General features: G+C 50.2%; 103 protein-coding genes and 1 tRNA gene (2 of these 104 only partly in view). 60 read left to right on the plus strand and 44 right to left on the minus strand.

The window, feature by feature from the left end:
* From dnaJ to greA, 6 genes are all read left to right on the plus strand, one after another.
* Positions 1-17 carry the 3' portion of a molecular chaperone DnaJ gene (dnaJ, locus tag AB4875_RS04445; RefSeq protein ID WP_368374845.1) on the plus strand. It extends 1,117 nt beyond the left edge of the window, so the window shows 17 of its 1,134 coding nt (coding positions 1,118-1,134); the start codon falls outside the window, past its left edge; it ends in the stop codon at positions 15-17.
* Positions 18-152: 135 nt separating this feature from the next.
* Positions 153-1,559 (plus strand): YihY/virulence factor BrkB family protein, encoded by a 1,407-nt coding sequence (locus AB4875_RS04450; protein WP_368374846.1) that lies wholly within the window; start codon positions 153-155, stop codon positions 1,557-1,559.
* A gap of 15 nt (positions 1,560-1,574) precedes the next feature.
* A complete protein-coding gene (gene dapB / locus AB4875_RS04455) occupies positions 1,575-2,381 on the plus strand; it encodes a 4-hydroxy-tetrahydrodipicolinate reductase (RefSeq protein ID WP_368374847.1) in 807 nt (268 codons plus the stop codon).
* A gap of 278 nt (positions 2,382-2,659) precedes the next feature.
* The gene (gene carA, locus AB4875_RS04460) at positions 2,660-3,799 is read left to right on the plus strand and encodes a glutamine-hydrolyzing carbamoyl-phosphate synthase small subunit (RefSeq protein WP_368374848.1); all 1,140 of its coding nucleotides are present in this window, start codon (positions 2,660-2,662) and stop codon (positions 3,797-3,799) included.
* Positions 3,800-3,927: 128 nt separating this feature from the next.
* Positions 3,928-7,149 (plus strand): carbamoyl-phosphate synthase large subunit, encoded by a 3,222-nt coding sequence (carB, locus tag AB4875_RS04465; RefSeq protein ID WP_368374849.1) that lies wholly within the window; start codon positions 3,928-3,930, stop codon positions 7,147-7,149.
* Positions 7,146-7,628 carry a transcription elongation factor GreA gene (gene greA, locus AB4875_RS04470; RefSeq protein ID WP_368374850.1) on the plus strand — a complete coding sequence of 161 codons (483 nt, stop codon included), beginning with the start codon at positions 7,146-7,148 and terminating at the stop codon, positions 7,626-7,628. The genes carB and greA overlap by 4 nt, the downstream gene beginning before the upstream one ends.
* Before the next feature lie 12 nt (positions 7,629-7,640).
* Here the strand turns inward: greA and AB4875_RS04475 are convergent, their stop codons facing one another.
* Positions 7,641-7,949, minus strand: a complete 309-nt coding sequence (locus AB4875_RS04475) for a YhbY family RNA-binding protein (protein ID WP_368374851.1) — start codon at positions 7,947-7,949, stop codon at positions 7,641-7,643.
* A gap of 91 nt (positions 7,950-8,040) precedes the next feature.
* Between AB4875_RS04475 and rlmE the strand changes: the two genes are divergently transcribed.
* The 14 genes from rlmE to pnp all read left to right on the plus strand — a co-directional run bounded on the left by rlmE (position 8,041) and on the right by pnp (position 23,353).
* The gene (gene rlmE, locus AB4875_RS04480) at positions 8,041-8,664 is read left to right on the plus strand and encodes a 23S rRNA (uridine(2552)-2'-O)-methyltransferase RlmE (protein WP_368374852.1); all 624 of its coding nucleotides are present in this window, start codon (positions 8,041-8,043) and stop codon (positions 8,662-8,664) included.
* Positions 8,665-8,777: 113 nt separating this feature from the next.
* On the plus strand, positions 8,778-10,727 hold the full coding sequence (gene ftsH / locus AB4875_RS04485) for an ATP-dependent zinc metalloprotease FtsH (RefSeq protein WP_368377044.1): 1,950 nt from the start codon (positions 8,778-8,780) through the stop codon (positions 10,725-10,727).
* A 7-nt stretch (positions 10,728-10,734) separates the two neighbouring features.
* A complete protein-coding gene (gene folP, locus AB4875_RS04490) occupies positions 10,735-11,616 on the plus strand; it encodes a dihydropteroate synthase (RefSeq protein ID WP_368374853.1) in 882 nt (293 codons plus the stop codon).
* On the plus strand, positions 11,609-12,943 hold the full coding sequence (glmM, locus tag AB4875_RS04495; RefSeq protein ID WP_368374854.1) for a phosphoglucosamine mutase: 1,335 nt from the start codon (positions 11,609-11,611) through the stop codon (positions 12,941-12,943). The genes folP and glmM overlap by 8 nt, the downstream gene beginning before the upstream one ends.
* A gap of 73 nt (positions 12,944-13,016) precedes the next feature.
* The gene (gene tpiA, locus AB4875_RS04500; protein WP_368374855.1) at positions 13,017-13,772 is read left to right on the plus strand and encodes a triose-phosphate isomerase; all 756 of its coding nucleotides are present in this window, start codon (positions 13,017-13,019) and stop codon (positions 13,770-13,772) included.
* Positions 13,772-14,152 (plus strand): preprotein translocase subunit SecG, encoded by a 381-nt coding sequence (gene secG, locus AB4875_RS04505; protein ID WP_368374856.1) that lies wholly within the window; start codon positions 13,772-13,774, stop codon positions 14,150-14,152. The genes tpiA and secG overlap by 1 nt, the downstream gene beginning before the upstream one ends.
* A 7-nt stretch (positions 14,153-14,159) precedes the next feature.
* Positions 14,160-14,245: transfer RNA gene (locus AB4875_RS04510), tRNA-Leu, on the plus strand.
* A gap of 320 nt (positions 14,246-14,565) precedes the next feature.
* Positions 14,566-15,021 (plus strand): ribosome maturation factor RimP, encoded by a 456-nt coding sequence (gene rimP / locus AB4875_RS04515; protein ID WP_368374857.1) that lies wholly within the window; start codon positions 14,566-14,568, stop codon positions 15,019-15,021.
* Between the two features lie 46 nt (positions 15,022-15,067).
* A complete protein-coding gene (gene nusA, locus AB4875_RS04520) occupies positions 15,068-16,570 on the plus strand; it encodes a transcription termination factor NusA (protein WP_368374858.1) in 1,503 nt (500 codons plus the stop codon).
* A gap of 30 nt (positions 16,571-16,600) precedes the next feature.
* Positions 16,601-19,384: a translation initiation factor IF-2 gene (infB, locus tag AB4875_RS04525; protein ID WP_368374859.1), complete on the plus strand. Its 2,784-nt coding sequence runs from the start codon at positions 16,601-16,603 to the stop codon at positions 19,382-19,384.
* A 28-nt stretch (positions 19,385-19,412) separates the two neighbouring features.
* Positions 19,413-19,799, plus strand: coding sequence for a 30S ribosome-binding factor RbfA (gene rbfA / locus AB4875_RS04530; RefSeq protein WP_368374860.1), 387 nt, complete (start codon positions 19,413-19,415; stop codon positions 19,797-19,799).
* 5 nt (positions 19,800-19,804) lie between these two features.
* Entirely contained in the window at positions 19,805-20,734 is a 930-nt protein-coding gene (gene truB / locus AB4875_RS04535; RefSeq protein WP_368374861.1) for a tRNA pseudouridine(55) synthase TruB, read from the plus strand.
* A 139-nt stretch (positions 20,735-20,873) separates the two neighbouring features.
* A complete protein-coding gene (gene rpsO / locus AB4875_RS04540) occupies positions 20,874-21,143 on the plus strand; it encodes a 30S ribosomal protein S15 (protein ID WP_368374862.1) in 270 nt (89 codons plus the stop codon).
* Positions 21,144-21,217: 74 nt separating this feature from the next.
* The gene (pnp, locus tag AB4875_RS04545; protein WP_368374863.1) at positions 21,218-23,353 is read left to right on the plus strand and encodes a polyribonucleotide nucleotidyltransferase; all 2,136 of its coding nucleotides are present in this window, start codon (positions 21,218-21,220) and stop codon (positions 23,351-23,353) included.
* Positions 23,354-23,575: 222 nt separating this feature from the next.
* Here pnp and AB4875_RS04550 read toward each other — a convergent pair whose 3' ends face one another.
* The 3 genes from AB4875_RS04550 to AB4875_RS04560 form a co-directional block, all read right to left on the minus strand.
* Positions 23,576-25,435: an Lnb N-terminal periplasmic domain-containing protein gene (locus tag AB4875_RS04550; protein WP_438273514.1), complete on the minus strand. Its 1,860-nt coding sequence runs from the start codon at positions 25,433-25,435 to the stop codon at positions 23,576-23,578.
* Positions 25,436-25,583: 148 nt separating this feature from the next.
* Positions 25,584-26,060: a DUF3015 family protein gene (locus AB4875_RS04555; protein ID WP_368374865.1), complete on the minus strand. Its 477-nt coding sequence runs from the start codon at positions 26,058-26,060 to the stop codon at positions 25,584-25,586.
* A gap of 126 nt (positions 26,061-26,186) precedes the next feature.
* A complete protein-coding gene (locus AB4875_RS04560; RefSeq protein ID WP_368374866.1) occupies positions 26,187-26,669 on the minus strand; it encodes an FKBP-type peptidyl-prolyl cis-trans isomerase in 483 nt (160 codons plus the stop codon).
* 111 nt (positions 26,670-26,780) lie between these two features.
* Between AB4875_RS04560 and AB4875_RS04565 the strand changes: the two genes are divergently transcribed.
* Entirely contained in the window at positions 26,781-26,963 is a 183-nt protein-coding gene (locus AB4875_RS04565; RefSeq protein WP_368374867.1) for a hypothetical protein, read from the plus strand.
* Between the two features lie 12 nt (positions 26,964-26,975).
* Here the strand turns inward: AB4875_RS04565 and AB4875_RS04570 are convergent, their stop codons facing one another.
* Positions 26,976-27,230, minus strand: coding sequence for a hypothetical protein (locus AB4875_RS04570; RefSeq protein ID WP_368374868.1), 255 nt, complete (start codon positions 27,228-27,230; stop codon positions 26,976-26,978).
* A 152-nt stretch (positions 27,231-27,382) separates the two neighbouring features.
* Here AB4875_RS04570 and parC point away from each other — a divergent pair, with 152 nt between their 5' ends.
* Positions 27,383-29,638 (plus strand): DNA topoisomerase IV subunit A, encoded by a 2,256-nt coding sequence (gene parC, locus AB4875_RS04575; RefSeq protein ID WP_368374869.1) that lies wholly within the window; start codon positions 27,383-27,385, stop codon positions 29,636-29,638.
* Between the two features lie 62 nt (positions 29,639-29,700).
* Here the strand turns inward: parC and AB4875_RS04580 are convergent, their stop codons facing one another.
* The gene (locus tag AB4875_RS04580; protein ID WP_368374870.1) at positions 29,701-30,924 is read right to left on the minus strand and encodes a hypothetical protein; all 1,224 of its coding nucleotides are present in this window, start codon (positions 30,922-30,924) and stop codon (positions 29,701-29,703) included.
* 117 nt (positions 30,925-31,041) lie between these two features.
* Between AB4875_RS04580 and serB the strand changes: the two genes are divergently transcribed.
* Positions 31,042-32,256: a phosphoserine phosphatase SerB gene (gene serB, locus AB4875_RS04585; protein WP_368374871.1), complete on the plus strand. Its 1,215-nt coding sequence runs from the start codon at positions 31,042-31,044 to the stop codon at positions 32,254-32,256.
* 29 nt (positions 32,257-32,285) lie between these two features.
* On the opposite strand, the gene AB4875_RS04590 is transcribed toward serB, so the two are convergent.
* The 3 genes from AB4875_RS04590 to epmB form a co-directional block, all read right to left on the minus strand.
* On the minus strand, positions 32,286-34,295 hold the full coding sequence (locus AB4875_RS04590; RefSeq protein ID WP_368374872.1) for a sensor domain-containing phosphodiesterase: 2,010 nt from the start codon (positions 34,293-34,295) through the stop codon (positions 32,286-32,288).
* 59 nt (positions 34,296-34,354) lie between these two features.
* Positions 34,355-36,148: a cyclic-di-GMP receptor FimW-related protein gene (locus tag AB4875_RS04595; RefSeq protein ID WP_368374873.1), complete on the minus strand. Its 1,794-nt coding sequence runs from the start codon at positions 36,146-36,148 to the stop codon at positions 34,355-34,357.
* 76 nt (positions 36,149-36,224) lie between these two features.
* Positions 36,225-37,238: an EF-P beta-lysylation protein EpmB gene (epmB, locus tag AB4875_RS04600; RefSeq protein WP_368374874.1), complete on the minus strand. Its 1,014-nt coding sequence runs from the start codon at positions 37,236-37,238 to the stop codon at positions 36,225-36,227.
* Positions 37,239-37,284: 46 nt separating this feature from the next.
* Between epmB and efp the strand changes: the two genes are divergently transcribed.
* Together efp and epmA are read left to right on the plus strand one after the other, a co-directional pair.
* Positions 37,285-37,854, plus strand: a complete 570-nt coding sequence (gene efp / locus AB4875_RS04605; protein ID WP_368374875.1) for an elongation factor P — start codon at positions 37,285-37,287, stop codon at positions 37,852-37,854.
* Positions 37,855-38,808 carry an EF-P lysine aminoacylase EpmA gene (epmA, locus tag AB4875_RS04610; RefSeq protein ID WP_368374876.1) on the plus strand — a complete coding sequence of 318 codons (954 nt, stop codon included), beginning with the start codon at positions 37,855-37,857 and terminating at the stop codon, positions 38,806-38,808.
* A gap of 34 nt (positions 38,809-38,842) precedes the next feature.
* On the opposite strand, the gene asd is transcribed toward epmA, so the two are convergent.
* From asd to rsgA, 3 genes are all read right to left on the minus strand, one after another.
* Positions 38,843-39,706 (minus strand): archaetidylserine decarboxylase, encoded by an 864-nt coding sequence (asd, locus tag AB4875_RS04615; protein WP_438273515.1) that lies wholly within the window; start codon positions 39,704-39,706, stop codon positions 38,843-38,845.
* Between the two features lie 21 nt (positions 39,707-39,727).
* Entirely contained in the window at positions 39,728-40,573 is an 846-nt protein-coding gene (locus tag AB4875_RS04620) for a sulfurtransferase (protein ID WP_368374878.1), read from the minus strand.
* A 155-nt stretch (positions 40,574-40,728) separates the two neighbouring features.
* Positions 40,729-41,739 carry a small ribosomal subunit biogenesis GTPase RsgA gene (rsgA, locus tag AB4875_RS04625; RefSeq protein ID WP_368374879.1) on the minus strand — a complete coding sequence of 337 codons (1,011 nt, stop codon included), beginning with the start codon at positions 41,737-41,739 and terminating at the stop codon, positions 40,729-40,731.
* A 156-nt stretch (positions 41,740-41,895) separates the two neighbouring features.
* Here rsgA and orn point away from each other — a divergent pair, with 156 nt between their 5' ends.
* Positions 41,896-42,441, plus strand: a complete 546-nt coding sequence (gene orn / locus AB4875_RS04630; RefSeq protein WP_368374880.1) for an oligoribonuclease — start codon at positions 41,896-41,898, stop codon at positions 42,439-42,441.
* Between the two features lie 287 nt (positions 42,442-42,728).
* Entirely contained in the window at positions 42,729-44,579 is a 1,851-nt protein-coding gene (locus tag AB4875_RS04635) for an autotransporter domain-containing protein (RefSeq protein WP_368374881.1), read from the plus strand.
* 72 nt (positions 44,580-44,651) lie between these two features.
* Here AB4875_RS04635 and queG read toward each other — a convergent pair whose 3' ends face one another.
* Positions 44,652-45,716, minus strand: a complete 1,065-nt coding sequence (gene queG, locus AB4875_RS04640; protein WP_368374882.1) for a tRNA epoxyqueuosine(34) reductase QueG — start codon at positions 45,714-45,716, stop codon at positions 44,652-44,654.
* A gap of 93 nt (positions 45,717-45,809) precedes the next feature.
* Between queG and AB4875_RS04645 the strand changes: the two genes are divergently transcribed.
* From AB4875_RS04645 to AB4875_RS04710, 14 genes are all read left to right on the plus strand, one after another.
* On the plus strand, positions 45,810-47,357 hold the full coding sequence (locus AB4875_RS04645; protein WP_368374883.1) for an NAD(P)H-hydrate dehydratase: 1,548 nt from the start codon (positions 45,810-45,812) through the stop codon (positions 47,355-47,357).
* A complete protein-coding gene (gene tsaE / locus AB4875_RS04650) occupies positions 47,341-47,835 on the plus strand; it encodes a tRNA (adenosine(37)-N6)-threonylcarbamoyltransferase complex ATPase subunit type 1 TsaE (RefSeq protein ID WP_368374884.1) in 495 nt (164 codons plus the stop codon). The genes AB4875_RS04645 and tsaE overlap by 17 nt, the downstream gene beginning before the upstream one ends.
* Positions 47,822-49,183 carry an N-acetylmuramoyl-L-alanine amidase gene (locus AB4875_RS04655; RefSeq protein ID WP_368374885.1) on the plus strand — a complete coding sequence of 454 codons (1,362 nt, stop codon included), beginning with the start codon at positions 47,822-47,824 and terminating at the stop codon, positions 49,181-49,183. Before tsaE ends, AB4875_RS04655 begins: the two co-directional genes overlap by 14 nt.
* Entirely contained in the window at positions 49,183-51,045 is a 1,863-nt protein-coding gene (gene mutL, locus AB4875_RS04660; RefSeq protein WP_368374886.1) for a DNA mismatch repair endonuclease MutL, read from the plus strand. Before AB4875_RS04655 ends, mutL begins: the two co-directional genes overlap by 1 nt.
* A 34-nt stretch (positions 51,046-51,079) precedes the next feature.
* Entirely contained in the window at positions 51,080-51,985 is a 906-nt protein-coding gene (gene miaA / locus AB4875_RS04665) for a tRNA (adenosine(37)-N6)-dimethylallyltransferase MiaA (protein ID WP_368377045.1), read from the plus strand.
* Between the two features lie 131 nt (positions 51,986-52,116).
* A complete protein-coding gene (hfq, locus tag AB4875_RS04670; protein WP_368374887.1) occupies positions 52,117-52,374 on the plus strand; it encodes an RNA chaperone Hfq in 258 nt (85 codons plus the stop codon).
* A 29-nt stretch (positions 52,375-52,403) separates the two neighbouring features.
* Complete coding sequence (gene hflX, locus AB4875_RS04675) at positions 52,404-53,720, plus strand: ribosome rescue GTPase HflX (protein WP_368374888.1); 1,317 nt, start codon at positions 52,404-52,406, stop codon at positions 53,718-53,720.
* A 104-nt stretch (positions 53,721-53,824) separates the two neighbouring features.
* Positions 53,825-54,964, plus strand: a complete 1,140-nt coding sequence (gene hflK / locus AB4875_RS04680; RefSeq protein WP_368374889.1) for an FtsH protease activity modulator HflK — start codon at positions 53,825-53,827, stop codon at positions 54,962-54,964.
* Between the two features lies 1 nt (position 54,965).
* Positions 54,966-55,841 carry a protease modulator HflC gene (gene hflC / locus AB4875_RS04685; protein WP_368374890.1) on the plus strand — a complete coding sequence of 292 codons (876 nt, stop codon included), beginning with the start codon at positions 54,966-54,968 and terminating at the stop codon, positions 55,839-55,841.
* A 121-nt stretch (positions 55,842-55,962) separates the two neighbouring features.
* A complete protein-coding gene (locus tag AB4875_RS04690) occupies positions 55,963-56,148 on the plus strand; it encodes a DUF2065 domain-containing protein (protein WP_368374891.1) in 186 nt (61 codons plus the stop codon).
* Between the two features lie 35 nt (positions 56,149-56,183).
* Complete coding sequence (locus AB4875_RS04695; protein WP_368374892.1) at positions 56,184-57,353, plus strand: ATP phosphoribosyltransferase regulatory subunit; 1,170 nt, start codon at positions 56,184-56,186, stop codon at positions 57,351-57,353.
* Positions 57,354-57,405: 52 nt separating this feature from the next.
* Positions 57,406-58,698: an adenylosuccinate synthase gene (locus AB4875_RS04700; RefSeq protein ID WP_368374893.1), complete on the plus strand. Its 1,293-nt coding sequence runs from the start codon at positions 57,406-57,408 to the stop codon at positions 58,696-58,698.
* Positions 58,699-59,005: 307 nt separating this feature from the next.
* A complete protein-coding gene (locus AB4875_RS04705; RefSeq protein ID WP_368374894.1) occupies positions 59,006-60,694 on the plus strand; it encodes a beta-helix domain-containing protein in 1,689 nt (562 codons plus the stop codon).
* 114 nt (positions 60,695-60,808) lie between these two features.
* Positions 60,809-63,445 (plus strand): TonB-dependent receptor domain-containing protein, encoded by a 2,637-nt coding sequence (locus tag AB4875_RS04710; protein ID WP_368374895.1) that lies wholly within the window; start codon positions 60,809-60,811, stop codon positions 63,443-63,445.
* Positions 63,446-63,527: 82 nt separating this feature from the next.
* Here the strand turns inward: AB4875_RS04710 and AB4875_RS04715 are convergent, their stop codons facing one another.
* Positions 63,528-64,652 carry a tetratricopeptide repeat protein gene (locus AB4875_RS04715; RefSeq protein ID WP_368374896.1) on the minus strand — a complete coding sequence of 375 codons (1,125 nt, stop codon included), beginning with the start codon at positions 64,650-64,652 and terminating at the stop codon, positions 63,528-63,530.
* A gap of 354 nt (positions 64,653-65,006) precedes the next feature.
* Between AB4875_RS04715 and AB4875_RS04720 the strand changes: the two genes are divergently transcribed.
* Positions 65,007-65,441 (plus strand): OsmC family protein, encoded by a 435-nt coding sequence (locus AB4875_RS04720; protein WP_368374897.1) that lies wholly within the window; start codon positions 65,007-65,009, stop codon positions 65,439-65,441.
* Positions 65,442-65,575: 134 nt separating this feature from the next.
* On the opposite strand, the gene AB4875_RS04725 is transcribed toward AB4875_RS04720, so the two are convergent.
* On the minus strand, positions 65,576-66,553 hold the full coding sequence (locus AB4875_RS04725; RefSeq protein ID WP_368374898.1) for an NAD(P)H-dependent flavin oxidoreductase: 978 nt from the start codon (positions 66,551-66,553) through the stop codon (positions 65,576-65,578).
* A gap of 133 nt (positions 66,554-66,686) precedes the next feature.
* Between AB4875_RS04725 and AB4875_RS04730 the strand changes: the two genes are divergently transcribed.
* The gene (locus tag AB4875_RS04730) at positions 66,687-67,670 is read left to right on the plus strand and encodes a GlxA family transcriptional regulator (RefSeq protein ID WP_368374899.1); all 984 of its coding nucleotides are present in this window, start codon (positions 66,687-66,689) and stop codon (positions 67,668-67,670) included.
* 28 nt (positions 67,671-67,698) lie between these two features.
* Here AB4875_RS04730 and AB4875_RS04735 read toward each other — a convergent pair whose 3' ends face one another.
* Positions 67,699-68,712: an AraC family transcriptional regulator gene (locus tag AB4875_RS04735; RefSeq protein ID WP_368374900.1), complete on the minus strand. Its 1,014-nt coding sequence runs from the start codon at positions 68,710-68,712 to the stop codon at positions 67,699-67,701.
* A 159-nt stretch (positions 68,713-68,871) separates the two neighbouring features.
* On the opposite strand from AB4875_RS04735, the gene AB4875_RS04740 reads away from it, so the two are divergent.
* The 3 genes from AB4875_RS04740 to AB4875_RS04750 all read left to right on the plus strand — a co-directional run bounded on the left by AB4875_RS04740 (position 68,872) and on the right by AB4875_RS04750 (position 72,150).
* A complete protein-coding gene (locus tag AB4875_RS04740) occupies positions 68,872-69,642 on the plus strand; it encodes an SDR family NAD(P)-dependent oxidoreductase (protein WP_368374901.1) in 771 nt (256 codons plus the stop codon).
* Positions 69,643-69,685: 43 nt separating this feature from the next.
* The gene (locus tag AB4875_RS04745; RefSeq protein WP_368374902.1) at positions 69,686-70,918 is read left to right on the plus strand and encodes an acetyl-CoA C-acetyltransferase; all 1,233 of its coding nucleotides are present in this window, start codon (positions 69,686-69,688) and stop codon (positions 70,916-70,918) included.
* 86 nt (positions 70,919-71,004) lie between these two features.
* On the plus strand, positions 71,005-72,150 hold the full coding sequence (locus tag AB4875_RS04750) for an acyl-CoA dehydrogenase family protein (protein ID WP_368374903.1): 1,146 nt from the start codon (positions 71,005-71,007) through the stop codon (positions 72,148-72,150).
* A 68-nt stretch (positions 72,151-72,218) separates the two neighbouring features.
* On the opposite strand, the gene AB4875_RS04755 is transcribed toward AB4875_RS04750, so the two are convergent.
* The 7 genes from AB4875_RS04755 to AB4875_RS04785 all read right to left on the minus strand — a co-directional run bounded on the left by AB4875_RS04755 (position 72,219) and on the right by AB4875_RS04785 (position 78,428).
* Positions 72,219-73,070 (minus strand): putative RNA methyltransferase, encoded by an 852-nt coding sequence (locus AB4875_RS04755; protein WP_368374904.1) that lies wholly within the window; start codon positions 73,068-73,070, stop codon positions 72,219-72,221.
* 326 nt (positions 73,071-73,396) lie between these two features.
* Positions 73,397-74,866 (minus strand): WS/DGAT/MGAT family O-acyltransferase, encoded by a 1,470-nt coding sequence (locus AB4875_RS04760; protein WP_368374905.1) that lies wholly within the window; start codon positions 74,864-74,866, stop codon positions 73,397-73,399.
* A 91-nt stretch (positions 74,867-74,957) separates the two neighbouring features.
* Positions 74,958-76,751 carry an ABCB family ABC transporter ATP-binding protein/permease gene (locus tag AB4875_RS04765; RefSeq protein ID WP_368374906.1) on the minus strand — a complete coding sequence of 598 codons (1,794 nt, stop codon included), beginning with the start codon at positions 76,749-76,751 and terminating at the stop codon, positions 74,958-74,960.
* 54 nt (positions 76,752-76,805) lie between these two features.
* Positions 76,806-77,138, minus strand: coding sequence for a DUF3301 domain-containing protein (locus AB4875_RS04770; protein ID WP_368374907.1), 333 nt, complete (start codon positions 77,136-77,138; stop codon positions 76,806-76,808).
* Positions 77,139-77,177: 39 nt separating this feature from the next.
* The gene (locus tag AB4875_RS04775) at positions 77,178-77,486 is read right to left on the minus strand and encodes a hypothetical protein (RefSeq protein ID WP_368374908.1); all 309 of its coding nucleotides are present in this window, start codon (positions 77,484-77,486) and stop codon (positions 77,178-77,180) included.
* Positions 77,487-77,499: 13 nt separating this feature from the next.
* Positions 77,500-77,880, minus strand: coding sequence for a PH domain-containing protein (locus AB4875_RS04780; RefSeq protein ID WP_368374909.1), 381 nt, complete (start codon positions 77,878-77,880; stop codon positions 77,500-77,502).
* An 86-nt stretch (positions 77,881-77,966) separates the two neighbouring features.
* Positions 77,967-78,428 carry an acyl-CoA thioesterase gene (locus AB4875_RS04785; protein ID WP_368374910.1) on the minus strand — a complete coding sequence of 154 codons (462 nt, stop codon included), beginning with the start codon at positions 78,426-78,428 and terminating at the stop codon, positions 77,967-77,969.
* Between the two features lie 302 nt (positions 78,429-78,730).
* On the opposite strand from AB4875_RS04785, the gene AB4875_RS04790 reads away from it, so the two are divergent.
* From AB4875_RS04790 to AB4875_RS04810, 5 genes are all read left to right on the plus strand, one after another.
* Positions 78,731-80,086 (plus strand): hypothetical protein, encoded by a 1,356-nt coding sequence (locus tag AB4875_RS04790; protein ID WP_368374911.1) that lies wholly within the window; start codon positions 78,731-78,733, stop codon positions 80,084-80,086.
* 287 nt (positions 80,087-80,373) lie between these two features.
* The gene (locus AB4875_RS04795; RefSeq protein ID WP_368374912.1) at positions 80,374-81,324 is read left to right on the plus strand and encodes a peptidoglycan DD-metalloendopeptidase family protein; all 951 of its coding nucleotides are present in this window, start codon (positions 80,374-80,376) and stop codon (positions 81,322-81,324) included.
* Positions 81,282-81,674, plus strand: a complete 393-nt coding sequence (locus AB4875_RS04800) for a bactofilin family protein (protein WP_368374913.1) — start codon at positions 81,282-81,284, stop codon at positions 81,672-81,674. Before AB4875_RS04795 ends, AB4875_RS04800 begins: the two co-directional genes overlap by 43 nt.
* Before the next feature lie 145 nt (positions 81,675-81,819).
* Complete coding sequence (locus tag AB4875_RS04805) at positions 81,820-82,392, plus strand: PhnA domain-containing protein (RefSeq protein WP_368374914.1); 573 nt, start codon at positions 81,820-81,822, stop codon at positions 82,390-82,392.
* A 167-nt stretch (positions 82,393-82,559) separates the two neighbouring features.
* Positions 82,560-83,417 carry a PA4780 family RIO1-like protein kinase gene (locus tag AB4875_RS04810; protein WP_368374915.1) on the plus strand — a complete coding sequence of 286 codons (858 nt, stop codon included), beginning with the start codon at positions 82,560-82,562 and terminating at the stop codon, positions 83,415-83,417.
* Positions 83,418-83,465: 48 nt separating this feature from the next.
* On the opposite strand, the gene AB4875_RS04815 is transcribed toward AB4875_RS04810, so the two are convergent.
* From AB4875_RS04815 to AB4875_RS04825, 3 genes are all read right to left on the minus strand, one after another.
* Positions 83,466-84,179, minus strand: coding sequence for a cyclic di-GMP-binding domain-containing protein, MshE-related (locus tag AB4875_RS04815; RefSeq protein ID WP_368374916.1), 714 nt, complete (start codon positions 84,177-84,179; stop codon positions 83,466-83,468).
* A 235-nt stretch (positions 84,180-84,414) separates the two neighbouring features.
* Entirely contained in the window at positions 84,415-86,850 is a 2,436-nt protein-coding gene (locus AB4875_RS04820; protein WP_368374917.1) for a TonB-dependent receptor, read from the minus strand.
* A 193-nt stretch (positions 86,851-87,043) separates the two neighbouring features.
* The gene (locus AB4875_RS04825; RefSeq protein ID WP_368374918.1) at positions 87,044-88,069 is read right to left on the minus strand and encodes an AraC family transcriptional regulator; all 1,026 of its coding nucleotides are present in this window, start codon (positions 88,067-88,069) and stop codon (positions 87,044-87,046) included.
* Positions 88,070-88,227: 158 nt separating this feature from the next.
* Here AB4875_RS04825 and AB4875_RS04830 point away from each other — a divergent pair, with 158 nt between their 5' ends.
* Positions 88,228-89,319, plus strand: coding sequence for an SMP-30/gluconolactonase/LRE family protein (locus AB4875_RS04830; RefSeq protein WP_368374919.1), 1,092 nt, complete (start codon positions 88,228-88,230; stop codon positions 89,317-89,319).
* A gap of 47 nt (positions 89,320-89,366) precedes the next feature.
* Here the strand turns inward: AB4875_RS04830 and fghA are convergent, their stop codons facing one another.
* Entirely contained in the window at positions 89,367-90,206 is an 840-nt protein-coding gene (gene fghA, locus AB4875_RS04835; protein ID WP_368374920.1) for an S-formylglutathione hydrolase, read from the minus strand.
* A gap of 52 nt (positions 90,207-90,258) precedes the next feature.
* The gene (locus tag AB4875_RS04840; protein WP_368374921.1) at positions 90,259-91,383 is read right to left on the minus strand and encodes an S-(hydroxymethyl)glutathione dehydrogenase/class III alcohol dehydrogenase; all 1,125 of its coding nucleotides are present in this window, start codon (positions 91,381-91,383) and stop codon (positions 90,259-90,261) included.
* Between the two features lie 121 nt (positions 91,384-91,504).
* On the opposite strand from AB4875_RS04840, the gene AB4875_RS04845 reads away from it, so the two are divergent.
* Positions 91,505-92,380: a LysR substrate-binding domain-containing protein gene (locus tag AB4875_RS04845; protein WP_368374922.1), complete on the plus strand. Its 876-nt coding sequence runs from the start codon at positions 91,505-91,507 to the stop codon at positions 92,378-92,380.
* A 115-nt stretch (positions 92,381-92,495) separates the two neighbouring features.
* Here the strand turns inward: AB4875_RS04845 and AB4875_RS04850 are convergent, their stop codons facing one another.
* The 3 genes from AB4875_RS04850 to AB4875_RS04860 all read right to left on the minus strand — a co-directional run bounded on the left by AB4875_RS04850 (position 92,496) and on the right by AB4875_RS04860 (position 96,550).
* Entirely contained in the window at positions 92,496-92,879 is a 384-nt protein-coding gene (locus tag AB4875_RS04850) for a nuclear transport factor 2 family protein (protein ID WP_368374923.1), read from the minus strand.
* Positions 92,880-93,000: 121 nt separating this feature from the next.
* Complete coding sequence (locus AB4875_RS04855; protein ID WP_368374924.1) at positions 93,001-93,879, minus strand: SDR family NAD(P)-dependent oxidoreductase; 879 nt, start codon at positions 93,877-93,879, stop codon at positions 93,001-93,003.
* Between the two features lie 37 nt (positions 93,880-93,916).
* On the minus strand, positions 93,917-96,550 hold the full coding sequence (locus AB4875_RS04860; protein ID WP_368374925.1) for a TonB-dependent receptor: 2,634 nt from the start codon (positions 96,548-96,550) through the stop codon (positions 93,917-93,919).
* A gap of 297 nt (positions 96,551-96,847) precedes the next feature.
* Between AB4875_RS04860 and AB4875_RS04865 the strand changes: the two genes are divergently transcribed.
* Positions 96,848-99,133, plus strand: a complete 2,286-nt coding sequence (locus AB4875_RS04865) for a TonB-dependent receptor (protein ID WP_368374926.1) — start codon at positions 96,848-96,850, stop codon at positions 99,131-99,133.
* Positions 99,134-99,177: 44 nt separating this feature from the next.
* Here the strand turns inward: AB4875_RS04865 and AB4875_RS04870 are convergent, their stop codons facing one another.
* From AB4875_RS04870 to AB4875_RS04880, 3 genes are all read right to left on the minus strand, one after another.
* Positions 99,178-100,884 carry an MFS transporter gene (locus AB4875_RS04870; protein ID WP_368374927.1) on the minus strand — a complete coding sequence of 569 codons (1,707 nt, stop codon included), beginning with the start codon at positions 100,882-100,884 and terminating at the stop codon, positions 99,178-99,180.
* Positions 100,885-101,020: 136 nt separating this feature from the next.
* Positions 101,021-102,460: an LVIVD repeat-containing protein gene (locus tag AB4875_RS04875; protein ID WP_368374928.1), complete on the minus strand. Its 1,440-nt coding sequence runs from the start codon at positions 102,458-102,460 to the stop codon at positions 101,021-101,023.
* 50 nt (positions 102,461-102,510) lie between these two features.
* A complete protein-coding gene (locus AB4875_RS04880) occupies positions 102,511-103,179 on the minus strand; it encodes a DUF305 domain-containing protein (RefSeq protein WP_368374929.1) in 669 nt (222 codons plus the stop codon).
* 368 nt (positions 103,180-103,547) lie between these two features.
* On the opposite strand from AB4875_RS04880, the gene AB4875_RS04885 reads away from it, so the two are divergent.
* A complete protein-coding gene (locus AB4875_RS04885; RefSeq protein ID WP_368374930.1) occupies positions 103,548-103,754 on the plus strand; it encodes a hypothetical protein in 207 nt (68 codons plus the stop codon).
* Between the two features lie 64 nt (positions 103,755-103,818).
* Here AB4875_RS04885 and AB4875_RS04890 read toward each other — a convergent pair whose 3' ends face one another.
* Positions 103,819-105,327 (minus strand): transglutaminase-like domain-containing protein, encoded by a 1,509-nt coding sequence (locus AB4875_RS04890; RefSeq protein WP_368374931.1) that lies wholly within the window; start codon positions 105,325-105,327, stop codon positions 103,819-103,821.
* On the minus strand, positions 105,324-106,217 hold the full coding sequence (locus AB4875_RS04895) for an alpha/beta fold hydrolase (RefSeq protein WP_368374932.1): 894 nt from the start codon (positions 106,215-106,217) through the stop codon (positions 105,324-105,326). The genes AB4875_RS04890 and AB4875_RS04895 overlap by 4 nt, the downstream gene beginning before the upstream one ends.
* A gap of 255 nt (positions 106,218-106,472) precedes the next feature.
* Between AB4875_RS04895 and pomA the strand changes: the two genes are divergently transcribed.
* The 4 genes from pomA (at position 106,473) to AB4875_RS04915 (ending at position 109,218) form a co-directional block, all read left to right on the plus strand.
* Positions 106,473-107,243 carry a flagellar motor protein PomA gene (gene pomA, locus AB4875_RS04900; RefSeq protein WP_368374933.1) on the plus strand — a complete coding sequence of 257 codons (771 nt, stop codon included), beginning with the start codon at positions 106,473-106,475 and terminating at the stop codon, positions 107,241-107,243.
* On the plus strand, positions 107,244-108,083 hold the full coding sequence (locus AB4875_RS04905; protein ID WP_368374934.1) for a flagellar motor protein MotB: 840 nt from the start codon (positions 107,244-107,246) through the stop codon (positions 108,081-108,083).
* Positions 108,084-108,176: 93 nt separating this feature from the next.
* The gene (locus AB4875_RS04910) at positions 108,177-108,761 is read left to right on the plus strand and encodes a hypothetical protein (protein ID WP_368374935.1); all 585 of its coding nucleotides are present in this window, start codon (positions 108,177-108,179) and stop codon (positions 108,759-108,761) included.
* A 118-nt stretch (positions 108,762-108,879) separates the two neighbouring features.
* The gene (locus AB4875_RS04915; protein WP_368374936.1) at positions 108,880-109,218 is read left to right on the plus strand and encodes a HopJ type III effector protein; all 339 of its coding nucleotides are present in this window, start codon (positions 108,880-108,882) and stop codon (positions 109,216-109,218) included.
* Positions 109,219-109,256: 38 nt separating this feature from the next.
* Here AB4875_RS04915 and bfr read toward each other — a convergent pair whose 3' ends face one another.
* A complete protein-coding gene (bfr, locus tag AB4875_RS04920) occupies positions 109,257-109,736 on the minus strand; it encodes a bacterioferritin (RefSeq protein ID WP_368374937.1) in 480 nt (159 codons plus the stop codon).
* 127 nt (positions 109,737-109,863) lie between these two features.
* A complete protein-coding gene (locus tag AB4875_RS04925; protein ID WP_368374938.1) occupies positions 109,864-110,061 on the minus strand; it encodes a bacterioferritin-associated ferredoxin in 198 nt (65 codons plus the stop codon).
* Between the two features lie 244 nt (positions 110,062-110,305).
* Here AB4875_RS04925 and AB4875_RS04930 point away from each other — a divergent pair, with 244 nt between their 5' ends.
* Positions 110,306-110,908 carry a peroxiredoxin gene (locus AB4875_RS04930; RefSeq protein WP_368374939.1) on the plus strand — a complete coding sequence of 201 codons (603 nt, stop codon included), beginning with the start codon at positions 110,306-110,308 and terminating at the stop codon, positions 110,906-110,908.
* 152 nt (positions 110,909-111,060) lie between these two features.
* Here AB4875_RS04930 and AB4875_RS04935 read toward each other — a convergent pair whose 3' ends face one another.
* The 6 genes from AB4875_RS04935 to AB4875_RS04960 all read right to left on the minus strand — a co-directional run.
* Positions 111,061-111,642 (minus strand): superoxide dismutase, encoded by a 582-nt coding sequence (locus AB4875_RS04935; RefSeq protein WP_368374940.1) that lies wholly within the window; start codon positions 111,640-111,642, stop codon positions 111,061-111,063.
* 112 nt (positions 111,643-111,754) lie between these two features.
* On the minus strand, positions 111,755-112,387 hold the full coding sequence (gene rnt / locus AB4875_RS04940; protein ID WP_368374941.1) for a ribonuclease T: 633 nt from the start codon (positions 112,385-112,387) through the stop codon (positions 111,755-111,757).
* A gap of 7 nt (positions 112,388-112,394) precedes the next feature.
* On the minus strand, positions 112,395-113,429 hold the full coding sequence (gene pyrC / locus AB4875_RS04945; RefSeq protein WP_368374942.1) for a dihydroorotase: 1,035 nt from the start codon (positions 113,427-113,429) through the stop codon (positions 112,395-112,397).
* Positions 113,430-113,577: 148 nt separating this feature from the next.
* Positions 113,578-113,883 carry a ComEA family DNA-binding protein gene (locus AB4875_RS04950; protein WP_368374943.1) on the minus strand — a complete coding sequence of 102 codons (306 nt, stop codon included), beginning with the start codon at positions 113,881-113,883 and terminating at the stop codon, positions 113,578-113,580.
* Between the two features lie 119 nt (positions 113,884-114,002).
* Positions 114,003-115,061 (minus strand): polyamine ABC transporter substrate-binding protein, encoded by a 1,059-nt coding sequence (locus AB4875_RS04955; RefSeq protein ID WP_368374944.1) that lies wholly within the window; start codon positions 115,059-115,061, stop codon positions 114,003-114,005.
* A gap of 40 nt (positions 115,062-115,101) precedes the next feature.
* A protein-coding gene (locus AB4875_RS04960; protein WP_368374945.1) for an ABC transporter permease crosses the window boundary here: on the minus strand, positions 115,102-115,343 show its end. Its footprint extends 541 nt past the window's final position; 242 of the gene's 783 nt are visible here — the last part of the coding sequence; its start codon lies beyond the right edge, outside the window; the stop codon is at positions 115,102-115,104.

Below are 115,343 nucleotides of genomic sequence, written 5' to 3' on the forward strand. Positions count from 1 at the left end.
ACGATATGAAGCTCTAAGTTATTGGCGCGCGTTTCGAAGGATTCCACCTTCCGGTGGAATCCGGTCTCGACTTCCCCCGATTTTTTCTCCATTCTTTGCGGCATACGAATTCGGCTTTGCTACGCTCCGAGCGATTTAAAGGCGCCTAAATAATGGATAAAACCCTCAATAAATTTGTAGCCGAGTATCTGTGGTCAGATAAAGTGGTGCATTACAGTGCATGGCGAAGAAAGTTAATAGATGCTTTGCGCTTGCTCTACGTCGTGCTTGATGACTTAACCAAGGGTGAGTTAACCCTGCGTGCGATGAGTTTGGTTTACACCACCTTATTGTCTTTGGTGCCAATGATGGCGGTGAGCTTTTCGGTGCTCAAAGCCTTTGGCATGCACAATAAGCAGCTAGAACCTATCATGCTGCAGTTTCTTGCACCTATGGGGGCGCAGGGTGTTGAGATTACCGATAAAATTATCGGCTTCATCGATAATGTAAAAATCGGTGTATTGGGCGCCTTTGGTGTTGCGCTGCTTTTCTATACAGCTATTTCATTGATTCAAAAAATAGAAGCAACCTTTAATTATATTTGGCGCCTCGATCAGCCTCGCAGCATGGGTCGGCGGTTTGCGGACTACGGTAGCGTAATGTTAATTGGGCCGCTGCTGGTGTTTTCAGCTATTGGTTTGTCTGCCAGCGTTTTGAGTGGCAGTTTTGTGCAGACCATCAGTACGCATGTGCCTTTCATGCAGTATTTGATCGCCTTTGTTACTGAGGCTGCGCCGTATTTAATGATTATTGCCGCCTTCACCTTTTTCTATATGTTTATACCAAACACCAGAGTCACCTTTCGCGCTGGCTTGGTAGCGGGCATCGTATCTGGGGTGTTATTTCAAAGTTTAGGATGGGGTTTTGGTAGTGTGGTGGTCTCTGCCAGCGGCAGTGGTACGTATGCGATTTACTCCGGCTTTGCGATTTTGATTTTGTTTATGATGTGGATGTACATCAGTTGGTTGATTCTGTTAGTTGGTAGCAGTGTTGCATTTTACGTTCAGCACCCCGAATATATCTCGCCGGTGCGCCGCAGTGGCGATTTAAGCATTCGTCAGCGCGAAACGCTGGCATTACAGGTAATGGCGATTATTGCGCAGCGTTATTACCAGGCGCGTAAACCATTTTCTGCAAGCGATTTTGTGTATCGTCTGCGAGTGCAAATTCAGGGCGTAACGCGGGTGTTATTGGCCTTAAAACATGCCGGCTTAGTGACCGAGAATCACGAGGACCCGCCGCGCTACCTGCCAAGTGCACCACTCGAGAAAACGTCTTTAAAGACGGTAATAGATGCGGTGCGCAATGAAGGCACAATGCAAGTCGTTGCGCTGCGCGTGCCACGCAAGCCAGTTCATGGTGTTGCCGAAGTGACGGCGGCAATTGACGCAGCCCTGGAGGCGGCGCTGGCATCTATTACGGTGCGAGAGATGGCGCTGGGCGAAGCCGATGAAGAGCTAGATGACGCGGCGCGTAGAGGCGCGATAGGCATTGGCGAAAAAATAGATACAGACTCTTAAATATTGGAAATTGATATGACAGTTCGGATAGCAGTTACCGGTGCCGCCGGCAGGATGGGGCGGATTTTGATCGAAGCCGTTTCTCTCAATGAAGGCTGCAAATTGACAGCAGCAATTGAGCGCCCAGAGAGTTCCTTGATTGGCGCCGATGCCGGCGAATTAGCGGGCTTGGGTAAGAATGGCGTCGCCATTGTGGGCGATGTTAGTGCTGTGTTGAATGATTTTGATGTGCTCATCGATTTTACCGTGCCTGCGGCAACTCTAGCGAATGCCAAGGCCTGTGGTTTGGCTGGCAAGGGCATGGTGATTGGCACTACTGGCTTTAGCAGCGAGCAAAAAGCGGAGCTAGAGATCGCGATTGCGCCAATTGCTATTTGTCAGGCGTCCAACTTCAGTACCGGTGTGAATTTGTGCTTTAAGTTGTTAGATATGGCCGCGCGGGTGCTGGGTGATGATGTTGATATAGAGATTGTCGAGGCTCATCACCGCCACAAAATTGATGCGCCATCGGGCACTGCACTGAGTATGGGGCAGGTGGTAGCCGACGCGCTGGGTCGCGATTTGGAAAAAGTAGCTGTGTATGGTCGCGAAGGCCAGACAGGCGCCCGTGAGCGTGAAACGATTGGTTTTGCCACCGTGCGCGCCGGCGATATTGTTGGCGATCATACCGTAATGTTCTGTGCGGATGGTGAGCGGGTTGAAATCACCCACAAGGCCAGTTCGCGCATGTCTTTTGCTCGTGGTGCAGTGCGCGCAGCGGCGTGGGTAAATACGCAGGCAGCGGGTCGCTATGATATGCAGGATGTCCTCGAATTAAAGTGATTGAGTCCTTGAGTTAGACCGACATTGTGGCTAATTGCCAGCCAAACACGCATTAGCGGTATTTATTGAGGTGGACGCGCGGGGGGCATTTCGCGTAAAATCGCGCATCAGATTAGGGTGCTGAGCTAAATAAGCTCTGCGGCCCCGCAAAAGGCGAGGTGAGGTAATCTTCATCTCGCTTTTTTGCACGCGTATTTTCCTCTGTGGTCCCTTGGTTGTCGTTCTGGCGTTTATGTCGGCGGTGGCTCTCGGCCGCAAGTTTGATCTAGGAGGTAGTCTTGACGGTTCCAGCCATACTTGCCCTTGAAGACGGCAGCATTTTTCGGGGCATTGCCATTGGTGCTGAAGGGCACTCGGTTGGTGAGGTCGTTTTTAATACGGCAATGACCGGTTATCAAGAAATCTTAACCGATCCCTCATATGCTCGCCAAATAGTGACATTGACCTATCCCCATATCGGCAATACCGGTGTGAACAGCGAAGACGAAGAAGCAGGCACCATTTGGTCTGCGGGCTTGGTCATTCGGGATCTGCCTATTTTGGCATCGAGTTTCCGCAGCGAACAAAGTCTGTCTGATTACCTCAAAGCACGAAATATTATTGGTATTGCAGATATCGATACTCGTCGCTTAACGCGTATTTTGCGCGATAAAGGTGCTCAGGGTGGCTGTTTAATGGCTGGTGATATCGATGAGGCCAAGGCCTTAGTCATGGCGAAGGAATTTGCCGGGCTAAAGGGTATGGATTTGGCCAAAGAAGTCACCACGCCCAAGAGCTACGAGTGGCGCGAAGGCAGCTGGGCGCTCGGCGCCGGTCATAAAACCTTTAGCGATGCCGAGCTCCCTCACCATGTTGTTGCCTACGACTTTGGGGTGAAGCGCAATATTTTGCGGATGTTGACGGATCGGGGCTGTCGTTTGACGGTCGTGCCGGCCAAGACATCGGCTGCGGATGTGATGGCGATGAATCCCGACGGCGTATTTTTGTCGAACGGCCCTGGTGATCCAGAGCCTTGTGATTACGCAATCGACGCCATAAAAGAAATTCTGAAAACCGGTGTGCCGGTGTTTGGTATTTGTCTAGGGCATCAGTTGTTGGGCTTGGCGTCTGGCGCCAAAACCCAGAAAATGAAGTTTGGTCATCACGGCGCCAACCATCCGGTTCAGGATTTGAAGACCAAGGTGGTGCATATCACCAGCCAAAACCATGGCTTTGCGGTTGATGAAAGCTCCTTGCCCGCAAACTTAGTGATAAGCCATAAGTCGTTGTTTGATGGCTCCTTGCAAGGTTTTGAGCGCACAGATACACCGGCGTTCGGATTTCAAGGTCATCCAGAGGCCAGTCCTGGCCCGCATGATATCGCGCCTTTGTTCAATCAGTTTATGGATATGATTGTGGCTGCTAAACAGGCCAAGTAAAGATTACGCCCAGCGGCTGCCGGCATATTGGCAGTCCGCGGGAAAGAACGACATTAGCGAGTGTCTGTGGCCCAGCTTCCGGTGGCAGACGTCTTATTACGAAGCACAGAGTTAGATGATTAGTACTTATGCCAAAAAGAACTGATATCCAAAGCATCCTCATCCTTGGAGCTGGTCCAATTGTCATTGGTCAGGCTTGTGAGTTTGATTATTCCGGTGCCCAGGCTTGTAAGGCCCTGCGGGAAGAAGGTTACCGAGTCATCTTGGTGAATTCCAACCCTGCGACCATCATGACTGATCCATCGATGGCTGATGCCACTTATATTGAACCGGTGGTATGGCAAACGGTTGCCAAAATTATTGAAAAAGAGCGTCCAGATGCGGTGCTTCCCACCATGGGTGGCCAGACGGCGCTAAATTGCGCCTTAGATTTGGATCGCGAAGGCGTGCTGGCAAAGTACGGCGTTGAAATGATCGGCGCGACTAAAGATTCCATCGACATGGCAGAAGACCGCCAGTTGTTCGACAAGGCCATGAAACGGATTGGCCTGGAAACCCCGAACTCGGCAATTGCCCACAGTTTGGAGGAGGCATTGCAAGTACTGGATGCCATTGGTTTCCCCGCTATTATTCGCCCTAGTTTTACTATGGGTGGTTCCGGCGGCGGTATCGCCTATAACAAAGAAGAATTTATCGAAATCTGTACTCGTGGTCTCGATTTGTCGCCTACCAAGGAGCTCTTGATTGACGAGAGTTTGATTGGCTGGAAAGAGTTCGAAATGGAAGTTGTGCGTGATAAAAACGACAACTGCATTATTGTTTGCGCTATTGAAAACTTTGATCCAATGGGTGTGCATACCGGCGACTCAATCACCGTCGCGCCAGCTCAAACGCTGACGGACAAAGAATATCAAATCATGCGTAACGCCTCTTGTGCGGTATTGCGTGAGATCGGTGTAGAAACTGGCGGCTCCAACGTTCAGTTTGGTATGGAGCCGCACACCGGTCGCTTGGTCGTTATTGAAATGAACCCGCGGGTGAGTCGCTCATCGGCGCTGGCGTCAAAAGCGACTGGTTTCCCCATTGCGAGAGTGGCGGCCAAATTGGCAGTCGGCTTCACCTTAGACGAGCTCCAAAACGATATTACCGGCGGCGCGACCCCGGCCTCTTTCGAGCCTGCCATTGACTACGTCGTTACTAAAATACCGCGCTTTACCTTTGAAAAATTTGGCGAAGCGCAAACCCGTCTGCACACTCAGATGAAGTCGGTTGGCGAAGTAATGGCGATTGGCCGTACTTTCCAAGAATCCTTGCAAAAAGCCCTTCGTGGTCTTGAGGTTGGCTCGGCTGGTTTTGAGCATCAGATTGATGTTGATCGTGACGATGCGCGGGATGTTTTAATTGCCGAGCTGACTAATCCTGGCCCAGAGCGTATATGGTTTGTGGCCGATGCTTTCCGCGCCGGCATGAGTGTTGACGAGGTGTTTGAGCATTCGTGGATTGACCCTTGGTTCCTGGTCCAGATTGAAGACATCGTTAAATCCGAAAACGCACTAAAAACCGTGGCTTTCGCAGATATCACTAAAGATATGATGTGGCGTCTGAAGCGTAAAGGCTTTTCAGATCAGCGCTTGGCAGTCTTGTTGGCCGTTAGCGAAACCCAGTTGCGTGAGCTGCGCCACAGTTTGGATATTCGTCCAGTCTACAAGCGTGTAGATACCTGCGCGGCGGAGTTTTCTACCTCGACCGCGTATATGTACTCTACGTATGAAGAAGAGTGCGAATCGCTACCGTCTGACCGTGAGAAAATCTTAGTTATTGGTGGTGGCCCCAACCGCATTGGTCAGGGTATTGAGTTTGATTATTGCTGCGTACACGCCGCATTGGCGATGCGCGAAGATGGTTACGAAACCATTATGGTCAACTGTAACCCCGAGACTGTTTCGACGGATTATGATATTTCAGACCGTTTGTATTTCGAGTCAGTGACTCTCGAAGACGTCTTGGAAATTGTTGCCAAAGAAAAACCCAAGGGCGTGATTGTGCAGTTTGGCGGTCAGACGCCGCTGAAATTGGCCCGTGATCTTGAAGCTGCGGGTGTACCTATTATTGGTACCTCTCCAGACGCGATTGATCGCGCTGAAGATCGCGAGCGCTTCCAGCAGATGATTGAGCTGTTAAAGCTAAAGCAGCCACCCAATACCACTGTTCGCTCAGAAGAGGCGGCCTTGGTCGCGGCTGCAAAAATTGGCTATCCCTTAGTCGTGCGGCCATCTTATGTGCTGGGCGGTCGGGCGATGGAGATCGTCTACAAGGAAGATGAGCTGAAGCGGTATATGCGTGAGGCGGTTCGGGTTTCCAATGAATCGCCAGTTCTATTAGATCATTTCTTGGATGCCGCGGTTGAGGTTGATCTCGACGCGGTATCTGATGGCAAGCAAGTAGTGATCGGCGCGATTATGCAGCATATTGAACAAGCGGGTGTTCACTCCGGTGATTCTGCCTGTTCATTACCGCCGTACTCGCTGTCAGCCGAAGTCCAGGATCGCATGCGCGAGATCGTCAAGGCCATGGCTATCGAGCTGGGCGTTATCGGTTTGATGAATGTGCAGCTTGCAGTGCAAGACGGTGAAGTATATGTGATCGAGGTAAACCCGAGAGCATCACGGACTGTGCCATTTGTATCGAAATGTATTGGCGTGTCGCTCGCGAAGATCGCGGCGCGCTGTATGGCCGGCACCAGCTTGGAAGACCAAAATTTCACTACTGAGATTGTTCCCACCTATTTCTCGGTAAAAGAAGCAGTCTTCCCCTTTGCTAAGTTCCCAGGCGTTGACCCCATTCTTGGGCCAGAAATGAAATCGACGGGTGAAGTGATGGGCTTGGGTGAGACCTTTGCCGAAGCTTTCGCCAAGGCGGCGGTAGGGGCGGGCGAAGTGTTCCCAACTACGGGGCATGCCTTTATCAGTGTGCGCGATCCTGATAAAGACGGCGCGATTGCAGTGGCGACTCAGTTGGTTGCGCAAGGTTTTACACTGTGCGCCACACGGGGTACTCATAAGGTGCTAACGGATGTGGGGCTTAGCTGCAAACGCGTAAATAAAGTGCTGGAAGGTCGTCCGCATATTGTCGATATGGTTAAAAATGGCGATATTGATTTAATTATCAATACCACCGAAGGTAAGCAGGCTATTGCCGATTCATCACTGATTCGTCGCAGTGCCTTGGTTAACAAAGTGAGTTACACCACAACACTTGCCGGAGCCGAGGCAATTTGTCAGGCTTTAGCCTTTGGTGAAGAGCGAACAGTGCGTCGTTTACAGGACGTACACGAGGGTATGATGCAATGAATCTGGTGCCAATGACCGTTGCGGGTGAAAAAGCGCTGCGCGACGAGCTAAAAAAACTGAAAACAGTTGATCGTCCGCGTATCACACAGGCAATTGCTGAGGCGCGCGCCCATGGCGACTTAAAAGAAAACGCCGAATATCACGCCGCTCGTGAGCAGCAAGGATTTTGCGAAGGTCGGCTTCAGGAAATTGAAAGCAAGCTGGCCGGCGTGCGCGTGATTGACATAACGACTATCCCGTATAGCGGCAAAGTCATTTTTGGTGCCACGGTAACCTTGATCAACTGTGAAACTGATGAAGAAGTAACCTACCGGATTGTCGGCGAAGATGAGGCTAGCGTGAAGTTGGGGAAAATTTCTGTGACGTCACCCATAGCTCGCGCTCTAATCGGTAAAGAAGAGGGCGATGTAGCCTTGGTAACCGCGCCGGGCGGTAACATCGAGTATGAAATCGACAAGGTGCAACACCTCGCCGAATAAACCATTTTAGGCTTATGCCCGAAGCAGGTTTGACAGCTTTGGGTTAGGCTTTTTAGCGGGCCGGTAAATCAGTGCGATTTTACCGATAGCCTGCACCAAATGCGCCTTGTGGGCGGCACAAAATTGATCAATTAAGGCGCGGCGCTCGGTTGGCTCAGCTATATTTACCTTAACTTTGATGAGTTCGTGATCGTCTAGCGCGCGTTCAATTTCGGTATTCACGCCCTCGCTTAATCCGCGATCACCAATCATCACGACGGGGCTGAGTTTGTGGCCGATACTGCGGAGGTGTTTTTTATCACTGGCGCTGAATTTGGACATAATATTACTAAACCGAAAAAGGCGTGGCCCAGCATTTTACTCGAAAGGCGCTTGCGCTGAAATGTGAATTCTCGCTATTAATGGAGTTGGCGTGGTTAAACGTACAGGATCTAGTGGCGCATGGCTGAAGGAACATTTTGACGATCACTACGTCAAGCAGGCCCAGAGAGAGGGCTATCGTTCGCGGGCGTGTTATAAGTTGCTTGAAATTCAGGAAAAAGACCGTCTTTTTAAGCCGGGTATGAGTGTCGTCGACTTGGGTAGCGCGCCGGGCGGTTGGTCGCAGGTCGCCGCTATGCTGGTGGGACACAATGGCCAAGTTTTGGCTTCAGACATTCTGGAGATGGATACCATCGCCGGCGTCGAGTTTATTCGGGGTGATTTTACTGAAGAATCTGTTTTCAATGAGTTAATGGCTTTTTTGGGAAATCAGAAGGCAGATCTTGTAATTTCAGATATGGCCCCCAATATGAGTGGTATGAGGGACGTTGATCAGCCTCAGTCCATGTACTTGTGCGAGTTGGCCCTGGATATGGCTGACTTGGCACTGCGCCCCGGTGGCGGCTTTGTCACCAAGATATTTCAGGGAGAGGGTTTTGAAGAATATATGCGCCTTCTTCGCGAACGTTTTAGCAAGGTAGTTACCCGTAAACCGGCTGCATCGAGGCCGAGATCGCGGGAGGTTTATCTAGTAGCCACTGGTCTGCGCGGCTAATTATTGCGTAGAGGGTACTCAATTAATGTAGTAGAGTGGGCAGAGCTTGGAGCTAAATTTCCGTTTTGTTAGCTTTGCGAACATAGCAGCGTGAGGATCGGTTTTTGAACGATATGGCAAAGAATTTATTATTGTGGCTGGTTATTGCTGCTGTCCTGTTGACGGTTTTTAATAACTTCAGCGCCCAGTCGCCTACTGAGCAACTTAACTACTCGCAGTTCATTAGTGAAGTGCAGAACGAGCGTGTTCGTAAAGTGGTTATTGACGGCTTAGTGATTAGCGGTGAACGCAATGACAGCAGTCGCTTTGAGAGCGTGCGGCCCTTGCTCGATGATCCCAAGTTAATTGACGATTTGCTGCAGCATAATGTGGTCGTTGTGGGTACGAAGCCCGAGCGACAAAGTCTGTGGACGCAATTGTTGGTGGCTAGCTTTCCTATCTTGATTATTCTTGCGATCTTCATGTTCTTCATGCGGCAGATGCAAGGCGGTGCTGGTGGCGGCAAAGGCGGTCCCATGTCCTTCGGCAAGAGCAAGGCGCGACTGCTAAGCGAAGACCAAATTAAAACCACTTTCGCCGATGTGGCGGGGGTTGATGAAGCCAAAGAAGACGTTCGCGAGCTGGTTGAGTTCTTGCAAGACCCCGGTAAATTCCAGCGTTTGGGTGGCCGTATTCCTCGCGGTGTGCTGATGGTGGGTCCTCCCGGCACGGGTAAAACACTGCTCGCAAAAGCGATTGCAGGGGAGGCTAAAGTCCCGTTTTTCTCTATCTCTGGTTCCGACTTTGTTGAAATGTTTGTGGGTGTTGGCGCGTCGCGTGTGCGTGACATGTTCGAACAGGCTAAAAAACAGGCGCCATGCATTATTTTTATTGATGAGATTGATGCTGTAGGTCGTCACCGTGGTACGGGAATGGGCGGTGGTAATGACGAGCGCGAGCAAACATTGAACCAGTTGCTGGTTGAGATGGACGGTTTTGAGGCCAATGACGGCGTGATTGTGATTGCTGCGACTAACCGCCCTGATGTACTAGATCCCGCGCTACTGCGTCCGGGCCGTTTTGATCGTCAGGTTGTGGTGGGTCTGCCCGATATTCGCGGCCGCGAACAAATTTTAAAAGTACATATGCGTAAATTGCCCTTAGGTGATGACGTTGAAGCGTCTGTCATTGCGCGTGGTACGCCAGGTTTCTCGGGTGCAGATCTTGCCAACCTTGCTAATGAGGCTGCTTTGTTTGCCGCTCGCGGTAACTCGCGCTTGGTGAGTATGGAGCAATTTAATTTGGCAAAAGACAAAATTATGATGGGCGCTGAGCGCAAATCGATGGTTATGTCAGAGAAAGAAAAATTAAATACCGCATATCATGAGTCGGGTCACGCCATAGTTGGTCGTGAAGTGCCTGAGCATGACCCAGTATATAAGGTCAGTATTATTCCGCGTGGTCGGGCCTTGGGTGTGACCATGTTCCTGCCGGAAGAGGATCGCTACAGTCTGAGTCGCCGACATATTATTAGCCAGATTTGTTCATTGTTTGGCGGTCGAGTTGCCGAAGAAATGACCCTCGGCCCTGATGGTGTGACAACAGGGGCCTCAAATGATATAGAGCGTGCTACCGATATTGCTCGCAAGATGGTGACCAAGTGGGGCTTGTCAGACAAGATGGGGCCGCTGATGTACGAGGATGCTGAGGAAGGTGCTTACGCTGGTCGCCCTCCAGGGCAGGGCAAGGGCTTTTCTGGTGAGACCGCCCGTCAAATCGACGAGGAGGTTCGTCGCATTATTGATGAGTGCTATGGCGTTGCTACGAAGATTTTAGAGGCTAATCGCGACAAGCTAGACGTGATGGCTGATGCGTTGATGACGTATGAAACCATTGACGCCAAGCAGATCGACGACATTATGGCTGGGCGCAAGCCGCGTAAACCTGCAGGTTGGGATGACGACAGCACGGGTGGTCATAGCACAAAGGCGGAAACGGCAGGCGCTGAACCTGATGTTGACGTCAATGATGAAAAGAAAAACCGGCCCGAAGACCCATTTGTCGGCTCGGTGAGCGATCACTGAGTTTGTAATGAGCTCCTTATTAAGTCCATCGCCACCGCAGCTTCGCTGCGGTGTTCGCTTATTGAACATAAGCGCGCCTCAGGTTATGGCAATTATTAATGTTACCCCTGATTCCTTTTCAGATGGTGGTGAATTTCACGCCGGCGGCGTCTTGCTTGAAAAAGTACTGCGGCGGGTCGAGGAGGTTTGCAAGCAGGGTGCAACACTCGTAGATATTGGCGGCGAGTCAACACGACCTGGCGCATTGCCGGTTACTGCTGAGCGCGAGTGCGAGCGAGTGCTGCCGGTCGTTGAGGCTATTGCCCAGCGTTTTGATACTATTATTTCGGTCGATACCAGCACCCCCGAAGTTATTCGTGGCGCAGCTCAACTTGGCGCAGGAATGATCAATGATGTGCGGGCGCTGTCGCGGCCGGGGGCCTTAAGCGCTGCTGCAGCGAGTGGCTTGCCGGTGTGTTTGATGCATATGCAGGGTGAGCCAAGCTCTATGCAGCGGCAGCCCAGTTACCAGAATATTTTTGAAGAAGTGGCTGCGTTCTTGCGAGGCCGGGTGGCTGCATGTTTAGCCGCCGGTATTGCGAAGGACCAGCTGCTGCTCGATCCCGGTTTTGGCTTTGGTAAAACAACCGAGCATAATTTCGAACTGTTTCGTCGCTTGCCTGATTTTGTTGAAATGGGTTTTCCGCTGTTGGTTGGCGTTTCTAGAAAATCAATGTTAGGTGCGATCACGGGGCGTGCTGTAGAAGAGAGAATGGCCGCAAGTATTGCAATGGCGGCAATGGCGGTAGAGCGCGGCGCGCATATTATTCGCGTTCACGATGTTAAAGAAACAGTTGATGCGGTGAAGTTAGCGACCGCCGTAAAGTTTGAGAAAACTAATAATGGTTAGAAAATACTTTGGTACAGACGGCGTGCGTGGTCGCGTTGGTGAAGGCGTTATTACCCCTGAGTTCGTTTTGAAGCTGGGTTGGGCGGTAGGTCAAGTATTTGCTCGCGAAGGTCGAAGCAAAGTACTTATTGGTAAAGATACTCGCATTTCAGGGTATATGTTCGAGTCTGCCTTAGAGGCGGGCTTGGTTGCTGCGGGGGTCGATGTGCTACTTTTGGGCCCAATGCCAACGCCAGCTATTGCATATTTAACGCGGACGTTTCAGGCGCGCGCCGGCATCGTTATTAGTGCTAGCCACAATCCCTTTTATGACAACGGCATAAAATTCTTTTCCGCCGACGGTACCAAATTGCCGGATGAGCTTGAGATTGCGATTGAAGAGGCGATCGACGCAACCATGGCAACGGTTGAGTCCGCGAAGCTGGGGAAGGTGAGAAGAATAGACGACGCCGCAGGGCGGTATATTGAATACTGTAAATCTACCGGTCAAACCGGACTTTCCTTAGCGGGTTTAAAGATTGTTCTCGATTGCGCCAATGGCGCCACTTACCACGTGGCGCCAGCTGTGTTTGCCGAGCTTGGCGCTGAGGTCATTGTGATGGGTGCGTCTCCTGACGGACTTAATATTAATGCCAATGTTGGCTCGACTCATCCGGGGGATATGCAGGCGCTAGTTCTGCGTGAGTGCGCAGATTTCGGTATTGCATTTGATGGTGACGGGGATCGAGTGTTGTTTGCCGATGCCTCTGGTGATTTGGTTGATGGTGATGAATTGCTGTATATCATTGCCGCGGAGCAGCTACGTTGCGGTGAGTATTGTGAAGGTGTTGTCGGCACCTTGATGTCGAATCTTGGTTTTGAGCTTGCGCTGAAGGCTCTTGGTGTTTCTTTTGAGCGTGCCCAGGTTGGCGACCGCTACGTTAAAGAGCGTATGAATGCACTGGGGTGGCAATTGGGTGGGGAGAACTCCGGTCATATTATTTGCGGCGACGTGAGTACCACCGGCGATGGTATCGTTGCGGCGCTGAAGGTGGTTCAGGCCATTGTTAGAAGCGGCAAGAGTCTAGTTGAGCTGCGCAAGCCAGTAAGTAAATTCCCCCAAATCATGCAAAACATCCGTATTCAGAAGCCGGTTGACCTCGGTGATTCTGAATTGGCTGCCGCGGTGGCTCAGGTTGAGCTGGAATTAGCGGGGCGAGGCAGGGTATTATTGCGCGCCTCTGGTACCGAGCCTTTAGTGCGAGTGATGGTTGAGGGCGAGAATGCCGTGCAGGTTGCTGATTTATGTCAGCGCCTAGCAGACAAGGTGCAAAAGCTTTCATCATAAGGTGGTGGCGGTTCTTGTATGTGTTTATAAGTTTATGTAAGATTGGCGCCCATTTTGCGCTAAGGGAAATGGCATGCGTAGTAATCTCGTAGCAGGGAACTGGAAGATGTGCGGCGACACTGCCAGCATTGAAAAGTTGGTGGCGGAATTAAAAACGTCATTGCCTGCGGAGCCTGGTTTAGATATCGCGGTGTTTCCTCCTTCGGTGTATTTGGCTCAGGTGTTAGCGGGTTTGTCTGGTTCGCCGGTCGCTGTTGGTAATCAGAATGTTTGTGATCAGCCGGGTGATGGTGCATTTACCGGCGAGGTGTCGGCTTCTATGTTGGCTGATATCGGTTGCCGCTACGTCATAGTTGGTCATTCTGAGCGTCGAGCTATATATGCCGAAACCAGTGAGCAGGTTGCGCAAAAAGCAAAACAAGTTTTAGAGCAGGGTTTAGTGCCATTGGTGTGTGTTGGCGAGACTGAGACACAGCGTGATGACGGCGCTACGCTAGAAGTTATTTCCGCCCAGCTTAAGCCGATTTTTTCGACTTTAAGTGTTCAGCAGTTACAGTTGATTGTGGTTGCTTATGAGCCAGTCTGGGCGATTGGTACGGGTAAGACGGCAAGTCCGAGTCAGGCTCAAGAAGTGCACGCGTTTATTCGTGCTCTTTTTGCAAAGAAAGATGAGCATTTGGCGAAGGGCTTGCGAATTCTGTACGGTGGCAGCGTTAAGGCTGCTAATGCAGGTGAATTGTTCGCTCAGGCGGATATTGATGGCGGTTTAGTGGGTGGTGCGTCACTTGATGCACAGGAATTTTCCGCAATATGTCGGGCGGCGGAGTAATGGAACAAATTATTTTAATAGTACATGTGTTGGCTGGTCTTTCCATTATTGGTTTGATTCTGGTGCAGCAGGGCAAAGGCGCAGACATGGGGGCTTCGTTTGGCTCTGGTGCGTCGCAAACATTGCTCGGTAGTAGCGGCAACGGCAATGCCTTAACGCGCGTCACTGCAGTGTTGGCAACGGTGTTTTTTATTACCAGTTTATCTTTGGCTTATGTTGCAAAGCAGCGTAGCGGTGTTGATGAAGATATTATTGAAGTGCCTGTGCTGCAGGAGAGTCGTGATGTTGCGCCGGTAGGTGATGACAGCATGCCTGTGCAGTTGGGTAGGGATGAGTCTGATATGCCTGCGGTAGATGATGTGCCGGCGGCAGCGAAATAAAGAATTAGCCGAAGTGGTGGAATTGGTAGACACGCCATCTTGAGGGGGTGGTGGGCATTGCTCGTGCGGGTTCAAGTCCCGCCTTCGGCACCAAAAAATAAAAAAGGATAATCATGGTTAATGGTTATCCTTTTTTTGTATTTCATTTGTTCGGCAAGTGATCTCGGTTTGGCACTCCTTGCGGGTGCGTGGCTTGACCTGCTCTTGGCTTCCGACTATAATGCGGCTCCTGATATGGGGTGGCAGATTCGGTTTTTTGAGCTTCCTCAGAGCGTAAGGTGACTTCGCTTTATTATAGATCAGAAGTTTTTAGAAGCCCCTTCCATAGGGGCTTTTTCGTATAGCTAAAGGGCGTACGTAAAAGAATTTCGATGGTGGGCCTTGGGCCCATTTTTTATTGGTGGGTAGTGAACTTGTCCAACAAGACAGTCAAGTTAGAAGAATTGTTAAGGCCGGGAGTGGAAGCTCTGGGTTATGAGTTGTGGGGTCTGGATTATCAGTCTCATGGCCGCCACACGATGTTGCGTGTGTATATTGATAGCGACAAAGGTATTGGTGTTGATGACTGCGCAAAAGCGAGTCATCAGATTAGTGGCGTCATGGATGTAGAAGACCCTATTTCTGGTGAGTACAATTTAGAAGTGTCGTCACCAGGTATGGATAGACCGCTTTTTACTTTGGCGCAGTTTGAGCAGTACATCGATAGTGATGTAAGTATTCGCTTGCGCACCTCCTTTGAGGGGCGTCGTAAGTTTCTTGGTCGTCTGATGGGCGTCGAAGATGGAGATGTGGTTTTGATGGTTGAGGAGCATGATTATTTGCTTCCCTTCGATCAGATTGATAAAGCAAATGTCGTGCCCCGGTTTTAGTCGGGGATGAATATTTCAAATGGCCGGCTGCGGAAAGAGGCGGATAATGAGTAAAGAAATATTACTGGTAGTTGAAGCCGTATCAAACGAAAAGGGTGTGTCTAAAACCATTATTTTCGAAGCGATTGAACAGGCATTGGCAACAGCCGCTAAAAAACGTTATGACGAAGATTCCGAAATTCGCGTGGTGATCGATAGACTCACGGGAGATTACCAGACTTTTCGCAGTTGGTTGGTTATGCCAGACGATGAAATGGCATTGCTCGGTACCCAGCTCACAACTGAAGAAGCACACGAATACAGTGCTGACTTAAAAGCTGGTGATACCCACGAAGAAGTGGTTGAGAATGTTGGTTTCGGTCGTATTGCTGCACAAACTGCCAAGCAGGTTATTGTGCAAAAAGTACGCGAGGCCGAGCGTGCTCAAATCGTTGATGAATACAGCAGTCGGGTTGGCGAGCTAATTAACGGCACGGTCAAGAAGGTTACCCGCGACAGTATTATTGTTGATCTTGGTGGCAACGCAGAAGCTTTATTGCCTCGTGAAGAATTGGTTGGCCGTGAGGTTTTTCGGATCAACGACCGAGTTCGCGCAATTCTCGCTGACGTGCGTCCCGAAGTGCGTGGCCCGCAGTTGTTTTTGAGCCGCGCGTGCCCAGAGATGTTGATCGAGCTATTTAAAATTGAAGTGCCTGAAGTTTCTGAAGATGTTATTGAAATTCGCGCTGCTGCTCGCGACCCTGGTTCACGGGCAAAAATTGCCGTAAAAACCAATGATGGTCGTATTGATCCTGTAGGTGCCTGTGTTGGTATGCGTGGTTCGCGTGTGCAAGCTGTGTCGGGTGAACTGGGCAATGAGCGCGTCGATATTATTTTGTGGGATGACAATCCAGCGCAGTTAGTTATTAACGCTATGGCCCCGGCTGAAGTTGAATCTATTGTTGTGGATGAAGATACCCACACTATGGATGTTGGCGTGGCAGACGACAATCTTGCCCAGGCCATTGGTCGTGCCGGCCAGAATGTGCGCCTTGCTGGGCAGTTGACGGGTTGGACTATCAATGTGATGAGCATTGAAGAGATGGGCGCCAAGCACGAGCAAGAATCTGGTCAGGTCATCAGCTATTTTGTCGACGCCTTAGATATTGGCGATGATATTGCTGAAGTATTGGTAGAAGAAGGTTTCACAACCTTGGAAGAAGTTGCCTACGTACCGCTTGAAGAAATGATGTCCATAGAAGGCTTTGATGAAGAGATTGCGCAAGAATTGCGTGCTCGCGCTAAGGATGCCTTGCTGACTCAAGCGATAGCTAGCGAAGAGAAATTAGAGAGTGCCGAACCGGCTGAAGACCTGCTGGCAATGGACGGTATGGAAAAGCATCTTGCTTTTATCCTTGCCAGCCGTGGCATTGTAACGATGGAAGATCTGGCCGAACAGGCTGTTGAAGATCTTCTCGACATTGAAGACATGACTGAAGAACGGGCTGGTGAGTTAATTATGACTGCCCGTGCTCCGTGGTTTGCAGACGAAGAAGAATCTGCAAAATAAGCGAGTCGTACCGTTTTGGGAGAATGATGAATGGCTGAAGTTACCGTGAGCCAGCTTGCTGAAGTCGTTGGCGCGCCTGTAGAACGATTATTGCGACAAATGAAGGAAGCGGGGCTGTCGCACAGCGCTGCTGGGCAAGTTGTGTCTGATGAAGACAAGCAAACTTTACTGACTTTCTTAAAGCGGAGCCACGGAGAATCAGCCGAGGCACCACAGAAAATCACTTTGAAGCGTAAGACACTTAGCACGCTTAAAACAGGATCTGGTGCTGGTAAGAAAACCGTTAATATTGAGGTTCGTAAAAAGCGGACGTACATAAAGCGTGACCCTGCTGAAATGGCTGCGGAAGCTGCGGCGGAAGAGATTGCTCAGCCGGAGACAAAAGACGACGTTGTTGATGCAGTGGCCGAGGTTGAGGCGATTGTTGAAGCTGCGCCCGAGCCAGCAGTAGAGGTTGTTACTGCCGAAGTTGTTGCTGAAGAAAAAGCGCCAGAACCCGAGCCAGCGCCAGTTATAGAAGAAAAAGCGCCGGAGCCGGTAAAAGAAGAGCCTGTTGTAGAGGCGCCTGTCGCTGCCCCAGTGCCAACAGCCGCTCCTGCGAATAAGACCGATGAATACCGAGAAGTGGTTGAAGACGTTTTAGACGTCGACCCTGAGATTCTTCGTCAGCGTGCAATCATCCGCCGCAAAGAAGAAGAGAAACGAGTTAAAGAGCGCCGTGCAGAAGTGGCGGCTGATAAAAAACGCGACGAAGAACTGCGTAAAGAGAAAGCAAAAGCGCCTGCCCAAGCTGTCGCCGCTGCACCTGCGCCTGCAGCTAAAGAAGGTGGTAGCGATACTAGCGAAAAGCCAGCACCTCGCCATCATCGTCGTGCAGCAGCACCTGCCGCCGGCGCAGATGATGACCGCCCGCGTCGTAAAGGTGGAAAGTCTCGTGGTAATAAGCGTGACGATCTAGATCGTGCAGGTTCCTTCGCCGGTCGTCGCAAGAAAAAGACCCTGAAATTGCCTGATGATGCTCAGCGTCATGCTTTCCAAGCTCCTACTGACAAGATTGTTTACGCGGTTAATATAGGTGAAACCACCACCGCGGCCGAGCTTGCTCAGCAAATGAAAGTTAAGGCGTCAGAAGTTATTAAAGAAATGATCAAAATGGGGATGATGGTCACCATCAATCAGCCTATTGATCAAGAGACTGCTCAGCTTGTCGTCGAAGAAATGGGCCATAGCACTAAGCTGGTCTCTGACGACGCGGTTGAAGAGGCGCTTGAAGAAACCTTGGGAGCACGCGGCGAAGGCACAATGATTACCCGCGCGCCGGTCGTTACCGTAATGGGTCATGTTGACCACGGTAAAACATCCTTACTTGATTATATCCGGAAGACCAAGGTAGCAAGCGGTGAGGCGGGTGGTATTACCCAGCACATCGGTGCCTACCATGTTGAAACTGGTCACGGCATGATCACCTTCCTTGATACGCCTGGTCACGCTGCGTTTACTCAGATGCGAGCTCGTGGCGCCAAGAGCACCGACATCGTTATTCTTGTTGTCGCAGCCGATGACGGCGTTATGCCGCAGACCGAAGAAGCCGTAGCGCATGCGAAAGCAGCGGGCGTGCCCTTGGTTGTTGCTGTCAATAAAATGGATAAAGAAGGCGCGGATCCTGATCGCGTTAAGAACGAACTGTCTGCAAAAGATGTTATTTCGGAAGAGTGGGGCGGTGATACCCAGTTTGTGCATGTATCTGCACATACCGGTGAAGGTATCGATAAATTGCTAGATGCCGTTTTGCTGCAAGCTGAATTGCTAGAATTGAAAGCGGCTGCGGATTTGCCGGCTCATGGTTTGGTTATCGAATCTCGTTTGGATAAGGGCCGCGGTGCGGTTGCGTCCCTGTTGATTCAAAGCGGTACTTTGCGCCAGGGCGACATCGTGTTGGCCGGCCAATGTTCTGGTCGCGTTCGCGCCATGCTTGATGAGAATGGTAAGCCTGTTAAAGAAGCGGGCCCCTCAATTCCTGTGGAAATTTTGGGTCTTGATGGCACGCCAGAAGCGGGCGATAGCTTTGTTGTGGTTGAAAATGACAAGCGCGCTCGTGAAGTGGCCGATTTCCGCCAAGTGCGAGATCGCGAGCAGCGTATTAAGCGTCAGCAAGCCGCTAAACTTGATCGCATGTTTGAAAGCATGGAATCAGCCGAGCGTCGTATTCTGAATGTTGTTCTTAAAACTGATGTTCGCGGTTCCCTAGAGGCACTGCAGGCGTCATTGATGGATATTGGTAATGACGAAGTTAATGTCAATATCGTATCAGCTGGCGTTGGTGGTATCACCGAGACAGATGTAAACCTAGCGTTAACTTCCAGTGCGGTAATGTTCGGCTTTAATGTGCGGGCTGACTCTAGTGCGCGTAAATTAGCAGAGAGCGAAGGCGTTGATCTTCGTTATTACAGCGTGATTTACGACGTGATTGATGATGTGACGGCGGCATTAACGGGTATGTTAAGCCCTGAAATGCGCGAAGACATTGTCGGCGTTGCTGAAGTGCGGGATGTATTCCGCTCACCGAAATTCGGTGATATTGCTGGCTGTATGGTTATTGAAGGTACGGTTTATCGCAGTAAGCGTATCCGTGTTCTCCGCGCAGATGTTGTTATCTACGAGGGTGAGTTGGAATCCTTGCGCCGCTTTAAAGACGATGCCGCTGAAGTTAAAAACGGCATGGAATGCGGTATCGGCGTGAAGAACTACAAAGATGTACGCCCCGGTGACAAGATCGAAGTGTATGAAGTTAGGGAAATTGCACGCAGCCTCTAGGGGCTGACGTTGCGGAGTAGCATGTCAATTGAAAGAGTTTAGTCGTACAGCGCGGATAGCGGATTTTTTAAAGCGAGAGCTGGGTAGCTTTATCCAGAAAGAGCTCCGTGATCCGCGGCTTGGTATGGTCAGCGTCATCGATGCTCAAGTCAGTCGTGACTTGAGTCATGCCAAGATTTACGTGACCGTTATGGGTAAGGACACAGCTGAAGAGGCGAAAGAATCTTTGGCCGTGTTAAACAAGGCCGCGGGTTTTTTACGCAGCCAAGTTGCTAAAATCAATAACGCTCGCACCACGCCACAGCTGCGCTTTTATTACGATACCAGCGTTAATCGTGGTCAGCATATCAGTAAGCTTATTCAGGATGCGGTTGAGGCTGATCGCAGCCGTCATACGGATGACGACAAGGAATAAGTGTTTTGGCAAGACGTCGCAAAGGCCGGTCCATTGACGGCATTTTGGTGTTGGATAAACCCCCTGGTCGCTCCTCTAATGGTGCAATGGTTACTGCGCGTGCCATTTACAATGCGACCAAAGCCGGCCATACCGGCGCCTTAGACCCACTTGCTACTGGCGTTCTGCCGATTTGTTTTGGCGAGGCAACCAAGTTTTCCCAGTTTCTATTGGATGCCGATAAAGAGTATCGCAGCCATTTCATCTTTGGTCAGCGAACCGATACCGGCGATGCCGAAGGCGCTGTATTGGCTGAGGTTGACGCTTCATATCTCACCGCGGCAGAGCTTGAGTCGCACATTGCCAAGTTGCGTGGCGATATTTTACAAGTGCCCCCCATGTATTCCGCGCTGAAGCGTGATGGCAAACCCTTATACGAATTGGCCCGCAAGGGAATTACCGTTGAGCGTCCAGCGCGGCCAGTTACTATTCGCGAGTTTGAATTGGAATCTTTCACTCCCGGCGTTATCGCTGTCGCGGTGGTGCGAGTGCGTTGCACCAAGGGCACGTATATTCGGTCTCTTGCAGAAGACTTAGGGCTCGCTATTGGTTGTGGTGGGCATGTGTCGAGTTTGCGGCGCTTGCAGGCCGGTCCATTTATCGAAGCTCAAGCAGTCTCTACCGACGCGTTGCAGGTCTTGCGTGATGCGGACGATTTTGCTGGATTGGATGCCCTGCTGCTGCCGATCACTGACGCACTTGGCCATATTCCACAGCTCACCCTGGGTGAAACGGCAGTCTACTATTTATTGCAGGGGCAGCCCGTGCAGGTCTCCGGCGCGCCCACCTCAGGGACCGTGGTGTTACTTGCTGAAGATGGCAAATTTCTGGGAATTGGTGAAATTTTGGACGATGGGCGCGTTACGCCTCGTCGTTTGGTCTCAACTGTGGGATAATGCCCGGCTGAATTTATGCCGGTGTCCCGGTAAAAGGAAATGAAGGGCTTGGCAATGTGCTATTCCTTCCGAACCTGACTGTAAATATGCACGGTCAGGCTTGATTTATAAACGCATATTCGTAATGAGGAATAAGAAGATGGCATTATCTGCTGTTGAGAAAGCTGAAGTTGTTAAGGATTACCAAACTGCCGAAGGCGATACCGGTTCTCCAGAAGTACAGGTTGCACTGTTAACCTTTAACATTAACAAGCTGCAAGGCCATTTTGAAGGTCATAAAAAGGATCACCATTCACGTCGTGGTTTGATCCGCATGGTAAATCAGCGTCGTAAATTGCTAGATTACTTGAAACGCAAAAACCAAGAGCGTTACAGCAAGTTGATCAAAAGCTTAGGTCTGCGTCGTTAAAACAAGAATAAGTGAGGGGGCCTTAGTGGCCCCCTTATTACTTTATATAACCCCTATTTGGGAGGAATTACTCCGTGAATCCCGTTACTAAGACATTCCAGTGGGGCAGTCAGACTGTTACCTTGGAAACCGGCCGTATAGCTCGTCAAGCGAGTGGTGCAGTGCTAGTTAAAATCGATAATACTCAGGTTCTATGTACTGTGGTTGCAGCAAAATCTGCTAGACCTGGTCAGGACTTTTTCCCCTTGTCTGTGCATTACCAAGAGCGTACTTATGCCGTTGGTAAAATCCCAGGCGGTTTCTTTAAGCGCGAAGCGCGTCCATCAGAGAAAGAGACCTTAACCTCACGTCTGATCGATCGCCCGATTCGTCCGCTGTTTCCTAAAGGTTTCCAGAATGAAGTGCAGGTTATCTGTACTGTTATGTCTGCAGACAAAGAAAACGATCCAGATATTGCCGCATTGATCGGTACTTCTGCGGCATTGGCTATATCAGGTGTTCCGTTTGCTGGCCCAGTGGGTGCGGCGCGCGTTGGTTTTACCGCTGAAGATGGCTACATCCTCAATCCAAGCTACGCACAGTTGGAAACTAGCCTATTAGATATGGTTGTAGCTGGTACCGAAGACGCCGTATTAATGGTTGAGTCCGAAGCGCAGCAGCTGACCGAAGATCAAATGCTAGGTGCAGTGCTATATGCTCACCAAGAAATGCAGGCGGCAGTGCAAGCAATTAAAGAGCTGGCAACTGAAGTGGGCAAGCCGTCTTGGAACTGGCAGCCAGAAGAAGAAAATACTGCCTTGTTAGGCGCTGTTGCCGCGGGCTACAAGCCTGGTCTTGGTGATGCTTACCGCATTACTGATAAAATGGAACGTTACGCTAAAGTTGGTGATTTGCGTAAACAAGCCATTGAAGAATTGGCAACTGGCGATGACGCGCAATACAGCGCCGACGACGTTCGCGGTGTGTTTGCCAAGCTTGAAAAGCAAATTGTTCGTCAGCGTATATTGAATGGCGAGCCACGTATCGATGGTCGTGACGGCCGCACAGTCCGTCCAATCAATGTTGAAGTTGGCGTACTTGGTAAGGCGCATGGTTCAGCTTTGTTCACCCGTGGTGAAACACAGGCCATTGGTGTTGCCACTTTAGGCACAACCCGTGACGCACAGTTTGTTGACGCTTTGGCTGGCGAGTTTAAAGACAACTTTATGCTGCATTACAACTTCCCTCCCTACTCAGTAGGCGAGTGCGGTCGTATGGGCAGCACTGGTCGTCGTGAGATTGGCCACGGTCGTCTCGCACGCCGCAGCTTAGAAGCAGTTTTACCAACAGCAGAAGAATTTCCTTACACTATTCGTGTGGTGTCGGAAATTACTGAATCAAACGGTTCCAGCTCAATGGCTTCGGTTTGTGTGGGCAGCTTGTCATTGATGGATGCTGGTGTACCGCTTAAAGCACCTGTTGCCGGTATTGCGATGGGCTTGGTTAAAGAAGGCGAGCGTTTCGCTATTTTGACCGACATCCTTGGTGATGAAGATCATTTGGGTGATATGGACTTTAAAGTTGCCGGTACTGCCGATGGTATCACTGCTCTGCAGATGGATATTAAGATCGAGGGTATTACCCAAAAGATCATGGAAGTGGCGCTAGAGCAGGCTCAGCAAGCGCGTTTGCACATTCTTGGTCAAATGAATCAAATTCTTGCTACTTCACGCAGCGGTGTTTCTGAAAACGCGCCAAGCATGCACGTAATGAAGGTTGATTCAGATAAGATCCGTGACATCATCGGTAAGGGTGGCGCAACCATTCGCAGCATGTGCGAAGAAACTGGTGCCCAAATCGATATTGAAGATGACGGTACAGTTCGGGTATACGGCTCAGATGCAGCCTCACGTGACGATGCAGTAAACCGTATTCTAGCGATTACGGCTGAAGCTGAAATCGGCGCAATCTACACGGGTAAAATTGCTCGTATCGTAGACTTTGGTGCCTTTGTCACTATCCTGCCGGGTAAAGACGGTCTTGTGCATATCTCTCAGATTTCTGATGAGCGTGTAGAGAACGTTAGCGACTACTTGAAAGAAGGCGAAGATGTTCAGGTTAAAGTACTGGATGTCGACGCTCGTGGCCGTATCAAGCTTTCTATCAAAGAAGCAATAGCTGATAGTAAAGCCGCTGTAGCCGAAGAAGCGATTGAGCCAAGCGCTGAATAAGGCGTAACTCTCTTCGTTAAAAAAACCCCGCTTAGCGGGGTTTTTTTTGCTTGGGATTTAAGGAAATGAGTACCCAGAGAAATTTTCTCATTTTCAGCGGTGCAATCCTTTGAGAGCAGCTCTAAAAGTATAAAACTTTATAAGAGTTGATTGCGGAAAGATTCTCTAGTGGCTCGGCTCTCTTGGCTTGTTCTAGCGCCTGAGTTACCGTTTCACACTGTATTAGTAAAAGACCTTAATTCCCAATTCATACTGATTGCGGTAGCTGCCACTAATTTTACTACGCTCGAACTCCCAGAAGATATTCCAGTTGCCCGTGAGCTGCAGGTCATGACGGGCAGACACCCTTAGATCGGGATCCGAGTCATTTACGGCGCTTTGTTCAAAATTCGCGCCTATCAAAAATTGCTGGGAGTCGGTTTTACGCAGGTAGCCTATGCTTGTCTGCGCCCTCACATCAAACCCACTTTTCAGTTTGCTTGATATCTGTCCCTGGCCGCCGGCTAGGGCGTAGAGTAGGCCACCACTAACATTCCACGCCGGTCCCGCTAATCCTTGAATATGAGGAACCCATGCGCGTTTTTCATGTTCCTCAACGCGATGACCACCAATATCAAAGGTCCATGATAAGGGGCGGAAAAAGCGGTTTCGAGCAGTGATCGATTTAATACCTATAAGGCTTAGATCTTCCATCTTTAAGCCATCATCTTGGTAGTAGCGAAAAGACATATCTAGGAATTTAAGTTCTGAACCTAAGGGGTAACCGAGCCCGGGGTCATTCAGTGCGTGGTATGCAGGTCGCCAGTCGAAACCGATATAGGGTTGATCGTCGAATTCACCAGCTGAAATTTGGAGTCGACTTGATAAATGTCCCTGATCGTCTCGCTGCGTTGGTGTTGGTAGCTCCGGCAGTGGGCTTTCGATATCCAATTCATTTCTGTCGCGCAATAGTTGCAATGAGCGTTTGGCCGCTACTTGCTGGGGGACTGTAGTGACCAGCCTTGAATAAAGAAAGGCTGTTTCCAAAATTGCGGCCTTCTGCTCAGCGGGGTAGTGTTCTAAGGTCGCGTATTCGGGAACTGGGTGGTTTACAAGCCCATAAACCAGATCTCGCTGATCAGGGCTGAGCAAATCTAGTTGATATTGAAATTGGTTGACGATAGAGGGGCGATAGATCGCATCGACTATGTAGCCGTGCTGCAATGCTGCGCGGACGGTATCGACCGGAATGGCATGTAGTCGAAAGGCTTTCAACATGGGCTTTTCTGATCGAATCGCATCGAGAACCCCCAGCAAGCGGTAGGAACAATTTTCAGTGAAGAAATAGTAGTCGAAGGTCTCTCCTGATACTTCCCAGAGATGGCGAACCATCTGATCGGTCTCTTCCTGGCTAAGATTTAACGGGTATTCCCAGATGTCGCGGCTTTCGATATCTCGATATTCTTTCAGTTTCATATAGTAGGGCAGTACGGTCATCTCTCCTGGATAACCACCCATAAGCCCCTTGAATACAAAGCTAAGCTGATTGTCTGAAGGGTCATTTTTGGCGGCGTAGCTGGCAGTATAGGCGAGAATACGATTGCTTTTGTCCTGGCCATGCTGATCTATTCTCAGCAGGGTGTGACCAAACATAGATGATGGGCTATTGAGATAGGCGGCTGGAAAGATCATTGTGGCCCCAGCTGCGTTGAGGGTTTCCTGGAACGTATTAAATGCTTCGCACTTCGGCGCTGCAGGAATCTCGATAGAGGTACTTAGTTTTTCTATCAGCCAGTGGTATCGCGCGGGGAAGCGGCAACGTGGATGCTCATCGCCGAGACTATTGTTCTGAAAGAGGCCATCAAAAGTGGCTAGGAGCTCAGAGTGTGGATCATTCTTTCCATTGCTTGCTAGAAAAAAGGCCGTGCTATCGGCTTGGCTTGTATAAGCTTGATTGAATAGTGTTTGCTGGTAGCTCAATAGCGCTATCCAAGTGGGGCTGCTAGCCCATTCTGGATTCAGTACGCTTGAATTTACGGGGCTGGATTGGCAGGGTGATTGCCATATTATAAATGTGAAAATAAATACGAATAGACGGCGCATAGGTGTTTGTAACTGCTATTAATCGAGGCGGACGCACAACTACCTGCGGCAATCATGGAAGTGATAAACAGGATTATGAAGTGACTTCTAGGAACGTGCTGCTCGACCAACAGAGTGTGTTGCCGAGCAGCATTAGTGCTCAGAGAGCTTAGCCGACGTACTTGTTCAGTGTGCTATCACCTTTCATTACCGTGGTAATGGAGTTGGTAACTTCTGAACCCGTAGTGGTTTCATTTTGGAAAATGCGGGTGAAATTGGCGTGCATAACTGAACGGAATTGCGCCAGATCAGCCTTTTGAACGCCCATTACAGCGCCTAGTGCGTCAAGAGCTTCGCCGCTACCTTTAGACATATCCGCTGCGATCTGATCCAAGTTTGAGTCAATATACAAAGATGCCTGAGCGTTGATAACGCCGTCCACGTTACATCCCAGTGTGCCAGATGTCATGGCAAACGTTTGGGTGCCATAGAAGCCATTTGTTGTAGCCGCTAATACGTGGGGGCCTAAACCTGATTGACCTTCGAAAAGTTTGGCGCCTAAACCACAGCCTGCTGCACTATAACCAGCGGCTTGAGTTGCAAATGGCATCACCAACATAGCAGCAGTAAGTATAATTTTTTTCATATTTGAAGTGCTCCGTGTACTTTTTAGATATGTTTTCCTTTGGCAGCTGTGCGGACACAGCCGTACCAATGTTATAAAGTATTTTGAGTCGGATTGCCATATATGCACTCGCTAGGATTTTTGCTCTCAGTGCTGATGACCGCCTTCACCGTGGGCATGGCGATGACGGATTTCTTCGTCGGTGGCGTCGCGAATATCTTTGATCAGAATTTTAAAGGACAGTGATTGACCTGCAAGTGGGTGGTTAAGATCAACGTCCACCGAGAACTTGCCTACCTTAAGTATCGTGGCGTTGCGCATGCCCTTGTCGGTATTAAAGCGCACTGCTTGGCCGACTTTTATCTTGCCTTCGTGTTTCAGGTATTTGGCTGGAATTCGCTCGGTTTTATTTGGCTCAATTTCTCCGTAGGCATCTTTGGCTGCAAGGGCGACTTCAAATTCATCGCCAACACTGTGGCCGGCCATGGCGTTTTCAAGGCCGCTAATAATATTATCTGCTCCGTGCATATATAAGGACGGAGTGTCGTTGAAGTTGTCTTCCAGTACTGTCCCTTCGCCATTACTTAGTTCGTAGTGGAATGACACGACTTTATTGCGGCTGATTTCCATGATTTTACCCCGTTGCGTTCAGTTATCGCGCAGCTATCTTAAGGCGCGTATAGTAATCTTGAATCCCACCCAGTGGTAGGGCGTTGTAGTGAATCTAATAGGAGAATTACTATGGGCGATGTGCTGCCCTTTAAGCGAACGCTGCCAAAAGGCAAAACGCCAAACACTTTATGTCGGGAAGGATTTCACAAGTGGCGGGTTGATAAGAAAAAGCAGTTTGATGTGAAGCTGGGTAAACTGGTGACAGTATATATATGTGAACGCTGCGGTGAGCAGAAAGTCACCGCACAGTAGTTAGAATTGAGCTTAGTGGCGTTCGCTAGCGCTGATTTCATCACTGATGACGGCGAGCCAGTTTTGTGCCTCGTCTAGCCCTTCAACGGCTTTGACGACGCAGGCGATACCGAGTAAATGCTCTTTTAATAGTTTGCGCATAGGGAGATCGAGTTCTTGGGCTTGCTCCTGTAGAAACAAGAAGGCCTGTGCGCTAATGTCGTCAATATGCATCTGCTGCGTATCTTGGCGATATTCTGATAGGCTTACTACTTTTTGCGCAGTCATGTTGGATCTCCTCTGATCAACTTGCAATCAGTATACGGAGCCACAAGGCTTGTGAATCTTCGTAATTACCCTTAGGGCACATAGTGTTCCATAGCGGATATTACGTAGCGGGGCGCTTAAATAATCATTGAAAAAGGGTTAGATAACAGAATATGTCAGAAACTATTGTGATTGGCGCTGATGGCGTTGAGCAAATGCCACTGAAGAGCTACACCGAAAAAGCGTATTTGGACTATTCCATGTACGTTATTCTCGACCGCGCACTGCCTAATATCGCGGACGGCCTGAAGCCTGTGCAGCGCCGCATTGTGTATGCCATGAGTGAGCTTGGGCTGAAAGCGAGTGCCAAGCATAAGAAGTCGGCGCGTACCGTTGGTGATGTTATTGGTAAGTTTCATCCCCATGGTGACAGCGCAGTATACGAAGCGATGGTATTGATGTCGCAGAACTTTTCTTACCGCTATCCGCTTATCGATGGTCAAGGTAACTGGGGTTCGCCAGATGATCCAAAATCCTTCGCAGCCATGCGCTATACCGAGTCGAGGCTGACTAAGTATGCGGAGGTTCTGCTAAGTGAGTTGGGGCAGGGCACTGTTGATTGGGTGCCCAATTTTGATGGTCAAATGGATGAGCCCGCCACCTTGCCGGCGCGAGTGCCTAATATTCTTCTTAATGGCACTACCGGTATTGCCGTTGGTATGGCTACGGATATTCCGCCGCATAATTTGCGGGAGGTTGTGAGCGCATGTATTCATCTGCTCGATCAGCCGAACGCCAGTGTGGCCGACTTGTGTGAGCACGTAAAAGGGCCGGATTTTCCCACAGATGCCGAAATCATTACGCCCGCTGAAGATCTGCGAAAAATGTATGAAAGTGGTCGCGGTTCATTACGCATGCGCGCCCTTTGGCAAGATGAGGGCGAGGATATTGTTATCACTGCTCTGCCGCATCAGACCTCGGGCTCCAAAGTGCTGGAGCAAATAGCGCAGCAAATGCAGGCTAAGAAACTGCCGATGATAGTGGACTTGCGCGATGAATCTGACCATGAAAACCCGACGCGTCTGGTGGTAATACCGCGCTCTAATCGCGTCGATAAACAGGCGGTCATGAACCATCTATTTGCAACCACAGATTTGGAACGCAGCTACCGCGTCAATATGAATGTGATTGGGCTGGATGGTCGTCCGCAGGTAAAAGGTCTCGACAAAATTATTGGTGAGTGGTTGGAAATTCGCACCACAACTACCCGTCGTCGGCTTGAATACCGCTTAGACAAAGTCCTTAAGCGCCTCCATATTTTAGATGCGTTGTTGATCGCATTTTTGAATATTGACGAAGTGATTGCCATTATTCGTGAAGAGGATCAGCCCAAACCAGTGCTGATGGCGCGCTTCGGTATTACTGATACCCAAGCCGAGGCGGTACTGGAATTAAAGTTACGGCATTTAGCCAAGCTTGAAGAAATGAAAATTCGTGGCGAGCAAGACGAACTTGCCACTGAGCGTGACGGTTTGGAATTAACCCTAGGTTCTGCCCGCCGTATGAAAACGTTAGTGCGTAAAGAGTTACTCGCTGCGGCAGAAGAATTTGGCGATGAGCGTCGCTCGCCCTTGGTGATGCGCGCTGAGGCGCGGGCCTTCTCTGAAGAAGATATTATATCGGCAGAACCGGTTACTGTGGTTCTGTCTGAAATGGGCTGGATTCGCTCGGGTAAAGGCCACGATATAGACCCGCTTAGCCTAAGTTACAAATCGGGTGACCGCTTTAAATTGGCTGCTAAGGGCAAAAGTAATCAGCCGGTGATTATTCTCGATAGTACCGGGAGAACCTATACGGTTGCCGCTCATGGCCTGCCGTCGGCGCGGGGACAGGGTGAGCCCCTCACTGGCCGGATCAACCCGCCCTCTGGTGTGAATTTCACTGGAATGATGATGGGTGGTGATGACGGTCATTACTTGTTGGCCTCTGATGCCGGCTATGGATTTATTGCCAAGCTGTCAGATTTGCAGAGCAAAAATAAGGCCGGTAAAACGGCGCTTACACTGCCAAAAGGTGCTTTGGTTTTGCCGCCGGTGGCTATCGCAGATATGAGCTCCAGTCATGTCGTCGCGGTGACTACCGAGGGCCGCATGTTGATATTCCCAGTTGGCGATTTGCCCTTAATGCCGCGTGGTAAGGGCAATAAAATGATCGGTATTCCATCGGCGAGGGTTGCGAGTCGGGACGAATATGTGACCGCAGTGACTATTTTCTCTGAGCGGGATGTCTTGAAAGTGATTTCTGGAAAACGCCATTTATCGCTTAAATTCGCCGAATTAGAGCACTACTTGGGTGAGCGCGGCCGGCGCGGACATAAGCTGCCTCGTGGTTTCCAAAAGGTAGATGCCTTGCAGACAGTGGTGGGCTAAGAGCCGAATTATCGGCTAACAGGACGGCGCAGGCTCCAGCTTTGGGGCTTGCGCCAATGACCTTAAGTGGAGCTTGAGTTGCTAGTGTCAGTCCGCAGTTTGGCTGCGTCTTGTTTGAAAGCCTCTAGGCTGAGTTTTTTCAACTGGGTTTGCTGTCTTTCTAATAAGTCACTGTAAGGTGTTTTCATAGCGCTGATGTGATTGCCGCGAATATCTACCCAGGCATCTATACGCTCGTTATCGCGACTGCTATCGTCCAGCCAAGTGCCTTTGCCTTCGCTTGTGACGCTGTGTAAGTTGTCGATGGCTGCGCACTCCTTGGCAGCACATTCCCAGTGGTCACCCTCGCCGTGAATGTGGGCAATGCCCGCTCGGCTGCGCAATACTTTATCTAGACTTTGCAATAATTCGGCGCAGCACAGTGCGCGAAATAAAGCGTGGTCAGTGCCGGCCACATCAAAAAAACGCAGACTGATGGCGTTGTGTCGGTGTACCACAATATCAGCGTGGTAGAGTTTGGCGATGGCTTCGCCGCGCGCATAGCTAGTACGTAAGTGTTCGCGAAAACTGTCTGGCGCCATTTGTGCTTGCAGAGCGCTGTAAGACTGCCAGTGGCAATGTAAAATATAATAATCTTTAAAACGATTTTTGCCGAGCTTGCTTAATCGTATTTGCGGGTTGTGAATTTCTTCCAACAATTTACCTAAGCTGTCAGAGCCGGGGTAGCCGCTTTGGTCGTTGCGCAAGGGTTGCGCTAAACGGGCGCGAGCGAGCTCTAACAATTCTTCGATCCGCCTCATTGGCACGGCAATAATTGCATAGCTAAAGCAGGCTAATAGGCCCGTGAGAATGAGTAGAGTTTTACCCAGGTCGCGTATTTCATCGCCGATAAGCTCTCGGCTAAGCGATAGTTTGACCACCCCAAGCCGACCATCAGCGGCAACCTGTGCTTCGTAATTCAAGTTCTCTGCACGCCAATGCCCGGTTTCTGCAACGGTTTCATTACGCGCGCTGGCGATACTGCCATAAACAATGAGCGGACTGTTGATATAGTCCTGTAAAATAGCCTGCAGACTAACTTTGTCGTTGCGCAATAGTGCTTGCTGGCTTTGCGATGCCAGTTGGTTAGTCCACTGCTGGCCAATTAAATGGGTAGTTTCAAGAAGGATTTGCTTGCTCGCCGTCATGCTGGTGAGTAGCAATGTTAGGCCGGCTACAGCGCATATCAGCGCGGTAATCAGTCCGCATTTAGCCGACAGGGGTAACTTAAGGAGCTGCTTGAGCATTATGTACTTTCCATCTGGAACGCGGGACTTCTATTATTTTGGGAGTATATCAAGGTTGTGGTGCTTGGGTGGAGTCACGTCTACCGCTACAATACGCCGATTACTGCAGGGGGTGGTGTGAACGAAATCATATTGATCAATATAGCGGGCGATGATCGGCCTGGGGTGACAAGCACAATCACCAGTATTTTGGCGGATCACCAGGTGAATATCTTAGATATTGGCCAAGCGGTGATTCACGACAATCTTTCTTTGGGTTTGTTGGTAGAGGTGCCGGCGGGCGCTGAAGCAGCCAGTATTTTAAAAGATATTTTATTTCGCACCCATGAAATGGGTATGCAGGTGCGGTTTTTACCGGTCACCCCAGAAAGTTATAATCAGTGGGTGTCGGGTCAGGGTAAACAGCGTCATATTGTTACTTTGCTGGCACGTAAGATTACGGCGAGACATATTGCCGGGGTCACCGATGTGGTATCTCGCTACTCGCTCAATATTGACCGTATTGACCGTTTGTCGGGCCGGGTGCCTCTGGAGGGTGTCGAGCAGCAATCTAAAGCCTCGGTGGAATTGTCTGTGCGCGGTAATCTGCCCGATGCCACCGATTTTCGCCGCGAGCTTTTGCATTTGGCTAGCGAGATGGATATTGATATTGCCTATCAAGAAGACAATATGTTCCGTCGTACGCGGCGCTTGGTGGCCTTTGATATGGACTCAACCTTAATAGAGGCCGAAGTCATTGATGAGCTGGCGATTGCCGCTGGAGTGGGCGAGCAGGTAGCAGAAATCACCGAGCGTGCAATGCGCGGTGAAATTGATTTTACCGAGAGCTTTAAGGCGCGAGTGGCCTTGTTAAAAGGCTTAGATGAGTCGGTGTTGGCGGGGATTGCCGAGAGCTTGCCGATTACCGAGGGTGCTGAGAATTTAGTGTCGACCCTCAAGCAGCTTGGTTATAAAACCGCAATTCTATCGGGTGGTTTCACCTATTTTGGTCATTATCTGCAGCGCAAGTTGGGCATTGACTATGTATACGCCAACGAGCTGATTATTCGCGATGGGCGAGTCACGGGCGAGGTTGAGGGCATTGTGGTGGATGGTAAACGCAAGGCTGAGTTGTTGCGGGAGATTGCCGAGCGTGAGGGTTTGAACTTGGAACAGGTTATTGCGGTTGGGGATGGCGCCAATGACTTACCCATGCTCAGTATTGCGGGTCTGGGGATTGCGTTCAGGGCTAAGCCGATAGTCCGTGAAAATGCCAAGCAGTCAATTTCTACGCTTGGCCTAGACGGTATTCTCTACTTGTTGGGAATTAGTGATCGTTTAACAGGGAAGTAGTTTAGCCGTTCCCTGCAACGGTTAAGGCTTCAGCCGAAAGCGGCAAATTCGTAGTTCATGATAGGCATGGGTTCATTCACATAGCTGCCTTGAATAAAATCCGGTCCCAGCTGCCAAAGCATGGCCAGTGTTGCCGCGCTGCCTACATTGGGGATAAGGATTTGACTATTGAGCAGCCGGGCATGTTGAATCATATCCCGAATTTGCTGGTCAGTGGGCATGTCGGTGGGGCGGAAGCCCGGTTTTACTAGCGCGGGATGAATGTGGCTTAAGAATTTATTGCCCTGCTTGGCGCGGCCAAAATTTCTCACCGCGAGGGAAGCGCCTAGCTTTTGTAATTGGGTCGTAAAGTCTAGGGCCTGCTTTAGGGCGTCGGCGATGCTTTCTTCGCTAAACTGCAAAATAACTGATGACGGCGGTAGTCCGGCCGCTTTAAATGCGACGCTCAGCCAGGCGCAGAATTCGCGGTCGTGAAATACATTGCCGCTAAGATTGATAATGAGTTTGATGTCTTGGCCTGCAAGTCTTTCCTTCGCTAATTGCTTGGTGGCTTCAACTACAATCCAGTGGTCGAGTTGGGTGTTTTCTGGCTCGCGCTCAATGGCTCGCAGCATTTCCCCCGCCGTAATTTCACCTTCTACCCAATCTTTAATATGGAGGCTCGCCTCGTAGTGGTCGCCGTTGGAAGCGCCAAGATTGACCAAGGGTTGGAACAGGAGACTCAGGCGATTATTGGCCATCGAATCTGCAATAACCTCATCTACTGTTGCGTTGCTCTTGAGCTGTTGACGCTCGCGGCGGCAAATCTCGGCATTGTTGCCGCCCGCGTGGTAGACCTTTTCGGCGCCATCAAAGACAGTGTCTAGCAGCAGTGTTGCTTTGGGTGGAGTGAGGTGATTGATAGGTAAAATGGCAATGCTGGTGGTGCACTGCAGAGACTGCTTACGGACTTCGAAAATCTCAGATTCAATCGTTTTACCTAGTTCTAGCGCCATTTCAAGCGCCGTATCGCTAGCGACGTGATGTGCAATGGCCGCGATCATATCGTCGGCGACGCGACCGTAATGCTGTGCGGGCATACCTCTTCTAACCAGATTACTTAGTGCTTCAACCAGGTATTCAACGTCATTGAGACTGGTGCTGTGGCGCAATTTGCTGAAGTGGTCGATTGATATCAAAACTAGGGAAGAATTGCTATTGCGTTCCTGTTCCACAAATTCTTGGAGCAGTGCCAGAAACTGGTGCTTGCTGCTCATTCGGGTGGTGTTGTCTACGCCGTTGATGGCGCTACCTTCGGTGGTTTTATGGATTGCAATCTGGATGCAATCTTCACCTTGGTAGTGGGCGCTATCGCATAGTATACGGGTTTTGAGCTCGGTCTTATTGGCGAGGGAAAAACTGATCTCCACCTGCTGTTGCTGGTTATTCTGCTGTTGTTTCTTGAGCACGCTTTTAAAGCGTTCTTGATCCTTATTGGTGATCAAATCTACGATGGGGAAGCCATCAAGATCATCGTAGCCCATGTGCTCGCAAAACGGGGCATTGGCGTAAATGACCATACCGTCAGTAATGTAGACAATCGGGTCTTGGTGATCATGCAATAGTAGCTTGTTGCGCTCCTCCGCTTCCGTCAGCGCAATTTGGCTTGCTTCCAATTGGCGGCGCAACTGCAGGGCTGATTGCGCCTTAAATGCGGCGTTAACGACCTGTGCCATATTGTATTTATTAATAATATCCACGACACAGGGGTCGGGTGGGCGCAGAGCATCGCCTTCGCCCATGTAAATTACCGGGATATCTTTTTGGTATTTGCGCAGTATGTGGCAGCAGCGTTGAATATCGAGCTGTGCTTGCTCGGCATCGAAAATAAGGACGTCCCAGTTCTTAGCACAAATGGCGACGGCTAGTTTTTCACCGGTATCGATGCCTTGGGTGTGGGCAATGCGTCCACCGCGGCGGCAGTGCGTTGCCAACTGTTCTGCATCGCTGTCTGCAAAGCAAAATAGAAGGATGTTAATGGCAGTACTACTGCTGCTCATAATAGCTCGATTATGGTAACGGTTTTGATTTTAAAAACGATGCGGTATTTAGCTGATGCTTACAAAATATCCCAGAGCTGATTGAAGTCATTTTTGTTAGGTTCATCTTCTTCCGGTACAGCAATTTCAATTGGATTGGGGGCAATATCTGTAAAGTGAAAAAGCTTAAAGGCATTTGATTGCTCAACGATCTTACCTAATTTTATACGCATTGAATGCCCTGGGCGCAAGAGTTCAACGGTGTGCCCTTCTGAGATACCGACAACACCGGCCAGCAGTAGCAGTGGTCCTTGCGCAATTTGGCCGCCCGATAATAATATGGCACGCTGATATTCATTAACCGGCAGGCCTGATTGTACCAAGCGTGCGCTATAGGGGGTGGCGGCAGAGGATAAGGCTTCTATGCCTATTTGGTGGCTGCCATCGCTGCGTAGCCAGCGCACAATACCCACTCTCCAGCTGTCGTAATCATCGGTTTTTAAGCCGATTAGTTCGCCGGTACGAACGCGCAACTGAGTGTCTTCAGGCCATTCAATTCTGCAGCCCGAGCTACTGTTATCTAATATCCGTGAGCGCAAATACTCGTATTTACTGCTCGGTGTCACAGGTGCTTGGTTGTTCTGCGGAAGGCTATAGCTGATGGTTTCTACGGAGTCTTTCGATGATCTGTAATTAATTGGCTCGCTGGCGTCACCGCCGCGGATGCGGGTATCTTCATTGCCGCTTTGGCTCCATACATCTTTGCTCGCCTTGCCGCGCTCTGGAAAGTGGGTCGAGTTGTCGCCCTGGTCTCTCTCAAACTGGAAAAGACTAAAATCCTGCTGGTTGGCAAGGTAAAAGTGAGTCGTATTCATGCCAACGGTAAGGAGTACCGGCTCATTGCAAGGTATGCGTTCGGCTGCGCGGGAGGTCGCGGAACTCCATGAAATACTTAGGTGGTCGAGAATTGTTTTACTCAGCGTGGCGGCGCTAGCTGATCTGCGAGACGATACCGTCGCGGCTAGGCCGCCAGGCTGAGACAATAGCGGTTTTGTATCAATGCCCAGCCAACCTAAAGATGGTGCTCGCTCTATTAGCTCGCGGTACGCTGGAGCGGCATCTTCTATGGGGTTGAATAAAAATACACAGCTTTCCAGCTTGTCAGTGCGAAGTCCAACGAAGGCGGACCAGTTGTTCAGCTCACTAAATACGTCTTCTATGTGACGCTGCGGGAGTTGATGAGTTTTACTGCAGCTCAGCATTAATAATCGTAAATAAGCTTGTTGTAAGGTGCCGTCACCGTAAACATTGTCAGTGACCTTTGGTTTGCGTATTTTGAGTGTTTGCGCGCATCGATAAATTTTATGCGCGGTTAGCCAGAATCCCGGATGTGTAGAGCGATAAAGCTGATAAGTGCGCATGAGTATTCGGCTGTGCTCGGTAAGAGCGCGATGCAAGCATGTTGCCATAGCATCTTTAGAGCGCAGCAACCTATTCTCACTTTCCAAACCCTGGAATGCCTGGCAGTAGCCGGTGGCAAGCTGAGTGTTCAAGGTGTTTGCCAGCAGTACAATCTTTTGGGTTTTTTCTGGCAGCACTACAGGTTTGTTCAAGTAGTGGGGTGATAGCCCCTTTATGACGTCATGAACTTGAGGGCGGATTAATTCCAAAATCTCATAACGATCTTTAGGTTTGCAGGTGGTATGACTTAATTCTGACAGCGCTTGAAACAGTAGGCGGGTGGATTCGCCCAAGTTTGCAAGCGGTAGGCTGCCCAACCAGGAATTAACTGCGTTCGCAGTTAGCGCGAACTGGCTGTGTGAGTCGCGGGTTATTTCTGGCGTCCCGATAGCAAGACTTGAGTTATTTTTCATAAAGTCCAGTTTATGACAGTCTTAATGTAGAGTTGCATATGATTTGCATTTTAAGCCTATGTTTTTACGCGTTAATTCACGATAGTGCAAGTGGTCGTTTACTGTTCGCGCTAGGCTCTTCTACGACCAATCGCGGCACCAAATAGCCCGGTAATCTAGCTAGTATAGCGTTCATTAGGGCCTGTGCTTCCTCTTCCTTAACATCAAAATGCGCAGCGCCTCTTACTTTGTCTAGCAAGTGCAGATAATACGGCATGACGTTAACCTCGAATAAGCGCTGGCTCAGCTTTACTAACGTATCGGCGTTATCATTAATTTCTTTAAGTAATACGCTTTGATTTAAGAGCATAAACCCCGCTTTGTGCAAGGTGCTCAGGGCAATTTCGCTGTGACTATCAATTTCGTTGGCGTGATTGCAGTGAATAACCATCACAATGCGCAGGCGATTTTCGCTGAGGACCCCAATTAACGCCGGCGTTATTCTAGCCGGTAAGACTAAAGGTAGGCGCGTATGGATGCGTAGGGTGGTGACATGCGGAATGAGGGCGATTTTATTTATTAGCTTTTGCAAATACTCATCGGGTGCCGATAGCGGATCGCCACCACTGAGTATGACTTCGCTGATATCTGGGCGATCTGCAATATAGTCTAGGGTCTTTTGCCAGTCGCGTTGACTTGGATTATTGCTGTCGTAGGGAAAGTTGCGACGAAAACAATAGCGACAGTGAACGGCGCAGGATGGATTGGCGATTAGTAAAACGCGGCCATGATATTTGTGAATTAAGCCCGGCACAGGATTGGCATTGCCTTCTTCGAGCGGATCATTAACGTAGCCGACCTGTTCCTGTGTTTCCCTTGCTAGCGGTAAAACCTGCCTCAGCAAGGGGTCATGCCAATCTCCGATCTTCATTTTGGCGACAAAGGCTTCCGGCACCCTAAGCGGGAATTGTTGCATCGCCGCTGTTATATCCGGGTGTTCCTCGGGGTTTAGTTGCAGTCGCCGTAATAACTGCTCTGGATCACGGATCATGCCGCTCATTTGCTGCTGCCAGCTTTCGGTCTGCCAAAATGTATCTTTTAGGGGTATCATTGCTGCCTTTTTAAACTACGGTTTTACACCGTCGCTGAGGAAAATCATGGCTAATTATTCTACCAATGAGTTTCGCAACGGACTAAAGGTGATGCTCGACGGCGAGCCTTGTTCTATTTTAGATAATGAGTTTGTTAAACCGGGTAAAGGTCAGGCCTTCAACCGCGTTCGCTTACGTAATCTTAACTCAGGTCGGGTTTGGGAGCGTACTTTTAAGTCAGGTGAGTCGCTAGAAGGCGCGGATGTCATCGATCAGAATATGGAATATTTATATAATGATGGTGAGTTCTACCATTTTATGGACCCTGAATCGTTTGAGCAGTATCAAGCGGATCTCAAGGCGGTCGGCGATGCGTCCAACTGGCTGAAAGAGCAAGATGTATGCACCGTGACACTCTACAACGACGCACCATTGTCGGTAACACCGCCAAATTTTGTTGAGCTAGAGATTGCGGATACTGATCCCGGGGTTAAGGGTGACACCGCTCAAGGCGGCACTAAACCCGCTTATTTGACCACGGGTGCGATGGTCAAAGTGCCTTTGTTTTTGAGTGTTGGTGACGTTATCAAAGTCGATACCCGCACTGGTGAATATCAGAATCGAGTAAAGGTCTAAATGTCTGACTGGCGGCCGACGGCTGATATTTCGGCTTTACGCCGCCGAGCGCAGTTACTTGCTGCTGTGCGCGCCTTATTTGCGGAGTTTGGTGTTTTAGAGGTAGAGACGCCCTTGCTGGCCACGGCGCCAGTCACTGACCCCAATATAGAGGCTATTAACACCATCGCCCCCGATGGTGATGCCACCATGTATTTGCAGACCTCTCCCGAATTTGCCATGAAACGTTTGCTGGCAGCCGGTAGTGGTTCTATCTATCAAATTTGTAAGGCCTTTCGTCGCGGTGAGCGGGGGCGGCGACACAACCCTGAGTTCACTATGCTCGAGTGGTATCGTCCTGGCTTGTCATTGTCGGAATTAATGGATGAAGTCGCTGCCGTTGTGAGCTTGGCGGTGGGTAGGCTTGAATCCAAGCACACTAGTTACCAGCAAGTATTTGAGCAACATTGTGGTGTGAATCCCCATGTCGCGTCGCTTGCAGAATTAAAAGCATGCGCGCGCAATCACCTAGAGCTTAGCTTTGACACTGAAGACCGCGATGTTTGGCTGCAACTGCTGATGTCCACTGTCGTCGAACCGGCTCTTGATGGCAGTGTCCTCACTTTTGTCTACGACTTTCCCGCCTCGCAGGCCGCCCTGGCCAAAATCCGCATTAATATTGGGGAGGTTCCGCTCGCCTCGCGCTTTGAAGCATTTTATGGCGGCATGGAGCTGGCGAATGGCTATGATGAACTGCGCGAAGCGGGAGAGCTGGTCCGGCGTATCAGTGATGACCATCGCCGGCGTGCCGATAATAATCAGGTATTGCCGCCGATTGACCGCCATTTATTGAAAGCGATGACTACGCTGCCCGAATGCGTTGGCGTCGCAATAGGCTTTGATCGACTAGTGATGTTGGCGTGTAATGCAGAGCGAATCGATGAGGTGATCGCGTTTCCGCTCGAACGGGCGTGACCGCGTCTTAGCTGGCCACACTGCAGAATCTGGTTTATTCGGCGCTGCTGTTAATACGCCCTAATACCTCGCCCAGTTGGGTTGGCGTGCTTGCCATAAAGTTTTCCTGCCACTCAGTGCGGCCTTTTGCAAACAGCACGATGGCAGTTGATCCGAGTTTGAAGCGGCCCATCTCCTCACCCTTTTGTAAATGAATGTCGCGCGGCCCCTGGCGGTAGTCGGTTGTTCTAATGCCCTTCGGTGGTGGCGCGACTTGGCCATCCCAAACGGTTTCAATGCCGGCGACAATCATGGCGCCCACCAAAATGACGGCCATGGGGCCGGCTTCGGTATCAAATAAACACACTGCGCGCTCATTTCTGGCAAATAAGCCCTGCACATTTTCAGCGGTTGTGGTGTTTACCGAAAACAATGCTCCGGGAATGTAGCTCATGGTGCGCAATGTGCCGGCGATTGGCATGTGCACGCGGTGGTAGTCGCGGGGTGACAGATACACAGTGGCAAAGCTGCCATTGTCAAAAAGCGCAGCTGCTTCGCGGTCACCACCTAGCAGGCTTAGCAAACTGTAGTCTTGTCCCTTGGCTTGAAAAATTCTACCGCCTGTGATGCTGCCAATTTGGCTGATGGCGCCATCTGCAGGGCAGGCAATGGTGTTGTCGTCTTCGCAAATAGGTCTTGCGCCATCGCTTAATGCTCGGGTGAAGAAGGCATTAAAGTTCGCGTAGTTCCGTGGTTCTGGGTCAGCCGCTTCGCTCATATCAACTTGGTACTGCTTGATGAAACGGCCGATTAATAGATCTTTGAGCCAGGGGATTTTAGTTTCCGCGAGCTTGCCGACGAGTCTCGACAATAGGTGTTGTGGTATCAGATATTGAAAAATAATAAACGCAATCTTCACGAACATTCCTTTTGGTCTTTATTAGGGTTTTTGGGCGCTAGGTTGGGGGTGATCACCTGTCTCAATGGGAGTGGTATCAATGTTGCCCCATTCGCCCCAAGAACCGTGATAGCCCTTTATATGTGGATAGCCAAGAATCTTCATTAATAAATAGCTCAGGCCAGACCGGTGGTGGGTTTGGCAGTGGGTTATGATCGTTTTATCAGCAGTGATGCCCAACTCGTTGAGTTTTGCTTGCAGGCTAGTCAAATCTTTCAAACGCATGTGATTGTTTCGATCGATGAGCTCCAGCCAATCAAGATTTATCGCCCCAGGAATGTGGCCGCCGCGCTGCGCCAGCACTTTTTCGCCGCGGTACTCTTCCGCTGAGCGCGCATCCCAAATCGCCAGCTGGTTATTGTCGAGCATACTAATGAAGTCTTCAATCTCGGCAATTGCTAGGCTATCAATAGCAATGTCTTGCTTTGTAGGTGCTGGGTGATTAGCCACTTGTTCGCTAGGGTGACCCTCGTCCAGCCAAGCGTGTAACCCACCGTTAAGGTAGGAATAATTGCGGTGGCCAATGACATCCAGCGTCCAAATTAGGCGGCCAGCCCAGCCGCCGCCCTCATCGTCGTAGGCAACAACATGGGTGTCTGGTGTCAGTCCTACTTTTGCAAATAGGATATTGAGGGCTTCTATGCTGGGTAATTTTCCGACTGCGGGTTTTATCCCGCCTTGTAGCTCCGACGGGGCGATATGCACCGCACCTGGAATATGATGCTCTGCGTAATTGGCTGCGCTGCTGGTGTCCAAAATGAGTAATTTGGGATCGTAAAGCATTTCAGCAAGTTGTGTTGTTTCTAATAATAGTGGCCAGTCTTTCATAATAGATAACTTATTTTAGCGTTGCAGTGAATGGTGGCGGTGCTTGCTAGGCGTAATTCTTGATACCGTCAATCTTAGGTTCTTCTCGCGCTAGTTTAAAGTCATTGCGGCGAGACATTTTATTAAGTGTAGTGCATAAGATATTACGACAAGTATTACTCGTCGTTAAGACTTTGAATGATTTGTCGATAGCTGGCCATACGCTCTGGGCTGATTTTGTGCTCGGCTTCGGCGTCTAATAGGGCGCAGCGCGGCTCCCGTTCGTGCTTGCAGTCGCGGAATCGGCACATCCCTAGAAAAGGTCGAAACTCAATAAACCCCGCAAGTACTTTTTCCCTATCCATATTCCAAAGCGCGAACTCACGGATGCCTGGCGAGTCTATTAGGCTGCCACCGTCTGGGAAGTGAAAAAGGCGGGCGGTCGTTGTGGTGTGTTTGCCCTTGGCGGTACTTTCAGACAGCGCGCCTATCCGGGTGTCGGTACCGGGAAGCAGACTGTTTACCAGCGATGATTTGCCGACCCCAGATTGACCAACAAACACGCTGATGTGGCCACAGAGCGTTTGTTTTAGTTCATCTAGCCCGCGATCGGTTTCGGTCGACGCGCGAGTAACCTCATAGCCAATAGCTTGGTAGCGAGCCAGCATATTGTCGAGATATTCGCGGTTGTCATCGTTAATTAAGTCAGATTTGTTGAGCAGTAGTATAGGCCGAATATCGATGGCTTCGGCGGCAACTAAATAGCGGTCGATGAGATTGGCGTGGGCACGGGGTTCTGGGGCAATGACGATCACGATATGATCGATATTAGCGGCGACCGGCTTTAATTTGCCGTGGTTATCTGGGCGAGACAGCAAAGAATTGCGGGTGTTGCAGGCAACGACCACACCGGTAGGTTTGCCTTCTCGCCAGGTTACGCTATCACCTGTCACTAGGCCGTCAATGTGCGCGCGGACGTGGCAGCGCTGTCGAAACCCCGTTTCTGCTTCAACCTCAACTTGTTGGCCAAAATGGCTGACAATAAGTCCATTTTGCTCCGAACCAAGTTCGCCTTCAGTCAGCGCTTGGTCTAGCTTAGAGTCGCGTTTAGTGGCGCGTTCATTGCGTTCGGCTTGGACTTTTTCGATGCGCCAGCGCTGCTGTCGACTGATTTTACGTTTTGTCATGAAGGATCATTCGCTTAGGAAGCGCCATCTTACCCTATGTGCTGCTACAATCGACACTTTGCGTGATTGTGGATGTAAGTCGCGCGCGCTGTTATTCGCAAGAGTATGCAGCCGAATACAGCAATAGCTATTAAATGTCGCGTTGGAGGCGGTCTTATGGATAAAGCACAGAACTTAATTTGGATCGATCTGGAAATGACCGGTCTGGATACTCTAAATGACCACATTATTGAAATTGCGACTGTGGTGACTGACGCTAATTTGAATGTGATTGCCGAAGGGCCGGTATTGGCGATTCATCAACCGGACGAGGTCTTGGCTGAGATGGATGAGTGGAATACCCGCCAACATGGCCAGTCCGGCCTGACCAAGCGTGTGCAAGACACCTGCATTACTGCGCAAGAAGCGGAACGTCTCACCCTGGCATTCTTAGATAAACAGGTTGAGAAGGGCGCGTCGCCCATGTGCGGTAATAGTATCTGCCAAGATCGCCGTTTTATGGCTCGTGAAATGCCGGCGCTAGAAGCGTATTTTCACTACCGCAATTTGGATGTAAGTAGCCTTAAAGAGTTAGCTAGACGCTGGCGTCCGGATTTGAGCGCTGGCCTGAAAAAGTCGGCAACACATCTTGCGCTAGATGATATTTATGACTCGATTGCTGAGCTTAGCTACTACCGCGAGCATTTTCTTCGCTTATCCTAATTCCCTCCCCAAAGTTGCTCGTGATCGCCTGAAACGGCGGTGCGAGCTATCTCGCTATTATTTTCCCTCTAAATTATTGCCCGCTTTTGCGTAAGTGTAATTTGTCTTCTATGTTTAAGCAGCTATCAGTATTTACCCGTATTGTTGTTCGGCTTTAAAACGGGTCTTGTAGCACACTATGTTGTCGACGAAAACTTGGCAGAGCTTGGTTGAGCTATTTACCCAGAATAGCGTAATCAAAGCCGGATTGACGACGAACTAAGGCAATAATAAGCAGGTGAGATGCTATGAGAAAACTAACCGCACTATGTGTGGCTTCATTATTATGTTCTCCTTTGTCCGCGCAAAGTTATTTTGATGAGCTGGTCATCTTTGGTGACAGTTTGTTAGACAGCGGAAATCTTGGACTACGATTTACTAACCGGCTTGGTGACGGTAATGGTGATTTTAGCGCGGGTCCCTTCGCCAATATCGCGCCCCAATATTTGGGTATGGCCCTGGGTTTACCTACCGATCCGGCAGCAGGTGGTGGTACAAACTACGCTGTGGGCGGCTATGAAACCGCAGATATTTTAAATTCGATCAATGGTACCGGCTTGGCTCTGCCGGCAGGCGGGGCAGTGGCAAGGCCTGCTTATCTGACTGAAAATAATAGCTTTAACTCCAAGGCCCTGATTTTGATTGATGGCGGCGGCAATGATTTTCTCAATGGCACTGCCTTCGATCAGGCGACTATCGTTAACTCGGCACAAACATTGATCGCGGGTGTTTCTGCCATCAGTGCGGCCGGTGGTCGATATATTATGCTCAGCAATTTACCTGATCTAGGCAATACCGCTGCTGTCCAAGCTCAAAATTTGGGCGCTCCCGGTTCTGCCGCCGCCTCCTCTGCGGGTGCTGCCGGCTATAATCAGGCTTTAACGACCTTTGCGAATTTTAGTCAAGCCAATATCATTCCAGTGGATTTGGCGGGGGTTATTAATTACATCTCTGATAATGCCGAAGCCTATGGCTTTGCTAATGGCACGAACGCGGCTTTTGGGCCGCTGGCGACGTTAGATCAACGGTATATGTGTTTCGATGCTAGCGGCGGGGGTTGTGCGGAGCATCCGGTCTTCGGTATTAGCGCCGCTACTCCAGACCCAGATAAGTTATTATTTAATGACGGTGTTCATCCTACCGCTAAAGTCGGCGAAATTACCGGCGACTACCTGATTGATATTGTGGTTGCACCGCAGCTCGTTGGCCAGCTTTCTGGTATTGCCTTAGGCATTGCGCGTACTCAGCACGACAGCTTGACGCAAACGATGCGCGAGAATCGCTGGTATGAAAATACCAGCCGGATCTTCATTAATGCCAGCGGCGCCAATGAAGATACTCCCAGCGGTGGTGATCATCAAACCTCCCATCTCACCCTTGGTATAAGTAATGCTGTGTCGCCAGCCATGAGTGTCGGGGCTGCGCTTAATATGGCAAAACATGAGACCGATACCGACGGTGCTGACTTTTCAGCGACCAGTGTTGGTTTGAGCGGTTTGGCTAACTACCGCGAGGGTCAGTGGTTGGCCGAAGGTAGCGTGGGTTTGAGCGTCATTGACTACGGTGATTTGGATCGCCGCTTTAACTTGGGTGATCGTGCGCTGACAGCTAGTGGTGGCACCGATGGCTACGGCTGGCATTTTGATGGTCAGGTGGCTTATCAGCTGACGTCATCGAAAACGCTGAGCGTGGCGCCAGCACTGGGTGCCCGCTTATTGAGCGGCAAAGTTGATGGCTACACTGAGTCCGGCGGAGCAGTATCTAATTACCAATGGGGTGAGCAGAGCCGCCAAAGCCGTCAGGTTCGAGCTGGCCTGTTAGCTAATATGGCAGTGAGTGAGGGCGTTAGTTTCTTCGCGGAAGTGTTCTCTGTATCTGAACTTGAAGACGGTGACGAAACTGTTGAAGTGACTAATACTAACTTGGCCTTTAGCAGTTATCGGATGCCTACTTACAGCGCAGATGACGACACCTTTGTGGATGCGACTATCGGCGCGTCTGTGGCCTTGGACAAGTCTCGCTTAGCCTTAAATGTTAATTACAGCGATGAAGGGGAAGGGCGTGAAAGCGTGATGCTGAATTATTCATTGCCTTTTTAGGAACTGAACTCGTAGTAACAAGAGCCCTGTATAAGTGAATTATATGGGGCTTTTTTTCGTCTACAGCATGAGCTACACGACGTGGCCTTGTTGCTTTGTCAGCGCCCAATCAATGTGTTCCCGGGCCATTTCGTCCGCTGCGGGGTATTGGGATTCCAGTGCTAGCACAGCGGCATTGCTTGCAGGGGCATTGCCTATGCCTACTGCGAGGTTCCGCAGCCAGCGCTGATAGCCAATGCGGCGAATAGCGGAGCCTGCGGTGTTGTCTAAAAACTCTTGTTCGGTCCATAAAAATAAGGTGAGCAATTCACTATCATCGAGCTGATGGCGCGGTGAAAAATCGGTTTCTTTTGAAGGCTGCGCAAATTTATTCCAGGGGCAGACTAATTGGCAGTCGTCGCAGCCAAATACGCGGTTCCCCATCAGGGGGCGCAAGTCTTCGGGGATGCTGTCTTTTAATTCGATCGTTAGATAAGAAATACAGCGCCGGGCGTCAACTTGATAGGGTGCGACAATAGCGCCGGTAGGGCAATCATCAAGGCAGGCGCGACAGCTGCCGCAATGACCGACTTCCTGTGGGGGATCTGTCGGTAGGGGTATGTCGGTGTAAATTTCGCCCAAGAAAAACCACGAGCCGGCTTTGCTATTGATGAGCATACTGTTTTTGCCTATCCAGCCCAGTCCGGCCTGCTCGGCAAAGCCGCGCTCTAACACCGGTGCGCTGTCTACAAAGGCGCGATGGCTGCCGCCGGCGACGGCGCTGATTTTTGCGGCCAATTGGCCTAGGCGTTTGCGAATTAATTTGTGGTAATCCCGACCCAAGGCGTATCTGGAAATATAGGCTTTATTAGGGTCGCTAAGAATAGTGTCACAGCTTTCGCCGTCCGGTAAATAATCTAGACGAGCGCTGATGACACGAATGGTGCCCGGCAGTAATTCATCGGCTGCGGCGCGCAGTCCTTCGCGTTCCGCCATATAACTCATTTCGCCGTGGTATTCTTTTGCCAGCCAGTTGTGGAGATGTTCGGCGTGGGCGGCATTACTGGCGGGACTAATACCAATATGGGCGAAGCCTAGTTCCTGGCCCCACGCTTTTACTTGTTCGGCAAGCGTTGCGTAATCGGTATTCGCTGTCATCGGATTGCCTGTTTCTGCCCGCGCGCTATGATGGTGGAATGACTGTATCTTTATTAAGTGCTTTCGCATTTTACACATTAGGGAAACGTCTGTATGTCACAGCCAGAAACTATCGAACCGGAAATACTCTATACCGCCGCGCAGGTGCGTGAGCTGGATAGACTCGCCATTGCTAGCGGTATACCTGGGATAGAGCTGATGAGTAGAGCTGGCTTGGCTGCATATAGACAAGTGCAGCAGCGCTGGCCCGATCACTCCCCCGTCGAGGTGTTTTGCGGTGGCGGCAATAATGGCGGCGACGGTTACATTATTGCGGCACTGGCCAAAGTGGATGGTTTGCCGGTGCGGGTATGGGCCTTAGCGGATCCCGCCTTATTGCAAGGAGACGCCGCACTGGCAATGCAGCAGGCTTTGGACGCGGGGGTGGAGATCCAGTCTTGGCAAGGTGAAGAGCCGGATTTAAACAGCGTCATTGTCGATGCGATGCTAGGTACAGGTTTGAGCGGCGTGGTTCGCGAAAAATACATGCAGGCGATTTCGACCATTAATGCCTGTGGCGCGCCGGTGTTGGCAATAGACGTGCCCTCCGGCCTGTGTAGCGATACTGGTAGCCAGCTTGGTGTCGCCGTTCGGGCTTCAGCGACCATTAGCTTTATTGGTCGAAAGCGCGGTTTATATACTTTAGCGGGAAGTGATTGCGCTGGTTGCAAAGTGTTTGATGGCTTGGCGGTGCCGAGAGGAGTCTATCGGCAACTTAATGTCAGTAGAGCCGAAACAACACTGCATTTGAATGGCGCTTCAATGTTAGCGCAGTGGGGCGCGCGGCCTCGTAACGCCCACAAGGGCATGTTTGGTCATGTCTTGGTGGTCGGTGGTGATTTAGGAATGGCGGGTGCAAATTTACTGGCGTCAAGCGCGGCGGCTCGCAGTGGCGCGGGTTTGGTGTCGTGCGTTACGCAACCGCAACACAGCGGCATTTTTATTGCTGCTAGGCCCGAGTTGATGGTGCATGGAATAAGTCGCGAGCAGTTGGCTAGCGGCGATACCTTGGACTCATTGATTGAAAAGGCCAGTGTCATTGTGATTGGCCCTGGGCTTGGTCAAGGGTCTTGGGGGCAATCGCTGTTAAAGGCGGTTTTGCACTCTGATAAACCTCTGGTGGTAGACGCGGACGCACTTAATTTGTTGGCCCTGAGCCCTGAGCTCCTGCATTCTCACAGCGGGCCACGTATACTCACGCCACATCCAGGTGAAGCGGCGAGACTGTTGGCGTGTAGTACCGTCGCAGTGCAGAGCGATCGCTTTGCGAGCGTGATGGCCTTGCGGGATAAATATCAGGCGACAGTGCTGCTCAAAGGCGCGGGGACGCTTATCGCCGATGCAGACAGCGCATCGCCGCTGTACTTAAATAGCGGTGGTAATCCCGGAATGGCGACCGGCGGTATGGGCGACGTACTTTCTGGCGTCATCGCCGCGTTCATTGCGCAGGGGCATCCACCCACTGCGGCAACGTGTTTGGCGGCTGCGGTTCACGCTGCCGCTGCAGATTGCGCGGCTAGACAGGGCGAGAGAGGTATGCTGGCTGGCGATGTTATTGATAATTTACGAGGTGTGATCAACGGGTATGCAGCGGTATCTTGACGGTGAGGCCGATACGGTGGCGGCGGGAGAGTCTTTGGGTAAGGCGATGCGCGGCGGTGTTGTGGTGTATTTGGATGGCCAATTAGGCGCGGGTAAAACCACTTTTTGTCGCGGGGTACTGCGGGCGTTTGGCTATGCTGGCCCGGTAAAAAGTCCAACCTATACCTTAGTAGAGGCGTATGAAGACTTAGTTTGGGCAACGGAACCGCCGGAGCTTAAGACGGTCAGTGTTTATCACTTCGATTTATATCGCCTCGGCGATCCTGAAGAGCTGGAGTATATGGGTATTCGCGATTATTTTAATGATGATGCGGTGTGTTTAATCGAATGGCCTCAGCGCGGCCGTGGCTTTTTGCCATCTGCTGACATAATGGTTAGCATTGAAGCGCAGGGAGCAGGTCGCATTATTGCCGCGCGGGGCGAGACTTTACGTGGGCAGAAAATTCTGGCGCAGTTGAGCGAATATGAAACGGATTAGCAGTGCAGTATTATGCGGTTTACTTTTGTTGGCTGTGACCGTGCAGGCCACAGAGGTGCGCGACGTCCGATTTTGGCGAGCACCGGACCACAGCCGGGTGGTATTTGATCTAAGTGGGCCGGTAGAGCATGAGCTGATTACTCTAGATAGTCCCAAGCGACTCGTGATTGATATACAGGGCGCCACACTCACCTCTGATACCAGCAAACTTGAATTTACCAATAGCCCTATCACTCGCCTGCGCCATGCTGAGAAGCCGGGTGGCGCATTACGCATCGTGTTTGATCTGAGTAACGATGTCCAAGTCAGAAGTTTTTTGCTCTCCGCCAGCGGTGATTTACATGATCGCTTGGTGGTGGACTTTTTAGATAAAGGTGAAAGTAGCGCCAGCGCTGCGAACCCAAGCGCGCCTAGGGTTCTTAAAAGTATGGAAAACAGCTCGCATCGCGATGTTGTGATTGCTATTGATGCGGGTCACGGCGGGGAAGATCCTGGCGCTATCGGTCCTGGCGGGGTTAAAGAAAAAGATGTGGTCTACAAGATTGCTCAGCGCCTAAAGGAACGTTTTGAGGGCAAGAAAGGCTATCGCGTGGTGATGATTCGCGACGGTGATTACTATGTGGGCCTTGCTAAGCGTCGCGATCTAGCGAGAAAGGCGCAGGCAGATTTCTTCGTGTCCATTCACGCAGATGCATTTACCAATCCCCGCGCGAATGGTAGTTCGGTATACGCTCTTTCTAAGCGCGGTGCGACCAGCGCGGCTGCGCGGATATTGGCGCAAAGGGAAAATGACGCTGACTTAGTCGGCGGTGTTAGTTTGTCAGACAAAGATCAGGTGCTTGCCGGGGTGCTCACAGATTTATCGATGACCGCGACTTTGGATGCGAGCTTAAGTGTGGGCAGCCAGTTATTGGGTGAGATGGGTAAAATTTCTCGTTTGCATAGCAAGCGGGTTGAGCAGGCGGGTTTCGCGGTATTGAAGTCACCAGATATTCCATCCCTCTTGGTCGAAACCGGTTTTATCTCTAATCCGCATGAGGCCGGAAAACTCAAAACCTCGCATTACCAGAGTCAAATGTCGCAGGCTATATACGAAGGTATCGATCGTTATTTTCGCGAAAGTCCGCCGCCAGATACGTATTTTGCGGCGGTTAAACGCGGTGATATTTCGCCAGCTAGCGGTCCGGCGCTCGCCTCAGGTGTTCGAGAATACGTGATTGCCAGCGGCGATACGCTGTCTGGTATTGCACATCGCTACAATGTGCCGCTTCGCGATTTGCAGCGTAAAAATAAATTGTCGGGTAGTGATATCCGTGTCGGTCAGAAAATACAGATTCCCGCATCCTAATGACAAAAATCCATTTGCTAGACCCGCGCTTGGCTAACCAAATTGCTGCGGGTGAAGTTGTTGAACGACCCGCCTCAGTGGTAAAAGAGCTGCTTGAAAATAGTCTTGACGCTGGTGCTCGCCGCATAGAATTAGAAGTTGAAGAGGGCGGGGTGAAGTTGATTCGCGTGCGCGATGATGGCGAAGGTATTGCCCATGAGGACTTACCCTTAGCACTAAGTCGACATGCCACGAGTAAAATTACTGTACTTGAAGATTTGGAGTCAGTTGCGAGCTTAGGGTTTCGCGGTGAGGCCTTGGCAAGTATAAGTTCGGTGTCGCGTTTGAGTTTAAGTACCGCGCGTGAAGGCAGTGATTCTGGCTGGTCGGCTCGCAGTGAAGGCCGAGATATGGAGGCGGTGCTATCGCCAGTGGCACATCCACGGGGCACGACGGTCGAAGTGCGTGATCTGTTTTTTAATACACCGGCGCGACGTAAATTTCTGCGCACCGAGAAAACCGAGTTTAATCATTTGGATGAAGTGGTTAAACGCCAAGCTTTAAGCCGCTACGATGTTGGTTTTTCCCTGCGCCACAATGGCCGAGCGATTCATAGTCTTAAGCCTGCAGATAGCCAGTTAGAACAAGAGCGTCGTCTAGCCGCAGTGTGCGGGCCTGCTTTTATGGAGCAGGCTTTATTTATCGATCGCGAGGCAATGGGGCTGCGTTTATGGGGCTGGGTTGCTTTGCCAAGCTTTTCCCGCAGCCAGGCCGATTTACAGCATTTTTACGTTAATGGCCGCTATGTGCGTGATCGCTTGGTTGTTCATGCCGTGCGCCAGGCCTACCGAGACGTATTGTTTCACGGTCGTCATCCGGCCTTTGTTTTGTATCTGGAATTGGCCCCCGCCTCAGTGGATGTGAATGTGCATCCCACTAAACATGAGGTGCGTTTTCGCGATGGCCGCACCGTCCACGATTTTATATTCCGCACTTTGCACAAAGTATTGGCGGATGTGCGCCCAGAGACAGTCGAACAGAATGCATCGCTACCTGCGCTGACCAGCGAGCCGATGATGGCGATGCCTGAAACGCAGTCGGCGATGTCGCTAGCAGCCAGTGGCGCAGGGTCCAGTACCAGCGGCTTGGCCTCAACGCCGACCGACTTTGCGGGTGGATATCAATCTCAGTATCGACCGCAGTTTGCATCCTCGCAGTCCTCAGGTGTTGCTGACCAACAGGCAGCTTATCAGCGTCTGCATGCGGCAGCGGATGGTGATGGTGAAGGCAGCCATCTTGCACCGCCACTTGGTTATGCCTTGGCGCAGTTGAAGGGCGTATATATTCTGGCGGAAAATCAGCAGGGCTTGGTGTTAGTGGACATGCATGCGGCGCATGAACGAATTACCTACGAGCGTATGAAAAATGCTCGCGACGGCGAGGGTATTCGCAGTCAGCCCCTGTTAGTACCAATCAATCTTGCAGTCAGTGAGCGTGAGGCCGATTGCGCTGAGCAGCATGGCGAGGTGTTTGCTGAATTAGGTATGCGAATTGAGCGAGCCGCAGCTGAGTCGGTCATTGTTCGAGAATTGCCGGCAATTTTGGCTGACACCTCGGTGGAGCAGCTGGTGAGGGATGTGTTGTCAGATTTGCTGGAATTTGGCAGCAGTGATCGTATTCGCGCCCATATTAATGAAATTCTTTCGACTATGGCCTGCCACGGCTCAGTTAGGGCAAACAGACGTTTAACCTTGCCGGAGATGAACAGTTTGCTGCGCGATATGGAAGCCACCGAGCGCAGCGGGCAGTGTAATCACGGTCGTCCAACCTGGGTACAGGTCGGTATGGCAGAACTTGATAAATGGTTTTTGCGTGGCCGCTAAGACGGATGCCGATTTACCCCATGCTATTTTTTTGATGGGTCCGACTGCCGCGGGCAAAACAGCTTTGGCACTGGCATTGAGTGAGCGCTTGTCCTGCGATTTAATCAGTGTCGATTCGGCCTTGGTATACCGCGGTTTGAACATTGGAAGTGCCAAACCGGACAGTGCGACTTTGGCGCGCTATCCCCACCAGTTAATTGATATTCGTGAGCCTTCAGAACCCTATTCGGCCGCCGAATTTCGCCAAGATGCGCTAGCGGCGATGGCCAAGAGTGCGGCGGCGGGCCGTATCCCGGTGCTGGTTGGCGGCACAATGTTGTACTTCAAAGCGCTAATTGAAGGTCTGGCCGATATGCCCAGTGCCAATCAAGAGGTCCGTGCGGACATTGCCGCCTTGGCAGCGGGGCGAGGGTGGTCTGCAGTGCATGAGGAGCTGGCGGCGGTCGATCCTGCCTCTGCTGAACGAATTCATCCCAACCACTCCCAGCGCTTGTCGCGGGCGCTAGAAGTTTACCGAATTAGCGGTATAACTATGAGTGAGTGGCAGGCTAGACAGGCCGTGCAGGTACTGCCTTATCGAGTGCACCAATTTGCTATTGCTCCCCCAGATCGAGCTGAGCTTCACGCTCGTATACATATTCGTTTGCAGCAGATGTTTGCCGGTGGATTTATTGAGGAGGTGGCGGGGTTGATGGCTCGCGGCGATCTTCATCCTGATCTGCCCTCTATACGAGCGGTAGGTTACCGGCAGGTTTGGGAGCATTTACGGGGTGACTATGATGAGGGCGTCGCGTTTGAACGGGCCTTAATCGCGACTCGCCAATTAGCCAAGCGACAGTTAACGTGGTTGCGGGGTTGGTCAGATTTAATGTGGCTAGATTCTGGCGAAACAACAGATTCTCAGCTAAATAAGGTGTTGATGCATCTGGCGCTGCCGTAGGACATTAACTTACGGTATACTGCAAATTACCCAGTCTGATGGCGAACTTATTTGTAAGTTTGCGATCCATATTGCTGCTTTTATTGATACGTTTTATCAACGCCCGGTTTGGGCATACAGGAGGCTACACCATGTCAAAAGGGCATAGCTTACAAGACCCTTATCTGAATATTCTTCGCAAGGAGCGTATTCCGGTATCTATTTATTTGGTCAACGGCATTAAATTGCAGGGCCAAATCGAATCATTCGACCAGTTCGTGGTGCTGCTGAAAAATACAGTTAGCCAGATGGTCTACAAACACGCTATTTCTACTGTTGTACCGTCTCGTGTCGTTCGTTTACCGATGGCGCATCCGCCAGAAGACGACGAAGATCAAGAAGACGTTTAACAGCGGTTTCCTTGAATTGAGGTTCGTCCTTGCTATTTGAAAGACCTAATTCCGGTGAGCGCGCAATACTCGTTCACTTGGATTTTCACAGTGAAGACGAGCGCGAAGATTCCAACGAATTTGTGCAGCTGGTGACATCTGCTGGGGGCGATCCGGTCGCCTTCATTACTGGTTCGCGCAAGCGCCCAGATGCACGTTTATTCGTTGGTACGGGCAAGCTTGAAGAAATTCGCGAAGCGCTTGCCGTCAATGGCGGCGAGCTAGTGTTGTTTAATCATGCTCTTTCCCCTAGTCAGGAACGCAATATTGAACGCGAGTTACAGTGTCGCGTGCTTGATCGTACCGGATTGATTCTCGATATTTTTGCTCAACGTGCGAATACCCACGAGGGTAAGTTGCAGGTGGAGCTCGCTCAATTGCAGCATATGGCTACTCGCTTAGTGAGGGGGTGGACGCATCTCGAGCGCCAAAAAGGTGGGATTGGCTTGCGTGGCCCTGGTGAAAGTCAGTTGGAAACCGACCGGCGATTGTTGCGGGCGCGTATTACAACTATTCAGGCGCGCTTACAGAAAGTGCGCAAACAGCGCGAGCAGGCACGGCGAGCGCGGCGCCGTGCAGAGATCCCAGCCCTGTCGTTGGTGGGTTATACCAATGCGGGCAAGTCGACACTGTTCAATGTGTTGACGGCCTCTGAGGTCTATGCCGCAGATCAGCTGTTTGCAACCCTAGATCCCACAGTGAGGCGCATTAAAGTGGGCGACGTCGGTCCAGTTATTTTGGCTGACACGGTTGGTTTTATACGGCATCTGCCCCATAAACTGGTAGAAGCATTTCGAGCAACCTTGGAAGAAGCCGTGATGGCGGATTTGCTGGTTCACGTCATCGACTGCGCTGATCCTGAGCGGCAAGACAATGTGAAGCAGGTATTAGGGGTGTTAGCGGAAATCGGCGCTGGGGATATTCCGCTCCTTGAGGTGTATAACAAAACTGACCTGATTGATACCGAGCCGCGTATAGATCGTAATGATCAAGGCAGGCCGGTAAGGGTGTGGCTATCTGCTCGCGACTCTAGGGGTTTGGCGTTTTTCTATCAGGCACTTAGTGAAATCCTCGGCAATGAGATTTGTGAAACTTGTATTACCTTAAGTGCCGGTCAAGGTCGTTTGCGAGGCTTGCTTTATGATCTTGGTGCGGTAATGGATGAGCAGCTTAGTGATGATGGTTCGCAGTATTTACAGTTGAGATTACTAGAGTCAGATTGGCAGCGATTTTTGTCAAACGAGTCCGTCAGTGAAGCGTCTTTGAGTTCGACTCGTCCGGTTAGCACGCAGGAAGAATTCTGCTAGACTGCCAGCCGGATAATAGGTTGTTGAATAGCTGATTCTATGCGGTGGCCAGTGTGGTCGTGATAATTTAATAGCGGAACAATACGTTAACATAGGAGAGGGTTATGGCTTGGAATGAGCCGGGTGGTGGTAAAGACAACGATCCTTGGGGTGGAAAAAACCAGGGGCCGCCAGATTTGGATGAAGCGCTTAAAAAGCTTCAAGAAAAGCTTGCTAGTATTTTCGGCGGAGGTAAGAAATCTAACGGAGGTAATGGTGGTGACATAAAAATAGGGGCAAGCACGCTAGCGATAATTGCCGTATTGGCGGGTGTTGTGTGGGGTCTGTTTGGCTTCTATCAGGTTGATCAGCAAGAGCGCGCGGTCGTATTGCGACTGGGTGTGTATCACGAAACCGTGATGCCAGGTTTGCGTTGGAATCCGCCGCTCGTGGATGAAGTGAATAAAATCAACGTCACTAAAGTGCGTGGTGTTACCAGTCGCGGTCAGATGTTGACCGAAGACGAAAATATCGTTGATGTCTCGCTGTCTGTTCAGTACACAGTGGTTGATCCTGCGAACTTTTTGCTGAAAGTGAAAAGCCCCGAGCTGAGCTTGGAGCACGCCTTGGAGAGCGCCCTACGCCATGTGGTTGGCAGCTCAAAAATGGATCAGGTTATCACCGAAGGTCGTGAGCAGATTGCGGTTGATACCCAGCAGCGTTTGCAGCGATATTTGTATACCTACCAAAGCGGTATTTTGGTTGCCAAGGTCAATATTGAAGACGCGCAAGCGCCATCGCAAGTGCAGGATGCGTTTGATGACGTAACTCGCGCCAAAGAAGACCGTGAACGCCTAAAGAATGAGGCTGAAGCGTACGCCAATGGCATTATTCCAGAAGCTCGCGGTGCTGCTCAGCGTCAGTTAGAAGAAGCGCAGGCTTATAAAGAGCAGGTTGTTGCCAGATCTGATGGTGAGGCGCAGCGTTTTACAAAACTATTCTCAGAGTATCGCAAGTCACCTCAGGTAACTCGTGAGCGTTTGTATATAGACGCTCTAGAAACCTTATATAGTGATGCAACAAAAGTCATGGTCGATGTCGACGGTGGCAATAATATGATGTATCTGCCGCTCGATAAATTGATGGATAAGTCTGTCACTAGTCGCAGTGGGTCTCAAGAAGACCTCGATATTCGTGCCTTGACGGATAAAGTGGTTGAGCAGTTACGCCGCGACACGCAGACCACCCGCAGGGAGGGCCGTTAAAATGGGTAATCGTTCTTTTACCATCGTAATTTTGTTGCTGGGCGCACTCGTACTGGCATTTAATTCTCTATACATCGTGCGTGAAACCGAGAGAGCTGTATTGCTTAAATTCGGTGAAGTGGTTGACCCTGATATTAATGTGGGTCTGCATATTAAAACGCCGTTCGTGCATATGGTACGTAAGTTTGATCGTCGTATTCTTACCCTAGATGCGCCAACGCAGCGGTTTTTAACCATTGAGAAAAAGCCGCTGGATGTCGATTTTTACGCTAAATGGCGGGTAATCGACACCAAGAAGTTCTACACGGCGACCAATGGTGAAGAAATTCGCGCCGAGGGCTTGTTGGCCCAGCGTATTAATACTGGCTTGCGGAACAAATTTGGTGAGCGCACCTTCCACGAAGTGGTGTCAGGTGAGCGTGATCTGTTAATGACGGATTTGACACGCGATCTTAATCAGATCACCACCGATGAGTTTGGTATTCAGTTAGTGGATGTCCGCGTTAAACGTATTGATTTACCCTCGCAGGTTAGTCAATCGGTATTCGACCGGATGAAGTCTGAGCGCGAGCGTGAAGCGCGCGAGCAGCGTTCTACGGGGCGCGAGCTAGCCGAGAAAATTCGTGCTACCGCCGATCGTCAGCGCACAGTTATCAGTGCAAATGCTTACCGCGATGCGCAGGTGCTGCGTGGTGAGGGTGACGCGCTTGCGGCGAACACTTATGCTGCCGCCTATAGTGCTGACCCAGAGTTCTATGCCTTTGTTCGCAGCTTGGAAGCCTATCGGGCCTCCTTTAGTAATAAAGGTGACTTGCTGGTTGTCGATAGCAAAAGCGAGTTTTTCCGCTACCTGAAACAAGGTGCAGATAAGCAATAAGTTGTCTTCGCACTCCTCGCTACGGCGGGGTAGTGTGATATCATTCTCCTATCCGGGCTGATCCGAGACCGAAACGTCTTTGGGTAGCTCGGATTTTTTATGTTTGTGGCAGGCGAAACGCATGTGGCAGGAACTGTCAGTGGCTCTCAGTCTGGTACTTATTATTGAAGGTGTATTGCCATTCTTAAGCCCAGAACGCTGGCGATTAATGGCATACCGAATGGCAGATATGGACACTCGTAACGTTCGTATTGCCGGTATAATAAGTATGTTAGCGGGCCTCATATTATTGAGTGCGCTGCGATAAAGTCTGATAGTCGATCAAGAGAGCAAAAATCGCATATGACTTCGGTAGATCGTTGGCTACTTCCGGACGGTGTTGAAGAACTGTTGCCCGCGCAAGCGGCACAGGTAGAGGCACTGCGTCGGCAACTTTTAGACCTATATAAACGCTGGGGTTACGAGTTGGTGATTCCGCCTATGTTGGAATACACCGAGTCCTTATTGGTGGGCCTTGGCAGTGATATTGACTTGCTGACCTTTCGGGTGACCGATCAACTTACCGGCAGGATGATGGGTTTGCGTGCAGACATGACGCCGCAGGCTGCAAGAATAGATGCACACAGCTTGGGTCGCGATGGTCCCGTGAGATTGTGTTATGCAGGCAGTGTGCTGCATAGCAAACCGAAAAAGCCATTAGCGTCGCGCTCGCCTATCCAGTTGGGTGCTGAATTATACGGTGACAATAGTCCGGCCAGTGACTTAGAAATTATTTGCCTGATGCTGGAAACCCTGCGGGTTGCTGGCCTTGATGGTATTACCTTAGATACTGGTCACGTGGCTATATACCGTGCGGTGATTAAGGCGGCCCAGCTAAATGGGGAGCAAGAAGCGCGATACTTCGATATTTTGCAGCGTAAAGCCAAGACCGAACTGCTGGAATTTGTCGCCTCGCTAGCGGTTGATGACAGCGTTGCCGGGCATCTTTTGGTATTAAATGAATTGCACGGCGGCAGCGATGTTCTGGTTAAAGGCCGGCAGGTGTTCGCTGATATTCCCGAGGCGATTGACGCCATCGCGAGTTTGGAGCAGTTAACCGAAACCTTGGCGCAACGCATTCCCGATTTGAAATTCTATTTTGATCTGGCTGAATTACGTGGTTATCACTACCATACTGGCGTGGTGTTTTCGGCCTTGGTCCGCGAACACGGTCAGGCGCTGGCGTCGGGTGGTCGATACGATGATATTGGTCAAGTGTTCGGGCGTGCGCGCCCGGCCACCGGCTTTAGTATAGATTTAAAGGCCCTACTGGGTTTGTTGCCCTCGCTTACTGAGTCGGCAGCGATATTTGCACCATATGATTCCAGTCCTGCGCAGTGGCAGTTTGTGCAGTCTTTGCGCGAGTCTGGTGAGAAAGTGATTTGCGGTTTACCGGGGCAGGATGCCGACGCGGCATGCGATCGGGTAGTTCGCAAAGTGAAAGAACAGTGGTGCGTAGTATCACTGAATTAATTAGGCTCGTGATTGCGAGTCAGTGTATTCACCTTTATCCAGAGAAGCGGATATGAGCAAGAATGTAGTGGTGCTGGGCACCCAGTGGGGCGACGAAGGCAAAGGTAAGATCGTCGATTTACTTACAGATCAGGCTAATGCTGTTGCGCGTTTTCAAGGGGGCCACAATGCGGGTCATACCTTGGTTATCGGCGGCGAAAAGACAGTATTACATTTAATTCCGTCGGGTATTCTCCGCGAAGGCGTAACCTGCCTAATTGGCAATGGCGTGGTATTAGCGCCAGATGCCCTGTTAAAGGAAATGGCTGAACTTGAGGCCAAGGGTGTTCCTGTGCGTGAGCGCTTGCGCTTGAGTCCAGCCTGTCCCTTAATTCTTCCCTACCATGTTGCCTTGGACCAAGCGCGAGAGTTAGCGCGTGGCGAAGCAAAAATTGGTACCACAGGCCGTGGTATTGGCCCCGCCTACGAAGACAAGGTGGCGCGCCGCGGATTACGTTTAGGCGATCTTTATAACGCTGAACGGTTTGCGGTGAAATTAAAAGAAGTGATGGAATATCACAACTTTATGCTCACGGCTTACTATAAAGTTGAAGCCGTCGACTACCAAAAAACCCTTGATGACGCTCTGCGTATGGCAGAAGAGATGCGCTCAATGGTCACAGATGTCACCGGTGCACTGCATAAGTATCGTGAAGAGGGCGCAAATATTCTCTTCGAGGGTGCGCAAGGCTCCTTATTAGATATCGACCATGGAACCTATCCATTCGTCACGTCTTCTAATACCACCGCGGGCGGAACGGCCACGGGTAGTGGTTTTGGTCCACTGTATCTAGACTACGTATTGGGTATCACCAAGGCGTATACCACTCGGGTTGGCAGTGGTCCATTCCCCACCGAATTGTTCGACGACACCGGTGCCTATTTGGCCAAGAAAGGTCATGAGTTCGGTGCTACCACGGGTCGTGCGCGGCGCTGTGGTTGGTTTGATGGCGTTGGCTTGCGCCAAGCGGTGCGAATCAACAGTGTAACGGGTTTGTGCCTGACCAAGTTAGATGTGCTGGATGGCTTAGAGACAGTTCGTATTTGTGTGGATTACAAAAATCCCGCTGGCGAATCTATTGCGGCACCATTCGACTGTGAAGACTACGACACCATCACCCCAATCTATGAAGATATGCCGGGTTGGCCGGAGTCGACTGTCGGCGCGAAGTCTCTGGAAGAGCTGCCAGAAAGAGCCCGCGCCTATATCCGTCGTATCGAAGAAATCGTCGGCGTACCTATCGATATTGTGTCTACCGGGCCTGATCGAGTGGAGACTATTGTCTTGCGCCACCCTTTCGCTTGAGAAGTTAGTTAGCAAAAAAGCCGCTGATACCAGCGGCTTTTTTATATCTGCTAATTAAGGGGGCAGCCAATACACGTCTGCTTAAATCAATACAAACTATGCCTTTAGTCTGTAAGCGATACCACCGCGCTTTGCAGGCGGTTTCCTAAATATCTCCCTCGGCTCGAACAAATCCCCGTCTTACCCTCCTTAAAGTTGTCACATAACTGCAACATACTATTCATATATATGTCACCAACTCGCCCTACCATACGCTACATAAATTAAATCCTAGAAAATCCTTAGAGTTGGTTTGGAGATAGTTATTATGAAAAAGATTTTTGCACTAACAGCAATGTCATCTGCCTTGTTACTGGCAGCGTGCGGCGGCGGTGATATTAATTTGAGCCCGACGACAATCGATAACAGCCAAGATAATAGCCAAACCACGAGTGGCGGTGGCAGTACTAATCCCTGCGCTTCTTATGTAGAAGCTGGTCAAACCTTCCAGGGTCAGGTAGTTGGCGGTGATTGTTTTTACCCAGCTAGTTTTGTTAGCTCAAACAACGCTATTACTGCTGACACAATTACTTTTGCAGCTATCGCTGGCGTACATGAGTTCGCTGACAGTCTTTTCATCGGTGAAGATATTGACGCAACGGCGGCTGGAAACGGAACCCGCATTCCACAGGAAGGCGAAGGCACTAAGCTTACTATAGAAGCTGGTGTAACTATGGTATTCAGACGTCCAGAAAGCTATGTACGTATTACTCGTGGCTCGCAAATTTTTGCTGAAGGTTCAGCCGGCGCCCCTATCATCTTCACTGCTGATGAAGATATTAATGGCACAGCGACCGAAGACGATCGCGGCCTTTGGGGTGGTCTGCAAATTAACGGCAACGGCCAAACGAATAAATGTCATGACGGCACCGCGACAGGTTCCGGTACCGGTACAGTTAGCGATTTTGCTGCTACGGCAAACAACGTCCACAACTGTAACCAGGTAGCGGAAGGTCAGCCTGCCACTTACGGTGGTAATAACAACGCTGAAAACTCAGGTGTGCTGAAATACGTGGTTGTTAAGCACGCTGGTTTTGAAGTTGTTGATGGCAACGAATTGAATGCGGTTACCTTAAATGCGGTAGGTAGCGGCACAACAATTAGCCACGTACAAACATACACATCTCAAGATGATGGTTTCGAGATGTTTGGTGGTGCGGTTAACTTGGATCACATTGTTGCGGTAAACGTCGGTGACGATTCAATCGACTACTCTGAAGGCTACAACGGCAAAATTCAATACGCCGTGGTTGTTCATACTTCTGGTGCAAACCGCTGTATCGAAGGCGATAACACCGGCGGTGGTCGCAGTGACGCCTTTACGCCAACGACCAATCTTATTATTTCTAACTTGACCTGTATTACTTCTGACATCAAACAGGATGCCGGCGTGAACTCAACGTCCAAAGGCGATTCAGAAGGTCCTTTGTTCCGCGAAGGTGCTTACTTCCAGATGTATAACTCCATTGTGACATCTAATGCCGTCGCGATGGCGAGCCAGGAATGTATGGAGCTGGATAACTCTGAAGGTCCAGAAACGATTAACGCGGCCAAAGCAGGTATCAGTAAGGCGAGCAGCAACGTTATTGCTTGTGAAGAAGCGACTAAAGCTAGTGGCGCAACTAAAGGTGCATTTGACCTCGTCAACTGGTTAGCGGGTGGCGGCATAAACGCTGATACTCCAGTAAATGCTAACACTAATAATGTGATCATTACCGGCGCAGATATCCCAGCTCAAAGCTTAATTGTTGATGGTGTTGGTACTCGCGATTACCGCACTGCCGCGGCAATTACCGATGCGAATGGCGTTGTGATCTTTGATCAAGCCACTCAGCTTACCGATGTGTCTGCTGTTGATGCATACTTTGACGCGCCAACTTATCTTGGCGGCGCGACTGCTGGTGATGACTGGTTGAATGGCTGGACTGTAGGCTTAAGCGCGCCACTTAATCCCTAAGTGATAAATGGCTATACCCTGTTAGACAGGAAAGGCGGGCTGCGACCCGCCCATACAGCGCTAGAACGCCCTCCACTCGCGAGGGCATTTTCCTGAGCACTTAGGATTATGATTATGCTAACTAAACGATTTGCGCGAAAGCAGCTTTCTATCGCCGTCGCTATTGCGACTGCTGGGATTATCACCCCAGTGATGGCTCAAGATTTCGCGTCAGATGACAGTGAACTATTTGCGCCAACAGCCTTGGAAGAAGTGGTGGTGGTCGGACGTCTACAAAGCGTCGCAGCCTCATTGACCGACGAGCGTCTTGAATTACCTTACGCGGCCGATTTTCTTGGCTTTGAAGCGATATCACGGGCAGGGGATAGCACAATTGGTGCGGCCTTGCGACGTGTGACTGGTGTGACCCTGGTTGATAACAAATTCATTTATATCCGCGGTCTTGGCGAGCGTTATAGCAACGTGACCGTAAATGGCGCAGCGGTGCCATCGCCAGATTTAGCACGTAGTGTTATTCCTTTAGATTTATTCCCCGCCAGTATTGTTGAGTCTTTGAAAGTTCAAAAATCTTGGGGCCCTGAGTTGCCAGCAAACTTTGGTGGCGGTGCTATCGATATTCGTACCCGCAGCGTTCCCAACGGTCCAATCGCTTCTGTCAGTATAGGCACAGGTTTTAATACTGAAAGTGATAATGGCTTGACCTATCCCGATGGCGGATCTGGCGCCATGCCTGTGGCTTTACAAAATGCTATTGGTCGCTATAAAGGCGATCTATCGAAAAGTAATATTTTCGATATCGAGAATAATGCCGGCAATACCGTTACCCGTGACGAAGCTGACCAAATACAGCGTGGCCTCATCACATCGCTAAATAGAGATGTTGCTATTAAGCGGGGTGGCCTTGACCGTGATCGTGATATCAAAGTTGATTTAGGTAATGCTTGGGATGTTAGCGACGATGTCGTTCTGGGTGCCTCTATTAGTGGCGCCTATGACGACGAATATCGGAATAAGGACCAAGTTAAGCGCAGTGTCGGTAATCCGGATGTTGTTAACTCTAAAACAGAAAGAACCGCTTATGAAGAGCGTACTACCTTGGCTGTGGTCTTAGGCGCAGAGTACACTCAAGATCATACAGTGCAGCTTAGCCATTATATTATTCAAAATGATGTCGACGAGGCGCGTATCGCTACTAGCTTTACGGTTAATAATTCCGCCGAGCGTCCAGACCTAGACTACAGCACCCGTCTTGAAGAGCGTGAGCTGGAATTGACGCAGTTATCGGGTACCCATCGTCTGGGTGATTTCGCGCCCATTAGCGAACTCGAAATGCTGAGTTTTGATTGGTTTTATTCTGATGCTACTGCAACCACGGATATTCCAAACGCGGCGAGTTTTAGCGGTTCCTTAGATAAAACCACTAACCCAGAAACGGCGTTTATCGCCCAATCTAATACCGCAGGCCAATTTGAATTTTTATCGCTTGAAGATACGGTAGAGAGCTGGGGCGGTCGTGCTGAACTGCCAATTGATATCGATGGTCGCGAGTTGATCGTATCCGGTGGTTGGTGGAATTCTGAAAAAGTACGTGAGTACTACGGCTATACAGCCAATATAGGTGCACGCTCCACTCAAGGTACGCCACAAACTGTATTTACTGATGAGCGTATCAACGATCTCAATAACTTCTTTGATCTGTCAATGGGCTCTGGTTTTGGTAACGAAAGTTATGTTGCTGCTCAGAAGATCGCTGCGGTTTACGGTTCTTTAGATTTTCGCATTAGCGAAGAGTGGCGTATCACCACGGGTGCGCGCTGGGAAGAGTATCAGCAGGCGGTTTTACCGGTAAATCTTTTAGATTTTACCGGCGTCTTTAATCAGGGCGTGATCGACCAGCTGAATGATCCCGATCAGAGTTTTGCCCTGCAAGAAGATGATATCTACTCAAGCTTTGCATTGACCTACTCTGGCCTCGATTTATTTGCAGCGGAAGAGTTTCAAGTTCGGTTTAGTGTGAGTGAAACCATCGTGCGACCTGATCTTCGTGAGCTAGCAGATGTTGCTTATATTGATCCAGAGCTCAATGTTCGCGTATTCGGAAACCCCGATTTGCAGTCAACACAAGTACGCAACTATGATCTGCGCGGCGAGTTCTATTACGAGGGCGGCGATAATTTCACCGTGTCTTTATTCTATAAAGACCTAACTCTCCCCATTGAGCAAGTGGAAGGTGCAGGTTCTGATGATGACACGGTACTCCGCTATTTAAATGGCGACTCTGGTGAGGTATACGGTCTTGAGTTTGAAGGATTGAAGACACTGCCTGCCGGCCTATTCCTGTCTAGTAACGTGACTATTAGCGACTCTGAAATTACTATTAGCAATAATAATGAAGTGACTAATACTGATCGTCGTCTGACCGGTCATTCTAAGTATGTTGTTAATGCATCGCTTGGCTATGATTCTCCCGATGAGCGTCATAGTGCATCAGTGCTTTATAATATCTCTAGCGAGCGGATATTCTTTGCGGGTATTGCAGGTAATGACGATGCCTTCGAGCAGCCTTTTGCCTCTATGGATGTGATTTATAATTATTATCCAACAGAGACTTTGTCTTTAAAGCTTAAGGTTTCTAACCTACTTGACTCTAAGCGCGAGTTTGAGCAAAAAGGCAGTAGTGGTCAGAACGTGACTATTCTCGAGCAAGAGGTTGGCACTAGTTTTGGCCTGAGCTTTAGCTGGAAATACTAATCTCGATTACGGAAGGTTATAAGCAAAGGATTGCAAAGTAGGCGCCGAAAGGCGCCTTTTTTATGGTTGCAAAATACGCTTATTATCTTTTCAATTTAAGTTTGCTAGCTTTGTCAGAGAACTGTTGAGCGCGAACTAGTTTTCCCTGGCGGTAGTAGATTAGCGAGGCAAAGCGGTAGAAGCGATGCTCCTTTTTATCAAGACGTATTGCCTGCTGTACAAGATTTAGCGCTTCATCAAATTGGCCTCTTTCGTACTCTGCTTTGGCGCGGCTGTATAGCCAGAATGGATTTTTCCGCCTAAAACTTTCCGACCTCTTCTCGAGTTCTCGGGCCTTCTCTTTGTTGCCTTGTTCACGGTAAAGTCGCCCAAGATTACTGATCGCTACCTGATCGTTGGCATTGAGTGTAATGGCATGTCGGTAGGCGATCTCAGCGTCGACTGCGCGTCCTTCGCGACGTAATAGAGTGCCTAAATTTCCCCAGATGTGTCCGGCTTCAGGATCTAAGTAAAGGGCGCGCTGAAAATACAGCTGCGCTTTATCATTATTGCCAAGATTTAGAAATTCAGCACCACGATTATTATAGTGTTGGGCGGCGGCTTGTCGCTCGCTTACGCGATGCTGTGGGTAGTGATATTCGTAATAGCCAACACTGAGATCGACGACCTCCTTGTCATTGTTCCCAAAATCCACGACAGCGTTGATATGCTTATAGAACACCATACTGTTATCGCTAATCATATCCCAGCTTGGCGGAATAGTGACTTCGTTATAGTAGGCATTGAGCTTCGCTTCCCGCGCGAGTGCTATAAATAATGAGGTTAGCGATAGGCAGTTACCAACACCTTGCTTAAAGGTGTCGCTGGCATTGAGGGTAATGCCGGGATTATAGGTCAGCCCAAGCTGAGAAGGTCGCACCATACTGTCGAGAAGGTAGCTAAGACGGGCGCGTGGTGACAGTGCAGCAGGCACATTTTCCTCAACAAAATCGCGCATTTCTGCACTCACAGCGAGAATGTTGTCTTCAGGGTAAAGACTGGTGTCGACCTTGCTGCCGTCCTGCTCAGAGGAGAGTAGTGCGGTGACTTGCGCCGTGCTTGGAGCTTGAATGTCGAGTAATGTGGCGTCTTGAGTGTTAGTGACGCTGCAGGCTGCTAGACTGCTCAATATAGCCGCGGCCAAGAGGTTTTTTGACAATATTGGCATTGCTTTTTTCTGCTTATTAGTTGAAGAAAATATTGCTATGCGATGAGTATCTTCATTAGCCTAACTATATCCTGAAAACGCGGGTGAATCTTGTGTAGGGGAAAGATATCTTACGATTTCTTTGGATTCTTAGGGCTTAAAGCATGGGCGGAATAATTGGCTTGTAGTAGCCTAAACTCGAGGTTTCACGGTTTAGTCCTTTTTGGGAGACTTGCTCAAATAGGTTTATTAGGTAAGTATTCTGGGTGGATAGACGCTCGATAAATTCCTTTCGCTTACTTAAGTCATTGGTTAAATGAAGAATGGGCTGGGCTTGCTCTAAGGTCTACCGTTTTATTATAAAAGGATCATATTATGGATAGCCTGCCTCATCACTATTCGGTTATTGTAAATGCCGAACCCGAGAACTCTCTAAAGACCTCCGCGGCGCATCTGCCAACCATAGAGGTCGCTCCGCCGCGTCAGTTTGATGGCCCCGGCGATAAATGGTCGCCCGAAGAACTGTTGCTGGCAGCGGCGGCGAATTGCTTTGTGTTGTCTTTCAGAACAGTGGCGTCGATTGCAAAATTGGAGTGGCAAACGATTCAATGTACTACTGAGGGCGTACTCGATAAAGTTGAGCGCACTATGCAATTTACAGAAATTGTTACTAGGGTGGTTTTAACTGTAGAGCATGAAGACTCTCGTTCGAAAGCTGAGAAACTACTAGAAAAAGCTGAGCAGATTTGTATTGTCAGTAATTCTTTAACGGCGACTAAGCACTTAGAGATAGAAATTATTATTCTCTAGTGAATACTTATTTTTATCGGCAGCAATATGTATGCCGTTGGAATAATGACATTTGAATAAAATTAGATTTTGAAAAGAGCGCGGCACAGGCTGTATAGCCAGTGCCGCGTGACACTTAAGAAAACCTTACAGGCTTATTTAAGTGTTGATCTGGCTTTTTGGTATTCATTAATCAGCGTCGAGACTAGCTCGGCAGTGCTGGGAATGTTATCTATTGAACCGACACCCTGGCCTGCGGACCAGATTTGCTTCCACGCGCCGCCCGCTTTGTCGCCAGAATTATTATCGGCATCCACTTCTAACTCTTGGCCAAAGTCGATATCGGTTTTGGGTTTTAAATTGTTTGGATCCAGCCCTGCATTTTCAATGCTAGGTTTGAGGAAGTTGGCGAATACCCCCGATATATTTGGGGTGTAAACAATGTCGGTGGCCTTGGAATCGACGATCATCTGCTTGTATTCCTGCTGTACTAGGCTTTCCTGGGTGTTGATAAAGCGCGTTCCCATATAGGCAAGATCGGCGCCCATCATTTGCGCGGCAGCAATATCACTGCCCTTGGATATGGCGCCCGCCAGCAATAATGTTTTATCAAAAAACTCGCGAATCTCAGCCACTAGAGCGAAGGGGTTGAGGCTACCTGCATGGCCGCCAGCGCCTGCACATACCGCGATAAGGCCATCGACACCGGCGTCGGCTGCTTTGCGCGCGTGGCGAGGATTTATGACGTCGTGAAATACTAAGCCGCCATAGCTGTGCACAGCGTCGATAACGGACTTCACCGCGCCAAGCGAGGTGATAATCATTGGTACTTTATGCTTTACGCAAAGCGCGAGGTCGGCTTCTAGGCGGGGATTGGTTTTGTGTACGATCAAGTTCACAGCAAACGGCGCGGCCTGTTTACCGGTGTCTTTCTCAAATGCTGCTAATGCGGTATTGATCGTGTTGAGCCACTCTTCAAAACCAGCGCTGGTCCGCTGATTTAGCGCAGGAAATGAACCTACCATGCCGGCTTTGCAGGTTTCTATAACCAGTTCAGGGCCAGAAGCTAAAAACATGGGTGCCGCAACGGCAGGTATTTGCAGTCGATTTTTTAACAGCTCGGGTAGGGACATGGTCGTAACACTCGTTTTATAGGGCTTATGTGAATGGCTTACTGTAGAGGCTTACGCGGCTTTATAGTAGTGTCTTTATTGACATTAAATATGCGAATAAAGACACTGGGCGTCGTCGCAAATGGAGGGAAAGATGCCTAAAGTCTATATTGTTGCCTATGAAGACTGTTATGCGGGCAGTCTAGCAAACCCGCAGGATTTGTATTTTGTCGCCAATTCACACTGGCGTGAGCAGTATCAGCGTCGGGAGGGCGTGTTTGAATGGCAGGTATTGTCTGAGGATGGTGGCCCGGTAAAAACCGCGTCAGGTATGCGGATAGCCGCTGATGGTGGATTAAATGATTTGGCCGCGGGCAGTATTGTGGTGGTTCCTGCGATGAACTACCCCGGCGGCAAGGCATTTTCTCTTAAGCTGGCGTCTTTACAGGGGGTTATCGACTGGCTTAGTCGGCAATATGCCAATGGCTGCATTATATGCGCGCATTGTACGAGTAGCTTCGTATTGGCCGAAACAGGCTTATTAAACGGCCTAAGTGCCACTACAAGTTGGTGGCTGGCTGAGCAGTTCCAGCGGCGTTACCCCGAGATTCAACTAAGTGCCAATAAGCTGGTAGTTGATGAGTCGCGGCTGATTACCGGTGGTGCCAATGGTGCGGAAATGCTCACGGGGTTGCTGCTGGTGGAGCGCTACATGGGCAAGGCGGTAGCGTCACAGTGCGCTAAGACCTTGTTGGTTGATACCAATCTAACCCAGCAAGCTCCTTATTTAATATTGCCGCGCCAGCAAGAGCACAGCGATACTTTAGTACTTGCGGTGCAGGACAGCCTTGAAAAAAATCTAAGTGAGCCGTTTTCATTGGATAAACTCGCTAGCCAATTTCATGTCAGTTCACGAACATTAATGCGGCGCTTTAAGGAGGCGGTGGGTGATACCCCAAATAGCTATCTACAAAATTTACGTGTTGAGGCGGCCAAGAAATTACTGGAAAACACGGGTTTGTCTACCGAGCTAATTATGCAGCGCATTGGTTATGCTGATATCAGTTCGTTTAACCGTTTGTTCCAGCGAAAAACAGGATTAAGCCCACGCTTATATCGAAACAAATTTGGCCGCTGAGCCGCTTCTTGGCGGTGTTGGCGATGGCTTAAGTTCTTCTTTTATAGTGAATTGGGGTGTTGCCTGTCCATTTTTTAAAGGCGCGAATAAAGGCGCTAGCTTCAGAAAAACCAAGCAGGGTGGCGGTTTCCTCGACGCTTTTTCCGCGGGAGCTCAGATAGAAAACCGCATTGTCGCGCCGCACCCGGTCCTTAATGTCTTGGTACTGAAAACCTTCATCGCGCAAATAGCTGCGCAGGGTGTGGGGGTGAATGTTGAAACCCTTGGCAAAGTCGCTAAAAGACGGGTTTTCTTTCAGTTGTGACTCTAGCCTGGTGCTCACTTTGTAATGCCAGCTCTTCTGAGCATAAACCTGAGTAATCATGGCTTGATTGACGTGGTTTAAGAAGCTGTTGATCGCCTGGTCAGATTTAGCCACTGGTAAATCGAGCATTGCTGCTGAAAACCGCAGCTGCGAAACCGGCTGCTGAAAATGAATGTCTTTGCAAAAGTACATATCCCAATACACGAGTCGGTGCGGTGTTTTGGCAAAACAAAAGTCGACTGAATGTAATGGTATCTGGCGACCAATGAGCCAGTTAGCGGTCCGGTGAATATAGAATAAAAAGGATTCGTATAGATAGGGCTCAAATTGCGGTGGCGTTCCGCCGCCATTGCTATGGTTTAGAGAAATATAGGCATTGCCGTTATCATCGGTAGTCAGGCGTGTTTCTAGGCCCCAGGGAACCAGGCGATAGAAGCGCGTAAGTTTTTTTAATGCATCACCCAGCGTACTTGAATTTGCGGCTAGCTCCACCATGGTGCTCCAGCAGCCTAATTTTTGCGGAAGGCTGCCGTAGCCAATTAACTCATCGTCCATTTCTTGCATGGTGTCGCGCAGCAAATTGGCATAGCTTTCGGCGGGTACCCGGGCGATGGTGGATTGCAAGATTGTCGACGAAATATGATTTTTCGCCAGTAAGCGCTCCTGTAAATCCGGCTGCTGCCTAAGATTCTTAAGGCAGGCTTGAATAAAGTAAATGGAGATAGTGGGAGAGTGCACCAGATTAAGCTCTAATTACTTGGGTGCGTCATTATAACAATATGTCTATTTTTGTCTTCCCTTGCGTCATTGTTTTTCTTGCGGTGGAGAGTGAGTATTACCCCCAAATAGATATGCCCGCCGAGCGCGTGGCGCAATCTCACTACTTGGAGAGAATTCATGGACATTAAAGGTAAGGTAGCCGTCGTAAGCGGTGGCGCATCGGGTATGGGTTTAGAGATCGTCAAGCGCCTGTTAAGTCTTGGTGCAAAAGCAGCGATATTCGATATGAATGCGGCGGCGGGTGAGGCGGTGGTTGCTGAGTTTGGTGACTCGGTGATGTTTGCCGACGTGAACGTGACGAGCGAAGAGTCGGTGCAAGCAGGTGTAAATGCCACGATGGAAGCCTTTGGTGCAATCCATATCTGTGTTAACTGCGCCGGTATTGCAACGGGCAGTAAAACTCTGGGTAGGGACGGTCCGTTTCCATTAGATTTGTGGCAAAAAACCTTGGCCGTAAATTTAACCGGTACCTTTAATGTGCTGCGTTTATGCGCTGAGCAAATGGCGAAAAATACCCCAGATAATGACGATGGGGTGCGGGGTGCGATTGTGAATACCGCCTCTGTTGCAGCATTTGAGGGGCAAGTTGGTCAGGCGGCCTATAGTGCCAGTAAGGGCGGAATTGTCGGTATGACTTTGCCCATCGCTCGGGATTTATCTACTATCGGTATCCGCGTAAATACGATCGCGCCGGGTCTGATTAATACTCCCATGTTCGAATCTTTACCGGCGCCGGTATACGAGGCCCTGAGTAGTACACCACTATTTCCAAAACGTCTTGGTCGCGCCTCAGAGATTGCCCATATGGTGACGAGTATTATCGAGAACGATTACATCAATGGCGAATGTATTCGCATGGATGCCGGTCTGCGGATGCAGCCAAAATAAGCGAATTTTGAGCCTTTAGCCAAACCATTTAGAGGAATTGAATATGACGGAAGCTTGGATTATAGATGCCTGCCGCACCCCCCGTGGCATTGGCAAATTGGGTAAGGGTGCGCTGGCCGATATTCACCCGCAGCAGCTGGGCGCATGTGTTTTAACGGCGCTGGTTGAGCGCAATAATATTAACACCGCTGAAGTCGATGATGTGGTGTGGGGCACTAGCTGCCAGCGCGGTCGTCATGCCGGCGATATGGGCCGCATGTCGGCCCTAGATGCCGGTTTTGATATTCGCTCCAGCGGTGTCACCCTCGACCGATTTTGTGGCTCGGGGATTACCAGCGTGAATATCGCTGCGGCCTCAATCATGTCAGGAATGGAAGACGTGGTGATTGCCGGTGGCGCCGAGATGATGTCTAGCTATGGTCACGACAATGGTTTGCCAGAGATTATGGATAGTGGCAATTTACGTCTTCGTGCCAGCCATCCACAAAGTCATCAAGGTGTGTGCGCAGACACTATTGCCACGCTAGAAGGTATTGATCGTGAAGCCCTAGATAAGTTGGCGGTGCTTAGTCAGCAGCGCGCAGCCCATGCCATTGAAAATGGTTACTTTGATAAAAGCCTGGTGCCGGTATATCACGAAGATGGCAGCTTGGCTCTGGAGCGTGAAGAGTTTCCGCGCCCGAGTACGACCCTAGAGACCTTGTCACAACTCAAGCCTTCCTTCCCCGCTCTAGCGGATAAAGAATTGGATGAAAACGGCCTGAGTTATCGCAAGCTAATGCAGCAAAAATACCCTGACATTGAAATTAACCATGTTCATCACGCTGGTAATTCGTCTGGTGTTGTCGATGGTGCTGCGGCAATTTTACTGGCATCACCAGACTACGCCACTAAACATGGCTGGAAGCCCCGCGCTAAAGTATTGGCGATGGCGAATATGGGCGACTGCCCTACGCTAATGTTGAATGGACCGGTTGCGGCGGCAGAAAAAGTGTTGAAAAAAGCCGGCCTTACCGTTGCTGACATCGATTTGTTTGAGGTAAACGAGGCGTTTGCAGTCGTATTGGAGCGCTTTATTCGCAAGCTGAATATTGATCGCGATAAGATCAATGTTAACGGAGGCTCAATGGCCTTAGGTCATCCTATTGGTGCCACCGGCTCGATTCTGATCGGCACTGTATTGGATGAGTTAGAGCGCCGTAATTTGAAGCGCGGACTAATCACTATGTGCACCGCTGGTGGTATGGCGCCAGCTATTATTATTGAGCGTATGTAGCCCAATGTCATGGCAGTGAGTGCAAAGCTCGCTGTCATAATGTCGCTATTTGATTCCGAATTTAATGCTAGGCAGGGTACTTAATAATGAATTTAAATCTTTCAGAAGAGCAGCAGTTTATTCAGCAAACCGCAGCCGATTTCGCTGCTAAAGAGCTGGTACCCAACGCCGCTAAGCTGGATGAGGGAAAAGGTAAGGAAGAGTTTTTAGCTAATATTAAACAGCTCGCTGAGCTCGGATTTATGGGTTTAAACGTCAAGGCTGATTATGGTGGTACAGAAGCCGGCACTATCGCTTTTAGTCTGGCGATTACGGGGTTGGCGCGGGGCTGTGCATCGACTGCCGTTACGGTATCGGTGACGAATATGGTTGCCGAGGTGATTCAAGCTGTCGCTAGTGAGGAGCAGAAAAAAAATTACTTACCCAAAATTTGTTCGGGTGAATATCCCGCCGCCGGTTTTTGCCTAACAGAAGCTGGCGCGGGTTCAGATCCCTCTGGTATGAAAACCTCGGCGGTACGCGATGGCGATAGCTGGGTATTGAATGGTTCTAAGGCCTATATCACCAGTGGTGAATACGCCGGCGTGTTTGTAGTGTGGGCGGTGACCGACAAAGATGCGCCACGCGGCAAAGGTATTTCGTGTTTCTTGGTTGAGCGCGATACCGCTGGACTTACTGTTGGCCGCGCCGAAGATAAAATGGGTCAGAAAGGGTCCGCCACAAATCCGGTCTATTTCGACGACTGCCGGGTGCCGGCCTCAGCCTTAATGGGCACCATAAATCGTGGCTATCAGGTGGCTTTGGGTGAACTGGCCGGTGGCCGTATTGGCGTCGGTTCACTGGCGCTGGGCCTGGGTGAGGCGGCACTGGATTACGCTCGCGACTATGCCAAAGAGCGCCAACAGTTTGGCCAGCCTATTTCTAACTTCCAGGGTCTGCAGTGGATGCTGGCAGACGCCTACACTGAAATGGAAGCGGCGCGGCTATTGCTGATGCAGGCGGCGTTTACTAAGGAGAGCGGCGGTGATTTTGGCAAGCAGGCTTCGATGGCAAAGTTGTTCGCTACCGAAGCGGCTAACCGAGCTTGTTATACCGGTCTGCAAATTCTCGGTGGACACGGCTATAATCGTGAATATCCGCTGGAACGCTTAGCCCGCGATGTGCGGATCACTAGTATTTATGAGGGCACCAGTGAAATCCAGCGGATGATTATTGCTCGGAGTATTCTGTAATTTTTGTCTATTAGCAGCCGGTGAATAGCTGGCTGTATATCATCCGCTGATATTTATAGCGGCTCAGGCTAAGTCTGACTAATAACTCGGATGAATACATCAGCGCTTAGTGTAATATCCTGCAGCTTTGCGGCGCGTTCACGGCCTTCGCGGCTGGCGCGATATAAATGGGGCGTCATCACCAGCAATTGCTCAAACTGCGCGGCGCTGAGCACGGGCGTTGTAAACTGCAGATTATTACTTAGGCTGAGATGCCAATTGTCCTCAAGCGCGGCGCTAATGTCGGTCACTGGGTTGCGGCGCACTGTTTCGTAAATGGCCTTGCGCAGTTCAATCAAATGTTCGGGGCCGGGGTCGGCCATCACAATATGGCCATTGGGTTTTAAAAGTCGTTTGAATTCGCTGTAGACCGGAAATCCAAAGGTACATAAGACAATATCTTGGCTGTTATCTGGCAGTGGTATTTGACGATTGCTGGCCACTAGGCCGTTGAGTTTGGCATTGCGACTCTTGCAGCTACGCACCGCCCATTTTGAAATATCTAGGCCTGTCGCGGTGAGTTCGACACCGCTTTTTAATAGCTGCTCACACACCGTGTTTAGATAATAAGCTTCGCCACATCCCGCGTCTAAAATCGCAAGCTGCTGTCGGCCATCGCATAGGGTGTCAACGGTATTTGCGAGTGCTTCTGCAAGTGGCTGATAAACACCGCTGTTTAAAAAGTCACGGCGCGCGGTGATCATTTCACGGCTGTCGCCGGGATCAAGGGACTTCTTGTTTTGCACCGGCAGCAGATTTACATAACCCTGTTTGGCGATGTCAAAGCAGTGATTGTTTTCGCAGCGCCAAGTGTTGCCGTCTTGCAGCAGCGCGCTCTGGTCTAGTGGACAGAGTAGCTGGGTGAGAGGCATTAATGGCATGGATCTTCCGTTTGGTGATGACGTGTTGGGGCGCTAGTATGCCGTAATTTTCGATTCAGGGTGAAGTGGAGGTTTCGAATATTGAGCGACTCAAGCTGAGATGAATCGTCTTTATTGCTTGGGGCCTCTTCGTCTATTAAGCGCTGGGAATTTCCAGTTGCTTTGATGGGAGTCCGTTTGCCATTGCCAATATGTTTTAGGACGACTTCTGCTGCGATGCTAAGAGCGGCGTTGACGGCTCAATCGCGGCGCGGTGACAAAACAATGCAAACACCGGCATTCTCAATTGAATGCCGGGCTTAGATAGCATCCTTATGTCGCAGTTTTTACAGCGATACTTCTGCTTTAGTTTTACTTACTTTTGGCTTTGGGGCCTCTGCGCCAAGACATGCTGTTTTCAGTTCCTGAAATGACTCCTCTAAACACGCCGAATACAGATCTGGGTCAGGTAGCATTTTACGGCAGGCGGTAAATGAAATTGAAATCGTGCCGACCTTGTTCATCACCGAGCTGTAAACAATTTGGAATAGCCCTACATTAGGTAACAGTGGGCCGAAGTTAATACCGTCGACCATTTTGGCACCACAGAAATACAGTTGCTTGGTGGGGCCGGGAACATTGGTAACCACAGTATTAAAGATAACGGCGGCTTCGGTGAGTCCGGTTGCTGAGGCTGCCCGCAGTGCCAGTGACAGCATGCCGCCCGGTAGCACGTTAGTGACGTCAACAGCCATGCGGGGGCCAAGGGCCTCGGCATAGGCCTTGCTGCTCATCGAGGCATCGTGAATAGCTTTGAGTCGTTCTTTTGGGTCTTCTATATCTGAGTGTAGCGATACCGTCATAAAGCCGACCATATTGCCGCCGCTGCTTTGCTCGTCATTACTGCGGACATCGATAGGGCAGCCCGATACCAGTGTTTTCTCTGGCAGCGCATTTTTGGCTGCAAGGTATTTCCGCAAGCCACCGGAAACGATACACAACATGGTGTCGTTGATGGTGGCGCCGGCGACGGCATTTTTAATTGCGCGGATATCCTCAAAGGCGAAGGGCACGGCATCGCAGACCCGATGGGGTGAAATTTTGCCCTGAAACAGGGTTTTTTGTTTATCTTCGAGGGGGGCAAAATCCTGCTCTTTTTTGCCGCGCTGGATGCGCCGCCATGTTGGAATGGCGCTGCCTACAAGGTTCATGAACTGCATGGGTTTTCTAAGATTGTTGATCAGTGCCTTGCTCAGCATATGGCCGTCGTTATAGCGCTCAACAATTTTGACCGGTGCTTCGCCGACGTCGGTAATTTCTGGACTTAGGTCGTGGAGTAGCGGAATAAAGCGTGCGCCGGTGGCGCCGTCCATTGCCGAATGATGGACCTTTGTCATTACCGCAAAACAGCCCTTGGGAAGATTGCGAATGCTGTCTAGGCCTTCGATTACATACATTTCCCACAGCGGCTTGCTCATATCAAGGGGGCGAGCATGGATGCGCGAAGCGAGAATGCAGAGTTGTCGCCAGTCGCCGGGCTTGGGTAGCGCGATATGGTGGACATGGGCTTCAATGTCGACGTTTTCTACATCTTCCCAGTAGGGTTGATCTAGGCTCAGGGGTACTTTGCGGAGCCGGCGATTAAATATTGGTGAGAGATGAGAGCGGCTTTCTAGTAGTTGCAGAATTTGTTTAAAGCGCACCAAGCCCTCGGGGGCGGTGGATTGATCATAAATGCTCATAACGCCGATGTGTTGGGGTATTCCCATGTTCTCGGTGTGGATGAACATGGCGTCTTGACCAGATAGCTGTTGCATATTTTATCCTTATTGTGTTTTACAGCTTAAGACTATAAGAGTCAGTGGGGGCTGGCAATCACCGTGTTGCTCAAGTTGCTGATAAAGAGACCTACGTCGCTATTAAGGCCCGCTCTCGCTGTTGTAGCGACCACAGGTGGGCGTATTGGCCATTTTGGTCGAGCAGGCTGGCATGGGTGCCCTGTTCGACAATCTCACCGTGTTCCAACACCAAAATATGGTCGGCATCGACAATGGTGGATAAGCGGTGAGCGATCACCAGCATGGTGTGTTCGCGGGCGATGTCGCGGATGGCTTCCAAGATAAGACGCTCAGAGGCGCTGTCGAGTGATGAGGTAGCCTCGTCAAAAATCATGATGGGGGATTGTTTGAGCAAGGCTCTGGCGATGGCGACGCGTTGTTTTTCGCCGCCAGATAATTTTAAGCCGCGCTCACCCACCAGCGTGTCGACGCCCTTGGGAAGGCGGGCGATGAAGTCGCTGAGGTGAGCCATGCGAATGGCTTCAAAAACATCTTCGTCGCTGGCATCAATGCGGCCATAGCGAATATTCTCAAGTATCGACTGATTAAACAGGACGGTGTCTTGGGGCACGATGCCGAGTGCGCGTCGCAAGGAGGATTGATCGACGGTTTTAATGTCTTGACCGTCGATCAGAATGCGACCTTCACTGGCGTCATAAAAACGAAATAGCAATTTGAGTAGTGTGGATTTACCTGCGCCACTGCTGCCGACTATAGCCACCTTTTGTTTAGCGGCCACCTTAAAGCTAATGTTATTTAAAATAGGCCGCTCGCTTTGGTAGCGAAAGCTGAGGTTTTCAATTTCGATGCGGCCTTCAGTCAGTTGCAGCTGCGGCGCATTTTCTATATCTGTGATCGTCGCCTTTTGACGCAGCAGCGCAAACATGGCTTCGATATTGGCCATAGAGCCCTTCATTTCTCGATAGACAAAGCCGAGGAAATTGAGTGGCATAAAAATCTGCAGCATAAATGCGTTAATCAGCACAAAGTCGCCCAGAGTCATGCTTTTAGTGACGACTTCGTTGGCGGCTAAGACCATGGCGGTGGTCATGGCGGCGGCAATAATAAGGGCTTGACCGGCATTGAGTGCGAACAGGCTAAGGCGGTTCTGACGGCGCGCGACTTCCCAGCCTACCAGTTCTTCGTCGTAGCGATTGGCTTCGTAGTGTTCGTTGCCGAAGTATTTGACGGTTTCAAAGTTTAATAGGCTGTCCACTGAACGGGTACTGCTTCGTGATTCGGCCTCGTTGGCACGGCGTATAAAGCCTGTGCGCCATTCAGTAGCAAATATTGAAAAGGCAACGTAGCAAACCACCGCAACAAATACGATGACGGCAAACCAAATATTGTACTGCCAGCCAAGTAGGCTGATAACTAAACCGATTTCGATAAACGTCGGGACGATGTTAAATACCATAAATCGCAACAGGAAATTAATGCCGTTGGTGCCGCGTTCGATGTCGCGCGATAAGCCACCGGTGCGGCGATTGAGGTGGAACTCAAGATCTAGCGCATGTAGGTGTTGGAATACAGTGAGACCAACTTGGCGCATGGCGCGTTCGGTAACACGACCGAATATAGTGTCGCGTAACTCCCCAAACAGAACGTTGGCAAATCGCAGTACACCGTAAGCGATGAGCAGGGCGACGGGTAAAATTAAGATAGCCGGCTGGTCGTTTTTGTCGAGCTGATCGACAATGTTCTTAAGAATAAACGGCAGGCCAACACTCGCGACTTTGGCGGCAATCAGACACAGCAGTGCTAAACCGATACGTGAGCGAAACGCCATCAAATAGGGGACCAGATCGCGCAGTGTAGCCCAGCTAACATCTTGGTTTTCGGAGTGGTAATTGCCGTGGCGCATATTGGATTTCGCTTGTTTAGAATAAGGTTTTTAGGGCGGTGCGAGTGAGTGCAATTAGTGGAGTATATCGTCGGGAAAACGGTGCGGTGCTAATTGAAAGCCTTCTACGCGATTGCCGAGGGTAATCGCACAGCCTTGGTAGCGCTCATGGCCTGTGGTAGTAAATTCAAAGATATAGCGACGCCAGAGCTGAAACTCGCCTTTGCGGTTACGCTTAAACCACACCGCCCGCAATGCGACATGGTCATCTAGTAAGGACAATTGCTGCTGTTGTAAATGCTGACGTGTTGCTCGCAGTGCAATTTCGCGAGTGCCTTGTGCCCGCCAGAAGTAGGCGAGTACTGCGCAAAACCCAAACAGCGCGGCGACGTCAAAAAGATCAAGCATATTTGAAATTCCATTTGCGGTTTGGGGGTGTGATGGTATTTAGAATATCCATGCAATTAATAACCACAGAACAAGGAAGAAACCAAAAAAGCCACTGAGTATGAATTGTAGCTCTCCCAGCAGGCCGTCACCTGAGGCAAGGGCAAATATAACAAGCGTGACAACAGTGACGAAAAACGCGGCAACGGCAGCATCTTTAAAGTCGAGCCCGGGGCTGAAATGCTGGTCAATGAAGGCAGTAGCCAAGGGTAGAAACAGCATGGTGGCCACCACCAGTAAGCCGAGCAGGACTGCGCAGATGATTACGATTTTCCAGACTTGACTGTCTTTGTTGGATGGGCTGTTCATTATATCTATTAGCTCATTCAGCGTCTGACTGGCGTGCTTTCACCAAGTCGCGGAATACTTCTGGTCTAGGCATGCCGTGGACTTGAATTTCTGGGTTGTCGCCGGCGGTATATACCGACAGGGTGCCAACGCCAAATAAGCGGTTGAAAAGAGACTGCTTGATTTTTACGGTGCGAATACCCGATACGTTCAGCTCGGTGCGTTCTTTGCTGAGTAAGCCCTGCTCAAGAATAATCTCGTTGTCGTTAATTTCCAGCAGTGTTGATTTACATTTTAAATACCAGACCATCAGGATCAGAATGCCGATGGCTGCGGGAATTAGAATGACAGCAAGGATGAATCCCAGTGGGTTATTGCGAAACATCGCGGGGTGTTCGGCGTAATGGCTAGTCACCGTATCGCTCTCTCTTTAATAGGGGATTAATCCTCGTATTCTACACGGATTGTGTTGCCTTGCACTGGCAGCTTATAAATCGAAAATCAATCGTCTGCCCGCGGCCGTATCACTGCGGCGCCATAAGTCTCGTCGAATTCTGCTGGCATGCGGCGCGGCTTACCGTTGCTCATGCGAACGCATACTAATTGCCAGTATCCGCGCAATAGGGTCTTGCCATCAGACCTCCGCTGCAGCTGAAAGCGGCGCTCCATTGTGAGTTTGTGATCGTTAGCTGTTAGCCAAGTGGCCATGACGCACTCTTGGCCAGCGTAGGCGGAAAGGATGTAATCGTAGTTTGCGCGCCGAATCACCATGGCCGCATCCAGTGTTTGGTATTCTTCTAAACCTAGGCCAAGTTGGAGCGAGTGTTGCCAGCCTGCGTTCTGGCACCAGCTAACATACACGGCGTTATTAACATGGCCGATGAAGTCTATATGTTCGGCCTGAACGCTAAATCCAAGGGTGAATGGGGCTGGAAAGTCCCAATTCAGCGGCGTGTCCTGCATAAGGTAGCTTCCGAAAAAAACGCCATTATTCACTAATAAGCGCTTAATCGCGATTCAGTTGGGGCGAAAAACCTGTTGCCTCTTAGGTGAAGTCTGTATGGTAAGCGCCTTTTTTAGACCTATGTAAGGTCTGACGCTTCTCGGTTTTCCCTTACTTAAACTATGTCTCATTTTTGTTCTACTGTTCTCAGCACGCGCAGCAGCATGAGTATTGTGGTGAGAGGGTTTCTAGCTTTGTCGCCAGACGTGTCATTTTAGTAAAAATATCAGCGAATTTTGCGCTTAATAACGGAGTATTTAGTATGAACAAAGTGTTTCTTAATAAGGGGCTTTTAGCATTAACGCTCAGTGCCGGCTTGGTGTTGACGGGCTGTGGTGGCAGCAGTGGCGGTGGTGGTAGTTCTGCAGGTGCCGGCGAAGAGCCTGTTACCTCTAGTTATTCTGAAGTAGATGGTCCTTTAGACGCAGTGCAGCAACCGCTTTCTGAACAGCTTTTGGCTCCAATTGTAGCCGGCACCGCAGGCACGCCCCTTGAAGTACCGGTAAGCTGCGTTAGCTCATTTGTAGTTACCGACGTTTTGGATGTCTTAGACTCGGTGTTAGTTAACCTTGACCCTGACACGCTACAAAGCGATCCTGCGGCCTTGTTTACTGGCTCAGCAGCTGGCTTTCAAGCAGCTGTTACCGAGCTTGCGGCGGACTTGCCGATAGTTCTTGCATCGCTTGCTGGCGAGAGCTGTTCAAGTGACAGCAGCGGTGGTGGAGAGTCATCTGACCCATTAGCTGCGCTTGCTGGTACTCCTTTGGCACCTTTGGCAGACGCTCTGGCACCGGTATTGGCTATGGCTAACGGTGGTGGCAGTGGCGAACCACCAACGCCTTCAGTGTTGCTGACTATGCTTAGTGAAGCGTTTAGCGACGGCTTGCAAACTATTCTGGCGCAAGATCCATCTGGGCAAATTAGTGGCGCACCGGTTTTAGGCGGATTGCTGACTACCTTGGATACAGCCTTAAGCAACTTGGCTGCGACTGGCGTTGCCCTTGAAAGTATGGATACTGACGCGACGTCTACTGCACTTAGTTTGACCCTAGAAAACTTGTTGAATGGTCTATTGATCGACGTTGTGCCTATTGGCTTTATCGAGGAGCAGGCTGGTCAAGGTACGATTATTAGTAGTCAGATTAAGGCTGGAACTGCAGCACTGGCAGGCTTGTTAGGCGGTAACTTTGGTTCGCTGCCAAGTGGCGGCTTTGAAAATCCTGTAGAAGACTTGTTCGGCCCTTTGAGCGACACCTTCTTGGCTGGTTTACAAAGTGCCTTAACTGACGGCTTGGCCGGCGGTGGTGGCGGATCCAACGCAGTTGGTTTCGATGCCTTGCTAGAAGCACTTGCTCCATTGCAGGCATTGTTGTCAGCAGGCGGTAGTGCCGGTACTGGCGATGGCTTGACTGGTACCCCTCTAGATATATTGCTGACTCCACTGGTGACAGCTTTAGATGGTGGCGGTGCATGTCCATTGGCTGGCAGCCCGCTTGATCCACTTTGCAGTGTGGCAACTTCATTGTCAGATGCTCTGGCGCAAGGTGGTAATACGGATCTGCTAAGCGTGCTCCAAGGTTTGCTTGGTGGCTTGCTCGGCGGTTTGATTCCCGCTTAATAGCGTGTTCGATTGTTAGATTTGAAGCGGCCTTTTGGCCGCTTTTTTTGTTTCTAAATACCCCTTCGTGATGGAATTGACGCAGTAGCTACGTGAGTTTGTACTGCACAATTTGCATCCACTGCGTAGTAACATCATAATCGACACTGCCGTGTTGGCCTGTACATTCCTTGGGTCTCGAAAAACGCCTTCATTATTGAGTCGTTGGTGAATGTTGTTTAGTATTAGTTTGCCCTTAAAAAATAGGTCAGTCCTGTTTGCTGTACCGGCACATTTAGAGAATTAGAATGCGCGACCATTATAGGATAACGATTACTAATTACAGTGGTGCCAAGCACTACACTTTGACCCAATTAATGCGTCGTTTTTTGGCGGGTTTTGGTGTTTTCCTTGGCACTTGTTTTTTAGGCGGGTTTTTAGCCATCCTGTTTTTAAGTACCCGCTTGGCCACTTTGAATGCGGAAGTGGCTGATTTACAGCAATATCAAGCAGCGATTAAAGAAGAAAACACCGCCTTACTCAGTGAGCAGCAACAACTGAAAGAGTCAGTTGAAGAAAAAGTGGCTGCACTGTCCATTATCAGCGATGAGCTCGGCTCTATTGAAACCATGATTGGTTTGGCGCCCGGCCCCGATGTGGCCTTGTATGAGCGTTTAGATACCGCGAGTCAAACGGCGTCAGAGAAGCACGCTATGCTCAGCGCCATACCCAGTGGCTACCCCCTTGCAGATGCTCACGTAACAAGCCGTTATGGGATGCGCAATCACCCTGTATTAGGGAAAATGGCGCTGCACGGCGGCGCGGATTTGCGAGCCGCCGTGGGCACCCCTGTTTATGCTACCGCAGATGCGGTGGTGGAATTAGCGGGCGCGAGTAATAGCGGTTTCGGTCGAATGGTTAAGCTCAGTCATAATTTTGGCTTTGTTACGATATTTGGCCATTTGAGTAAAGCGGTGGTTGCCAGTGGTGACTATGTGCGCCAGGGCGATTTAATTGGATATTCTGGCAATACTGGCTTGTCTACTGCGCCACATCTGCATTACGAAGTCAGACATTTGCATCGACGCTTGGCTCCGGGGCCCTTTATGGAGTGGTCTTGGGAAAATTACGATGTACTTTTTACCCGCGAGGAGCAAATTAAATGGGATTCCCTGGCAAAAACACTAAGAAAACCGACGGCAGTTCCAGAACGACGGTGGTCGCAGTTGGCGCCACGTTTACCGGCGACATCCAGCTGAATCATGATTTCCACCTTGATGGGCTTATGAAGGGTAATTTGAAGTCAGAGAATGACGTGATTGTTGGTGCAGGTGGTCGTTTTATCGGTGATGTCAAAGCAAAGCGGGTATTAGTGAGCGGCGTATTAGACGGTAAGATAGATGCTGATCGTCTTGAAATCGTTGCCTCTGGACAGGTGAGTGGTGAGATTAAAGTGCGTGAACTGGTGATTGAGTCCGGTGGTCAGTTTGTCGGCGCTAGTCAGGTAAAAAAACATGATGCTCCGCGCCTGACCTATGTCAATGAGGGCGCAGCCACAGATAAAGAGGCGGCGGCATCTGTTTCTGCTACTGAGAATCAGACTGCGTGATTTCCTTAGCCGTTCAATAGGCGCTGTGCTTCAGCAGCGTCTAATCTCCGGCTCGCATAAATAAGTTTTTTGCCTTTTCGGTTCTTTTAAGTCGTTTCTGCTGTCGCTAGGCTTTAAAATACGCCGTTTCCAAAACGGATGTCTTATGAATACCGAGCAAGCTTTAATGCAGCGCAGCGATTCTCGCTGCGAATTATGTGCATCCCCTGAACAGCTCGCGGTTTTTGCAGTGCCTCCCTATGATGATGCTAATCATGATCAGTGTGTTATGACGTGTGTGCAGTGCCGCGATCAGTTGGCGGCGGGCAGTGAGCTGGACACTAAGCGCTGGCACAGTTTGAATGACACGGTGTGGAGCGCCATTCCCGCCGTGCAAGTATTGTCTTATAGATTGTTAAAGCGCTTGGCGGCGGAGCCTTGGGCGCAAGATTTGCTAGACATGGTGTATTTAGACGAGGAAACCCAGGCTTGGGCAGATGCAATGGATGCGCCGGTGGACGATGATGATCCAACCCTAGATAGCAATGGCAGTCAGCTATTTGCAGGCGACACGGTTGTGCTGGTAAAGGATTTGGATGTTAAAGGCGCAAGTTTTATTGCCAAGCGTGGCACTGCGGTCCGCGGTATTTCACTGACTAATAATCCTGAGCACATCGAAGGTCGAGTCAATGGCACACGTATTGTTATAATTAGCGCGTATGTCAAAAAATCTAATTAGAATACGCTGAACGGCGTTGCCAATATTGGCCGATGATATGTCACACTGCTGTGTGGCTACGCTAGCCTAGGGCGATGGCCTAAATGTACACCGCGCTTTATAGTGGTCAGATTTGCTGATGAAGTGTCGATTTATCCGGTTTTACCCGGAATAACGTGAAGGACATAATGAAAACCCCAAAACGCATACAACCGCTGATTGATGATGGCATTGTGGATGAAGTACTTCGACCATTGATGAGTGGTAAAGAAGCCTCTGTGTATGTGGTGCGCTGTGGCGAGGAAATTCGCTGTGCGAAGGTATATAAAGAGGCGGCACAGCGAAGCTTTAAACAGGCCGTGCTCTATCAAGAAGGCCGCAAGGTTCGCAATAGTCGCCGCGCGCGGGCTATGGAAAAAGGTTCTAAATTCGGCCGTAAACAGCAGGAAGATGCCTGGCACAATGCAGAGGTCGATGCGCTATACCGCTTAGCGAGGGCTGGCGTTCGAGTGCCGCAACCCTATGGCTGTTTTGACGGGGTGTTGCTTATGGAGCTGGTCACTGATGAAGAAGGTGGCGTGGCGCCGCGTTTGAATGACGTATCCATGCCTGCCGAGCAAGCCTGTGAAGATCATGCGCTAGTCATGCATTACGTTAAACTAATGCTGGTGGCGGGTTTAGTTCATGGCGATCTGTCGGAATTTAATGTCTTGGTGGATGAGTACGGCCCCGTGATTATAGACTTACCCCAAGCTGTCGACGCTGCGGGAAATAATAACGCTGAAAGTATGCTGCATCGCGATGTCAATAACATGACCGAGTACTACGGTCAGTTTGCCCCTGAGTTGTTGGAAACTCGTTATGCCGATGAGATGTGGGCCTTGTATGAAGAAGGCGAACTCACCGAAGATACTGAACTAACAGGCCTGTTTGAAGACAGTGGAGAAGCCGCTGATGTCGATTCTGTACTGCTGGAAATCAAGGCGGTGATGGAGGAAGAGGCCGAGCGTCGCGAGCGAATTCGCGAAGCCAACGAGGACGATTAAAGTTTCTTACCTATCTCGGGTCTTGGCTGTCAACGCCCAGAGATAAGTTTAAAATCGCTTGACGATATTCAAGCCTTTTTGGCCAAATCTGAGAGTTAGAGTGCCGTCGCGGCTGCGCTTTAATTCGCTTAAGTCGCGATTTTGGATGTTTAGATTTGCGAGGTTATTACTGGCTTGCTGTCCCCAGGCTCGCTGCGAGTCGCTGGTTTTTTCTTGAGAAAACTTTCCTGAAATAAATTTCTTCCACAGGCTTTGTTCATTGTCATCTGCGGCGGCATTGCCGCTGGCGGCCATCATACAAGTCGCTATTGCGGCGGCGCTGATCAGTTTTTTCTGCAGTTGAAGCCATTGTGTCAGGCGAGCTGGCGTGATGACTTGCTGCTCAACTAAGACCTCACCAAGGCGGCGATGTTGGCGGCTGTGCTCAGCTAATGCTGAGTCCAGTTGTGCGTGACTGATTTCTCCGCTGTCTAGTAGCAACTGGCCTAAGCTAAGTTGTAAGGCTTGGTTCATACTGCCATCAGACGTAAGGGCGAGTGTGTGCTTGCTAAGTTTTTCCTGCAGCTTAAGTATGGTGCGCTTTTCTATATCACTTAGTTCGTGACGCTGAACAAGCACTTCGCCAAGACGGCGTCGACTCCACCGCTGTGCCTTTAAGGCGTGCTGCAGTGTAGTAGGAGCAATAAAGCCGCCGGCGACTAACAGTTGGCCAAGTGAAATTGGGTTGGCCCGGATAGAGCCAAGTATTCTAGGGTTTATCAATCTAAGACTCCTATTCCGGAAATGTGTCGGAATGGATAAATTCACATACTGCTATATTGGCTCCATTGCCTAGTAGTATTCAATACGTAAATGGCGCAGATAAAGTGGGGTGTTGACTTGCTTTCGAGGGGCTAACAGTCTAATCGTGGCGGGTTTTTAACAGTATTAAGCAGGCCCGCTTCCTTGCGTGGCCTGCTGTGGTGGGGTATTCGCGTCAGCGTGCTGACGCTAATATTTAGAAGCGGTAAGTCACTTCGGCACCATAGGTGCGCGGTGGTCCAGCCAGATAATTGTCGTGACCAAAGCCGGCTTGGAGATTAATCCCGTAGCTATCGTATTCCTTATCCATTATGTTTTTAACCCATAAGGATACTGAATAGCTGTCGTCGCTTGAGTGCCAGCTAGTGCGTGCATTGAACAACCAGTATGCACCTTGACGAATTTCGCCATAGCCGAATTGGTCGTTATAGGCGCTATACCATTGCTCATCCTGGAAGTTTCCATTCAGGTTGGTGGTCAGATAGCCTGAGTCGGTTTCCCAAATATCATAATCCAGCGAGATGCTGTAGTTAAGCTTGGGTGCAGAGATCAGCTCATTACCACTTAAGTCAACACGGTCGTCGGCATCAGCGATGGTCTCGGTATTGGCTAAGGTCAACTCTGAAAACTCAGTTTGCAAGTAGCCGAGACCAATTTGCAGGGTAAGTTTTTCTGTCAGGCGTGCCCAGAACTCTGCCTCGGCACCGGCAATTTTTGAGCTACCGGCATTTTCTAGGAAGTTAGAAAAGCCAACTACGTTGATGAACTGCTGGTCTGTATAGTCATAAGAAAACAGGGCGGCGTTTAAACGCATACTGTTGTCTAACAGATCGGCTTTGAAACCGACTTCAAAAGCATCGATATACTCTGGTGATGCGTAAGCGGTTTCAATGGGGCGGGCAAGATAGTATGCGCCTCCGTTGAAGCTACCACTGCGATAACCGTGACTAGCACTGACGTAGACCATGACATCGTCGTTGATGCGGTAGTCCAAGCCGAGTTTGCCGGTCCATTCGGCTTCGTCTGCTTCCAGCGCGGGCGCTGAGTCTAGCGTGTAGGGACCGTGTGTGTAGCCAATATTCAGTAGATTCGCTAATAAAGTAGGGTCACCGAGAATATCGACTAGTTGTGATTGAGATAGCGGCAGTGAGATATAGGCGTCATCTACGCCGGTATTATTGCCCGGCACATAGGTGCCTCTAGGGCTGCCGTCGTAACCCACTCGGGAAATATTGAAGTAGCTTTGCTCATTGCCGTCTTTGGTATAGCGCAGACCTAAATCCATACCCAAGCGATCAGTGAAATCAAAGCGCATTTGGGTGTAAGCCGCCAAGCTGTCTTTTTTGGTTTCCATGCGCTGATCTAACATGCCGTAGTCGAGCAAGAACGGGTACTGCTGGGCAGTATCCGGTTTAGCAAAGCCAACACGCAGATCTGGTGGGGTGTCGAAAATGTCATAGACGTTGTTCATATACTGATCTTCATATCCATAATAGACGCCGGCGATGATGTTAAACATGCCGTCGAATTCAGATGCGAAGCGTAGATCTTGGCTGTAGCCAATTGTGTTAGAGGACCAGGTGATGGTCAGCAAATCATTGGGTGAGCCATCGGTATCGGCTTTCTGGTAGTAATCGGCATCATAATAGGATGTCACCGAGGTAATAGAGTAATAATCGCCTGCGAAGGTGACTGTTAAGCCAACGATATCGGTGTTAGTAATGAGGGCGCCGACTTCATTGGCCTCGGTTTCATGGAAGTCCAAATTACGACTTTGGCGCGAGTAGGCGTTGTAGTCAGAATTGGGCGCGCCTATCAGATCGGTTCTACCTTCATTACGGGCAGGTGTGCTCAAGGCATCATTGCCCGATACGGTGTATTTAAGGACCGCATCCCAGGCATCGTTTGGGGCGAAATGCAGGGCAAGGCGGCCACCTTGGAAATCGGTTTGCGCGCCATTTGCGTCGCGGCCAACAATCTCTACGTAACCTTCATCACGTTTAAAGCTTATTGCACCGCGGGCGGCTAAAATGCCATCAATGAGCTGGGTTTCGGCACCGGCTTCAGCAGTCGTTGCGTTGAAACTACCGACACCCAGTTTAATGTAATTGCTGGGATCATCATTGAATTGTGGGGTACGGGTGATGATGTTGATGGCACCACCGGTGGTGTTTTTACCGTATAGAGTGCCCTGAGGACCGCGCAGTACTTCTAGGCGCTCGATGTCAAAAAAGTTAGCACCGTGACTATAAACTGGAGCGAGATAGGTTTCATCGACATAAACGCCGATGGGGCTCGCTTGGTTGGAGCTGTAGTCAGACATGCTGACACCGCGAATGGCGAAGATAGGTTGAATATCGCCGTAGGGGCCGCTGACCTGCATATTAGGCACTTGCGCAGAGATGTCGCTGGCGTTCTCAAAGCCGTATTTGTCCAGCTGGCCGCTGGTCAAGCCGGTAACTGCAACTGGTATATCTTGGGTGCTCTGGCTGCTCTTTTGCGCGGTGACCAAGACTTCTTCCAGCATTGGGGCTGCAAAAGCACTGTTTAGAGAGCTGGCAATAGCGAGACAAATACCGGTGTGCAATAAGTGCCGGCGGCTCTTATGCGGTGACAAGCGACGTTGCTGCATGGACTGTTCCTTCAAAGTGGTAATCGGCGGATATTGTTTAATAATTTTTGAGCGTGCGATGATGCCGAAACTCTTACGCATTAAATTGTCATTTGGCGACCCATTTTTATCTTTTGATGACTTTTGGGTCAGCTATTATTCACGTTTGTATAATCTGTGTCGTCTATATAGCGATAGCTAGATGGCAGGTAGATCATATTTCTCGTTTTACTATTGTTTGCAGTGACTTTCGATATGCATTGGGCGTGACGCCAAACCAGCGTTTGGCTGCTCGGTTGAATGAGCTTTGTTCTTGGTACCCCAATAAGCCTGCAATTTGAGCCATTGGCATGCCATGCTCGGCGAGAAAGTTTTGTGCATCGTGCCTGCGTATTTCGTCTACCATTTCCTCAAAGATATGGTCTTCGTCCTTTAGCCGGCGCTGGAGGGTGCGCTGGTGCATAAATAATTCCTTTGCGACGGTTTTAATATTACAGCACTGGGCAGGTAGTAAGCGGCTAATTATAAATTTGGTTTGTTCAATAAAGGTGACGGGTGAGGTACTGCCTTTTTTTATGACGTAGCTGGCGATAATGTCGCGCTGGAAAGAATCCGCTGTGCGAATTGGGAAGTCAAATTGTTCTGGCGTCAATACTAGGGCATTGCACTCCTGATTGAAGAGCACCGGACAGCCGAAGTGGCGATTATAGGTTTTTGCATCCATTATTCTGCTGTGCCGAAAAAGTATCGCTTCGGGTTTTTTGCGATTTTCAGTGAGCATGGCATGGACGTTTGCCATTAGTCCGACTGACATCTCGGTGGTTTGGTGGCGATAAGGATAGTCATCTACATTGATATCGAGCATGAGGCGTGGGAAGTTGGGTGCTGAGGTGTCGTCTAGTGACAGGGTGATAGCTGGACTGTGATGAGCGATATAGCGGGTAATACAAAACAGGGCGTCGCGAACCGTATTTGACGCGCGCGCCATAATGGCAATAGGGCCAAGGGTTTCTAAATTTTGTTTTCTAGATAAGCGTAAACCAAGGTCGGGGCACTCTAGTATGTCCGCGCTGGTTTCAAGCAGTTGCATCACACTATGGAAAAATATCAGATAGTCGAGATCGTTGAGTCTCTCGGGGTCAATATTGAATTGCCGCAACAAGGGCTCGGGATCTGCGTTTAGCTCTTGCACTAGTTCTGGGAAGCCGCTTAGAGCCGAAGATCGTACGAGTGGGCGCATAGGTTTACATCCATAATAAATACTAGCATGCTGTCGTCAAATGCTAAAATTTAGCATAGCGGCATATCGCTCATAGCGCTAGTCGTTTTGACGGCGTCATCAGGCGTGTGTTTCGGCGGGTCGATAGCATAAAAAAATAACACAGCGAGTAGCATGTAATGGGACGTTTTTTAGGTTGGGCCAGCATTGTAATTCTAATTTTAGCCACTGCTATATTGGCTCTATATATCCGTTCACCCATTGAGCCCATAGTATTTGATCCTCCAAAAAGCGGATCGTTGACTGGAGAATTTGCCGCCAATGAACGTTTAGCTGGGTTGGCCATTTACATGCAAAATCGCGGGACTGGACCCGAAGATATTGTAAAAGGGCCTGCTGGCTACTTTTATACGGGCTATCAAGATGGCCGAATTGTCCGTTTTTCGGTGAGTGAGGGGCGAGTTGTTGAGGGCTCCATTCGGGCGTTTGTTAATACCGGTGGTCGACCTCTGGGTATGCAATTTGATGGTGCAGGGAATTTAATTGTTGCCGATGCTTTCAAGGGCTTGTTGTCAGTATCACCCAGCGGTGAAATATCTACTCTTGTTGATTATGCTGATGATTCGACTCTGCGCTTTATTGACGATGTTGATATCGCCGATGATGGCACCATTTGGTTTAGCGATGCCTCGGGCCGCTTTGGTTTACATGATTATATCTACGATATAGTAGAGGCTAGTGCAACGGGGCGTCTGCTTAGCTACACCCCCGCTAGTGGGCAAAATAAAGTGCACTTAAGCGGACTTTATTTTGCTAACGGGGTGGCTCTTGGGCCTGAAGATAGTTGGGTGTTAGTCAACGAGACAGGTGCGTCGCGGGTCACGCGTTTGTGGCTTAAGGGGCCAAAGGCCGGTGTAAAAGATACCTTTATAGATGGCTTGCCCGGTATGCCGGATAATATTACTTTTAATGGCGTAGATACTTTTTGGCTGGCGATGCCGGCGCTGCGCAGTAGTGAAATGGATGCGCTGGCGTCCTATCCTTTTATACGTAAGTTATTGGGTGGGTTGCCGTCATCCCTGTTGGTGCCCAAGAGTCAGCTTGGCTTTGCCTTAGGCTTGGATTTGAACGGCAAAGTCACATTCAATTTGCAGTCGCACAGTGGTATTTACCACACCGTGACCAGCGTAAATGAATACGACGGCTATATCTGGCTGGGAAGCTTGGCAATGCCTTCCGTTGCGGCGTTGCCCTTGCCTGTCACTCAGTAATTGGCTTATCAGTGTGCCGGCGCAGGGGCCGGCACATTATTCCTAGCTTAAGTCTGTAAGTGCGCCGCATGAAAGCGCAGGTGCTCTTCAATAAAACTGGCGATAAAATAGTAGCTGTGGTCATAGCCGTCGTGGCTGTTTAGCTCTAGGGGGTAGCCACTGACTTTGGCTGCTGCGGAAAGAGACTCTGGTTTTAATTGTTCTTCCAAAAATGGATCGGCATTGCCTTGCTCAACTCTGGCGGGAATAAATTGGCGGGCCATGCGCATCAGTTCGCTAGCGTCGTGTTCCAGCCACTGGGTTTTATCGTCTCCCAAATATTGGGTGAATACCTTTTGCCCCCAGGGGCAATTAATCGGGTTGCTGATGGGGCTGAATGCGGACACTGACCGGTAACGCAGAGGATTTTTCAGCGCAATCGTCAGTGCGCCGTGACCACCCATTGAGTGGCCTGAAATTGAACGCATAGCGGATATCGGAAAGCTGGCTTCTATCAGCTCGGGTAATTCTTTCACAATGTAATCATACATTTGGTAATGACGATTCCACGGCGCTTGGGTGGCGTTGATATAGAAGCCAGCACCCTTGCCTAGGTCGTAAGCGTCATCGTCGGCAACATCATCACCGCGGGGGCCGGTGTCGGGTGCAATGATTGCGATACCCAATTCTGCTGCTATGCGCTGCACGCCGCTTTTTTGCATAAAATTTTCGTCGGTACAGGTGAGGCCTGAAAGCCAGTATAAGGCGGGCACAGCTTCACCTGCTGAGGCCTGCGGAGGCAGGTAAATAGCAAAACGCATATCGCAGTTCAGCACTTTGGAGCGGTGAGTATATTGTTTGTGCCAGCCGCCAAAGCTCTTATTACTACTAATATTTTCAATACTCATAGGTTCTTACATTGCCCCTTGGGGGCAATGTCCTTTTAGTGATGGCTAAGATTTAGTAGTGAATGACTGAGCGAATACTTTTGCCTTCATGCATCAGGTCAAAGGCTTCGTTTATATCCTCTAACGGCATGGTGTGGGTGATGAAGTCGCTGAGTTTAAATTCCCCTGCTAAGTAGCGTTCTACGTAGTCAGGTAGCTCGGAGCGGCCCCGCACACCACCAAAGGCGGTGCCGCGCCATACTCGCCCGGTTACTAGCTGAAAAGGCCGGGTCGAAATTTCTTGCCCTGCACCTGCAACACCAATAATGACAGACTCGCCCCAGCCCTTATGGCAGCATTCTAAAGCCGAGCGCATGGTATTGACGTTGCCGATGCATTCAAAGGAAAAATCCACGCCGCCATCTGTCAGCTCTACAATGACGTCCTGTATTGGCTTGTCGAAGAGCTTGGGGTTAATGCAATCGGTGGCGCCGAGCTTTTTAGCTAACTCAAATTTAGATTCGTTTATGTCGATGGCGATAATACGGCTGGCTTTTGCCATCACTGCGCCGATAACCGCGGAAAGGCCAATGCCACCGAGACCGAATATGGCAACGGTGTCGCCTTCTTTTACTTTAGCGGTGTTCATCACCGCGCCCATCCCAGTGGTGACGCCACAACCCAGTAGACACACTTCTTCTAGTGGTGCGCTGGGATTGACCTTCGCCAGCGATATTTCTGGTAATACGGTGTATTCCGAAAACGTAGAGCAGCCCATGTAATGAAAAATAGGCTGGCCGTCTTTATAAAATCGCGTGGTGCCGTCGGGCATCAGTCCCCTGCCTTGGGTCTCGCGAATTTTTTGACAGAGATTGGTTTTACCCGATAGGCAAAATTTACACTCGCCACATTCTGGCGTGTACAGGGGAATCACATGATCGCCCACAGCGACACTGGTGACGCCTTCGCCGATCTGTTCAACGATACCGCCGCCTTCATGACCAAGAATGGTGGGGAAAATGCCTTCCGGGTCCTCCCCCGATAGCGTAAATGCGTCGGTGTGGCAGACGCCAGTCGCCACGATACGAACCAGCACTTCGCCGGCCCTAGGCAGCATCACGTCGACTTCTTCGATTTTTAATTCTTGGCCGGGGCCCCAGGCCACAGCGGCTTTGGATTTTATAAACTGGTCTGACATAGTGTTGCTCCGCGAAATGTGCCGGTAGATGGTGCTGGTGTTTTGGCAGTGGCTATTGTAATTATTTCTTGATTAAGAATAATGCTCGTAATATACAAAAGACTTTTACTGGGTGGTAATAATGGCGGCTTGGGACGGAGTAAGCGAGTTTGTCGCGGTGGCAGAAACCGCGAGTTTTACGGCGGCGGCAAAACGTCTTCGTCTCTCTGTGGCGCAGATTAGCCGCCAAGTGGCAGGTCTAGAGGCGCGTCTCCAGGTTAAATTATTTTATCGCACTACCCGCAGGGTCACGCTGACCGAAGCCGGTGGCGTTTATTATCGTCACTGCAGCCATGCCCTCGAGGGTTTGGATGATGCGGAAAGAGCGGTATCCGACCTCCAAGCCACCCCCCAAGGTAAAATAAAGTTAACCGCGCCGATTACTTTTGGTGAGGAGCGGGTGATGCCGCTGATCAATGACTTTATGGTGCTCCACCCCCAGTTAGAGCTTGAGTGTCAATTATCAAACCAGTTAGTGGATATCTTGGCCGACGGCTATGACCTGGCTATTCGCCTCGGCCATCTGCAAGACTCAAGTATGATTGCCCGCAAGCTGTCGGGTCGCCGACGCTATGTTTGTGCGTCACCCGACTATATCGATCGTTTTGGCGCGCCGCATACCTTGTCTGAACTTGAGCAACATCACTGTTTGGTCGGCGGAGCGGGTTATTGGCGTTTCATAGAGGCTCATAAAACACGAAGTGTCAAAGTGTCGGGTCGTATGCAGTGTAACAGTGCTTATGCTCTCGTCGATGCCGCTCTCAAGGGCTTGGGGCTTATTCAGGTGCCAGATTACTATGTGCAAGACTACATTCAGCAGGGACGTTTGCTAACGGTATTGGATCCCTATTGCGAGCCGGAAGAGGGTATTTGGGCCTTGTATCCCTTTAATCGACAGCTGTCGCCTAAGATTAAAATGTTGGTGGCGTATTTGGCCGAGCATATGGCGGGGGTGTGAATCTGCTGTTTTACGTTAGGGGTGCTTATCCCAACACCGGGACGCCTCTGTATGCTGAGCTTGGCAGGTTGCCTCTATCACGCTGGTGAATAAAGGCGTCCTAGGTTGATATTCTTTATGCGCTCTCTAGCATCTCACGCATTTTTTCTTTAATCAGATTAATGGCTTTATACGGACGCAGCATAACCTTGAAATCGATAATCTTACCGTCTTGATCCCAGCTGATCATATCTACGCCATTGACCTCTATACCATCGATGTTGACCATGAATTCCAAAATAGTATTGTTGTCATCGGCGACCTCACGTACGTAGTGGAAGCTGTCGTTGAGCAGCACGTGGAACGCGGCGCTGAGGTACATTTTAGTGATGTCTTTGCCGACCTGCGGGGTGTGTACCACTGGCGAGTGAAATGTGGCATCGGCGGCGAGGATGTCGTCGAGTTTGGCGATATCTCGTGAGGTGATGACGTGATGCCAGTCGGCGAGGTGATTAGTCATTTAGGCTTCTCTGTTAGATTTTTATTGGGCAATCTTAGCAGAGATTGGGGCGATGTTTGTAGTCTTACATAAATTGAGTATGCGGGGCTTATCAGGTCGAATTTGCCCCGCAATACATGCTTTAGCCGTGCAGACCGTGCTCTATAGGGCACTCGCCGCGGGCCAGTTTTCTGGCGCGTTCCACCAGCGTGGCTTCCATGGCTTCGCGGCCAATCATAATAACAAAGTCATCCTTGCGGATGCCGTCGAGGGCGAAGGCCGCGAGTTCGTCCAAGTCTTGAACCGGCAGTTCAACACCGATATCTTTCATGCCCTTCATAAATTCATCAAAGGTCATTTCGCCGCCAGCCGGAGCGGGTTTTTCACGCGCCAATTCCTCGGGACGATTGCGGCGAGTGGTCCAGATACCGGTGGGTAAAATACCGCCAGAGGGATAGAAGATGCAGGCGCGGAGTTTGCTTTCCTGGCCAACTAATTGCGCGTTCAGGCACTCGGTCATAATCGAAACGCCGGCTTTGCTTGAGGCATACACTGACTGATCGGCCAGTGGTGAAATACCGCCATCACCTGATGAGGTGTTCATGATCAGGCCCGGTTCGCCTGATTCCAGCATGCGTGGCACAAAGGCTTGAATGCCGTGGGCGACACCGCGTAAGTTAACGCCCAATACCCAAGCCCAGTCATTGGGGGTGGTGTCCCATACATTGCAATTGGAAACGCTGACGCCGGCGTTATTACAGAGAATATGGCAGGCGCCAAATTCCGTAAATACCGCATCGGCTAAGGCGTTGACGGACTCGGGCTTAGACACGTCAGTGACAATGGCACGCACTATACCGCCGGCGGCGCCGAGTTCGGCCGCGGTTTTGTCCAGCGCCTGTTTTTCTACATCAGACAAAACAACTTTTGCGCCACTGGCCAGAAAGGCCTTGGCCAAAGCCCGACCAATACCGCTGGCGGCGCCGGTCACAACAACGACTTTATTGGTGAAATCCTGCATTTTTTTGCTCCTGCTTTAGTGGTACTAGGGTTTATTATTAATAGGTTTTTCTAATGTCGATACCGAACATGCGCGGCTCGCCATAGGCTTGGTTGTAGATCCCTGAGGAATCGGCAACCGCAACAACGCCGATGCGATAACGCTCATCACTCAGGTTTTTTACCCAGCCAGATACGGTGGTGTCACCCGCCGGGTTTTGCCAAGACAAGCGGGCGTCGATCAAGGCGTAGGCCGGTTGACCTGCCAGCTCTTCATCCTGTTTGAATATAGCGTAAGAACCGGGATCAAAGCCGTAAAAAATAGCGCTTTTATAACTAACATCAATGCGTGGGCTTATCTCGCCAAAATCGCCAGACCAGGTGTACTGCACGCCGATAGAAGCCGATTTATCAGGCGTAACGGGAAAGGTTTCATTAGTGCGATCAACCCGTTTTTCTTGGCCGATAACGGCGGCTTGTAGATCGAGTTCGGTAAATTCCAGATAGCGGTAATTATTGATACTCAGTGCGGCATTGAATGCCAGCGCCGGCAGTGGCAGCCAGTTAATTTCAAATTCTGCGCCGCGAATTTCCGATTTACCGGCATTACTGAATACCACTGCAATGTTTTGTTGGGAGTCGGCGCCCACCGCGATTAATTGCTGGTCGTTAAAGTCCATGGCATAAAAAGCGGCATTTATACGCAGGCTGCGATCAAAGGCGTCCACTTTAAAGCCAATTTCGTGATTGGTGACGACCTCGGGTTCGATTTTTTGCAGACCATCTATACCGCGCGGCTCAAAGAAGCCTGACTTAAAGCCTCGGCTCCAAGTGGCATACAGCATACTGCTGTCGATAAAACTGCCGTCCAGCCATTGCTCGGGCAGGGTGTATGACACCGATAGCATGGGGGTGCTTTGGGTAAAGACCTCCTCGCGAGTTTCCCTGCGAAAGCTATTGGGGTTGACCGGGTAGTCGAGCAGGGCGTCGCCATTGGCGTCGGGAAATAAAGCAGCGGCGATACTGACCGGATCATCCCGCCAGCCCAGCGGCCCCAGATAAGGATAGAAACCCTCCGCGCCCGGACCAAATACACCCACTGTCATTCCGTTACCAAAGAGGCCGCTGCCAGTTATGCGTTCGCCAATGGCGTCCATGTCCGCTTCTAGTGTGGTCAACTCGGACTCGCGTCGCTCGGCGGTAATACGAAATCCTAGAGTGATTTCAAGTTGTTGAGTCAGGTCGAATGAGCCTTGGGCAAATAGGGCGGCGGTGGTGTTGGCAAGATCAAATTCTGAGGCAATGAGTGGGGCGCCTACAAAACCAATCAGCGGTATGGTGCCGCCTGGAACCGGTCGCGTGGGCTTTTCACCTAGGCCAATTTCACCCACGGTTTGAGCGTCCAAGCCTCTGAGTGTATTGGTGATGGTGAAGTTTTCGGTATTGGTCTCGTGCATTAAGAAGAGACCGGTGGTGTAGTTCAGGCGTTGGGAGAATGCGTCACCATTTAACTGAAGTTCGAGGCTATATGACCGGCGGTTACTGTCCTCGGTATTCACATAGCTGCCCCACAATGCTGGGCCGCCGTCGGTGTCGCTGGCCTGGATGGGGCCTTCTTTTTCACCGCGAAGACCGATCACGGTTTTAAAACTCAAGCTGTCACTGATTTCCCACTCCGTCGTGGCTGCGAGTAGCAGGGTATCGAGATCTTTGTTGAGCTGAGCATTTTCGCCCTCATTAGATTTAAGGTCACCGAGTCGTTGGCGGGAATTGCTTTCGCAGTTTTCCCGAAATGCCGTTAAATTGCTGGGGTCGGTATCACCTGGGTGGGCGACCCACAGCCCTTCGATATACAGGGCGTGATTACTTGGCACATTACAATTGGCGCCGGGGAAGTTTTCGCGCACCTTACCCAAAAAGGCTTGGGTGTCGATGCTGAATGATTCACTGGCTTCCCAGCGGGTTTGGAATAGTAGGGATTGGCGATCAATCGAGCTATTACTTCGGCCGTTGGATACATCTTCTATAAAGCCGTTATTTTTGTTGATATTGACCGCGACCCGACTAAAAAAAGTGTCGCTGATGGGAACGTTGATTGCTGCTTTGAGGTGTCTTTGACCGAAGTTTCCCGCGCCAACATCGACATAAGCCTCGTGGCTGTCATTGGGTTTGATCAGGCTGACCACCAAGGCACCGCCAGTGGTGTTTTTGCCGAACAGCGTACCTTGTGGGCCGCGCAATACCTGGATGCTTTGTACATCGACGGTATCCAAAAGCTGGCCGTCTGAGCGAGGCAGAAACAAATCGTCCAAATATACGCCCACGGCGGGGTCGACCCGGGCGAAGCCGGTGCGCTCACCAATGCCACGGATATAAATTTGATTCGCTTGGCCCTCGCGAATTTCCAAACTGGGAATCATCTTGGTCAGTTCTTTGGTATTGCTTATACCTCTGTCTAGTAAGTCTTGACCAGTGAGGGCGCTGACGGCAATCGGGATAGTTTGCATACTTTCACTGCGCTTGCGGGCGGTGACCAAAACCTCTTCTAGGGTGCCACTGCTTTTATTGGCAAAGCTGCTGCTTGGCATCAGCGCTGCGGCAAGCAGTGCGGCAATACATTGATGGCCGATTTTTGACTTATTGGGTCTGGCGGTGGGTAAGCGGTAATGCCTTAATTTATTATTGTTATTCAAAATATATTGACCCCGGTATTGGCTCGTCGGGGCGCGGGCGCTCCAAGGAGTTAATAAAAGTAACTGCAATATACTTTTACACGATAGTGTAAATATAGCTAGGGTGAATATTGTTTCGCGGTGACCAAGCACTTCATTTGTGTCGGCGCTCGGGGAGGAGCCCAGCCGATTGAGGTCGATACATAGGATGGCTGCACTCAATTAATTACACAGTTAGACAAAAAAGTAACATAGTGCAATACTGAGATCATAGCTTCACCAATCGCATACCAATAATAAATAATAGCGAGGCGAACAATGCAGAAAGCCCTGACCGGCGCGCTAACTCTTAGCGCGCTTATAAGTTTACCTATGCAAAGTATGGCGCAGACCGAGGCCACTGCTGGAAAGAAATTACAGCTGGAAGAGGTACTGGTTACTGCCCAGAAACGTATGCAATCTTTGGCCGACGTACCGGTTTCGGTAACCGCATTTGACGGCGATAAGCTGAAAAAAGCCGGGATTGAAAATCTCAGCGACCTGTCTGACTACACGCCTAATTTTAAGATGGTGGAAGGCGGATTATTGCCCAATGTGTATATGCGCGGTGTTGGCTCTGGGTCTAATCAGGGTTTTGAGCTGTCGGTGGGTATCTTTTCTGACGGTGTGCATTTGGGACGGCCGCACCAGACCCGCGGAGCCTTTATGGACCTTGAGCGGGTGGAGGTGTTGCGTGGTCCGCAGTCGATCTTGTTTGGTAAAAACGCCATAGCAGGGGCTTTGAGCCTGATCTCCGCCAAACCTGGTGATGAGCTGGAATCGTACTTCAGTGGTATGACCGGTGGCCCTGACGATATTCAAGAATTTTCAGCAATGGTGTCGCTGCCAATCAGCGATAGCTTTGGGGTGCGGGCGGCATTCCGGAGTCGCGATGAAGACGGTTATATGTATAACGAAAATCCTGCGCTGGCCCGAGACGAGCCCGGTGTTGAGGAGTTTTCGGGGCGGATTACTTTTGGCTGGGATCCCACAGAGGCCATTAAATCGAGCTTAAAGCTAGAGAAGACCAACCGAGTGCAGCGCGGTCGGCAGTTTGAAACCAGTCATGCGAGCGCGCTCACTGGCTGTAGCGGTGAGAATGTCACACTCGACGGTATCAAGAATACCGACACCGAAGAGTTCGCCGAAATTGATAATTATAACGTTACCTTAAACGTGGATGTTGAATCTGCGGCGGGTACGTTTACATCGGTAACAGCGGCCAGCGGCTTTGATTCTGAAGATCTGTTCGACGGTGATTCCAGCAGTTTCAATACAGTGCCTTTGCTGGGTATGGAAGAATACGATCAACTTAGTCAGGAATTTCGTTTTACCTCTCCCGGTGGCGAATTTATGGACTATATCTTTGGTGCCTTTTATCAGAGCAGCGAAATGGTCTTTGATGAGTCTACGCCACTGGTGGTGCGCAATGGCGCGCTGGCAGACGCCGGTCGCGATTTGCTTGGCTGCATGATAAACATGCAGACCAATGTGTCTGCCGATCTCGATAAAAACTTTTATATGAACAGTGATGCCTGGTCTGGTTTTGTGCAGTTGACGTTTAACTGGAGTGAAACCTTGCGTACGACATTAGGCCTTCGCTATGTGCGTGAAGAAAAAGAAGGTTTTAGAGAGTTGTTTCTATATCAATCAGGTACTCGCAATAATGTTGACCCAGTGACTGGCGCGGTGCTGTCGGCCCTTAATATAGAAGCCCATGAACTGCACCGTATTCGCGATGTGGGGGTCACTCTGCCCTCACTGAACGTTCAGTGGAATGCCACTCCAGATGTGATGACCTATTTCACCGCAACCCAGGGTGCTAAGTCTGGCAGCTTTGACGCCCGTAATAATAATGCCAGTGAAGGCCCTGGCGGCGGCGGTACTAATTTTGAGTTTGAAGACGAGTTAGCCACGGCCTATGAGCTCGGCGCCAAAATGACACTTGCCGACGGTGCAGCAGAATTGAACTTTGCTCTTTACCACGTTAAGTACGAGGAAATGCAGGTCAGTGTGTTTGATGGTGTTGCTGGTTTTGTGGTTTCCAATGCTGGTAGCGCATTGACCCAGGGTGTGGAAGTAGATAGCCGCTGGTTGCTCAGTGAATCGTTTATGTTGAGCGCTTCACTTGCCTACTTAGATTTTGAATGGTTGGATTATCGAGAAGGTCCCTGCGTGGCCACTGACGATGAAGACATTTGTGATTTAACGGGTAAGCAAAATCAGCAAACGCCTAAGTGGAGCGCGTCACTTTCTGGTACGTATAGCATTCCCCTGAGTAGCAGCGTCATGCTCGATTTCACCGCGGATGTCTCGTATAAAGATCGCCATTTCACCTCGGGTGATCTTGATCCCCGTGGTATTCAAGATGCCTATACCAAGGTTAATGCGCGCTTGGCAGTGGGTGAGATTAATGGTCGCTGGTCACTGGCTTTAGTAGGCAAAAATCTTAGCGATGAGATGACGGTGGGTATTGGCTCGCCCACAGTGTTAGATGTGGGTGGGTTCCGTGGCACACTTGAGCCCTTGCGATCCTATTACCTTGAGGGGCGCGTGCAGTTCTAATTGCCGCTGATGGCATAGTTGGCGGCCCTTTTTGGGGCCGCTAATTAATTATTTAATGGCCCTATCTGGACCATGGGTTCTTGTTTTGGATCTGGCGAATCTGCATCCCAGCGCACGGAGCCGAAGGGCCGATCTAGATAGCGCCGAACGTGCTTGATGCTGCCATTAATGGTGGCAGCGTCAGCGGCGGCCTGGGCATCGATATCGGCTTTGGTGTAGCGATCGCGCATCCGCAAATAATCCCCCCACGTTGGAAAGTGGAAGCGTTCTACCCATAGTTCGGGGTCGGCGATGTCGCGGCTGATCGACCAATTAAAGCCGCCGTTGCGTAAACGTACCCGTCGTACTTCCTGCATTGCATCGTAATATGCGCGCGCTTTTGACGGCTTCAGCTGATACTCAATTTCTATTACCACTGGGCCAGAGCGCATGGTAATTGCGAGGGCAACCTCGGGCTCGAATGAGATGGCGACGGCTTCGGCACCGGCATTATTGGCCTCGGGCAGTCGCAGGAAAATTGACAGCAGTGGCATGACTAGCATGACTGCACCGGACGCAATAATGGCGATCTCTATAGACCATTGATTGGCAACATTACCCCACAGCCATGCCCCTATGGCGATGCCGCCGGTCAGCATTGAAGAAAAAAGCGACAGCGCCCGCGCGGTGACCCAGCGCGGGGCGGACAGCTGCACAGAAATATTAAGTAGCGAAATGGTTAACATACTGGCGCCGCCTGCAATCAGCATACCTAGGCAGGTGAGGATTAATGTCCGGCTGCAGCCGACGCCTATTAAGGCGATGCCGCTCACCACGGCAAGTGCAGAAACGGATTTTTCAGTGCCAAAGCGCTGGTGAAAGACATTAATGAGTAGCGCGCCGGCCACGGCGCCCACGCCGCCGGCACCCAGTAAAATCCCGAAGGTACTGGCATTGCCACCGAGCAAGTCTTTGGCAATAAGCGGCGCTAGAGCGGTTGCTGTTGCGGCGGCTAGGCCAAAAACGAAGGTGCGTATCAGCACCGTTCGGACGGGGTTGGAATGAAACGCATAGCGGACCCCAGAGACAATAGCGCGGCTAATACGTTCGGGCGGCAGGCGCGAGACAATATGCCCGCGTTTCCACAGAAAGAAAGCCAGAATCAGCGGTAGATAGCCGGCTGCATTGGCGGCAAAGGCGGCTTGAGCGCCAAGGGTGACCACGAGCAACCCGCCCACTGCGGGGCCAAAGCTGCGGGCAATATTGTAACTAATAGTATTGAGTGCAATCGCTGCGGGCAGGTCTCTGCTTGTGACTTGCTCGCCAATAGAAGACTGCCAGGCGGGGGCAAAAATGGCGATGCCGGTGCCGATTAAAAAGCAGAATGCCAGCAGCACCCAGGGGCTAGTTAATTCAAAATAGGCGAGTAGTGACAAGCTGGTGCCGAAAAGAGCGGCAATGCTTAGGCCGAGCATGGCAATTTTGCGACGATCGAACATATCGGCTATCGCGCCTGCGGGCAGTGCAACCAGCATCAGCGGCAGCATCATGGCGGTTTGTACTAAAGCTACCATACTGGGTGAATCGGTGAGACGGGTCATCTCCCAAGCGACGCCGACACCGAGAATCAAGTGGCCAAAGTTGGACAGCAGACTGGCGCTCCAAATGCGGAAAAACGCCGGCTCGTGCAGAGGTGCTAAGGCTGAGGGCGGCTCGGTAATCGGGACGCCATCGATGGTATCTTCAGCTGCGTTCTCGGGTTTGCTTGTCATACTAAAGGCATCATTTCTGGAGAGTTATTTATATTGACGCTGTTATTTTGCTCTTGCGCTGTGGTGTATACCATTTAAATTCTATCCGTCTGCTTGCTCGCGGCGCAGTGTCGGCGCCGCGAGGCCTAAGCCACTGTTACCACGCACCGTTAGTAACGCGAATGGCATAGAAGCCGCTGTAGCCGTCGGTATACCAAATCTCTTTGCGCTCGGCGACAAAGGCGGGACTAGACATTGCCCAGTTGCTTGCGGGGGCGGGGACGGTTAGGACTCTGGGTTGTACCGGAGCATTGTAGTAGGCCACCTCGCGGGGATTGTAGGGATCGCGAATATCGAAAATGCGCAGCCCAGAGATAATCATGCTGCAGGCGACGATATCTGGGTTAACTCGGGTGGGAATGTTGCAGTAGTGCCCTGCGTAGCCACCGGTGGGGTTTTGCGCGCCGGGGTCAGCGGCAATAGCCTCTCGATTTTCGGGCTCGTGAACCTCCAAGCGCAGATTAGAAATTATCCGTGGTTGGGTTTCGTCGCTAATATCGATAATACGACCAGCACCGACAACGGCGCCGTGAGCGGCCACAGCGGGTGCACCGCCGCCTTCGCCACCCTGGGCTTTGGAGTATTCGTCAATTTCCAATAAATAGGCTTTGCCATCCCGAGTAAAGGGAATAGCGTTTTGCGGAATAGTTTGATTGTCCCAGCTGATACTGGCCACTTCCCGTACCTGAGGATTGGCTACCCGCGCTTGAATTTCCGACACGTCCATTATCAAGACACCCTTGCCATTGCCTGAGGCGAGATAAGCTCGGTTGCCATCATTGCTAATAGACAGGCCGTGAGAAGTGTAGTTTCCGCTCCATATCGGCATTGGTAGCCGTGGATTCGAAATGTCGACGGCGGTTAGGGTAGGCGTGCCCGGTGATGCCGAATAAAAGGTTTTGCCATCGGGTGCCATGCCGCTTTCGTGGCCGAGAACACCAACCAAGGCAGAAGATTGTAATTGTGGGTCGCGGCAATCGGCTGACAGGTCATATACATCTACAATACCGGGATAAAAGGCAGGGCTTCCCATAACCGCCGCCAAAATGCCCGCTTGCTGTGAGACTACCAAGGATTCGTGTGGCGATAGCATCGCCGGGGTCAGCAGTCTTGCGCTGAGGACGGGGTTGGCGGGGTCGCTCATATCCAGCACATTGACGCCGACGTTCAAGTCTAGGGCGTTGCTTGGAAAAAGTAGGGTGCTGTCGTAATAGGCGCACTCATTGCCGCTGGCATCCACGTAGCGCTCCACTTTGAAGCCGCCCACGGTGCCGATGGCATTGGGCACCATATATGAGCCAACTAGTTCGGTGTTACAGCGAAATCCCTGAGCGGCCAAGCCGCTGTCATGGTCCGCCTGACTGACGCGGCCTTGCATACCTTGCTCGGGCAATGAGCCTGTGCCGCAGCTGGCGCGAGGTGTGGCGCCTTCTGCGATGGCGGTGCTAGTTGTCGGATTGCTATTGTCGCTGCTGGAATTACAGGCTGCTATTGCACTAAACGCAATTAGTGCGCCAAGGAAAGCGATGGGTTTCATACTTGTTCTCCGAAAATATTTTTATTGTTGTGATATGTGATGTCGTTAATTTACAAGTCCTTAGCGGCTTCAGCAGCTTGCGCATAGGCATTAAGTATGGCGCTAATTTTCTGGATTTCCTTTGATTGGTCCAACACGATTTGCGCTGCCAGCAGTTTAACAGCTGGCAAGTGGGCCTCTTCAGTCGCGAAACGAGCCATCGGCACACCGCCCTGATGATGGGCTAGCATGAGGCTAAGGTATAGGGTGTCACGCTCGCGACCCGCCAACACCCTGAGTTGTTGCATGTCTTCGGCGCTGGCGAGGCCGGGCATGCCTTGGGCTGATTTGCCGCAATCAATGACATATTGCTGAAAAGCCTCGTCCAGAGGCTTTGACCCCATAAGCATCCAGACCATGTCTTTTGAATTTGGGACAAAGGGCTTGTCCCATAGTCGCAGCCAACCCTGCATTTGTCCTAGCTCTAAGAGCTGTTGGCCGGCTATGTTTTGGGCTAGAGGTATGAGACCGCTGGGTCGACCATCCGACATTAGCTGAGACATGGCAATGGCTTGCTGATGGTGAATGGCCATGGATTGGCTGAAACCAATGTCGATTTGGCTGGGCTGATATTCTGTTAGCTGTGCTCGTATTTGTTCCAACTGGCGCGATTGAGAATAGAGTGCGATGGCCGCAAGGCCAATAATAATGGCGACTAGGGTGTAACGCAGCGAATGCATATTTATAGTCGCGCAAGCTTGAATGGGTAAGTCATTACAAATAAAAACCTTAATTATTGTTAGCTGTTTTATGCTGGGCTAGCTTTTGCTTAGCCTAACATCTCACTGAATATCGGGCCCAGCTCTTATGGGGTGCCGGAAATTATTCGGGAGCGCCGTTTAGGTCAATGCGACGCTGAGTGTATTATGCGCTTTGTCGTGGATCCCGCAGTATAAAAGCTTACGTTTCTTCACGTTTTTTACATATTGTCATATTAAAGTCATAACACTGTAACAATAGTACACGATACTTAGCCCATTGAAGCCCTCCAGCAGTATGTGAAGGTTGACGCAATTTGGATTAGCTGCCCAAGGGCGATGGAGTTGATATGAGTGTAAATGGTTTTGTACGTGTAATGATGCTTGCGGCAGCAGCCGTGGTTGTTACACCGATGAGTGCAATGGCTGACGAACCCGTGCAGCTAATTGAAGAAGTAACAGTTGTTGGCGCCGTTCGCGGGGGCGCTATCGTGGTTGCCGATATTGATTTGGCTAGCGACGAAGCATTGCAAGAAATGCCGGTTGCTTACGAGTAATCTGCAGTCATTAGAGTTTGTTTTATCCCCGCAGCAGGTTTTTTGTCAGGAGTCGTTGATCGTATCAGCGACTCCTGATTTGTATTGCCGATTCAATATGGATTTTGTGTAGCTGTTCATTGATTTTCAGTATGTCTGCTTGATCACCATTGCTTAGTCCAAGAGCGATATAGCCGGCAGTAAAAGCCCCCAGCCCGCTGTCATAACTTTCCCATCGTTCTCCCGTCCATGCCTGTACCCATGCGTGTGGCACAAACACGTATTTTCGTCCCAAAAAACGCTCATTAGTGTAGGCGAGGCCAAATACTACTCTGGTCGGTATTTCTGCCGCTCGGGCGAGTGTGGCCAGCAACAGAGCGTGCTCCGTGCAATCGCCCTGTTTGCTTTCGTAGGCTTCGAGGGCTGTTGCATAACCCGAATAGCTGGCCTCATCGCTCATATGCCGCGTGACATAGCGTGTCAGGCGCTGCATCTGGCCACTCACGTCGGAGTTGCGGTCTGGCAATATTTCGGTGACTAAGTTTTTAAATATGGGATTCTGCGCGGGCAGCCAGTAGTTGTTGCTCACTGCCACGCGCAAATCCGCTGCACTGGGTGGCGCTTCTGTGCCGCAGTCTTGGCAGATGACAAGCTCGGTTCCTTGCGGCGTGCGCTTTACCTCCTGTTCGTAGGTGGTGGGCGGTAGCAAGCTAAAGTCACCCACCAGGCGATAGCGTATTTTACCGTTCAGCGCGGTGTCAGTGATTTTATAAGGTGATTGAATCAGTTGTCGGTAAACGTGGGTGTTGGGGACAAAGCTTGCCATTGCGCAGGCTTTGTCGCAGCTAGCAATGAGGACTTCGTCGCCGTTTGAATGGCTGCGCTCAGTTAAAGGCCGAAATTCCTTATCAGCGAAAATGTCGGTGTATTTACTACTGCCGCCAATAACGGTGGCTCTTTGTATATGCCAGGCGTAGTCGGGCTGATCTGGGCTCGAGTAGGCTTTTACTGTTAGCTGAGTCCTGTTGAACTGGCGGGTGCTAAAATTCCAGCTGTAATACTCTAATTGGCGAACAGCACCGCTTTGTTTAAGTAAGGCGAGCCGCAGGCCTTCGGGCAAGTAGAAAGGTTGTTCTATGGGGTAGTACTCTGCTTTTGCACTTTCTTTGAGTCGCAATGCGAGTGAGCTTCCTTTTACGATCGCGCTCATCTGGTGGTTGGCGGTGTCTGATACTATGGTTTTATACAGGGCGATAGGTTTGCCAGACTTGGATTCGTGATAGCTCAGAGTGGTGCTGATTTCTCGGTCTCGGCTGCCTGGTTGGCTCAAGGTAACAGATAGGGTTTCGGTGGTTTTAATTAGGGACTTGGTACTTTCTTTGAGGATGTGGCGATAGCCCATCTTGTGGTCGCCAAGGCTGACTGACTGCCATTGCTCGCTTGTGCCTTGGCGGGCTTGCTCCTCGGTCTCTTGTATAGACCCGCAGGCGGCTAATAACGTGGCGAATACCAGCACGGCAAGGCATTTTGCCGTTTGGTACGCGGGGAGCCGAATACTGTCATTTAGAGCTGAAATTGCGCGCGAGTTCATCATATTGCTGTGCTGATGAGTTGGTTTTCACGCAGCCAAGTATAGCTTTTTTCAACAACTTGTTCGCAATCTTCCTGCAGCGCCATGTGGCCCGCGCCAGTGATGACGCTGTGACTGACCAAGGGTGAAACTCGGGCCATATTGCGTGCAAAATCGTGTTGTTTGTGAAGGTAGGAATGTTCGGCGCGCATTACTAAGGTGGGCACTTTCATATGACGTAAGGCCTGCCAAGGAGAATAGACGTGCTGGAAGTTGTGGGCTTCCCATTCGCGACTGTATCGCAATTTGAAGCTGCTATCGGTCTGTTCAATAAGACCGGCTTGGGCGTAGTCCTCAATCGCGGTATCTGAAAAACGTCGGTATGCCGTTTTGCCGCGATGGTAATCTATAAACGTCGCTCGGCTTTCCCATATCGGCTTTCGCCGCCGCGTACTTTTTACAAGATTCAACTGGCCTCGCAGCCTGGTTGGGGTAATTGCCGCCACCGCTGGCAGGATTCGGCCGGGAATGGCAGCGGGGTCAATCATCAGTAATGCCTTAAATAAATCAGGTCTTCTGGCCGCCGCAAGTGCGCTCACTGTTGCGCCAATAGAGTGCCCCATCGCAATGACGGGGCCTTTTTGCTTTGTGTTTCGTCGATAGTCTAAAAAGGCGATTAAGTCTTCTGCATGTTGCTGCCATGTAAAGTCCCGCGGCGGCAGCTGGTCGCCCCACGCTCCTCTATTTTCAAGTCCAAGAATACTGAAATCGCTGTGAAAATACTTAAGGAAGAAACCGTAGCTAGCAATCGGAAAACCATTTGCCGCTGAGAAATGCAGGGTATCTGAGCTTGTTTGACGCTCTAACCAACGTGCGGGACCTCGGCCAAAATCTAGATGATGTTCAGTAAGCATGACGTGATTTTGAGAACCCCTTCTGTTTGTCGCGCAAGCATACCATGTGGAAAAGGGCTAGGTGTATTACTAAGGTTTTACATTGACTTAGGGCTAAATACTGCAAATTTGGCCTGCGCTATCAGGGTATTCTCTTATACAGAGAGCGCGTCTTTAGCCGTTAAGTGGGTCACGTATGAGGGTAATAGTCGACGATGCTCAGTTCATGAATCGACACTATACCTGACTGAGTAAATAAGACATTGGAGAAGTCAGTTGGATATCGCAACGCTATTAGGCATGGTGGGCGCGCTTGGTGTCATTGTCGCGGCAATTTTGATCGGCGGCAGTGCGAGCGGATTTATTGATGCGCCAAGTTTGTTGATTGTCGTTGGCGGGGGGCTGCTAGCTAATTTAGTGAAGTTTCCCTTAGACCAAACTTTGGGTGCTTTTAAAGTAGCTTCCCGCGCATTTGTGCACAAGACCACCAGCTCTGAAGCCCTGATCGCTCAGTGCATGGAAATGGCTGGTGTTGCTCGTAAGGAAGGCCTGCTGGGTCTGGAGTCTCTTGAAATAAGCAACGAATTTTTAAACAAGGGCGTGCAAATGGCAATTGATGGCCATGATCCAGAATTTGTGCGACGGGTATTGAATAAAGAGATCAATATGGCAATTGAGCGCCATGAAATGGGTGAGGCGGTTTTTAAAGGCTTTGGTGAATCTGCTCCGGCGATGGGTATGATCGGTACGCTAGTGGGTTTGGTTCAAATGATGTCGAATATGTCAGACCCAAAAGCGATCGGTCCGGCTATGGCTGTGGCTTTGTTAACGACCCTATATGGGGCTGTTTTAGCAAACGTGGTTGCCTTGCCTATGGCAGAAAAGCTGGCTTTTAGAACCTCAGAGGAGCGTCGCAATCGCCATCTCATACTCGAGGCGGTGGACGGTATTCAAGAGGGGATTAATCCCCGCGTCTTGGAATCCCTGTTATCAACGTATTTGCCTGATAATAAGCGCGAGCCAGACAAGAAGGCGGAGGAGGCGTAAGTGGATGATGTTCCAGCTAAAAAGCCGGATGCAGGTGCCCCAGCATGGGTATTAACCTTTGCCGACTTGATGTCTTTGCTGCTCGCCTTTTTCGTATTGCTTTTCTCATTCTCGGAGATGGATAAGCAGAAATTTAAAGAACTGTCGGGATCGATGAAAGACGCGTTTGGGGTGCAGCGTGAAGTGCCTGCGTTTAAACCGCCTATAGGTACCAGCATGATCGCACGGGAGTTCACCCCCGGCACAGTTAGACCCACGGTGGTTAATGAGGTGCGTCAAGAGGCGCTGCGAGAAATGACGACCTTTGTGTCGGAAGAAGCCGATCAAAATATGCTTGACGATCTTGAAAAGGTGAAAGCGCATCTTGAGTTGGAAATTAAGGACGGCTTGGTTGAAGTTGAAAATGATGGCAATAAGGTCATTATTATCAGAATTCGGGAGAGGGGGTCATTTCCATCGGGGAAATCTGAGCTGTCCCCAGGGTTTGACACGGTAATTACTAAGTTTGGCGATGTTTTAAATGATATTGACGGTCAGATAGTGGTTGCAGGTCATACCGATAACATTCCGATAAGCACGGATAGGTTTTACTCAAATTGGGACCTGTCATCCGCGCGAGCTGCCACGGTGATTCGCAGTATTGTCGAAAGTAGTGGTCAATCCCCCGGCCGCTTTAGAGTAACTGGTTACGCGGATACGAGGCCTATTGACGACAATAGTACGGCTGAGGGCCGGGCCAGAAACCGCCGTGTTGAAATATTTATGTTGAGGGGCGCAACCGAAGATCCGGTGATGGGGAGTGTTGTTGGAGAATTCGATACGTCGCTCGGGGATCAATAATAGCTAATGTAAGCTGGTGTCATATTTAGTATTGCTTAAGCTGTCATTCAGTTAACTCCTGATACTTTAGGCATACACAAAGGAGAAGCGATCATGACAAATAGCAAAGCACTACCTATTGGAAGCACAGCCTCGATCCGTCATTTTGCTATTGCTGCACTATTGATAGTGGCTGTTGCGGTATCACCTAAGCAGGCCCATGCCGACGGCGTGGAGACCGCTGCGGCGATAATGATTGGCGCGGCGGTATTATATGCCGCGCATGATTCTTATCGGGACGATCGTCGTCACAGTAAAAAACATGTGCATGACAGGCATTGTGGACATCAGGTGAACTACCGTGACACCGGCCATCATAATAGTGATAGAAATCGTTATAACTACAATAATGGCTATCGTAATCAGCATGTTTATACCGACATTCATGCAGGTAAGCACGGCGGCAATTATTACCGAGGTGAAAACCACTATAGAGCCAAGGACTATCGCCGTGATAATCAGGGAAGACATGACAACCATGAAAATTATGACAAACGCCCCGACCGTTTCGCCCGCGATGACCGCAGCCATAAGCAGCAGGACAGCAAACATCACCGAGACCACGGTAACTTGAATGAGCGTCAACGACACAATGAGAATTATTGGAATACCCGCGTGAAGGTAAGTCAAAGACACTAAAATACTTGCAGCGATGAATTAAAATGCCGGACTTGCTCCGGTATTTTTTTGTCTGAAATTTGGTGTCTTAGTCTTTATAATTAGGCGTTATTTATCACAAGGTGTTAATGGGATTTAGATGACAAGCAAACAACTTATAGTCAAGCTTAATCAATCAGCGCAGCCATTTGCAGACGTTATGGCGGTAATTGACCAAGAGTATGTGTTCACACCCACTGCGTTCACCAATGGCGAACAACATAGCGATGCGGGGTCCAACAACGGATCGTGCAAAATTTTTGCCTTTGGTCTTTTGCATCAACTAAGTGAGCAGGCGACATTAAATGCCTTTGGTGATTATTATGTTAAAGACGTACTGGAAAATCCGGCTGGGGCTGATCATGCCAATATTCGGGGTTTTATGCGCAGCGGTTGGAAGGGCATACGTTTTGAGGGCGAGGCGCTAGCGCCCAAGTAGAGGGATAAAGTGCCTCAGGTCTGAGGCACTTAGCAATACTAGCCGCCGATGCTACCGATCATAGACTGCTGGTAGTTTTGAATGCCGACTTTGTCAATCAAGCTGAGCTGGGTTTCCAGCCAATCGACGTGCTCCTCTTCAGATTCTAAAATCTCTGCGAATAGGTCTCTGGTGACGTAGTCGCTGACCGACTCGCAGTACTTAATGCCGTCTTTAAGGTCTGGAACGGCTTTGAGTTCAAGACTGAGGTCACACTCTAAAATTTCTTTGGTGTTCTCGCCAATCAGCAATTTACCGAGATCTTGAAGATTAGGTAGACCTTCTAAAAACAGGATTCGATCGATAAGCTTATCGGCATGTTTCATCTCGTCGATGGATTCATGATATTCGTAGTCCGCGAGCTCCTTTAGCCCCCAGTCTTTAAACATGCGGGAGTGAAGGAAGTACTGGTTGATCGCTACGAGTTCATTGCCGAGAGCTTTATTGAGGTAGGCAATAACTTTACTGTCACCTTTCATACTTGTTGTCCTTTTGCATTAGCTATACACAAGTTCTGATTGTGCGCTTGCTAAAGCTTGAAAGTCAAGCTAAGTGATTGATTTTAAAGGTTTAAGAGAAGGGTAAAACAAATCGTTATCAGTTGCGTTACGCGGCGGCATAACACAGATTTTCGTCAAAGTTAGCCAGATAGCTATCGTAGACGTTGCGTGCCAGCGAGCCACATTTGCCGCATTGGCTTGCTAGTTCAAGTTGACGTCGAACCTCACGAAAGCTGCCGGCACCGGCATCTACGGCGTCGCGGATATGCTTGTCGGTAATACCTTTGCAGAGACAAACGTACATAATATCTTGAATCTCTATGGTTTCGAAGTTGAATGACAACGGTAATGCAAATGAGAATGCTTGTCAATTAACTTTTTACAAGGTTTTTAGTCGCTGTTTAATAGTTTGAAACTATGTTGCTGATAATAAAATTCAATGGGATTGGGCGGGGGTGGCGTGTATGATTGCCGGTCTGAATCATGTTTTTACGGCATTTTTAGTCGTTGAATAAATTTATACTAATCATTAATCAGAGGTGTTTTACATGGGTGTTCTCGTAGGCAAGCCGGCTCCAGATTTCACATGCGCAGCAGTATTGGGTACTGGCGAAATTGTTGATAGCTTTACGTTAAGTGAAGCGGCTAAAGGCAAATACGCATTGCTGTTCTTCTACCCGCTTGATTTCACATTTGTTTGCCCTTCAGAGCTGATCGCATTGGATCACCGCATGGATAAATTCCGTGAGCTAGGTGTGGAAGTCATCAGTGTCTCTATTGACTCACAGTTTACTCACAACGCATGGCGCAATACGGCTATTAAAGATGGCGGCATTGGCCCAGTAACTTACACAATGGCTGCTGACGTTCGTCACGACATTTGTCGCGCCTATGATGTAGAAGCTGAGGCTGGCGTTGCGTTCCGCGGTGCATTCTTAATTGATAAAGAAGGCTTGGTACGTTCGCAGTTGATTAACGACCTGCCACTCGGCCGCAACGTTGACGAGTTGGTGCGGTTGGTTGAAGCACTGCAGTTCCATGAAGAGCATGGCGAAGTATGTCCGGCTGGCTGGAACAAAGGCGACAAGGGTATGAACGCGTCACCAGATGGCGTTGCAGCATACCTATCAGAGAATTCTGACAAGCTATAAGTCAGAAGCTGATCATAGAAGCCCGCGCTACTGCAAGGTAGGGCGGGCTTTTTTTATGGCTTAATGATAGTGGGTTCTAGTGAGGGATTGTTTTGGCGAAAAAAAACCCCGCATAGGCGGGGTCTCTAGATGCATTTTAGCGATGAGCTAGTTTATGCAAAGTTTGCTGCTGCAAATTCCCAGTTCACCAATTTCCAAAAACCTTCTAGGTATTTTGGGCGGGCATTGCGGTAGTCAATGTAATAGGCGTGTTCCCAGACATCGGCGGTAAATAGCGGTGTTTGGCCTTCGCGCGCAATGGGGGTGTCGGCATCGTCAGTATTGACGATCTCAAGGCTACCGTCGGTATTTTTAACAAGCCACGTCCAGCCGGAGCCGAAGTTGCCTACTGCTTTACCATTGAATGCCGTTTTGAATTCTTCGAAAGAACCAAAGGCTTTGTCAATTGCCGCAGCCAGCTCGCCTGTTGGAGCGCCGCCGCCATTTGGGCTGAGGCTGTGCCAGTAGAACGTGTGGTTCCAAACCTGGGCGGCTTGATTAAACAAAACACCGCTGGAGGTCTTGATGATCTCTTCCAATGATTTGCCTTCAAATTCGCTGCCGGGTACCAATTCATTCAGCTTAGTTAAGTAAGCGTTATGGTGTTTGCCGTGGTGGAAGTCGAGGGTTTCGGCAGAGATGTGTGGTGCCAACGCGTCTTTTGCGTAGGGTAGTGCCGGTAATTCAAACGCCATGTGATTCTCTCCTGAGTATGGTTTTGGGTTGTAATGTCGTTAATGGTTGTGGCTGATTTGCGTTTTGTTTCTCGGCTTCTTTCGGTTTAAGCCGTGAATTAACGCGGTGATATCAGGACCACCGCCAGCCGCCTAATTGTTGCCAGCGATTGACGATCTGGCAGAACAATTCGGCAGTTTTAAAGGCGTCGTAGGCAGCGCTGTGAGCTTCGTCGTTATCGAAGTCGATCTCGGCTAACTGGCAAGCTCTAGCCAATACGGTATGGCCGTAGGCAAGCCCCGAAAGGCTGGCGGTATCCATAACCGAAAAAGGGTGGAAGGGATTGCGCTTGATGTTGCTGCGCTCGACAGCGGCTAATACAAAGCCGAGATCAAAATGCGCATTGTGCCCTACTAGCACCGCCCGGGTGCACCCACTAGCTTTTACTTGTTGGCGAATTCGCTTCATTAGTTCGCCCATCACAGTCACTTCTTTTTGCGCCTGCCTTAATGGGTTATGGGGATCAATCCCGGTAAATTCAAGGGCGGCGGGCTCTAAGTTCGCGCCTTCGAATGGTTCTACATTGTAGCTAAGGGTTTCGTCGGGCTCGAGTTGGCCGGAGTCGTCCATGCGTAAAAATGTAGCCGCAATTTCAAGTACCGCATCGGTTTGGCTGTTGAAACCGCCGGTTTCAACGTCTATGACTACCGGTAGGAAGCCTCGAAAGCGTTGTGCCATCATCGATTTTTCATCGTTGAATTCCATATTTATCTCAGGCTAGCTGCCAGTGCAGTTGTTCACCGCCACGCAGCGGAAAAATGGTGTCGCTGCCGAGCGGAAGATGCTCCGGTGCGGTCCAGCTGTTTCTTTGCAAAATAATGGTGTCGCTATTGCGTGGTAGACCATAAAAGTCCGGACCGTAAAAACTGGCAAACGCTTCTAACTTATCCAGTTTTCCTGCTGTTTCAAATGCTTCAGCGTATAGTTCCATTGCTGCGTAGGCGGTATAGCAGCCTGCACAGCCGCAGCTAGCTTCCTTTTTGTCACGGGCGTGGGGCGCCGAGTCTGTGCCCAAAAAGAACTTAGGGTCTCCCGATGTTGCCGCCGCAATAAGCGCCTGCTGGTGCGTATTCCGTTTTAATATCGGAAGGCAGTAATAATGGGGTCGAATGCCACCCGCCAGCATATGGTTGCGATTGTATAATAGGTGGTGGGCGGTGATAGTGGCCGCGACATTGTTGCCAGATTCTTTTACAAACTGCACTGAATCGGATGTGGTGATGTGTTCTAGTACCAATTTGAGGGTGGTAAAGCGCTCGACGATTTGACGTAAGTAGCGATCAATAAAGCGTGCTTCACGATCAAAAATATCAATATCAGCATCGGTGACTTCGCCGTGGACTAGCAGCGGTAAGCCGTGTTTTTCCATGCATTCAAATATTGGATAGAGATTTTCAATATTCGTCACACCCGAATCTGAATTGGTGGTGGCCCCCGCTGGATAAAGTTTTGCAGCGAACACCACATCGGATGCGGCGGCCGCGGCAATGTCCTCAGGGCTGGTGTTGTCGGTGAGATAAAGCACCATTAAAGGCTGCAGCTTATGACCAGTGGCCGGTAGCGCGTTTTCAATCCGATGCTTATAGGCCGTCGCTTCAGCAAGGTTACGCACGGGCGGCGTTAAATTTGGCATAACAATAACCCGACCAAAATAGCGGCTAGCGTCTGCAACGGTGTGAGCTAATACATCGCCGTCTCGCAAATGAATATGCCAGTCGTCGGGGCGGGTGATTTCTAAGGTTTGCATGCTGGGCCTTAATACTAGCGTCCGCCGGGCTACCTATTGGGGTCGGCTTTGGAGGCGTGGGATCTTGCGAGGAATGCTACAGGAATTTGAGGGGGGTATAAACACCTGCCGCTCGGGCATGGCCGGTGTTTATGCCGGTCTCCTTGGATTACTTGGGGGGTGTTGCTGGTTTTTTACTGGCGAATGTTAATTCTTCGCCATTAGCGTTAATGATGCTGGCGCCCACGCCCGGCACGCTCAATAGATCTTGGGCGGAGCGAATGGGTCCATTTTCTTTGCGATAGCGAATAATGGCTTCCGCACGTTTGGGGCCAATCCCTTTCAATGTTTGTAGCTCTTTTGCGGTGGCGGTGTTGATATCCAGTGCATAAGCGACGTTGATAAAGGGGCCTAAAAGCATCAAAGCGAGCAAAAAAACGGGTGCGGCCAGTCGGCCGAATAGATATTTCATCATAAAATCCCTTTTCAAGATGAAGTTGTTGGGAGCACGTTTAAAGTGGACACACCGACTGGCATGCCCATTTAAAGCATAGAACATGTCGAAAATTATGCAAAGCCGCCCACTTGCTGGGCTTAGCGAACTTTGACCTCGGTCCACAGTTTATTGAGGAGTCGGCGTTGTTTGGCGTTGCGCGCAGCGACAGTTTCCAAGCCTTTCTGCACTTCCTCGTTGGGGAAGATTGCTGAGATTTTTAAAATCTCAGGCTCGATAAAGGGCGTTGCTGCTGCGTTTGGGTTGCCCGTGCCAACCACGTTAGTTAATTCAGCGGCATTTTCTGGTGCCATCATGAAGTTTATAAATTGCAAGGCCAGCTCAGGGTCACGCGCTTTTTTAGGAATTACCATATTGTCCAGTGCCAAAACCGCACCTTGTTTAGGTAATACAAAGTTAACGCTAAAGTCACGACCGGCGTCAGCGGCGTCAGCGCGCGCTTGAAACATATCGCTGGAGTAACCGTGGGCAACCCAAATATTGCCAACGGTGAGCTCCTTGATGTAGCTAGACGAATTAAAAGCCGCCCAGTACGGCTTGGCTTTTAAAATTAGTGCCTGGGCCTCTTTGAGGTGTTTTTCGTCATTGTCGTTAATCGAGTAACCGAGGTACTTAAGCGCTGCCGCGAATAGCTCTTCCGAGTCATCCATTACCGTGACCTTGCCTTTGATTTTTTTCAACACGGCAGGATCAAAAATGATTGACCAGTCACTTGGGTCTATATCTAGCTCTGCTATCTTCTGCTCATTGTAGCCAATCAAGGTCGTGGTAAATGCATAAGGCAGTGAGTATATATTGCCGGGATCGTAGTCTTTATTTAGAAAACCCTTGGCGGTGTTGCCGATATTGCTCAGTTTGCTTTTATCTAATGGTAATAAGAAACCCTGTTTAACTAGCGCTTCGACTGCGTTTTGAGTGGGTATAACAACATCGTAGTCGCCAGCGCCGGCCAGTAATTTGGCCATCATTTCCTCGGTGGCAGAAAAATAATCCTGTACCACTTTACAGCCGCACTCGGCTTCAAAGCGGCTCACAGTATCTTCAGCGATATAGTCGTTCCAGTTAAATAAATGCAACGCTTTCTCGGCCATAGCAAATTGCGAAAGGCACAGCACAAAACAGCACAGTAACTTTTTCACGGTAGCATCCTTCTTCATGGTTGGGTAAAGGGGTATGGGCTTATTGTCTCAACACTATTGGTGAGATTCGGGAAAGCGCGGTGATAAGAATAAGCGTGACCAGCATTAGCAGGGTCGACACCGCGTTGACTTCAGGTGTGACAGCAATTTTCACCATCGAATAGATCTCCAGTGGCAAGGTTGAGCTGCCAACACCCGCAGTAAAAAACGTAATGACAAAATCGTCAATAGAAAGTGTAAATGCCATCATGCCCCCCGCAATGATGCCGGGCTTTAGCAGGG

The organism is Zhongshania sp. R06B22, from assembly GCF_040892595.1.
GTDB classification, from domain to species: domain Bacteria; phylum Pseudomonadota; class Gammaproteobacteria; order Pseudomonadales; family Spongiibacteraceae; genus Spongiibacter; species Spongiibacter arctica.

Excerpts from the sequence above, each read along its gene's own strand:
- AB4875_RS04450 (WP_368374846.1), top strand. The coding sequence starts at position 153 with ATGGATAAAACCCTCAATAAATTTGTAGCCGAGTATCTGTGGTCAGAT.
- dapB (WP_368374847.1), top strand. The coding sequence starts at position 1,575 with ATGACAGTTCGGATAGCAGTTACCGGTGCCGCCGGCAGGATGGGGCGG.
- carB (WP_368374849.1), top strand. The coding sequence starts at position 3,928 with ATGCCAAAAAGAACTGATATCCAAAGCATCCTCATCCTTGGAGCTGGT.
- greA (WP_368374850.1), top strand. The coding sequence starts at position 7,146 with ATGAATCTGGTGCCAATGACCGTTGCGGGTGAAAAAGCGCTGCGCGAC.
- AB4875_RS04475 (WP_368374851.1), bottom strand. The coding sequence starts at position 7,949 with ATGTCCAAATTCAGCGCCAGTGATAAAAAACACCTCCGCAGTATCGGC.
- ftsH (WP_368377044.1), top strand. The coding sequence starts at position 8,778 with ATGGCAAAGAATTTATTATTGTGGCTGGTTATTGCTGCTGTCCTGTTG.
- folP (WP_368374853.1), top strand. The coding sequence starts at position 10,735 with ATGAGCTCCTTATTAAGTCCATCGCCACCGCAGCTTCGCTGCGGTGTT.
- glmM (WP_368374854.1), top strand. The coding sequence starts at position 11,609 with ATGGTTAGAAAATACTTTGGTACAGACGGCGTGCGTGGTCGCGTTGGT.
- tpiA (WP_368374855.1), top strand. The coding sequence starts at position 13,017 with ATGCGTAGTAATCTCGTAGCAGGGAACTGGAAGATGTGCGGCGACACT.
- secG (WP_368374856.1), top strand. The coding sequence starts at position 13,772 with ATGGAACAAATTATTTTAATAGTACATGTGTTGGCTGGTCTTTCCATT.
- nusA (WP_368374858.1), top strand. The coding sequence starts at position 15,068 with ATGAGTAAAGAAATATTACTGGTAGTTGAAGCCGTATCAAACGAAAAG.
- infB (WP_368374859.1), top strand. The coding sequence starts at position 16,601 with ATGGCTGAAGTTACCGTGAGCCAGCTTGCTGAAGTCGTTGGCGCGCCT.
- rpsO (WP_368374862.1), top strand. The coding sequence starts at position 20,874 with ATGGCATTATCTGCTGTTGAGAAAGCTGAAGTTGTTAAGGATTACCAA.
- AB4875_RS04550 (WP_438273514.1), bottom strand. The coding sequence starts at position 25,435 with ATGCGCCGTCTATTCGTATTTATTTTCACATTTATAATATGGCAATCA.
- AB4875_RS04555 (WP_368374865.1), bottom strand. The coding sequence starts at position 26,060 with ATGAAAAAAATTATACTTACTGCTGCTATGTTGGTGATGCCATTTGCA.
- AB4875_RS04560 (WP_368374866.1), bottom strand. The coding sequence starts at position 26,669 with ATGGAAATCAGCCGCAATAAAGTCGTGTCATTCCACTACGAACTAAGT.
- AB4875_RS04565 (WP_368374867.1), top strand. The coding sequence starts at position 26,781 with ATGGGCGATGTGCTGCCCTTTAAGCGAACGCTGCCAAAAGGCAAAACG.
- AB4875_RS04570 (WP_368374868.1), bottom strand. The coding sequence starts at position 27,230 with ATGACTGCGCAAAAAGTAGTAAGCCTATCAGAATATCGCCAAGATACG.
- parC (WP_368374869.1), top strand. The coding sequence starts at position 27,383 with ATGTCAGAAACTATTGTGATTGGCGCTGATGGCGTTGAGCAAATGCCA.
- AB4875_RS04580 (WP_368374870.1), bottom strand. The coding sequence starts at position 30,924 with ATGCTCAAGCAGCTCCTTAAGTTACCCCTGTCGGCTAAATGCGGACTG.
- AB4875_RS04590 (WP_368374872.1), bottom strand. The coding sequence starts at position 34,295 with ATGAGCAGCAGTAGTACTGCCATTAACATCCTTCTATTTTGCTTTGCA.
- AB4875_RS04595 (WP_368374873.1), bottom strand. The coding sequence starts at position 36,148 with ATGAAAAATAACTCAAGTCTTGCTATCGGGACGCCAGAAATAACCCGC.
- epmB (WP_368374874.1), bottom strand. The coding sequence starts at position 37,238 with ATGATACCCCTAAAAGATACATTTTGGCAGACCGAAAGCTGGCAGCAG.
- efp (WP_368374875.1), top strand. The coding sequence starts at position 37,285 with ATGGCTAATTATTCTACCAATGAGTTTCGCAACGGACTAAAGGTGATG.
- epmA (WP_368374876.1), top strand. The coding sequence starts at position 37,855 with ATGTCTGACTGGCGGCCGACGGCTGATATTTCGGCTTTACGCCGCCGA.
- AB4875_RS04620 (WP_368374878.1), bottom strand. The coding sequence starts at position 40,573 with ATGAAAGACTGGCCACTATTATTAGAAACAACACAACTTGCTGAAATG.
- rsgA (WP_368374879.1), bottom strand. The coding sequence starts at position 41,739 with ATGACAAAACGTAAAATCAGTCGACAGCAGCGCTGGCGCATCGAAAAA.
- orn (WP_368374880.1), top strand. The coding sequence starts at position 41,896 with ATGGATAAAGCACAGAACTTAATTTGGATCGATCTGGAAATGACCGGT.
- AB4875_RS04635 (WP_368374881.1), top strand. The coding sequence starts at position 42,729 with ATGAGAAAACTAACCGCACTATGTGTGGCTTCATTATTATGTTCTCCT.
- queG (WP_368374882.1), bottom strand. The coding sequence starts at position 45,716 with ATGACAGCGAATACCGATTACGCAACGCTTGCCGAACAAGTAAAAGCG.
- AB4875_RS04645 (WP_368374883.1), top strand. The coding sequence starts at position 45,810 with ATGTCACAGCCAGAAACTATCGAACCGGAAATACTCTATACCGCCGCG.
- tsaE (WP_368374884.1), top strand. The coding sequence starts at position 47,341 with ATGCAGCGGTATCTTGACGGTGAGGCCGATACGGTGGCGGCGGGAGAG.
- AB4875_RS04655 (WP_368374885.1), top strand. The coding sequence starts at position 47,822 with ATGAAACGGATTAGCAGTGCAGTATTATGCGGTTTACTTTTGTTGGCT.
- mutL (WP_368374886.1), top strand. The coding sequence starts at position 49,183 with ATGACAAAAATCCATTTGCTAGACCCGCGCTTGGCTAACCAAATTGCT.
- miaA (WP_368377045.1), top strand. The coding sequence starts at position 51,080 with ATGGGTCCGACTGCCGCGGGCAAAACAGCTTTGGCACTGGCATTGAGT.
- hfq (WP_368374887.1), top strand. The coding sequence starts at position 52,117 with ATGTCAAAAGGGCATAGCTTACAAGACCCTTATCTGAATATTCTTCGC.
- hflK (WP_368374889.1), top strand. The coding sequence starts at position 53,825 with ATGGCTTGGAATGAGCCGGGTGGTGGTAAAGACAACGATCCTTGGGGT.
- hflC (WP_368374890.1), top strand. The coding sequence starts at position 54,966 with ATGGGTAATCGTTCTTTTACCATCGTAATTTTGTTGCTGGGCGCACTC.
- AB4875_RS04690 (WP_368374891.1), top strand. The coding sequence starts at position 55,963 with ATGTGGCAGGAACTGTCAGTGGCTCTCAGTCTGGTACTTATTATTGAA.
- AB4875_RS04695 (WP_368374892.1), top strand. The coding sequence starts at position 56,184 with ATGACTTCGGTAGATCGTTGGCTACTTCCGGACGGTGTTGAAGAACTG.
- AB4875_RS04700 (WP_368374893.1), top strand. The coding sequence starts at position 57,406 with ATGAGCAAGAATGTAGTGGTGCTGGGCACCCAGTGGGGCGACGAAGGC.
- AB4875_RS04705 (WP_368374894.1), top strand. The coding sequence starts at position 59,006 with ATGAAAAAGATTTTTGCACTAACAGCAATGTCATCTGCCTTGTTACTG.
- AB4875_RS04710 (WP_368374895.1), top strand. The coding sequence starts at position 60,809 with ATGCTAACTAAACGATTTGCGCGAAAGCAGCTTTCTATCGCCGTCGCT.
- AB4875_RS04715 (WP_368374896.1), bottom strand. The coding sequence starts at position 64,652 with ATGCCAATATTGTCAAAAAACCTCTTGGCCGCGGCTATATTGAGCAGT.
- AB4875_RS04720 (WP_368374897.1), top strand. The coding sequence starts at position 65,007 with ATGGATAGCCTGCCTCATCACTATTCGGTTATTGTAAATGCCGAACCC.
- AB4875_RS04725 (WP_368374898.1), bottom strand. The coding sequence starts at position 66,553 with ATGTCCCTACCCGAGCTGTTAAAAAATCGACTGCAAATACCTGCCGTT.
- AB4875_RS04730 (WP_368374899.1), top strand. The coding sequence starts at position 66,687 with ATGCCTAAAGTCTATATTGTTGCCTATGAAGACTGTTATGCGGGCAGT.
- AB4875_RS04740 (WP_368374901.1), top strand. The coding sequence starts at position 68,872 with ATGGACATTAAAGGTAAGGTAGCCGTCGTAAGCGGTGGCGCATCGGGT.
- AB4875_RS04745 (WP_368374902.1), top strand. The coding sequence starts at position 69,686 with ATGACGGAAGCTTGGATTATAGATGCCTGCCGCACCCCCCGTGGCATT.
- AB4875_RS04750 (WP_368374903.1), top strand. The coding sequence starts at position 71,005 with ATGAATTTAAATCTTTCAGAAGAGCAGCAGTTTATTCAGCAAACCGCA.
- AB4875_RS04755 (WP_368374904.1), bottom strand. The coding sequence starts at position 73,070 with ATGCCATTAATGCCTCTCACCCAGCTACTCTGTCCACTAGACCAGAGC.
- AB4875_RS04760 (WP_368374905.1), bottom strand. The coding sequence starts at position 74,866 with ATGCAACAGCTATCTGGTCAAGACGCCATGTTCATCCACACCGAGAAC.
- AB4875_RS04765 (WP_368374906.1), bottom strand. The coding sequence starts at position 76,751 with ATGCGCCACGGCAATTACCACTCCGAAAACCAAGATGTTAGCTGGGCT.
- AB4875_RS04770 (WP_368374907.1), bottom strand. The coding sequence starts at position 77,138 with ATGCTTGATCTTTTTGACGTCGCCGCGCTGTTTGGGTTTTGCGCAGTA.
- AB4875_RS04775 (WP_368374908.1), bottom strand. The coding sequence starts at position 77,486 with ATGAACAGCCCATCCAACAAAGACAGTCAAGTCTGGAAAATCGTAATC.
- AB4875_RS04785 (WP_368374910.1), bottom strand. The coding sequence starts at position 78,428 with ATGCAGGACACGCCGCTGAATTGGGACTTTCCAGCCCCATTCACCCTT.
- AB4875_RS04790 (WP_368374911.1), top strand. The coding sequence starts at position 78,731 with ATGAACAAAGTGTTTCTTAATAAGGGGCTTTTAGCATTAACGCTCAGT.
- AB4875_RS04795 (WP_368374912.1), top strand. The coding sequence starts at position 80,374 with ATGCGCGACCATTATAGGATAACGATTACTAATTACAGTGGTGCCAAG.
- AB4875_RS04805 (WP_368374914.1), top strand. The coding sequence starts at position 81,820 with ATGAATACCGAGCAAGCTTTAATGCAGCGCAGCGATTCTCGCTGCGAA.
- AB4875_RS04810 (WP_368374915.1), top strand. The coding sequence starts at position 82,560 with ATGAAAACCCCAAAACGCATACAACCGCTGATTGATGATGGCATTGTG.
- AB4875_RS04820 (WP_368374917.1), bottom strand. The coding sequence starts at position 86,850 with ATGCAGCAACGTCGCTTGTCACCGCATAAGAGCCGCCGGCACTTATTG.
- AB4875_RS04825 (WP_368374918.1), bottom strand. The coding sequence starts at position 88,069 with ATGCGCCCACTCGTACGATCTTCGGCTCTAAGCGGCTTCCCAGAACTA.
- AB4875_RS04830 (WP_368374919.1), top strand. The coding sequence starts at position 88,228 with ATGGGACGTTTTTTAGGTTGGGCCAGCATTGTAATTCTAATTTTAGCC.
- fghA (WP_368374920.1), bottom strand. The coding sequence starts at position 90,206 with ATGAGTATTGAAAATATTAGTAGTAATAAGAGCTTTGGCGGCTGGCAC.
- AB4875_RS04840 (WP_368374921.1), bottom strand. The coding sequence starts at position 91,383 with ATGTCAGACCAGTTTATAAAATCCAAAGCCGCTGTGGCCTGGGGCCCC.
- AB4875_RS04845 (WP_368374922.1), top strand. The coding sequence starts at position 91,505 with ATGGCGGCTTGGGACGGAGTAAGCGAGTTTGTCGCGGTGGCAGAAACC.
- AB4875_RS04850 (WP_368374923.1), bottom strand. The coding sequence starts at position 92,879 with ATGACTAATCACCTCGCCGACTGGCATCACGTCATCACCTCACGAGAT.
- AB4875_RS04855 (WP_368374924.1), bottom strand. The coding sequence starts at position 93,879 with ATGCAGGATTTCACCAATAAAGTCGTTGTTGTGACCGGCGCCGCCAGC.
- AB4875_RS04865 (WP_368374926.1), top strand. The coding sequence starts at position 96,848 with ATGCAGAAAGCCCTGACCGGCGCGCTAACTCTTAGCGCGCTTATAAGT.
- AB4875_RS04870 (WP_368374927.1), bottom strand. The coding sequence starts at position 100,884 with ATGACAAGCAAACCCGAGAACGCAGCTGAAGATACCATCGATGGCGTC.
- AB4875_RS04875 (WP_368374928.1), bottom strand. The coding sequence starts at position 102,460 with ATGAAACCCATCGCTTTCCTTGGCGCACTAATTGCGTTTAGTGCAATA.
- AB4875_RS04880 (WP_368374929.1), bottom strand. The coding sequence starts at position 103,179 with ATGCATTCGCTGCGTTACACCCTAGTCGCCATTATTATTGGCCTTGCG.
- AB4875_RS04885 (WP_368374930.1), top strand. The coding sequence starts at position 103,548 with ATGAGTGTAAATGGTTTTGTACGTGTAATGATGCTTGCGGCAGCAGCC.
- AB4875_RS04890 (WP_368374931.1), bottom strand. The coding sequence starts at position 105,327 with ATGATGAACTCGCGCGCAATTTCAGCTCTAAATGACAGTATTCGGCTC.
- AB4875_RS04895 (WP_368374932.1), bottom strand. The coding sequence starts at position 106,217 with ATGCTTACTGAACATCATCTAGATTTTGGCCGAGGTCCCGCACGTTGG.
- AB4875_RS04910 (WP_368374935.1), top strand. The coding sequence starts at position 108,177 with ATGACAAATAGCAAAGCACTACCTATTGGAAGCACAGCCTCGATCCGT.
- AB4875_RS04915 (WP_368374936.1), top strand. The coding sequence starts at position 108,880 with ATGACAAGCAAACAACTTATAGTCAAGCTTAATCAATCAGCGCAGCCA.
- bfr (WP_368374937.1), bottom strand. The coding sequence starts at position 109,736 with ATGAAAGGTGACAGTAAAGTTATTGCCTACCTCAATAAAGCTCTCGGC.
- AB4875_RS04925 (WP_368374938.1), bottom strand. The coding sequence starts at position 110,061 with ATGTACGTTTGTCTCTGCAAAGGTATTACCGACAAGCATATCCGCGAC.
- AB4875_RS04930 (WP_368374939.1), top strand. The coding sequence starts at position 110,306 with ATGGGTGTTCTCGTAGGCAAGCCGGCTCCAGATTTCACATGCGCAGCA.
- AB4875_RS04935 (WP_368374940.1), bottom strand. The coding sequence starts at position 111,642 with ATGGCGTTTGAATTACCGGCACTACCCTACGCAAAAGACGCGTTGGCA.
- rnt (WP_368374941.1), bottom strand. The coding sequence starts at position 112,387 with ATGGAATTCAACGATGAAAAATCGATGATGGCACAACGCTTTCGAGGC.
- pyrC (WP_368374942.1), bottom strand. The coding sequence starts at position 113,429 with ATGCAAACCTTAGAAATCACCCGCCCCGACGACTGGCATATTCATTTG.
- AB4875_RS04950 (WP_368374943.1), bottom strand. The coding sequence starts at position 113,883 with ATGATGAAATATCTATTCGGCCGACTGGCCGCACCCGTTTTTTTGCTC.